Annotated in this window: 98 protein-coding genes and 2 tRNA genes (2 of these 100 running past the window's edge); 85 read left to right on the forward strand and 15 right to left on the reverse strand. The window is 53.7% G+C overall.

All coding sequences use genetic code 11. The features are described 5' to 3' along the window. From SBL51_RS14015 to flgA, 4 genes are all read right to left on the reverse strand, one after another. Positions 1 to 71 (reverse strand) — tRNA-Arg (locus SBL51_RS14015); it reaches 5 nt to the left of the window's first position. Positions 72 to 140: 69 nt separating this feature from the next. After that, entirely contained in the window at positions 141 to 680 is a 540-nt protein-coding gene (locus tag SBL51_RS14020) for a flagellar protein FlgN (RefSeq protein WP_317931620.1), read from the reverse strand. A 133-nt stretch (positions 681 to 813) separates the two neighbouring features. Then, entirely contained in the window at positions 814 to 1,125 is a 312-nt protein-coding gene (gene flgM, locus SBL51_RS14025) for a flagellar biosynthesis anti-sigma factor FlgM (protein WP_317931622.1), read from the reverse strand. A 226-nt stretch (positions 1,126 to 1,351) separates the two neighbouring features. After that, positions 1,352 to 2,101, reverse strand: coding sequence for a flagellar basal body P-ring formation chaperone FlgA (gene flgA / locus SBL51_RS14030; RefSeq protein ID WP_317931623.1), 750 nt, complete (start codon positions 2,099 to 2,101; stop codon positions 1,352 to 1,354). Between the two features lie 357 nt (positions 2,102 to 2,458). On the opposite strand from flgA, the gene SBL51_RS14035 reads away from it, so the two are divergent. The 4 genes from SBL51_RS14035 to mdoH all read left to right on the forward strand — a co-directional run bounded on the left by SBL51_RS14035 (position 2,459) and on the right by mdoH (position 8,804). Next, complete coding sequence (locus SBL51_RS14035) at positions 2,459 to 3,421, forward strand: chemotaxis protein CheV (protein ID WP_317931624.1); 963 nt, start codon at positions 2,459 to 2,461, stop codon at positions 3,419 to 3,421. Between the two features lie 62 nt (positions 3,422 to 3,483). Continuing rightward, positions 3,484 to 4,365 carry a protein-glutamate O-methyltransferase CheR gene (locus SBL51_RS14040; protein ID WP_317931625.1) on the forward strand — a complete coding sequence of 294 codons (882 nt, stop codon included), beginning with the start codon at positions 3,484 to 3,486 and terminating at the stop codon, positions 4,363 to 4,365. A gap of 1,015 nt (positions 4,366 to 5,380) precedes the next feature. After that, on the forward strand, positions 5,381 to 6,823 hold the full coding sequence (locus SBL51_RS14045; protein WP_411860485.1) for a glucan biosynthesis protein: 1,443 nt from the start codon (positions 5,381 to 5,383) through the stop codon (positions 6,821 to 6,823). Between the two features lie 13 nt (positions 6,824 to 6,836). After that, positions 6,837 to 8,804: a glucans biosynthesis glucosyltransferase MdoH gene (mdoH, locus tag SBL51_RS14050; protein WP_317931627.1), complete on the forward strand. Its 1,968-nt coding sequence runs from the start codon at positions 6,837 to 6,839 to the stop codon at positions 8,802 to 8,804. Positions 8,805 to 8,898: 94 nt separating this feature from the next. Here mdoH and SBL51_RS14055 read toward each other — a convergent pair whose 3' ends face one another. Further along, the gene (locus SBL51_RS14055; protein WP_317931628.1) at positions 8,899 to 9,354 is read right to left on the reverse strand and encodes a hypothetical protein; all 456 of its coding nucleotides are present in this window, start codon (positions 9,352 to 9,354) and stop codon (positions 8,899 to 8,901) included. 787 nt (positions 9,355 to 10,141) lie between these two features. Here SBL51_RS14055 and flgB point away from each other — a divergent pair. From flgB to SBL51_RS14150, 19 genes are all read left to right on the forward strand, one after another. Beyond that, the gene (gene flgB, locus SBL51_RS14060) at positions 10,142 to 10,546 is read left to right on the forward strand and encodes a flagellar basal body rod protein FlgB (RefSeq protein ID WP_317931632.1); all 405 of its coding nucleotides are present in this window, start codon (positions 10,142 to 10,144) and stop codon (positions 10,544 to 10,546) included. Positions 10,547 to 10,548: 2 nt separating this feature from the next. Beyond that, positions 10,549 to 10,989: a flagellar basal body rod protein FlgC gene (gene flgC / locus SBL51_RS14065; RefSeq protein WP_317931634.1), complete on the forward strand. Its 441-nt coding sequence runs from the start codon at positions 10,549 to 10,551 to the stop codon at positions 10,987 to 10,989. 27 nt (positions 10,990 to 11,016) lie between these two features. Then, positions 11,017 to 11,724 (forward strand): flagellar hook assembly protein FlgD, encoded by a 708-nt coding sequence (locus SBL51_RS14070; RefSeq protein WP_317931635.1) that lies wholly within the window; start codon positions 11,017 to 11,019, stop codon positions 11,722 to 11,724. A 133-nt stretch (positions 11,725 to 11,857) separates the two neighbouring features. Continuing rightward, positions 11,858 to 13,120, forward strand: coding sequence for a flagellar hook protein FlgE (flgE, locus tag SBL51_RS14075; RefSeq protein ID WP_317931636.1), 1,263 nt, complete (start codon positions 11,858 to 11,860; stop codon positions 13,118 to 13,120). Between the two features lie 164 nt (positions 13,121 to 13,284). Further along, on the forward strand, positions 13,285 to 14,028 hold the full coding sequence (flgF, locus tag SBL51_RS14080) for a flagellar basal-body rod protein FlgF (protein WP_317931637.1): 744 nt from the start codon (positions 13,285 to 13,287) through the stop codon (positions 14,026 to 14,028). A gap of 127 nt (positions 14,029 to 14,155) precedes the next feature. Continuing rightward, on the forward strand, positions 14,156 to 14,941 hold the full coding sequence (gene flgG / locus SBL51_RS14085; RefSeq protein WP_317931638.1) for a flagellar basal-body rod protein FlgG: 786 nt from the start codon (positions 14,156 to 14,158) through the stop codon (positions 14,939 to 14,941). 10 nt (positions 14,942 to 14,951) lie between these two features. Beyond that, positions 14,952 to 15,644, forward strand: a complete 693-nt coding sequence (gene flgH, locus SBL51_RS14090) for a flagellar basal body L-ring protein FlgH (RefSeq protein WP_317931639.1) — start codon at positions 14,952 to 14,954, stop codon at positions 15,642 to 15,644. A gap of 4 nt (positions 15,645 to 15,648) precedes the next feature. Then, entirely contained in the window at positions 15,649 to 16,755 is a 1,107-nt protein-coding gene (locus tag SBL51_RS14095) for a flagellar basal body P-ring protein FlgI (protein ID WP_317931774.1), read from the forward strand. Between the two features lie 2 nt (positions 16,756 to 16,757). Then, positions 16,758 to 17,714: a flagellar assembly peptidoglycan hydrolase FlgJ gene (gene flgJ, locus SBL51_RS14100; RefSeq protein ID WP_317931641.1), complete on the forward strand. Its 957-nt coding sequence runs from the start codon at positions 16,758 to 16,760 to the stop codon at positions 17,712 to 17,714. A gap of 59 nt (positions 17,715 to 17,773) precedes the next feature. Continuing rightward, positions 17,774 to 19,768, forward strand: a complete 1,995-nt coding sequence (gene flgK, locus SBL51_RS14105; protein ID WP_317931642.1) for a flagellar hook-associated protein FlgK — start codon at positions 17,774 to 17,776, stop codon at positions 19,766 to 19,768. An 11-nt stretch (positions 19,769 to 19,779) separates the two neighbouring features. Beyond that, entirely contained in the window at positions 19,780 to 21,126 is a 1,347-nt protein-coding gene (gene flgL, locus SBL51_RS14110) for a flagellar hook-associated protein FlgL (protein WP_317931643.1), read from the forward strand. After that, positions 21,126 to 21,809: a sulfotransferase gene (locus SBL51_RS14115; RefSeq protein WP_317931645.1), complete on the forward strand. Its 684-nt coding sequence runs from the start codon at positions 21,126 to 21,128 to the stop codon at positions 21,807 to 21,809. The genes flgL and SBL51_RS14115 overlap by 1 nt, the downstream gene beginning before the upstream one ends. Before the next feature lie 31 nt (positions 21,810 to 21,840). Beyond that, entirely contained in the window at positions 21,841 to 23,013 is a 1,173-nt protein-coding gene (locus tag SBL51_RS14120) for a DegT/DnrJ/EryC1/StrS family aminotransferase (RefSeq protein ID WP_317931646.1), read from the forward strand. Positions 23,014 to 23,146: 133 nt separating this feature from the next. Next, positions 23,147 to 25,087 (forward strand): hypothetical protein, encoded by a 1,941-nt coding sequence (locus SBL51_RS14125; RefSeq protein ID WP_317931648.1) that lies wholly within the window; start codon positions 23,147 to 23,149, stop codon positions 25,085 to 25,087. Then, the gene (locus SBL51_RS14130) at positions 25,087 to 26,091 is read left to right on the forward strand and encodes an FkbM family methyltransferase (protein ID WP_317931649.1); all 1,005 of its coding nucleotides are present in this window, start codon (positions 25,087 to 25,089) and stop codon (positions 26,089 to 26,091) included. The genes SBL51_RS14125 and SBL51_RS14130 overlap by 1 nt, the downstream gene beginning before the upstream one ends. Continuing rightward, the gene (locus SBL51_RS14135) at positions 26,088 to 26,789 is read left to right on the forward strand and encodes a DapH/DapD/GlmU-related protein (protein WP_317931650.1); all 702 of its coding nucleotides are present in this window, start codon (positions 26,088 to 26,090) and stop codon (positions 26,787 to 26,789) included. Before SBL51_RS14130 ends, SBL51_RS14135 begins: the two co-directional genes overlap by 4 nt. Then, positions 26,783 to 28,303 carry a class I adenylate-forming enzyme family protein gene (locus SBL51_RS14140; protein WP_317931651.1) on the forward strand — a complete coding sequence of 507 codons (1,521 nt, stop codon included), beginning with the start codon at positions 26,783 to 26,785 and terminating at the stop codon, positions 28,301 to 28,303. Before SBL51_RS14135 ends, SBL51_RS14140 begins: the two co-directional genes overlap by 7 nt. Further along, positions 28,300 to 29,517, forward strand: a complete 1,218-nt coding sequence (locus tag SBL51_RS14145) for a Gfo/Idh/MocA family oxidoreductase (protein ID WP_317931653.1) — start codon at positions 28,300 to 28,302, stop codon at positions 29,515 to 29,517. Before SBL51_RS14140 ends, SBL51_RS14145 begins: the two co-directional genes overlap by 4 nt. Continuing rightward, positions 29,459 to 29,722 carry a phosphopantetheine-binding protein gene (locus tag SBL51_RS14150; RefSeq protein WP_317931655.1) on the forward strand — a complete coding sequence of 88 codons (264 nt, stop codon included), beginning with the start codon at positions 29,459 to 29,461 and terminating at the stop codon, positions 29,720 to 29,722. Before SBL51_RS14145 ends, SBL51_RS14150 begins: the two co-directional genes overlap by 59 nt. A gap of 122 nt (positions 29,723 to 29,844) precedes the next feature. Here the strand turns inward: SBL51_RS14150 and SBL51_RS14155 are convergent, their stop codons facing one another. Next, on the reverse strand, positions 29,845 to 31,347 hold the full coding sequence (locus SBL51_RS14155) for a hypothetical protein (RefSeq protein WP_317931656.1): 1,503 nt from the start codon (positions 31,345 to 31,347) through the stop codon (positions 29,845 to 29,847). 286 nt (positions 31,348 to 31,633) lie between these two features. Between SBL51_RS14155 and SBL51_RS14160 the strand changes: the two genes are divergently transcribed. The 6 genes from SBL51_RS14160 to SBL51_RS14185 all read left to right on the forward strand — a co-directional run bounded on the left by SBL51_RS14160 (position 31,634) and on the right by SBL51_RS14185 (position 38,288). After that, positions 31,634 to 33,166, forward strand: coding sequence for a flagellin (locus tag SBL51_RS14160; RefSeq protein ID WP_317931657.1), 1,533 nt, complete (start codon positions 31,634 to 31,636; stop codon positions 33,164 to 33,166). A gap of 539 nt (positions 33,167 to 33,705) precedes the next feature. Further along, a complete protein-coding gene (locus tag SBL51_RS14165; protein WP_317931658.1) occupies positions 33,706 to 35,241 on the forward strand; it encodes a flagellin in 1,536 nt (511 codons plus the stop codon). A gap of 85 nt (positions 35,242 to 35,326) precedes the next feature. Next, entirely contained in the window at positions 35,327 to 35,701 is a 375-nt protein-coding gene (locus SBL51_RS14170; RefSeq protein WP_317931659.1) for a flagellar protein FlaG, read from the forward strand. 267 nt (positions 35,702 to 35,968) lie between these two features. Continuing rightward, the gene (gene fliD, locus SBL51_RS14175) at positions 35,969 to 37,420 is read left to right on the forward strand and encodes a flagellar filament capping protein FliD (protein ID WP_317931660.1); all 1,452 of its coding nucleotides are present in this window, start codon (positions 35,969 to 35,971) and stop codon (positions 37,418 to 37,420) included. 155 nt (positions 37,421 to 37,575) lie between these two features. Next, on the forward strand, positions 37,576 to 37,962 hold the full coding sequence (gene fliS, locus SBL51_RS14180) for a flagellar export chaperone FliS (RefSeq protein WP_317931661.1): 387 nt from the start codon (positions 37,576 to 37,578) through the stop codon (positions 37,960 to 37,962). Positions 37,963 to 37,964: 2 nt separating this feature from the next. Then, complete coding sequence (locus SBL51_RS14185; RefSeq protein WP_317931662.1) at positions 37,965 to 38,288, forward strand: hypothetical protein; 324 nt, start codon at positions 37,965 to 37,967, stop codon at positions 38,286 to 38,288. 77 nt (positions 38,289 to 38,365) lie between these two features. On the opposite strand, the gene SBL51_RS14190 is transcribed toward SBL51_RS14185, so the two are convergent. From SBL51_RS14190 to SBL51_RS14205, 4 genes are all read right to left on the reverse strand, one after another. Beyond that, positions 38,366 to 39,220 (reverse strand): hypothetical protein, encoded by an 855-nt coding sequence (locus SBL51_RS14190; RefSeq protein ID WP_317931664.1) that lies wholly within the window; start codon positions 39,218 to 39,220, stop codon positions 38,366 to 38,368. A gap of 48 nt (positions 39,221 to 39,268) precedes the next feature. Further along, complete coding sequence (locus tag SBL51_RS14195; protein ID WP_317931666.1) at positions 39,269 to 39,778, reverse strand: hypothetical protein; 510 nt, start codon at positions 39,776 to 39,778, stop codon at positions 39,269 to 39,271. Between the two features lie 384 nt (positions 39,779 to 40,162). Continuing rightward, entirely contained in the window at positions 40,163 to 40,777 is a 615-nt protein-coding gene (locus SBL51_RS14200; RefSeq protein WP_317931667.1) for a hypothetical protein, read from the reverse strand. A gap of 351 nt (positions 40,778 to 41,128) precedes the next feature. Further along, a complete protein-coding gene (locus SBL51_RS14205; protein ID WP_317931668.1) occupies positions 41,129 to 42,241 on the reverse strand; it encodes a flagella assembly protein FlgT middle domain-containing protein in 1,113 nt (370 codons plus the stop codon). A gap of 529 nt (positions 42,242 to 42,770) precedes the next feature. On the opposite strand from SBL51_RS14205, the gene SBL51_RS14210 reads away from it, so the two are divergent. From SBL51_RS14210 to SBL51_RS14405, 40 genes are all read left to right on the forward strand, one after another. Then, a complete protein-coding gene (locus SBL51_RS14210; protein ID WP_317931669.1) occupies positions 42,771 to 46,055 on the forward strand; it encodes an SPOR domain-containing protein in 3,285 nt (1,094 codons plus the stop codon). Positions 46,056 to 46,135: 80 nt separating this feature from the next. Continuing rightward, complete coding sequence (locus SBL51_RS14215; protein ID WP_317931671.1) at positions 46,136 to 47,143, forward strand: hypothetical protein; 1,008 nt, start codon at positions 46,136 to 46,138, stop codon at positions 47,141 to 47,143. Positions 47,144 to 47,359: 216 nt separating this feature from the next. Beyond that, complete coding sequence (locus tag SBL51_RS14220; RefSeq protein ID WP_317931672.1) at positions 47,360 to 47,599, forward strand: hypothetical protein; 240 nt, start codon at positions 47,360 to 47,362, stop codon at positions 47,597 to 47,599. Between the two features lie 889 nt (positions 47,600 to 48,488). Further along, positions 48,489 to 49,934, forward strand: coding sequence for a sigma-54 dependent transcriptional regulator (locus tag SBL51_RS14225; protein ID WP_317931673.1), 1,446 nt, complete (start codon positions 48,489 to 48,491; stop codon positions 49,932 to 49,934). A 232-nt stretch (positions 49,935 to 50,166) separates the two neighbouring features. Beyond that, a complete protein-coding gene (locus SBL51_RS14230) occupies positions 50,167 to 51,387 on the forward strand; it encodes a sensor histidine kinase (RefSeq protein ID WP_317931674.1) in 1,221 nt (406 codons plus the stop codon). A 15-nt stretch (positions 51,388 to 51,402) separates the two neighbouring features. Continuing rightward, positions 51,403 to 52,860 (forward strand): sigma-54 dependent transcriptional regulator, encoded by a 1,458-nt coding sequence (locus SBL51_RS14235; RefSeq protein ID WP_317931676.1) that lies wholly within the window; start codon positions 51,403 to 51,405, stop codon positions 52,858 to 52,860. Positions 52,861 to 53,221: 361 nt separating this feature from the next. Beyond that, complete coding sequence (locus SBL51_RS14240) at positions 53,222 to 53,416, forward strand: PA3496 family putative envelope integrity protein (RefSeq protein ID WP_317931678.1); 195 nt, start codon at positions 53,222 to 53,224, stop codon at positions 53,414 to 53,416. A gap of 719 nt (positions 53,417 to 54,135) precedes the next feature. Next, on the forward strand, positions 54,136 to 54,507 hold the full coding sequence (gene fliE / locus SBL51_RS14245) for a flagellar hook-basal body complex protein FliE (RefSeq protein WP_317931679.1): 372 nt from the start codon (positions 54,136 to 54,138) through the stop codon (positions 54,505 to 54,507). A 22-nt stretch (positions 54,508 to 54,529) separates the two neighbouring features. Continuing rightward, the gene (gene fliF, locus SBL51_RS14250; protein WP_317931680.1) at positions 54,530 to 56,233 is read left to right on the forward strand and encodes a flagellar basal-body MS-ring/collar protein FliF; all 1,704 of its coding nucleotides are present in this window, start codon (positions 54,530 to 54,532) and stop codon (positions 56,231 to 56,233) included. Further along, positions 56,226 to 57,245, forward strand: coding sequence for a flagellar motor switch protein FliG (gene fliG, locus SBL51_RS14255; protein ID WP_317931681.1), 1,020 nt, complete (start codon positions 56,226 to 56,228; stop codon positions 57,243 to 57,245). The genes fliF and fliG overlap by 8 nt, the downstream gene beginning before the upstream one ends. Positions 57,246 to 57,305: 60 nt before the next feature. After that, positions 57,306 to 58,100, forward strand: a complete 795-nt coding sequence (locus SBL51_RS14260; protein WP_317931682.1) for a flagellar assembly protein FliH — start codon at positions 57,306 to 57,308, stop codon at positions 58,098 to 58,100. Then, a complete protein-coding gene (gene fliI / locus SBL51_RS14265; RefSeq protein WP_317931683.1) occupies positions 58,100 to 59,506 on the forward strand; it encodes a flagellar protein export ATPase FliI in 1,407 nt (468 codons plus the stop codon). The genes SBL51_RS14260 and fliI overlap by 1 nt, the downstream gene beginning before the upstream one ends. Before the next feature lie 152 nt (positions 59,507 to 59,658). Beyond that, positions 59,659 to 60,105, forward strand: coding sequence for a flagellar export protein FliJ (gene fliJ, locus SBL51_RS14270; RefSeq protein ID WP_317931684.1), 447 nt, complete (start codon positions 59,659 to 59,661; stop codon positions 60,103 to 60,105). A gap of 325 nt (positions 60,106 to 60,430) precedes the next feature. Then, positions 60,431 to 61,324, forward strand: a complete 894-nt coding sequence (locus SBL51_RS14275) for a TIGR01777 family oxidoreductase (RefSeq protein ID WP_317931685.1) — start codon at positions 60,431 to 60,433, stop codon at positions 61,322 to 61,324. Positions 61,325 to 61,865: 541 nt separating this feature from the next. Continuing rightward, positions 61,866 to 62,171, forward strand: a complete 306-nt coding sequence (locus SBL51_RS14280) for an STAS domain-containing protein (protein WP_317931686.1) — start codon at positions 61,866 to 61,868, stop codon at positions 62,169 to 62,171. Between the two features lie 306 nt (positions 62,172 to 62,477). After that, complete coding sequence (locus SBL51_RS14285) at positions 62,478 to 64,187, forward strand: fused response regulator/phosphatase (protein WP_317931687.1); 1,710 nt, start codon at positions 62,478 to 62,480, stop codon at positions 64,185 to 64,187. Positions 64,188 to 64,332: 145 nt separating this feature from the next. Next, positions 64,333 to 64,689, forward strand: coding sequence for an Hpt domain-containing protein (locus tag SBL51_RS14290; RefSeq protein ID WP_317931688.1), 357 nt, complete (start codon positions 64,333 to 64,335; stop codon positions 64,687 to 64,689). Positions 64,690 to 64,986: 297 nt separating this feature from the next. Further along, positions 64,987 to 66,294 (forward strand): flagellar hook-length control protein FliK, encoded by a 1,308-nt coding sequence (locus tag SBL51_RS14295; RefSeq protein WP_317931689.1) that lies wholly within the window; start codon positions 64,987 to 64,989, stop codon positions 66,292 to 66,294. Between the two features lie 375 nt (positions 66,295 to 66,669). Then, positions 66,670 to 67,182, forward strand: a complete 513-nt coding sequence (locus SBL51_RS14300; RefSeq protein WP_317931690.1) for a flagellar basal body-associated FliL family protein — start codon at positions 66,670 to 66,672, stop codon at positions 67,180 to 67,182. A gap of 19 nt (positions 67,183 to 67,201) precedes the next feature. Then, positions 67,202 to 68,248, forward strand: coding sequence for a flagellar motor switch protein FliM (gene fliM / locus SBL51_RS14305; protein ID WP_317931691.1), 1,047 nt, complete (start codon positions 67,202 to 67,204; stop codon positions 68,246 to 68,248). Beyond that, a complete protein-coding gene (gene fliN / locus SBL51_RS14310; RefSeq protein WP_317931692.1) occupies positions 68,241 to 68,675 on the forward strand; it encodes a flagellar motor switch protein FliN in 435 nt (144 codons plus the stop codon). Before fliM ends, fliN begins: the two co-directional genes overlap by 8 nt. A 62-nt stretch (positions 68,676 to 68,737) precedes the next feature. Further along, a complete protein-coding gene (gene fliO / locus SBL51_RS14315) occupies positions 68,738 to 69,217 on the forward strand; it encodes a flagellar biosynthetic protein FliO (protein ID WP_317931694.1) in 480 nt (159 codons plus the stop codon). A gap of 215 nt (positions 69,218 to 69,432) precedes the next feature. Next, positions 69,433 to 70,104 (forward strand): flagellar type III secretion system pore protein FliP, encoded by a 672-nt coding sequence (fliP, locus tag SBL51_RS14320; RefSeq protein WP_317931775.1) that lies wholly within the window; start codon positions 69,433 to 69,435, stop codon positions 70,102 to 70,104. A 10-nt stretch (positions 70,105 to 70,114) separates the two neighbouring features. Then, entirely contained in the window at positions 70,115 to 70,384 is a 270-nt protein-coding gene (gene fliQ / locus SBL51_RS14325; protein ID WP_317931695.1) for a flagellar biosynthesis protein FliQ, read from the forward strand. Positions 70,385 to 70,420: 36 nt separating this feature from the next. Beyond that, positions 70,421 to 71,164 carry a flagellar biosynthetic protein FliR gene (fliR, locus tag SBL51_RS14330; RefSeq protein ID WP_317931696.1) on the forward strand — a complete coding sequence of 248 codons (744 nt, stop codon included), beginning with the start codon at positions 70,421 to 70,423 and terminating at the stop codon, positions 71,162 to 71,164. Positions 71,165 to 71,169: 5 nt separating this feature from the next. Continuing rightward, positions 71,170 to 72,306: a flagellar biosynthesis protein FlhB gene (gene flhB / locus SBL51_RS14335; protein ID WP_317931697.1), complete on the forward strand. Its 1,137-nt coding sequence runs from the start codon at positions 71,170 to 71,172 to the stop codon at positions 72,304 to 72,306. 266 nt (positions 72,307 to 72,572) lie between these two features. Then, positions 72,573 to 74,786 carry a flagellar biosynthesis protein FlhA gene (flhA, locus tag SBL51_RS14340; RefSeq protein ID WP_317931698.1) on the forward strand — a complete coding sequence of 738 codons (2,214 nt, stop codon included), beginning with the start codon at positions 72,573 to 72,575 and terminating at the stop codon, positions 74,784 to 74,786. 38 nt (positions 74,787 to 74,824) lie between these two features. After that, the gene (gene flhF, locus SBL51_RS14345) at positions 74,825 to 76,348 is read left to right on the forward strand and encodes a flagellar biosynthesis protein FlhF (RefSeq protein ID WP_317931699.1); all 1,524 of its coding nucleotides are present in this window, start codon (positions 74,825 to 74,827) and stop codon (positions 76,346 to 76,348) included. Between the two features lie 165 nt (positions 76,349 to 76,513). Beyond that, positions 76,514 to 77,341 carry a MinD/ParA family protein gene (locus SBL51_RS14350; RefSeq protein WP_317931700.1) on the forward strand — a complete coding sequence of 276 codons (828 nt, stop codon included), beginning with the start codon at positions 76,514 to 76,516 and terminating at the stop codon, positions 77,339 to 77,341. Positions 77,342 to 77,367: 26 nt separating this feature from the next. Continuing rightward, entirely contained in the window at positions 77,368 to 78,090 is a 723-nt protein-coding gene (locus tag SBL51_RS14355; protein WP_411860486.1) for an RNA polymerase sigma factor FliA, read from the forward strand. Between the two features lie 446 nt (positions 78,091 to 78,536). After that, entirely contained in the window at positions 78,537 to 78,920 is a 384-nt protein-coding gene (gene cheY, locus SBL51_RS14360; RefSeq protein ID WP_317931702.1) for a chemotaxis response regulator CheY, read from the forward strand. A 17-nt stretch (positions 78,921 to 78,937) separates the two neighbouring features. After that, entirely contained in the window at positions 78,938 to 79,735 is a 798-nt protein-coding gene (locus SBL51_RS14365) for a protein phosphatase CheZ (RefSeq protein WP_317931704.1), read from the forward strand. 47 nt (positions 79,736 to 79,782) lie between these two features. Further along, positions 79,783 to 82,158, forward strand: a complete 2,376-nt coding sequence (locus tag SBL51_RS14370) for a chemotaxis protein CheA (RefSeq protein WP_317931707.1) — start codon at positions 79,783 to 79,785, stop codon at positions 82,156 to 82,158. Between the two features lie 216 nt (positions 82,159 to 82,374). After that, positions 82,375 to 83,532 carry a chemotaxis response regulator protein-glutamate methylesterase gene (locus tag SBL51_RS14375; RefSeq protein ID WP_317931708.1) on the forward strand — a complete coding sequence of 386 codons (1,158 nt, stop codon included), beginning with the start codon at positions 82,375 to 82,377 and terminating at the stop codon, positions 83,530 to 83,532. An 89-nt stretch (positions 83,533 to 83,621) separates the two neighbouring features. Next, complete coding sequence (locus SBL51_RS14380) at positions 83,622 to 84,365, forward strand: flagellar motor protein (RefSeq protein ID WP_317931711.1); 744 nt, start codon at positions 83,622 to 83,624, stop codon at positions 84,363 to 84,365. Continuing rightward, positions 84,362 to 85,486 (forward strand): flagellar motor protein MotD, encoded by a 1,125-nt coding sequence (gene motD / locus SBL51_RS14385; protein WP_317931713.1) that lies wholly within the window; start codon positions 84,362 to 84,364, stop codon positions 85,484 to 85,486. Before SBL51_RS14380 ends, motD begins: the two co-directional genes overlap by 4 nt. A 219-nt stretch (positions 85,487 to 85,705) precedes the next feature. Further along, a complete protein-coding gene (locus SBL51_RS14390; protein WP_317931716.1) occupies positions 85,706 to 86,518 on the forward strand; it encodes a ParA family protein in 813 nt (270 codons plus the stop codon). A gap of 3 nt (positions 86,519 to 86,521) precedes the next feature. Continuing rightward, positions 86,522 to 87,580: a chemotaxis protein CheW gene (locus SBL51_RS14395; RefSeq protein ID WP_317931717.1), complete on the forward strand. Its 1,059-nt coding sequence runs from the start codon at positions 86,522 to 86,524 to the stop codon at positions 87,578 to 87,580. 131 nt (positions 87,581 to 87,711) lie between these two features. Beyond that, positions 87,712 to 88,197, forward strand: coding sequence for a chemotaxis protein CheW (locus SBL51_RS14400; protein WP_317931718.1), 486 nt, complete (start codon positions 87,712 to 87,714; stop codon positions 88,195 to 88,197). A gap of 34 nt (positions 88,198 to 88,231) precedes the next feature. Then, positions 88,232 to 88,660: a DUF2802 domain-containing protein gene (locus SBL51_RS14405; RefSeq protein ID WP_317931719.1), complete on the forward strand. Its 429-nt coding sequence runs from the start codon at positions 88,232 to 88,234 to the stop codon at positions 88,658 to 88,660. A gap of 122 nt (positions 88,661 to 88,782) precedes the next feature. On the opposite strand, the gene SBL51_RS14410 is transcribed toward SBL51_RS14405, so the two are convergent. From SBL51_RS14410 to SBL51_RS14425, 4 genes are all read right to left on the reverse strand, one after another. Continuing rightward, positions 88,783 to 89,535, reverse strand: a complete 753-nt coding sequence (locus SBL51_RS14410) for a YciK family oxidoreductase (RefSeq protein ID WP_317931720.1) — start codon at positions 89,533 to 89,535, stop codon at positions 88,783 to 88,785. A gap of 62 nt (positions 89,536 to 89,597) precedes the next feature. Beyond that, complete coding sequence (locus SBL51_RS14415) at positions 89,598 to 90,263, reverse strand: HAD-IA family hydrolase (protein WP_317931721.1); 666 nt, start codon at positions 90,261 to 90,263, stop codon at positions 89,598 to 89,600. Then, positions 90,260 to 90,970, reverse strand: coding sequence for a bifunctional 2-polyprenyl-6-hydroxyphenol methylase/3-demethylubiquinol 3-O-methyltransferase UbiG (gene ubiG, locus SBL51_RS14420; RefSeq protein ID WP_317931722.1), 711 nt, complete (start codon positions 90,968 to 90,970; stop codon positions 90,260 to 90,262). Before ubiG ends, SBL51_RS14415 begins: the two co-directional genes overlap by 4 nt. Positions 90,971 to 91,122: 152 nt before the next feature. Beyond that, complete coding sequence (locus tag SBL51_RS14425) at positions 91,123 to 92,478, reverse strand: TRZ/ATZ family hydrolase (protein WP_317931723.1); 1,356 nt, start codon at positions 92,476 to 92,478, stop codon at positions 91,123 to 91,125. Between the two features lie 297 nt (positions 92,479 to 92,775). On the opposite strand from SBL51_RS14425, the gene gyrA reads away from it, so the two are divergent. The 13 genes from gyrA to ihfB all read left to right on the forward strand — a co-directional run bounded on the left by gyrA (position 92,776) and on the right by ihfB (position 108,399). Further along, the gene (gyrA, locus tag SBL51_RS14430; protein WP_317931724.1) at positions 92,776 to 95,379 is read left to right on the forward strand and encodes a DNA gyrase subunit A; all 2,604 of its coding nucleotides are present in this window, start codon (positions 92,776 to 92,778) and stop codon (positions 95,377 to 95,379) included. A gap of 203 nt (positions 95,380 to 95,582) precedes the next feature. Next, positions 95,583 to 96,701: a prephenate dehydratase gene (gene pheA, locus SBL51_RS14435; protein WP_317931725.1), complete on the forward strand. Its 1,119-nt coding sequence runs from the start codon at positions 95,583 to 95,585 to the stop codon at positions 96,699 to 96,701. 102 nt (positions 96,702 to 96,803) lie between these two features. After that, entirely contained in the window at positions 96,804 to 97,406 is a 603-nt protein-coding gene (gene cysC, locus SBL51_RS14440; RefSeq protein WP_317931726.1) for an adenylyl-sulfate kinase, read from the forward strand. Between the two features lie 53 nt (positions 97,407 to 97,459). Continuing rightward, positions 97,460 to 99,667, forward strand: coding sequence for a bifunctional prephenate dehydrogenase/3-phosphoshikimate 1-carboxyvinyltransferase (locus SBL51_RS14445; protein WP_317931727.1), 2,208 nt, complete (start codon positions 97,460 to 97,462; stop codon positions 99,665 to 99,667). A 93-nt stretch (positions 99,668 to 99,760) separates the two neighbouring features. Beyond that, positions 99,761 to 100,672 (forward strand): sulfate adenylyltransferase subunit CysD, encoded by a 912-nt coding sequence (gene cysD / locus SBL51_RS14450; RefSeq protein ID WP_317931728.1) that lies wholly within the window; start codon positions 99,761 to 99,763, stop codon positions 100,670 to 100,672. After that, positions 100,672 to 102,096 (forward strand): sulfate adenylyltransferase subunit CysN, encoded by a 1,425-nt coding sequence (gene cysN / locus SBL51_RS14455; RefSeq protein ID WP_317931730.1) that lies wholly within the window; start codon positions 100,672 to 100,674, stop codon positions 102,094 to 102,096. Before cysD ends, cysN begins: the two co-directional genes overlap by 1 nt. A gap of 192 nt (positions 102,097 to 102,288) precedes the next feature. Then, entirely contained in the window at positions 102,289 to 102,597 is a 309-nt protein-coding gene (locus SBL51_RS14460; RefSeq protein ID WP_317931731.1) for a ComEA family DNA-binding protein, read from the forward strand. A 178-nt stretch (positions 102,598 to 102,775) separates the two neighbouring features. After that, positions 102,776 to 103,516 carry an orotidine-5'-phosphate decarboxylase gene (gene pyrF / locus SBL51_RS14465; protein WP_317931732.1) on the forward strand — a complete coding sequence of 247 codons (741 nt, stop codon included), beginning with the start codon at positions 102,776 to 102,778 and terminating at the stop codon, positions 103,514 to 103,516. 14 nt (positions 103,517 to 103,530) lie between these two features. Beyond that, positions 103,531 to 104,205, forward strand: a complete 675-nt coding sequence (cmk, locus tag SBL51_RS14470) for a (d)CMP kinase (protein WP_317931733.1) — start codon at positions 103,531 to 103,533, stop codon at positions 104,203 to 104,205. 141 nt (positions 104,206 to 104,346) lie between these two features. Next, complete coding sequence (gene lapB, locus SBL51_RS14475) at positions 104,347 to 105,546, forward strand: lipopolysaccharide assembly protein LapB (RefSeq protein ID WP_317931734.1); 1,200 nt, start codon at positions 104,347 to 104,349, stop codon at positions 105,544 to 105,546. 135 nt (positions 105,547 to 105,681) lie between these two features. Further along, positions 105,682 to 105,756 (forward strand) — tRNA-Asn (locus tag SBL51_RS14480). A gap of 412 nt (positions 105,757 to 106,168) precedes the next feature. After that, positions 106,169 to 107,851, forward strand: coding sequence for a 30S ribosomal protein S1 (gene rpsA, locus SBL51_RS14485; protein ID WP_317931735.1), 1,683 nt, complete (start codon positions 106,169 to 106,171; stop codon positions 107,849 to 107,851). 263 nt (positions 107,852 to 108,114) lie between these two features. After that, positions 108,115 to 108,399, forward strand: coding sequence for an integration host factor subunit beta (ihfB, locus tag SBL51_RS14490; RefSeq protein ID WP_317931736.1), 285 nt, complete (start codon positions 108,115 to 108,117; stop codon positions 108,397 to 108,399). An 80-nt stretch (positions 108,400 to 108,479) separates the two neighbouring features. Here ihfB and SBL51_RS14495 read toward each other — a convergent pair whose 3' ends face one another. Beyond that, positions 108,480 to 110,420 carry a nucleoside-diphosphate sugar epimerase/dehydratase gene (locus SBL51_RS14495; RefSeq protein ID WP_317931739.1) on the reverse strand — a complete coding sequence of 647 codons (1,941 nt, stop codon included), beginning with the start codon at positions 110,418 to 110,420 and terminating at the stop codon, positions 108,480 to 108,482. A 536-nt stretch (positions 110,421 to 110,956) separates the two neighbouring features. Between SBL51_RS14495 and rfbB the strand changes: the two genes are divergently transcribed. From rfbB to SBL51_RS14510, 3 genes are all read left to right on the forward strand, one after another. Then, positions 110,957 to 111,997: a dTDP-glucose 4,6-dehydratase gene (rfbB, locus tag SBL51_RS14500; protein WP_317931776.1), complete on the forward strand. Its 1,041-nt coding sequence runs from the start codon at positions 110,957 to 110,959 to the stop codon at positions 111,995 to 111,997. Positions 111,998 to 112,097: 100 nt separating this feature from the next. Next, a complete protein-coding gene (rfbA, locus tag SBL51_RS14505; protein ID WP_317931740.1) occupies positions 112,098 to 112,988 on the forward strand; it encodes a glucose-1-phosphate thymidylyltransferase RfbA in 891 nt (296 codons plus the stop codon). Positions 112,989 to 113,902: 914 nt separating this feature from the next. Next, on the forward strand, positions 113,903 to 115,343 hold the 5' portion of the coding sequence (locus tag SBL51_RS14510; protein ID WP_317931742.1) for an SLBB domain-containing protein. It continues 1,043 nt past the right edge of the window; 1,441 of the gene's 2,484 nt are visible here — the first part of the coding sequence; the start codon lies at positions 113,903 to 113,905; its stop codon lies off the right edge, out of view.

The raw sequence follows: 115,343 nt of genomic DNA on the forward strand, positions 1-115,343 counted from the left end.
TCCCCACCAGGACTCGAACCTGGATCTAGGGCTTAGGAGGCCCTCGCTCTATCCTGTTGAACTATGGGGAGAAATTGCCGGGCATTATACCCAAGCAATTTCAGAATATAACCCTGAATTTAGCGCAGGCAGCAGGGTAATTAGGCGTGTACCAGTGAGTGGCCACCACGGCTGGCCTCTTGTTGGCCACTGGCGGAGTAGGTATCGGCAGTAGGGCGCCCAAATAACATCTCGGCCAGCCGCTGTCCCCGCTGACGGCGGAAACCGATCAGGCGGCCATTAATGAGGTTGAGTTTCTGGCAGATATGGACGTAGCTCTCGACCTTTTGCCATTGGCTGGGGAGCTCGGCATCGATTTGCAGGAGTTGTAACCAGGCGGCCATCGCCTGCTGGCTGGACTTTGTTTTTGAGCTGGCGGGTCGGGCAATGGACGCTCGCACCCAGGATTCGCGCTGGCGGGCGTTGTTTTCCAGCGTCTCGATGTGGGCCTGCTTGGCTTCCACCACCTGGCTTAGTTCGGCATTGATGGTGGCTGTGGCGCCACGCAACAGGGTATTTTCCTGATCGAGCAGGGCGGCGAGCTGCTTGGCCGCTTCAAGATCGGATTGCAGGTTTTGCTGAATATCACCCAGAGCGGGTGTCTGAGAGTTGGCCGAAAGCTTACTTGCTGTATTGGTCATGAGAGCATCTCCATATCATTCGCGTACTCCATTGCGAGCACGCTCAGTTGTTCAGCACACGTCTATTGCCTGGTTGCCGTTCCTCCGGGGAGAGGGGCTGGGTCAGTTACAGGCGGCGTGTTTTGCCTGGTAATCAGGCAAAAAAGTCGTCTTGATCCAGCAGTTTGCCGGCGATCTGTTCGGCATCCACTCGATAGCTGCCATCGGCGATAGCGCGTTTAATCTCTTCCACTCGCTCCTGATTGACATCGGGACTGGCGTTTATCTCAGCTTCCAGATTGGCCAAGCGTGAGGCCTCCTGGCTGATAGAGACGCTACCCTCCTGTGAGGCTGCAGGCGCTGCTGGTGACTGCTGTCGATCGCTGCGGGTAACCGAAGAGCCATTAAGCCCACGATGGACGCCTGCATTGGCAGCGGTATTGGCGTTCAGGTTATCGATAGCCATGTTTGTATCCTGTGCGAATAGACGCGGGGTTATCCCCTGCGTAGTTGTCTGGCAATAAATTGTTATCTGGCAATAAATTGCCATGTTGTTCAGTTGCCGGTGGCAACCGATTTCCCCTTTTTGATGCTCTCCAACTGGATATCGGCCTGTGGAAACAAAACTTTAGGTTTTTTTGCATCTTTAATTGAGTAATCGGTCACAACGCCAGCGCTATTCTGTCAGCCGTTTAGAGCGGGATATTTACCACACCCGCTTTGCTCACGGTGGCCCGTACCACCCGTTCACTGCGATCATTGCGAACTCTGATCTGTTCGCCGATACGGCCATCGGCAAGGGCGGTACCGGTTGCTTCCACGGCCACTTGCTTGGAGGAGGCGATAATCGTTACCCGGTCGCCCCGTTTCACGGCTTTGGGCGCGATCAGCCACTGTGCACGCAGTTCATCACCGGTATTGATACCACGGCGCAGCTCCTGCCCGGCGACATCCCCGGAATCGGTGATATAGCCCTGGCCGAGTAGTGAAACATCTTTCAGGGCGAGCTCCAGGTCGGCTTCGGCTATCAGTTCGCCCTTGCGTAAGGGGGCTCTGGCCACCACCACCTGCGCCAGTAATTTGACTTCACTGATGAAATAGAGCGACCAGTGGCTTAGGTTGCCATCGCAATGGACCTGGGTGGTGACGCGGCCACCTCGGTAGTTGTCTGGTGCGTCTATGCGCAGTTGACCATCGCAAGCCGGCAGTTGCAGTCGGCTGTCTGGCAGGTTGGTTTGTACCCGTACCTCATCGAACCGGGCGACGCTGGTGTAGTGCTCCTCCAGAGTAAAGGTCACCTGGTCCGCCAACTTTTGCATCGACTGCAGCTCCGCTGTGGCGTCGGTGGCGGGCTCCGCCAATACCAACGGATGGCACATGGCCAAACCTGCCAGCAAGGTCCAGCGGAACAAATCCTTAGCGCCGAGAGGAATCTTTGCCATTTGTATCCTATGCTCATTGGGTAGACGTGAAGCTACTCTCACCGCGCTTAAGTTTTGGAGAAAAGCGCCGAAATTTTGTCAGAATCCGCCTCATCGTCGGTTTGAGCAGTGTTTAAGCAATCAGTGTGCCTAAACCAAAATAATCGGTTTTTGACTCATTCAACCGCTGTCGCCAGCATTCCGATGGTAACCGGTAGTAGATAGATAACTAATTGAATTAGTTAAGATATTTTCCTGGCGTTCGGTGGCGATTAGAGCTGTTGGTCACGACCTTGAAATAGGAACTTTAAGTAAGTTGTCGCACTCGATTCGCTGAAGAGATGCCGGTGACAACCACTATCACCCAAGAGGAAATCCATGGCTGGTGTGTTAGACAGCGTCAATCAACGAACGCAATTGGTTGGCCAAAACCGGTTGGAGTTGTTGCTCTTTCGGCTGAAAGGTAAGCAGCTCTACGGTATCAATGTGTTCAAGGTGAAAGAGGTTCTACAGTGCCCAACACTGTATGAGATACCCAATCGTAATCCGGTGGTAAGGGGCGTTGCCCATATTCGTGGTGGCACCATCTCAATCATGGATATGAATCTCTCTATCGGCCGTTCGCCGCTGGAAGATATTAAAAACTGCTTCGTAATTATTACTGAGTACAACCGTTCCACACAGGGTTTTCTGGTTGGCGCGGTGGAGCGGATTGTCAATATGAATTGGGAATCCATCCACCCACCACCGAAAGGGGCGGGCAAGGAGAACTACCTCACTGCGGTTACTGAGATAGAAAACCAATTAGTGGAAATTATTGACGTTGAAAAGATTCTGGCAGAGGTGAATCCGTTGTCAGAGATGATCAGCGAGGGGGTCATTGAAGATGGTATCTCCGAGCGGGTAGTGCAAAAGCATGTGCTGATTGTTGACGACTCCACTATCGCCCGCAAACAGATACAGCGGGTGGTTGAGCAGATGGGTATTAAAACCACACTCAAAAAAGATGGCCGTGAAGCGCTGGATTACCTTGAGGGATTAATTGCTCAAGGCAAGAGTGCCATCGAAGAGTTGATATTGGTAATTTCCGATATCGAAATGCCAGAGATGGATGGTTATACCTTTACTGCTGAGGTTCGTGCAAATCCCGCGTTAAAAGATTTACATGTAGTACTACATACCTCGTTGAGCGGTGTATTTAACGAAGCTATGGTGAAAAAAGTTGGTGCTGATAATTTCCTGGCAAAGTTTAATCCGGATGATCTGGCCAAAGCGGTAAACAGCCGAGTCAAATTTATGACTGGCGAAGACCTGTTGGATGAAGATGAAACTGATGTTTAGTTTTCCTGAAATGACCGCCGTACCATTGCCGAGCGAAAAATGTGAATTGTTGGGTAACTTGCTTGGATAAGCGCGACTTTTTTAATTGGACATCCAAAAACCAGTTTGCCGATCCCAACCGCGAGGAGTTTCATAAATTCCGAGATTATCTGGAGTCGGTGAGCGGCATTCACCTGCCTGACAACAAAGATTATTTGATTGTCACCCGTCTAAAAAAGATTCTGCAAAATCAAGGACTCGATTCGATCACCAGTCTGTTGTCTGAAGTGCAACGGGCAGGTCGACGTGAGCTGCGTGAACAGGTCATCAATGCCATGACCACCAACGAAACTTTCTGGTTTCGTGATAACTACCCATTTCACTACTTCCAACAACGTCTGTTACCCGATCTGTTCCGATCCCGAGCCGGTAAAATTCGTGTTTGGTGTGCGGCCTGCTCTTCCGGACAGGAGCCCTATTCGCTGGCTATGTTGGCCGATGAAATGACTTCGGTCGGCGGTCAATTTGCCGGGCGGCAAGTGGAATTTATTGCGACTGATATCTCCACGGCAATGCTGGAAAGATGTAAAGAGGGTGTATACGACAAACTGGAAATTACCCGGGGTATGCGCCCAGAACGGATGCAAAAACATTTCCATCAGGTATCGGAAAACCTCTGGCAGGTGGAGGCCAATATCCGTCAAAAAGTGAATTTCCGGCAGCTCAATTTAACCGATGCTTTTATTGGCTTGGGAAAGTTTGATGTGATCTTTTGCCGCAATGTGTTGATCTATTTTAACTCTGAACTCAAAACCAATATTTTGGGTCGTCTGCATGAACAATTGGTAACCAACGGCACCCTGTTTCTCGGCGCATCTGAAGGGCTGGGTGCCAGTGGTAATTTGTTTGAGATGATTCAATGTGAGCCAGGTATCGCTTATCGCGCCCTGGCCAAAACCCCTTAAGGACTCGGGCAGGTAGCCTGGCTGCTGCATTCGGCAAGCACGGAGTGGCCATTTACGGTTGGCGAGGGGTGGCAGCTTGGCATGGTGCAGTTAGCTCGGCTTACCGTTGTAGCTCACCCGCAGTTATAGCCCTCTCATAGTTGTAGTCCACCCGGTTGGACAACTGCGGTCTGGCCGGTTCTGATTGCTGTTCAGCTTGACGATTGAATACCCACATTGGCACCGTGGCGAGACCTCATCATTTTCTTGACAAGCTGCGGCGTTAGCTCCAGCATCAGCAGCTCATGCCGTAACCCGATTGCCCCGCTTGAGCCATCAGCGTCTCCCACCCCTTTCCATAACCCATGACTAATATCAAAAGTGGCAAGGTGAATTAACCACTCGGTTAATTTGGTGGCGTATTGAATTGAGACTTGAGTCCTTGTCCGTGTGTGATCCTTGTCTAGTTTGTGGATATTCTATGGCTCTTGTTGGTGTGAATGTCGGTAATATTCGGTCTGTGTAGGGGGATTTAGCGCGTTCATTTCTCTGGCCATTGGCAGAGCTTTAACTTGCACTACTCAGAGCACCCAAAGAATCTCAGTCGATCTATCGTCTTGTCCTTGTAGTGGGGCGATTACAGCTTAGGTTTATATAACTCCGCTTTCATGAATTCGGGGTAAAGCAGCCCAGGGGTATGGTCATTGACTGTTATGGCCAACTAAAACATGGGTAACACGATTGAGCTCGGTGTGACGGACTTCCGGATTTCCAGGTTTATATCGTTTCTCTAATGTGGGCCAAGAGTTCTCTCGGCTCGCCGGTTACAGTTTGTGTCACTAAAGGTGTGGTTGGTTAAAGGATGCGGTCGAGTAAGAAGGCTTACAGCAATCGGATAGGCTTCTGGCTATACGGTTTGTTGGTTGCATTATGCTGTTGCGAAGAGGTTGTTGCCCAGGTGCCTGCCCAACAGCCGCCATTGCGCCCGCAATCCAGTCAGACCCTCTTTGATATTGTCACCGAGCGCGCCCGCGCGTTGGCCAGCAAGCCTTATGTCGCTCCCAAGCACGATTTACCGGCGCCTCTGGCCAATTTGACCTACGACCAATACCGGGGTATTCGATTCAATCCGGAGCACGCTATTTGGCATGACTCATCGGAATATGAACTACAGCTGTTTCATCCCGGATTTCTGTTTTTAGAACCAATCGCCATCACCTTGATAGATGAATATTCGGTCTTCAAAAAGCTGAGCTTCGATCCCGATCAGTTTATCTATGAGCGGGAGGCGACTTCACTGGCCAGTGCCTTGGCAAGTGTACAGAAAGAGGGGATCGGTTTTTCGGGGTTTAGAGTTCACTACCCCATTAATCAGAGCAGCTACAAAGATGAGATGCTGGTTTTTCAAGGGGCGTCCTATTTTCGTCCACTAGGGCCAAATCAAGCGTATGGCATCTCTGCTCGCGGTTTGGCAATTAACACCGGTGAGCCTAGTGGAGAGGAGTTTCCCCGTTTTTCTGAATTTTGGATTATTAAACCGAAACCCAATGACCACTATTTAACAATTGCTGCGTTATTGGACAGTCCATCACTAGCCGGTGCTTATATATTTAAAGTGGCTACGGGAGTTGATACTGAAATAGAGGTGAAGGCAAAACTTTTTACACGGGAAAGTGTTGTTAAGTTGGGTATTGCCCCTCTAACCAGTATGTTCTTCTACGGCGAAAATCAAAATCGCAATTATCGGGATTTTCGCCCGGAGGTTCATGATTCTGACGGCCTGCAGGTACTTACCGGTAGCGGTGAATGGATATGGCGGCCACTGCAGAACCCGAAAAGATTACTGATTACCTCGTCTATGACGCGTCAGTTAAAGGGTTTTGGTGTGGCACAGCGGGATAGAAATTTTGATCACTATCTCGATCTGGAAGCGAAGTATGAGACCCGGCCCAGTCTCTGGGTTGAGCCCTTGAATGACTGGGGTGAGGGGCGCATTGAGTTGGTGGAAATTCCAACTCCGGATGAGACCAATGACAATATAGTCGCGTTCTGGGTAAGTAACCAGCCGGTGGCGGCGGGTAGTGAACTCAATTACCAGTACCGTCTCCAAACGTTCGATAATTTTATCGCTTCACATGCTCTGGCGAAGGTGCTTCGAACCCGCATTGGCAGTGCAGCGATACCGGGTGATCCCAATCCGCCCCCGGCCAACAATCGTCAATTTGTGGTCGACTTTTGTGGTGCCGGAATTGAGAAACTCAGTGCAGGCCAGCCATTGGAGGCTGATCTGCAAGTCATTAATGGTGTGGCCAGGGATATAACTACAACCAAAATACCTACAGAAAACTGTTGGCGAGCTTCATTTAAATTGGCGCCCCAAAGTAAGGATGCGGTGGACATGCGCTTAAAACTTCTTTATCGCGATCAACCCGTCAGTGAGGTTTGGAATTATGTTTGGACGCCAGAGAACGGCCAGTAGCTTGCTATTCCCTATGCGATCGCTAGCAAAGATTGAGGGCGATCCCAACACCAGAGAGTTCTCTTATCCAGCGCAGTCATGGCGTTTGGTGATTTTCTTTTTGGTAAACCTCGTAAGCATTGTTGCCGGTGGAGCAATGATGTTCGATATCCTCAGTGCCAATGAAACAACGGTTTTTGAATTGGTTTTATTGGGGCTATTTATCATCACCTACGGTTGGATCTGCATCGCCTTCTGGACCGGAGTGGTCGGATTTTTCTTTCAGTGGTTTCGGCGCGATCCATTGACACTGGCCAAGTTGGCACCGGAGTCTAACGTCCCGGCCGATCTCAATGGCTTCCGTACCGCGGTTATCATGCCCATCTACAACGAAGACGTAGAGCGGGTGTTTGCCGGTTTTGAAGCATCAATACAATCGCTATTGGCAACCGGCCACGGCAGCGGCTTCGATTTTTATCTGCTGAGCGACAGCCAAAAACCACTAATCAAAGAGGCGGAGTTGAAAGCCTGGCGGGCACTGCAGGAGCGTCTGGGCGCTTTTGCCCAGCACACCTATTACCGCAACCGCACTCAAAACAGCTACCGTAAAGTCGGTAATGTGGCGGAGTTCTGTCAGCGTTGGGGGCGCTACTATCAGGCGATGATTGTGCTGGATGCCGATAGCGTTATGACCGGCTCCTGTATGGTGGAGTTGTCGGCAAAATTAAAAAGTAATCCCGATGTCGGTCTGATCCAAACTGTGCCGATTCCTGTTCGACAATCAACCTTCTTTGGCCGTTTTTTACAGTTTGCGGCCAGCCTCTGCAGCCCCATGTTGGCAACCGGGTTGGCCTTTTGGCAAACCGACAATGCCAACTACTGGGGGCACAACGCCATCATTCGGGTGACCGCTTTCGTTGCCGCCTGTGGTCTACCCAAATTGCCAGGTAAAGCCCCTTTTGGTGGTGAGATTCTAAGTCACGACTTCGTTGAGGCGGCGCTCCTGCGCCGGGCTGGCTGGCAGGTGGTGCTGGATGCGAATCAAGGGGGAAGCTACGAAGAGGTCCCTGGTAATATGCTGGATTACGCCACCCGTGACCGGCGCTGGTTGCAGGGTAATATTCAGCACTTGGGCCTGCTGACGATGAGTGGCGTCAGCCTCTTAAGCCGGCTCCATTTCCTGTTGGGAGCCTTGGCTTATCTCTCCTCGTTCATTTGGCTGATGATGCTCCTGCTGAGCAGCTTGGATGCCGTGGCCAGAGCCCTGGTCTCTGATCAATTCTTTACCTCCAGTTACCAGTTGTTCCCGGTCTGGCCAATTGCCAAAACCGATGTGATTGCCGGCTTGATGGCCATCACCAGCTGCCTGTTGTTTGCCCCCAAGATAATGGCTCTGATACTGGCCTGGCGTAACCATCCCAACCTGTTTGGTGGCCGTCTGCGGTTGATGCTGTCAGCGGTGATCGAGATAGTCTTTGCGGTGGCCATTGCTCCGGTGATGATGTTTTTCCACACCGTGTTCCTGTTATCAACTCTCTCCGGTGTGGATTCACCCTGGCAGGCTCAGCCGCGAGAGGGGCGCCTGGTCAGTTGGCGGGATGCCTTCCGGCGCACCTGGCTGGCCAGCGTCATGGCCATTGTCTGGGCGGGTCTGACCGCCCATTTCACCATCTCCTATTTCTACTGGCTGCTACCGGTCATCGTTGGGATGTTCCTGGCGGCACCCATTGTGCGTTGGTCCAGTAGTGTCTGGTTGGGTAGATGGCTGCGTGAGCAGGGGCTGTTGGTGTGCCCCGCTGAGGCAGAGGAGCCTGTTGAGCTGCAGGTTATACCTGAGGGTATAGCCAGGGTTGCGGCCGACCTGAATAGCTCCCAGAGCTACGATAACAGCCTGCCGACGCTGCTCCCTGATCTCTCCTATACCATGCCTCAGCAGGCGCTCTTCCAGCCAAACTGGTTTAGCCGGCGCTACCGGGCGGCAGCGGCCAGAACTTCATCGTAATGGCTGCCAGTTAGCTGGCAATATATTGGCGGCAGTAAAAAAGGCTTGGCCCATAGCGGGCCAAGCCTTTTTTATGTCGAGAGCAGCGGTGCGATTAAGCGTAGTAAGCGGCTCTCAGGGCGAGCAGACTGGGCTGCTCCAGGGTGGTACCGTCGCTGGAGCGGACCACAGAGTAGGCACTGCCGCTCATTACTACTCTTTCACCTTGTTCGGCAAAGGCGACAAGGTTGTCGGCCGGGTTAAGTGTGCGGTGGTAAGCGCCGCCCTGGAAGGAGTTGAAGTCTGCGACTATACCGGCATGGGGTGGGTGACCAACCACTTCCCACCAGGCAGTGCTGGGCTCGTGGGACCACTTCTCGCCAATGGTTTCCGGAGGCAGAAAGCGCTCTACCAGGCTGCCCTCGACAACTGCGTGCTGGGCTCTGCCAGCACTTTCGATGGCTTGGCCGTTTTTAGGCTCGCGAGTTTCCAATATGGCACCACTCAGAAACTCTTTATCGGCATCAAGCACCCGATGTTTTTGGCCGTCTAAGTCTTTGTGTTCAAACATGGTATTCCCCCTACGGTAATGGGCGCCATTGCGGCCCTTTGTTAACAATCACCTTACTACCCGGCAATCTGCATACCAGGGTAAGAGCGGCGCTTAGCGGTTGCTCTTGGCGCTGCTCCAGGCTGTGGTTGGCCGCCTTTAGGTAACCGTAACCATTTGATTCAAATCAAAAAAATTTCGCAGCTAGCGATGGCTTATCAGGCGAGAGGAAAGTCTTGGCGAGAGTGGTGGGGTGAAGGGGCTTCCGGCATTTGTATCGTTGGCAACAATAGCGATGTTGGGTTTGGTCGGCAGCCTGGCACAGGCCGCTGGCACAATTAGTACCCATATCAGGCCGGTTTCGGCTCTGCTCGCAATGGCGGTGTGGGTATTTAGCCTGACAACGGCAGAAACACCGGATGAATCGCCGCTGATGGAGTCATCCTGTTCCAGCGGAGGAGGGACTGTCTTTGGAGTGCGTCTGTCGCTATAAAGTACCTGTCTCCAGCGAGAGTCTGTCTTGAGAGAGTGTCGGTAAATGTTGGTGCCAAAATTCCAACACCATCAAAAGCTAAATTAATGGATTGCCGCTTTAAATTTTTTCGGCCAGAGCAAAATTGCCGATTGCCGGATGCAAAGCGGCAAGCCATTGCCGCTTTCTCAAAAAATAGCCGGTCTATTTGCCTCTATAGAGCTTAAATCCGCTGATTAATGGGCAATTTCCGAGTTGGCACAGCCTTCGCTTAATTGCCCTTGAAGCAATTAATTCCTGCGCAGTGACGCGGTATTTTTCTGAGAGCGTAAATCAGTGGCAATTAATTTTGAGCAAGCATTGGGTGTACATCCGATGGCATTAAAGGCCCGCACCGAGCGAGCTAATATTCTGGCCAATAACCTGGCCAATGCCGAAACACCCGGCTACAAAGCCCGCGACATGGATTTTCAGAAACTCTTTTCTGAAATTCAGCCAGAGCAGAAAGATGGCTTAAATATGGTGGTTACCTCAAATAAACATACGCCCGGCGGCGCGCAGGTAGTCGATGACAGAGAACTGCTCTACCGCACTCCAATTCAGCCATCGATTGATGGTAATACGGTCGAGGAGCATGTAGAGCATGCCGAATATATGGAAAACGCGCTTGCTTTTGAAGCCAGTTTTTTGTTTTTAAAAAGCCGCTTTTCCGGTCTGTTATCTGCGCTGCGAGGTGAATAGAGATGTCTTTGGCCAATATTTTTGATACCGCCGCCAGCGCCATGAGTGCCAACACCGTGCGGCTTAATACCACCGCCAGTAACCTGGCTAATGCCGAATCAGCGGCGTCAAGCATCGACGAGACCTATCGTGCCCGGCATCCGGTATTTGCTGCGGTTCGTCAGCAGGTTGAAGCCTTGAGTTTTGATACCTTAGACGCCGGTCAAACGGAGACCCAAGGGGTTCAGGTGCTCGGTATTGTGGAGTCGGATGCGCCTTTACAGCAGCGCTATGAACCAGACCATCCGCTCGCTAATGAAGAGGGCTATGTCTTCTACCCGAACGTCAATGCCGTGGAAGAGATGACCAACATGATTTCCAGTTCCAAAGCGTATCAGATGAATGTGGAAGTGATGAACTCGGCAAAAACCATGATGCAAAGACTATTGACCCTGGGTCAATAACGTTACTAACGACGGAGACATCCTACTATGTCTGTCAATAATGTTGATTCAGCTTTAAGCGCTTACTCGGTAGAGAATCGCAATACGAAAGAGACATCCAACAGCGATGAGCTGGGTAGAGATGTATTTCTGCAATTGTTAACCACTCAGTTGCAGAATCAAAATCCCTTGGAACCACAGGAAAACAGCGAATTTGTGGCGCAGCTTGCTCAATTTACTCAGGTTGAGAGCCTGGATGAATTAAGCAACTCCTTTGGTGACTTTACCGGTTCATTCTTATCAAATCAGGCTCTGCAGGCTTCCTCGTTGGTGGGTACCTCGGTCACAGTGCCAACCAGTCATACACTGTTGCCGCCGGATGGAATTGTCTCTGGCAGTGTGGATATTCCAGCCAGTACCAACGAGTTGAATATAGAAATTTACGATGCCAACGGTTCGTTGGTCGATAAAATTCCAGCCGGTGCTCAAAGTGCCGGTGAACTGGTGTTCCGTTGGGATGGCAGCTACGCCGAGGTTAATGGCGAATTGTTGGATTGGCAGTCCAGCCGCGAAGATGTCAGTTCCGGCGAATACACCTTCCGGGTATCGGCTAATTTAAATGGTGAAGTGACCCAGCTGGATACCTCGCTCAGTGCCAATGTTAACAGCGTAACAGTCGGTGCCGATGGTGAATTGACGCTCAATCTGGCCGGTGTCGGGGCTTACAGTTTTGACGAAGTTGTGCAATTTAATTGATGCGACAAGAGACCAGGCTAGATTGGCCAGCAACCGTTAAATAAATAGAAGTAATACAAGGACGCGCTGAGTTTCTCAGGGTAAATGAATTTAAAGTGTAGCAAGACGTCATTCGTCGAGTAGGAGTAAATCCATGGCTTTTAATGTGGCACTAAGTGGTATTCGGGCAGCCAGTGTCGATCTGGAAGTAACTGGCAACAATATCGCCAACGCGTCAACGGTTGGCTTTAAAGGTAGTCGTGCTGAGTTTGGTGATATTTATTCGAACTCTCTGTTCGGTTCCGGCTCTTTAGCCGTCGGTGACGGTGTTCGAGTGGAGGAGGTGGCACAGCTGTTTGATCAGGGTAATCTGGCCTACACGGAAAATGAATTGGATCTGGCGGTAAGCGGTGCAGGTTTCTTTGTGCTGAATGTCGGTGGTGAAATAAATTATACCCGCGATGGTACCTTCGCGCTGGATGAAAATGGTTTTGTGGTGGCCAATAATGGTGGCGTTGTCCAGGGTTATGGGGCGGATGAAAATAACAATATTATCGGTGTGTTATCTCCCCTGCAGATCTCCACCGATAATATTCCCCCGATTCAAACCGATAATGTCGACTGGGTATTGAATTTCGATGCGAGTGAAACGCCGCCATTGGCAACGCCTTTTGATGTTACCGATGCAAGCTCCTATAACAACGCGACGTCGGTAACCGTCTACGACGCCTTGGGTGTCAGCCACACCTTAACTCAATATTATGTGCAGGTGGGTGTCAATGGTACCCGCACCGAGTGGGATGCGTACTCCTTTATTGATGGGCAGGCTGCGGCGGTCGACGCTCTGGGCAATCCCACCGCCAACCGCTTGGCTTTTGATTCCACGGGCCAGTTGGCGTCGGTGGACGGTGTCGATGGCAATACTGAAATCACCATTGCTGGCTGGGCCGACCCAGATGCCACAGACCCAGCCCGTCCCGATATGACTATCGATTACCTGGGTACAACACAGTTTGGTTCCGATTTTGGTGTGACCGATGTGACTCAAAATGGCTACACCACCGGCCGGCTATCCGGTTTGGAAATTGATTCAACCGGAATCATCTTCGCCCGTTTCACCAATGGACAGTCCCGTGTTATTGGCCAATTTGCTTTGGCTGAATTTGCCAATAATCAGGGCTTACAACCGGTAGGTTCCAACTCATGGGCGCAAACATATCAATCGGGCGACCCGAACATCGGTTCACCTGGCTCGGCAGCATTGGGATTGATTAATTCCGGCGCGCTGGAAGAGTCTAATATCGATTTAACAGAACAACTGGTGCAATTAATTATTGCGCAACGAAATTATCAGGCGAATTCAAAAACCATTGAGACGGCCGACCAGGTTACTCAAACAATTATTAATATTCGCTAATACCAAAATTGACTGTGCGATTTGGGCGACGAAAGTCGCCTTTTTTTTGCCTGCGATTTATGGCTTTCACGCTCAAAAAATTACCGTCAATAATTTTTCTGGCATTGTTGTTGCTCTCTTTAAGTTAACAACAATTTTTTGGCGTTTTTGAATTTGGAGTCGTTGTGGATCGCGCTATTTACATTGCTATGACTGGTGCCAAAAACAATATGCTGGCACAAACCGCCCGGGCCAATAATCTGGCTAATGCCAATACCACAGGCTTTCGTGCCGATTTCGAGCAGGCCCGAAGTCAGGGCGTCTATTACGGTAGTGGCCTGCCGACACGTGCCTATTCACAAACCGAACGGCCGGCTACCGATTTTACTCTGGGCAACATGGAAGAGACCGGCAGGGACCTGGATCTGGCGATAGAGGGCGACGGCTTTTTTGTGGTCACCGCGCCCGATGGCAGTGAAGCTTTGACCAGGGCGGGTAATTTGGTGATTGGCGCTGATGGCCTGCTGCAAACCGGCAATGGTTTGCCGGTAATGGGCAGCAACGGTGTCATTGTTTTGCCGCCTTTGGAGAAAATAGAGATAGCACGGGATGGCTCCATCAATATCCAGGTGCAAGGGCAGGGGCCAGAATCCCTGGCGGTGATTGATCGGTTGCGATTGGTCAACCCCGATGTGGCTAATTTGGAGAAGGGCGGCGATGGCCTGATTCGTCTGAACGATGGCAGTGACCTGCAGGAGGATCCAAACGTTACCGTGGCCTCCGGCTTTTTGGAAGGCAGCAATGTCAATGTGATCGATGAGTTTACGCACATTTTGGCGTTGGCCCGCCAGTATGAAACACAGATCAAAATGATGTCGACGGTAGAAGAGAATTCCGATGCCTCGGTACGGCTATTGCAACTCAGTTAATTGAATAAAAGTTAACTAGATAAAAAGTTAACCGGATTTACAGGGTTAATGTTGCAGTAGATGAAAGGTCACCGATAGCTAGGCGTTGGTTAAGTTCTAACAAAGTGAAAATATTTGAGGTTGTTCCATGCACGCAGCGTTGTATGTAAGTAAAACCGGGTTGAGCGCTCAAGACACTCAACTAACAACGATTTCCAATAACCTGGCCAACGCATCAACGGTGGGTTTCAAAAGAGATGCAGCTGTCTTTGAAGATCTCTTATACCAGATTACCCGGCAGCCCGGCGCGCAAACCACGCAGGACACCACCTTGCCCTCTGGTCTGCAGTTGGGTACCGGTGTGCGTGTGGTGGGTACTCAAAAGCAGTTTGGTGAAGGCAGTTTGCAGGTAACGGATCAGTCGCTGGACCTGGCCATCAGTGGCCGCGGCTTTTTCCAGATCACCATGCCCGATGGCTCTACCTCTTACACCCGTAATGGCCAGTTCCATCTCAATGCCAATGGCGAAATAGTCAACGCCAATGGTCTTTTGCTGGAGCCTGCGATAACCATTCCGGAAAATACCAGTACCGTCACCATTGGTACGGATGGCACCGTCTCTGCCAATATCCTTGGTGAAGCAGACCCGCAACTGCTGGGTACAATCGAAACCGTTGATTTTATTAACCCAGCTGGTTTGCAATCCCTCGGTGGCAACCTCTTTTATGAAACTGCAGCCAGTGGCAACCCGGTCACCGGTACTGCAGGCCTGGATGGGCTGGGTGAGATTATGCAAGGTACTTTGGAGAACTCCAATGTCGATATCGTCGAAGAGATGGTCAATATGATCACCACCCAGCGTGTCTACGAGTTGAATTCCAAAGTGGTCTCTACTGCCGATCAAATGCTGCAGTACATTACCCAGAACTTATAGGTTGAAAGGTATGCTGGCTGAGTGGGTTAAATTATTGGCGATGGTACAAGCGGCCTGCTTGCTGGCGGCTTGTGGTTCGCAAACACTGGCGCCCAAGCCGGATAGTGATCCCTATTTTGCCCCGGTGATGGCACCGAGTGCAGCCCGGGAGCCGCCCAGTAATGGCTCTCTCTACAGCCGCAACTACGCAATGTCACTTTATGGCGACTCCAAAGCGATGCGGGTGGGCGATATCATCACTGTTGTTCTGCAGGAGCGTACCACCTCCAGCAAATCGACCAACGTCTCGGTGATAAAAGATAATAATATCGGTGTTGATGAAGGCACGTTGTTGGGAACGGGGCTTGGTGTCTCTAACCTTAGCCTGCTTACCGACCTCACTGCGCAACGGGATTTTAGCGGTGAGGCGGATGCCGATCAAAGCAATCGCCTGCAAGGCAATATTACCGTTACCGTGGCCGATATTCTGGAAAATGGCAATTTGGTTATCCGTGGTGAAAAGTGGTTAACCTTAAACCGCGGCGATGAATTTATCCGCTTGAGCGGTATTGTGCGGCCCCAGGATATTGCCACTGACAATACCATCGCCTCTACCCGCATCGCCAATGCTCGAATCAGTTACAGCGGCACCGGTGAGTTGGCCGAGAGTAACCGTATGGGCTGGCTGTCTCGATTCTTCAATAGCGCATTGTGGCCTTTTTAATATGTTGCGAATTAGCTCCCTCTTTTTGGCGTTGGCATTGACCACACTGGTCGCTCCCCAGGTATTGGCCGAGCGTATAAAAGATATCACCAGTGTGCAGGGTGTGCGTAGCAACCAGTTAATTGGCTATGGTCTGGTGGTCGGCCTGGATGGCACTGGCGATACCACCAACCAATCACCGTTTACCGCCCAATCCTTTAATTCCATGCTGAAACAGTTTGGTATTTCGATTCCGGATGGCACCCGTATGAAGCTGGATAACATTGCTGCCGTGGCGGTACATGCGGAGTTGCCGGCGTTTGCCAAGCCAGGCCAGCCGATTGATATTACGGTCTCCTCCATTGGTAATTCCGGTTCGTTACGCGGCGGTAGTCTGTTAATGACGCCCCTCAAAGGTATCGACGGCGAGATATACGCTATTGCTCAAGGTAATCTGGTGGTGGGCGGCTTAGGCGTTGATGGCGCCGATGGCTCCCGCATTACGGTTAATGTGCCGAGCGTGGGCCGCATTCCCGGTGGTGCCATGGTTGAGCGCGCTGTGCCCCTGGAGTTTGCCGGTGGTCGACCACTGATTTTAAATCTGCACCAGGCCGATTTCACCACGGCCAAACGCGTCGCTGATGTAATCAACCAAACCTTTGGCCCAGAGACCGCTTACGCCAATGATCCAACTTCAATCGTGGTTGCAGCGCCGGTTAACGCCGCACAGAAGGTTGATTTTATCTCAATGGTGGAAAACCTCGAGGTAGACCCAGGCCAGGGCGCGGCCAAGGTGGTAATCAACTCCCGCACCGGCACTATTATTGTGGGCAGTAATGTCACGGTGGAGCCGGTTGCGATTACTCACGGCAGCCTTACCGTTACCATTCGGGAAAACCCCGAGGTGAGCCAGCCAGGCCCGCTTTCAACCGGTGATACCGTCGTTGTGCCGCGCTCCGAGATCGTGGTGGAAGATGGCCCCAAGCCTATGTTCAAGTTTGCCCCTGGTTCTACGCTGGATGACATTGTGCGCGCTGTGAACGAAGTCGGTGCTGCGCCTGGTGATTTAATGGCGATTCTTGAAGCATTGAAACAGGCGGGCGCTCTGCACGCCGAGTTGGTGGTTATCTAACGATGAACATAAACACCAATAGCGCACTATCGAGCGCCGATGCTTATACCGATCTTAACTCCCTTAACGATGTGAAAAAGTTGGGGCGTAATAAAGATCCGCAAGCGATCATGAAAGTCGCTCAGGAGTTTGAATCCTATTTCATCAGCCAGTTAATGAAAGAGATGCGCTCCTGTGTTGATTTAATTGGTAAAGATAATTTCGCCAACACGGGTGAGATGCAATTTCACCAGCAGATGTTTGATCAGCAGATGTCTATGGAGATGGCCGGCAAGGGCGGCTATGGTCTGGCGGATATGCTGGCCAGGCAGATGATGAATCAATATCAGTTGGATTGGCAGTCTGCGTCTGAGTCACAACCGGTCACTCAACGTATCCTGCCCACAGCGGTTACATCCAGCTCGCTAGCGCGTGTTGCGGCCCCAGGTGCAGAGACGAATTTGTCGGCCAAGACAACCTCCGATGCTGCCAACGCCAAAGTTTCAGCAGAAAACATTAATCGCGATAATTTTCTCTCGGCTTTATCTGAGCACGCCGAACAGGCTGCCAATCGTTTGGGCGTTAATAAAAATGTGTTGTTAGCGCAGGCCGCGCTCGAGACCGGTTGGGGTGAACATATCACCGCTAATGCCACAGGCAGCAGTAATAACCTATTCAATATTAAAAGTGATGGCCGTTGGCAAGGGGATAGTGTACAGGTGACAACCGTCGAATATCGCGATGGTGTGGCCGCCAGGGAGCGTGCGAACTTCCGCTCCTACGACACCATAGCCGAGAGTTTTGACGATTACGTGCAATTTATGCAGGGCAACCCGCGTTACCAAAAGGCCTTGGAGTGTGCCGCGGATAACCAGGCCTATGTTGAACACTTACAGGCAGCGGGCTACGCCACGGATCCGGACTACGCCAGTAAAATCATGGCGATTTTGCAGCGGCCTGAATTTAACGGCCAGCAATAAGGCGGGCAGCAGTTCTCCGATGGTAAACAGATGCAGCGGTTCTATTTCAGGTGTGATGTATGTCATTAATTAATATCGCGCTCAGTGGTTTGAACGTAGCTCAGACTTCGCTCGCCACAACCAGCCATAATATTACCAATGCCAATACCGAGGGTTACTCCCGCCAACGTACTGAGCAGGCAACCCAACAACCCAATTTTACCGGTGCCGGCTATATTGGCGCCGGTGCCCGTATCACAGGTATCGATCGCCTCTATAACGACTTCATCAATGAAGAGTTGCGTCTGGCCGGGCAGGACTTGCAGCAGTCTCAGGCCTATCTTTCCCAGGCGTCGCAACTCGACTCACTGCTGGCTTCCACCAACACCAGTTTGACCACAAGTCTGGAGAGCTTTTTTGCCTCGCTTTCAACAGCATCGGAAGATCCGCAAAGTCCGGCAACCCGGCAGCTGGTGTTAAGTGAAGCGGATGGCCTGGCCGACCGCTACAACCTTTTGTATCAACAAATTAACGATCAAAATAGCTACATCAATAATCAGGCTGAGGCGCTGGTCAGCCAGATTAATCAGCTGGTAACCAGCATTGCCGATCTGAACGATTCCGTCGCCGCTGCCTTTTCCAACGGCCGTCAGCCGAATGATCTGATCGACCGGCGCGATCAGGCCATTCGTGATTTAAGTGAATTGGTGGGGGTCACCACATCCCCGCAAACCGATGGTACGGTCAATCTGTTTATTGGTACTGGTCAGCCACTGGTGGTTGGTGGCGATGTAACTCTGCTGGAAACCACCCGCTCGCTGGATGCCAATTTTCAGTTGTCGATTATTCAGCCGAGATCGGGTACTGATATCACCAGCGTCATCAGCGGTGGCCAGTTGGGTGGCCTGCTTACCTACCAGCAGGAGTTGGTGGTGCCCTCATTGAATGAGTTGGGTCGACTGGCGTTGGTAACGGCCGATGCCATTAACCAACAGCAGGCTCAAGGACTCGATCTGGAAGGCAATTTTGGCGTTAATATATTCGACGATATTAATACCAGCGCGGCGATGGTCAATCGCGTAACCGCAGATACTGCTAATAACGGTGATGCGTTATTGCAGATTGCCGTTACCGATACCAGCCTGTTAACGGCCAGTGATTACACGTTGCGGGTAACCGGCGGCAACTATGAGATCGTGCGCCTGGATGATAGCAGCGTGGTGGATTCCGGCTCGATTCCGTTACCAGCGACCATCAGCCTGCCCAGTGAGGGAATAGAAATTCAACTCACTGCCGGCGCCGTTGCCGATGGTGACGGCTTTATGTTGTCGCCCACCCGGCGCTCCGCAGAACTGATCTCCATGGTGTTGAATGAGCCTACGCAATTGGCGTTTGCTGCGCCGTTGCGTGCGATCACCTCGTTGGACAATCGCGGTGAGATTACAATTAGCCAGCCAGAAATCATTACGCCTCTGGATACCAATACCCAGCCCCTGGTATCGGCGGGCGGGGCAACCCCGTTTGATCTGATCTATGATGAAACCGGAGGCTTCTGGCAGATCAGCAACGTGCCGGTGGGGTACTCGGTATCGCCTGCTAACCTTGCTTTTACTCCCGGCGTTAACAACAGCCTTACCTTCACCATCGATGATGGGCTGGGTAATGCGGTGGATGTGACGATGGATATTTCCGGTCGGCCGCAGAATGGTGATGCTATCTCGGTAGACTTCAACAGTGACGGCGTGGCTGATAACCGCAATGTGCTGGCGATGGTGGAGTTGCAAACGGCGGATCTTATTCGCAGCAGTAGCGCGGTTACAGGGCCCAATCAGGGGTTGGTCGACTCCTACGGTCAGTTGGTGGAAACCGTCGGTGTAGTTACCGCGCAGAAAAAAATTGAGACAGAGGCCAATCAGGATATCTTCCAACAGGCGTTTGATAATCGAGAGGAGATATCTGGAGTAAATCTGGATGAAGAGGCGGCTAATCTTATCCGCTTTGAGCAGGCTTACAGCGCCGCCAGCCAGGTCATTGCCATTGCTCGGCAGTTGTTCGATCGCATTTTGGAACTTTAACAGGCTAAATCATGAGAGTCTCTACCACACAGGCGTTTGGCTCGGGTATCAACAGTATTCAGGATATCTATTCTGATCTGTTGCGCACACAGGAGCAGGTCAGTAGCGGCAAACGTGTGCTTACGCCCTCGGATGATCCGGTGGCCGCCACCCGCATTCTGAATTTGCAGGAAGATAACGCCTTAATCTCCCGTTACCGCGACAACATTACCCTGGCCAACAACAACCTCTCGGAAGAGGAGTCGATTTTAACCAGCGTGCTCACCGCCGTGCAGCGATTGGAAGAGTTGACGATACAGGCCGGTGATGGCGCACTGACCAATGAAGACCGCGAAGCGATCGCTTTGGAAAGCCAGCAAATTTACGAACAGTTGGTTTCCCTCGGTAACAGCCAAAATGCCCGCGGTGAGTATCTATTTGCCGGCAGCCAGGCCAATATTCAACCCTTCCAGCTACAACCGGACGGCAGTGTTGTTTACGTGGGTGATGCCAGTGAGCGGGAAGTGGAAATTGCCGGCGGTAATTATGTCTCTATACGCGATAGCGGCTTTGATGTCTTTCAGCATATCGACAACAGCCATCGGATAGCGAGCAGCAGCAATAGCACGGTTGGTTACTACATCGGTGCAGGCAATTTGGCCGACGAACAGGCGTTTGATAACTACTACGACCAATTTACCGCGGTGGCAATGCCACAAACCACCACGCTCACCATGAGTGACAATCGCGATGCCGCCGACCCCAATTTTCCCGATGTGCCGCTCGATTTTACCTTCGCCTATATTCAGCCGGATGGCACCGGTCCAATAGCATCGACCAACATTAACTATCTGAATGCGGATACCTACGCGACCGACGGTTTTCTGGAGGTAGAGGTGGATATGACCGCAGAGATGGGGCAGGTTTACACACTCTATCTGCCGGTGGATGAAAACGGCTTTGTGGTGGGAGCCGGTGGCGCAACCACTACTGAGTTTTCGATCGATCGCCAGGAGACCCAGGGGCTGATGGCCACGGCCTACGCGTTGACCCAGCTGTTGCAGCAGCCAGCAGAAGAGAGCGCGGCCAATCAACACCTCAGCGATCGTCTGGGCGCAATACTGGATAACCTTGATAACGCCGGCCGCAATCTCGACACGGTCTCCGCTCGGATTGGTGCGCGCATGAATGTGTTGGAGTCCACCGATTATCTGCATGAGGATTCCGAGATCTATAACGCCGAGGCTCTCGCCAATATTGAGGATATCGACTTTGCCAAGGCGCTCAGTGACCTCTCGCTGCAGGAGACCATACTGCAGGCGGCACAGCAGAGCTACGTGCGCGTCACCAGCTTGAGCCTGTTTGATCGCTTGGGCTAATGGCTGATCCGAATTTTTTCTCAGCACCAATTTTTGTCACCGGACTGCCGCGCTCCGGTACCTCGATGGTGGCCGGATGTCTGCATCTGTGTGGCGCCTGGGTGGGGACCACGGTCGCGGGCGGGGTTGGCAACCCGCGTGGTTTTTTTGAAAACCAATACCTGCGCGAGCAGCTCACCAAACCCATTCTCACCTCATTGGGTTGTGATCCTCTGGGTGTTAAATCATTGCCGGAGTTCCAGCAGGTACCTCGGGCTCAGGGGCTGCTGAACGCCTTCGAGCAGCTGCTCACCAAAGATGGTTACCGAGGGCAACAGCCCTGGCTTTACAAAGACGCCAAGATGACTCTGCTGTGGCCGATCTATCAGCAGGTTTTTCCCGAGGCGCGATGGGTGATCGTGCGGCGCAATCCGGACGATATTATCGACTCCTGTCTGCGCACCCACTTCATGGCGCACCACTCCCCCAAACGCCAGTTTTGGCAGGATTTTGTGGACCAGTATCAGTTGCGGCTGATGGGGCTAAAAAACAGCGCGGCTCAAGTATTCGAAATTTCAGCCGATAACCTGATAACTGGTAATAGCGGTGAACTTTTGTCATTGGCCAATGCGTTGGAATTAACACCTGACGCGGCCAGAGTGGGTGAGTTCATAGCACCAGAGCTTTGGCGAACCAACGCCTGAGACATTTCCTCGTCGACTTTGTGGAGCAGTTATGATCCCGCTGATGGTGCCAGATTTACCCTCTACCGATGAGATCTTGCCTTGGTTAAGGCAAATTGATCACAACCATTGGTACTCAAATTACGGGCCCCTCTGCCTGGAATTTGAAACGCAGCTGGTGGCACTGTTAAAAGCTCAAAATCCTCGCGCCACCGAAGATTTCGCCATGGTCTCCACCTGCTCGGGTACCACCGCATTGGAGGTTGGCTTAAGCGCTTACCGCTTGCGCCCGGGTACCCGTGTGGTATTGCCTTCGCTCACCTTTCCGGCCACCGCCACCGCTATTATCCGCTCCGGATTAATTCCGGTACTGGCCGATGTCGATTCCGATTCCTGGGTATTAACACCGGAAATTGCCACCGGGGTGGTGGCAAAGTCCGGCGCCAAGGTGGTGATGCCGGTTGCCGCTTATGGCCAAACCCTGGATACCGAGGCCTGGCAGAAGTTTGCCGCCCAATACGATTGCCAGGTGTTGATTGATTCCGCCGGTGCCTTTCCCGCGCATACCCCCAAGCCACGAGTAGATATTGCCTACAGCTTTCACGCCACCAAATCGTTAGGCATAGGTGAGGGGGGCGGCCTGTTGTCGATCGATCGGGAGTATCTGCAAACCGCCCGGGAGCTGACCAACTTTGGTTTTGGCAAAGGCATAATTAATACGGTGGGTATGAATGCCAAGCTGAGTGAATACCACGCGGCCGTGGGTTTGTGCCAAATTGAGCGCTTCCCGCAGATGAAGTCCCGTCGCAGAATTATCTACCGCAAATTGCGCGAGCGGTTGCAACCACTCAGGAATGCATTGACCTATCAAAGTGGGCTGGCGCCCAACTCACCAACGCTGTTTGTGGTAGCGGTGCCGGGCTCTGCCACCGCTGTTTGCCAGGCGCTGGAGGCGCAACAGATTGGCGTGCGCCAGTGGTACTGCCCGCCGCTGCATCAGCATCCGGCGTTCGACAGCTATATTAAAAATGCATCGCTGAAGTTTGGCGATCTGACCGTTAGCGAGCAGTTGAGTGATCGCATTATCGGCTTGCCCTTCCACCTGCAGCTCAACGACAGAGAGATGCGGGCGATTACCCGCGCGCTGACTCAGGTGTTGGCCAATACGACAATCCATTTTCCCGAGCCGGTGGGTGCAAACGTAATGTCGCTGGCAAATAAGTAGCAAAATTCCGTCAGCCTGCGCTGAATTGCCGTACTGCGAAGGGAATTTGTCACTAAAAAACGGCTGGCATAGTTTCTGCTTTTTAGCTGGTCACACTATTAGCGTCAAATAAACAACAGTAGGCCGCAGGCAGATGAACAATACTCAGCAACAGCAACCACTGTGCGAACTGGAAGATTTCGAACGGGCGGTCTACGCGCGGGATTACGAAGGTGCCACTTTACTGTTGATTCAAGCCCTGCAAGGCTTCGAACAGAAAACCTGGGATCTGGTCACGGTCAGTGATGCGGGGGTGGCCCGCAATCGCCGCAAGAGTTCTGCCAAGCAGCTGCTCACCCGCTTTTGCTCAGCAGCTACGGCACTGATCTGTGACCCCAATTGGCAGTTGAATCGCCAGGGGTTTGAATATCTTCTGCTCTATAAGCGCTATCTGGTGACGCTGTTTGCGGCCACCGATTTTATCGATATGCGCCACTGCCTGGAGTTTATCGGTGAACGCAAAAGTGACTCCCGCGTGCAGTACCGCAATGAAGGCGATTTTTTTAAGGTAATTCTGGCCTGCACCGCCTCTACTGGCCGAGACCTGGTCAATAATCTATTGGCCGCGCTGCCGGTAGAGCTGGCCTATCTGTTCTGGCTAAGCCTGCTCGACAACGAAATGGTGCTCAGCGATGACGCCGACCAGACGCGCAATGATGTGCTGGCTTTTATTGACCGCTTCAGTAATGTAATGCCCTCCGACACCGCCATTCACCGCACCGTGAATACCTGGATGTTCTTAAGCTACATGAACAACCCGGATAAACACCGAGTAAAAATTACGCTCAATAAAATCATTAAAAATTATTGCCAGAAGCAAGGCGCCAAACAACCGTTTATCAGCCGCCAGCGAACGCTTAAGAAGCGGCCAATACTGCTGGTGGCCTGTGAGCGATTCACCTCTAACCACGCCATGTTCCGCTGCTACGGCCGGGCAATTGCCGGTTTGAAGGAGCATTTTCATCTGGTGCTATTGAGTGCGGAACATCGGGTCGATGCCAATAGCCTGAAACTGTTTGATGAGCAGGTGATTCTGCCGCGCGAGACCAAAATCAAGCAGATAAAATCGGTTATCAGTCAAGTGTTAGCCATTGCCCCGGATATTATCTATTACCCAAGCCTAGGTATGGAGTCGTGGGCCGTGGGGCTGGCGCAATTTCGGTTGGCGCCCATACAAATGATGACCATGGGTCACCCAGCCACCAGCTACAGTGAGCATATCGATTACCTGTTTGCCGAAGCGAGCACACTGGGCGATCCCAACTGTGTCAATGAAACCGTTCTGCACGTTGAGGACGGCACCTTCGCTTTGAGTATGGGTTCCCTAACGGCAAAAGCAGAGAGCGTGATTCGCCGTAATCCCGAGGTGGTTCGTATCGCCGTGCCCAGCATCGCCTATAAATTGAATCCTTCTGTATTAAATGCCTGCCAGTCGATCGCAGAGCAGTGCAGCCGACCGGTGGAGTTTCATTTCTTTCCCAATTTGAGTGGCGTGAACCACCTCGCCATTGCTCTGCGCCTGGAAGAGATTATGCCCTGTGTGGTGCATGAGAATATGCATTACAACAACTATATGGCCTGCTTAAGTCAGTGCGACCTGGTGTTGAGCCCGTTTCCGTTTGGTAACACCAACGGCTTTATCGATAGTGCCCGTCTGGCCCTGCCGATTGTCTGCCTGGATGGACCCGAGGCGCACAGTCATACCGACTATGCCTTTAGTGAGCGGGTGGGGTTGCCAGAGTTTTGCCGGGCTAACAGCATCAGTGACTATGTCGCTGCGGCGGTGCGTCTGGTCGACGACGACCCGTTGCGGGTAACGATTAGTGAACAGCTGCAGGCGCTGGATATTGATCAGTTGCTGTTTGGTGCCGCCAGCGAACATAAACGCAAGGATATGAACGACCTGTTTTTATGGGTTTATCAGCAACATGAGGTAATCCAGGCGCAAGGGCAACACTTCTGGAGCGTTGACGACCGTCTGGCCTTTAAACCCGTTGTGCAGGCCACGCCTGCGGTATCGGTTTCGGAGGCGTAATGACTATCTCGGCACTACCGGCCTATGCCTTTGGCTATAACGAACATACCGAAGCCCTGGCCAAGTTTTACCCCCTGCTGGGTATTATTGATGAATTCAGTAATGCCAAAACCATTTTGGGTCTGCCGCGTTTAACGCTGGCGGATATTGATCCGACAGCACCGATTATTAATTGTGTTTACAACTCCCGTGCCTATCAGGCTCAGGCCCGGCTTAAATCGTTGCAGTTCGCCACGGTAATTTTTATCGGTGAGATTATTAGCCAGTGGCCGGAAAATTTTCGTAACACCATGTTGGCTGAGGCCTATTTGGGCATCAAGAACGACCTGTCATTGGTGCGCAGCTGGGCGTTAGACTTTGCCGATACCCGCTCGCAGATTGAGTTCGAGGCAGTATTGGCTTTTCGCGAAAGCTTGAATATCGACTACCTGGCCGACTTCGAGGTGAAAATTGATCAGCAGTATTTCGAACCCTTTCTGCTCGATAGAAATTACTGTCATCTCATCGATGGTGGCGCCTTTGATGGCTGTGACAGTTTGAAATTTGCGGAATATTACCCGGACTATCAATCGATTAAATTGCTTGAGCCGAGTGCCCGCAATCGCTCGTTAATTGCCAATAATCTGGCCGGGTTAGACAACATTGAAGTGCTGCCCGCTTGCCTCGGTGATCGCTGCGATGTGGTCCATTTTTCCGGCACCGGTACCTCGGCCAAAATCGTTACCACCGGCGGCGACGCGGTTGATATGACTACCATCGACCACCTGCTGACCGATGATGCCACGCTGGTAAAACTGGATATCGAAGGGGCCGAGATGATGGCCTTGAGTGGCGCCAGCAAAGCGTTGCAGAGTGCTCACGTGGGTTTTGCCGTATCGGCTTACCATCTGCCGGATGATTTTAAAAATATCTGGCAGTGGTTGCGCAGTGCTGAAGTACCGCGGCAATTTTATTTTCGCCACTACTCGGGTGGCATTGCTGAATCGGTGCTATTTGCGCTATGAGTAGCGGCTCTACACTCGCGCCACGGGCGCCCCTGGTAATTTATGGCAACGGTGCCATGGCGGCGACCTACGCCTCCTATTTGCAGAGCAGTTATGAGGTTGTCGCCTATACCGTGGAAGACAGCTGCTGCCACAGCAACACTTTCTGCAATTTGCCATTGGTCGCCTTTGAAGCACTGGCCGACCACTACCCACCGCAACAACACCGGTTGATTGTGGCGGTGGGGTATCGAGAGATGAACGATCTGCGTGCGAATATCAGCCAGCGCGCCTGGGCAATGGGTTTTCAACCGGCCCAGTTTATTGCTCCCGATTTGTGGCTGCACACGGGCGTTAGTATCGGCCAGAACAGTGTGGTGTTTGATCACTGCTCAATCCACTGCAATTCACGCGTAGGCGACAACACCTTTATTGCCAGCGGTGTGCACATTGGCCACGACTGTAACATTGGCGATAACGTCTGGATTAATTCCGGTGTGGCCATTGCCGGCGGTGTGACTGTCGGGGACAACTGCTTTTTTGGCGTAAATGCCAGTGTCGCTCATGGCGTGGTGTTAGCACCGGGGACTTTTGTGGGGGCCAATACCTTGGTGACCCGCAACACACAGGCGAATCAGGTGGTGGTGAGTGAGCCGGGCACCGTGTTTGAGCTCGACAGCCGTACCTACCTGTTGCTGTTGGAAGGGCGCCGATGTTAATTCCTGCCATTCGCCAAGCCTATTTAGGCCAAGAGGATAAAACGGTTCTGATTATTGGCAACCGCCGTTACTCCTGTATCGATTTAATGGCCGCCGTGGAGCAACAGGCGGCGCATTTTCACAGAGCCGGCCTGGTGGCTGGCGATTCACTGCTCAGCCTGCTGCCCAATGGTTGGCACAGCGTGGTGGTGCTATTGGCGGCGGCCGAGTGTGGCTTGGTCTATGTGCCTCTGCCCCTGGCCAGTACCCAGGCGGCAGTCGCTACCGCCAGCCAACGGGTGGGAGCCAAAGCGGTGGTCGCCTGGCAACCGCTGGTGGAGGATCTACACGGTGCCTGTCCGGCCATTGACTGGTATTGCGTCTACGCCAATGAGCCGATTGTCATCTGCCACGCGTCGACTGCTGATTCTCCCGTTGCCCCTGATGCACCGGTGGTTGAGAGTGCGCCCTATATCCTGACCATGACCTCGGGCTCTACCGGCGACCCCAAGCCCATTGTCTTGAGCCAAAAAACCAAGTTTTTGCGTGCTCAGGCGGCCATTGAACTCTACGGTCTCACCGCCGGCGATATTACCCTGGCGGCGACACCGCTTTACCACTCCCTGGCTCAGCGGTTGCTGTTCGTTGCGCTGCTTTCGGGCGGTACCTTGGTGCTGATGAACAAGTACCACAAACAGCGCTGGTTGGAGATTATTCAGCAGGAGCAGGTGACATTTACCATCGCTGCCTCGTCACAGCTGCAACAGCTGGTCGGAGAACAGCCCGTCGCCAACTACTTGACCAGCCTGCGCGTGCTGGTGTCGTCATCGGCACTGCTGGCTACCGATGTTAAGCGGGCTTTGTTAACGCAAATTAATTGCCGCTTCCACGAGTGTTACGGCGCCTCGGAGGTGGCCATTGTCAGTGATGTGGCGTTTACCCCGGCTGTGCCGCTGGGCTCGGTAGGGCGCTTGCTGCCTGGGGTGAAGGCCAAAATTGTTGACGACCAGGGTGAGCCACTGCCGGCCAACAATGTTGGCGAGATTTGTGTACAGTCGCCCATGGCCTTCTCCGGCTATTTTCAGCAACCCCAGGTAACCGCTCAGTCGTATTATGAGGGTTACTTTAAAACCGGTGATCTGGGTTATTTCGATACCCAGGGCTTTCTTTTTTTCGCCGGCCGTAAAAAGGAGATCATTATCTCCGGTGGGGTAAACATCTATCCCAGTGACGTTGAGGCGGTGGTGAATGGTTTTGCAGGAGTACAAGAGTCGGCGGCCTTTCCCTATCCCGATGGCCAACTGGGGGAGGCGGTGGCGGTGGCCGTCGTTGCTGCGGCCGATACCCTTCACAACCCGTCGTTATTAACACTGGCCGCGGCCGAGCAGCTGGCCGATTTCCAGCTGCCCAGGCACTGGTTTTTTGTTGAGCAGCTGCCGAAAACCGCGTTGGGTAAACTCCAGCGCAGCCAGTTGGTCCCCCTATTGGTGCCGGCCACAGAGGTGGCTCAAAACACCCCGGAGGTGAGTCTGTGATAACTCGAGAGACGCCCCATCTGAAGCTTGCCTTTATTGGCGGTGGCTGTAACTCCGCCGTTGGCTACGCCCACTATTCGGCCTCCCACCTGGATGGCTGCTGGCAACTGGTGGCCGGGGCATTCAGCCGCCACAACGACATCAATGAACTTACCGCCCGGCAGTATGGTTTACCACCGGAGCGGGTCTATGACGATTGGCGGCAACTGCTGGCCGAGTGCCGTACCGAGCTGGATGCCGTGGCCATTCTTACCCCGACGCCGGCTCATCAGGATATGGTGTGTGCGGCGCTCGACGCCGGCCTCACCGTGATTTGCGAGAAGTCCCTGACCGACAGCGTCGCCTCGGCCGAGGCGATTAAACGCAGCTTGAAAGCCTCCGATGGCCGGCTGCTGGTCACCTACAACTACAGCGGCTACCCCATGGTGCGGGAGCTGCGTAAGCGTGTTCGGGTGGGACAACTGGGCCGCATCCGGCACATGCATTTAGAGATGCCGCAGGAGGGCTTTGCCCGCCTGCTGGAAAACGGCGAGAAGCCCAGCCCTCAGCCCTGGCGCTTGCAGGATGGCACCATTGCCACCCTGCATCTGGATCTCACTACCCACCTGCATCATCTGGCCTACTACCTGACCGGCAAGCGACCGCTCAGGGTGCTGGCCGACCACAACACCTTCGGTTGGTTTGACTCGGTGGTGGACGATGCCACCGCACTGGTCGACTACGAGGACGACCTGCACTGCCGCTACTGGGTGAGCAAGTCGGCATTGGGCTATAAAAACGGCCTGAGCCTGAGGGTGATGGGGGATAGGGGGTCCGCGCTCTGGCTGCAGACCGAGCCCGAGCAATTGCAGCTCAACTTTGTCGATGGCAGACGGGAGATTGTCGAGCGTGGTGGCAGCTGCCTGGTGGCTAATGAAGGGCAGTACAACCGCTTTAAGGCTGGTCACCCGTCCGGGTTTATCGAGGCTTTTGCCAATCTCTACCGCGATTTCGCCACGGCAGTGGTGAGCCAGCGGCAGAATAAAATTTCAACAATATGGAAAGAATACGGAATTGAACCAGCGCAGGAGGGTCTACACTTAATGGAAGTAATGGGCCGTTCTCACGCTAGTCAACAATGGGAAGTAATCAATGAGCGCTGTACGACCGTTAGAAATGCAGGCACCACCCAGTTACGAGACCATCTGTCAGTGGCTGATCGACGAATTAGCTAAATACGGCGAGGTTGAAGCGGACCAGGACGGTGACATTCACTACTACGCCAGTGGCCTGCTCGACTCTATGAGCACCCTCAAATTTATTGTCAAAGTGCAAAAAGTGTTTGCTGTGCAGTTTACGCCCGAACAGATCATCAAAGGCCGACTGGACTCTGTTTACACTTTGGCCCACGCCATCGACCAACAGTTGCAGGGCTGCTAGCGCAGATTGCCGGCGGCCGCTCTCTATTTCGATAACCCGGCCATTTCGATTATCTGACTACTCAGTTATTAAAAATCGGCAAACCTGCGGCGACCACGCGGGAGCGAAGACGCCGCTGGCGTTTATGCCAGGAGTGCCTGGGCACTTTGATAGAACGCCGCCAGCGCTTCGTTATTGAGTGGTAGTGTGCGCAGTAACTGCACGGACTGATACCAGTAGCAATACTCGGCATCGGTGAACCAACGCCAGTCGGCAATTGGGGTTAACAGCAGCCAGCTTTTGACTCCCAGGGCTCCGGCCAGATGGATGGTCGAGTTATCCACGCCGAAATACCCATCCAAGCTTGTCATTGCCCCCGCCAGTTGTAGCAGATCATTTTTCAGATCAAATTCCGGTGTGATCACATTGTGTGAAGCCAGCCACTCGATCTCCTGTTCGGTTGCATCGTATTGCAGATTGACCCACTGAATATTCTCCAGCGCAAACAGCGGCTGCCACAGGCTTAACTCCAGGCTGCGGCTGGCCGCCGCTGTTCCGAAACGTCCCCCGCGCCAGGAGAAGCCCAGCCACCTTTTTTGATTGGTTTTCAGGTTTGCGCCTGCCACTGGCGAGGGCAGCTGTAGATAAGCTGTGCTGGGCTTCAGGTCGCTAAATTGGTGGACGAGAAAACGGGGTAGGCTACCCAACGACAGCTGGCTGTCAAACTCACTGAAATCACCTTGATAATCCGCATCGAGCAGTGTGCAGGTCTCCGTCAACAGAGAGTGCAGACGGGAATCCACCTTGACCGTTACCTTGGCTTTTACCTGCGGCAGTAGCGAGAGGTATTGAATTTGATCGCCCAGCCCCTGGTCGGCCCACAGCAGCAGGTGGTGGTCGACGTTCTGCTCGCCTTGCCATTCGGGCAGTGGCAACATCTCTTTATTACAGTGTGCATCCTGCCAGCGCCACTCATTTTCCGCCCAACCAAGCTTAAATTGCCCGGTCGTTAAATAGAGATGGGCCAGGTTGATGTGGGCGTAAAAATTATTGCTCTCGAGTTCCAGTGCCTGGCTGAACAGTCGCGCGGACTCCTGCAGATTGTTAAGGGCTTTCTCGACCACCGCCAAATTAATGAGCGACTGAGGGTTGTTGGCCGACATAGCCAAGCCCAGCTGAGCGCAAGCTTTGGCATCGTGGAAGCGGTTCCAGCGGAAGTAGACCTCGGCCAGTCGTGCCAGAATTTCCGGGTGGGAGTGCGTTTGCAGTGCTTTGGTTAATACCTGCTCTGCCTCTTGTAGCTGATTAAACTGCAGCTGGTTGTCGGCCAGGGTCAGTAGCAGCTGCAGGTTTTGTGGCTGCGCTTGGTGGGCGACGGTGAGGTAGGCGAGGGTGAGTTCGGCGGAGCTCTTTAACAGTGGCTCCTGCAAAAGCGGCAATATTTGTAAAGCAAACTGTTCATCAGTTGCCGCCCTGGCAAAACATTGCAGCCCCTGTTGGTGGAATCCGTGCTTAAGGCAGAGGTTGATCAGTGGCACCTGTGCGTTGGCGGAATCCTGTTGCTGACTGATTGCGGTAATTAACTGTTGGGCCTGGCTGGCATTGCCGGCAGCCAGGGCTTGGCTTAATTGCTCAATCATACTCATTACACTGTCCGTAAAGATTTGACTTGCTTGCGGGTTGTTGGGATGTTTAGCAAGTGGGGTGCCAGAGACGCATAGCGGTTAATGAACTGAGCCGAGGGGTTAAGGCTTATAAAATTAGCTTTATGTATAACTATTTTGTATTAATGAAAATTAATTTCTGCCGGTAAGACCCGTTGGCAGAAAAATGCCAATTTTTCCTAAAGTAAATTTTTTTAGAGCCGAAGTCCCGTTTGTAACTGACATATTATGAGGTTCTTAATCCCGCCGGGGGCTAGGAGAAAAGAAAATGGCATTAACAGTAAATACTAACGTTGCGTCTTTAAATACGCAGAGAAACTTAAACCGCTCATCGAGTAGCCTCGATGTATCTTTGCAGCGCCTGTCGACTGGCTACCGCATTAACAGTGCTAAAGACGACGCTGCCGGTTTACAGATTTCAAACCGCTTAACTTCTCAGATTAATGGTCTGACTGTAGCCGCGCGAAATGCCAGTGATGGTATCTCTTTGGCGCAGGTGGCCGAGGGTGCATTACAGCAGAGTACCGATATTCTGCAACGAATTCGTGACCTCGCCTTGCAATCGGCCAACGGCAGCAACTCCGCGACTGAACGTCAGGCGTTGCAGGAAGAGGTAAACCAACTGAAAGATGAGCTGACCCGAATTGCGCAGACCACCACCTTTGGCGGCCGCCGTATTCTGGATGGCACCTTCGGTACCTCATCATTTCAGGTTGGCTCAGAGGCTAATCAAACCATTGAGGTTACGCTCACCAACGCCTCGTCGGATCGATTGGGTAACTATCGAGTGGAATCGGAAGGGACTGTATCGGGCAATATTTCTGCGACTATCGGTACTCTGCAGTATACGCCTGGCAGTGTTGGTGTGGTGGGCTCCTTTGGTACTTCATCCCTAGCCATTGAGGCGGGTGACACCGCCGGTGATGTGGCCAAGGCCATTAACGCCTCTTCGGAATCCACCGGGGTGGTTGCCAGCGCCGTTAATACCATCGCCATCGGTGCCAACGATATTCTGGTGGGCTTTGATGCGGCCAACGGTGTGGGGGACTCAATAAGTCTTTCAATTGGCACCAACGATGGTAACGGTAATTCCGATACTACCGACATGGTAATCACAGCTACCGGCGATCCGGCTCTGGATTTGCAAAACCTGCGCGATGCGATTAACGCTGACTCGGGTTCTAACGGTTTGTCGGCCGCCATCGACCAGAATGGTAATCTGATTATCAAAGCCAAAGATGGCGACAATATTCAGGTGAGCAATTTTGCCGAAATCGACGGTAACGGCGGCGTCAACGACTCCTCCATCACCTTTACACCAGTACTGCCGGATGGCACCTTCTCTGCCAACAATGTGGTGCTCAGCGGTGCGGGTAATACCGAGCTGGAAGCGGTGGGTACTGTCACCTTTGACTCCAACAAACCCTTTACCCTGTTGGGAGCGAGCATTGGCGAAATCACCACCGACACCATCGGCGTGCTGCAAACAGTAGAGACCATTGATGTGACCACTGCCGATAATGCTCAGGATGCCATTGCCATTGTCGATGGTGCCATTGCCCTGATTGACAGTCAGCGGGCAACACTCGGCGCGGTTCAAAACCGTTTCGAAAATACCATTGCCAACCTGAACAACATTAATGAGAACGTAGCGGCCGCCAGAAGTCGAATTAAAGATACCGACTTCGCCGCAGAAACCGCAGAGCTGACCAAAAACCAGATTCTGCAACAGGCGGGAACAACCATCCTGGCGCAGGCCAATCAGCTGCCACAAGCGGTATTGAATCTGCTGGGTGGTTAATAAGCTGAATTCCGGTCACCGCTTACCAGGGGGTGCCGGGAATCGGTTGGCCACTGCTGACCCTGCTCGATACCCCTCTGTATTGCCCTGGGTTGTTTATCGTCAGTTGTAGGCAGTGGCAAGCAGTAAAATTATTTACCGCATCCGTTGCTGGATAGAGAATCCCGCAACAATAAATTGGTACCCCTTGCCATTTCTACCTCAGCTTAACCGCCTTTACCTGGCGGTTTTTTTGTATCTGAAATAATCCATTAGGAAATGCTAAATAAGGTACGAGTGATATTGGCTGTGGCACAAGCACCATTGCTTACCTCGTGAGGGCAGTGGTGAATCGTTGAAAAAAAATTCTCGCAAAGGGTAAATTGCGTATTGTTGGTCTACTCTGAAAGTGACTCCCGCCCCTGTGGCACCTGGCTTTTGGCCAATCCCTTCAAAAATTTTGCAATTTTAAAGTTTTACCAAAATCAGCCGATAGCCTTCCTGTAGAATTTTATCTCACAGTCAATCTAGCCCCGTCAGAGGGCCCCAGGAGTTCTATAATGACATTAACAGTCAACACCAACGTTGCGTCTTTAAACACGCAACGCAACCTGAACAGCTCTTCTGAATCGCTGAATGTCTCTCTCCAGCGCTTATCAACGGGCTTTCGTATTAATAGTGCCAAGGATGACGCTGCGGGGCTGCAAATTTCTGACCGTTTGACTTCACAGATCAATGGTTTGAATGTTGCCTCCCGTAACGCCAACGACGGTATCTCTCTGGCCCAGGTGGCAGAAGGTGCACTGCAGCAGTCTACCGACATTCTGCAACGTATCCGTGACCTGGCCCTGCAATCCGCCAACGGCAGTAACTCTGCTACAGAGCGTCAGGCGCTGCAGGAAGAGATCAACCAACTGAAAGATGAATTGACCCGTATCGCCGATACCACGACTTTCGGTGGTCGTAAGATTCTGGACGGTACCTTTGGTACCTCTTCATTCCAGGTTGGATCTGAAGCAAACCAGACTATTGAAGTCTCTCTCACCAACGCCTCTTCCGATAAGTTAGGTAACTACCGCGTACAAAGCGCCGGTACTGTTGCCGGTAGTATTTCGGGCGCTATTGGTACCAATCAGTTTACGGATGGTGCAACTGTTACTGTTACTGGTTCTTTCGGCACTGGCAGCTTGACCACATCCGCCACCGACACTGCCGGTGAATTGAGTGATGCCATCAACGCTCTCTCTGAGACCACTGGTGTTACCTCAACTGCCGTTACCCGTGTAGCTATTAGCGCCGGCGACCTGGTGTTGGGTTACGATGCCGCCAACTCTGTTGGTGACTCCATCACCTTCAGCATTGGTACCAACGACGGCGATGGCGGTACCAGCAGCACCACTACCGACATCACGCTGACTGCCTCAGGTGATGACGCCACCGACCTGGAGAACCTGCGCGATGCGATCAATGCGGATACCGGCTCCAATGGTATCTCAGCGGCTATCGATGAAAACGGTAATCTGATTCTCACCGCCAAAGATGGTGACAATATTGAAGTGAGTAATTTTGCCGAAGTTGACGGTAATAATAGTGCTAGTGACTCCTCGATTACCTTTACCGATGTGGGTGCTGATGGCGTGATTGGCGCTACCACTCAGCTAGTGAATGATGGCGCTAACGAATTCGAAGCGGTGGGTACACTGACCTTCGACTCCAACGAGCCGTTTACTATTGCCGGCACTAGCTTTGCCGAAATCTCAGCCGATACCATTGGCTTGCTGCAAACCGTTGAAAGTATCGATGTTACCACCGCAGATGGTGCGCAGGATGCCATCGCCATTGTCGACGGTGCGATTGCCAATATCGACTCGCAACGTGCCCAACTGGGTGCGGTACAAAACCGCTTTGAAAACACCATTGCCAACCTGCAGAACATCTCTGAGAACGTCTCCGCTGCCCGTAGCCGAATTAAGGATACTGACTTCGCGGCTGAAACTGCAGAGTTGACCAAACAGCAAATTCTGCAACAAGCTGGTGTCTCAGTGTTAGCGCAAGCGAATCAGCTGCCACAAACAGTCTTGAGTCTGCTGGGCTAATATAAGCGTTAGTGAATTAAGGCATCGGCACAGGGACGTGTGGTTCTATGGATCGTGCCTTCATTCACTGAGTGGAGGGTGAGTCATGGATATAAACAACGCAGTAAATATTCGCCCGACAGCTGTCACCGCTAATCCCGCGTCCGCAGCACATGATGTAAAGGGAGCCCAAATCGCACAAGTCACAGCAACCCAGGCCGTAGCTAAGCCTGCGGTTGCTGAGCAAAGGGATCTGGAGCCTAAGGAGATTGAAACCGTGGTGGCGAATTTGAATGAATTCGCGCAATCCATTCGTCGAGATCTATCCTTTAGCCTACAGAACGAAACCGGGCAGGTGATTGTTGAAGTGACGGATTCGGAAACAGGCGAATTAATTCGCAAAATTCCGTCGGAAGAGGCTTTGCGTTTGTCTGAGAGAATTGCAGAAGTACGCAGTTTGATGACTTCCGTTGAAGCTTAATAAGTAACCTGGTGGAAAGCGGACTTAAGGATGCCTATCTTTATAGGCATCCTTTTTCGCGTTTCCAACGCAGACTGGGTTATCACCCAGGTGCGTAAGCAATGTTGCGGTGGTAGAGCCGGTAAGATCGGTTTACCGCGCTTACACCTGGGTATAACCCCACTGATTGGCCTGAAAGTTGCGTTTTTACACTTTTGAGCAAATTGGCCGATACCATAACTAAGGCGGCCAAACATTACCGGCAATTTATTGCCTATGAGGTGAAAAATGTCTATTACCTTTAACGGGATTGGATCTGGCCTGGATATCGATTCCATTGTCCAGGCGATAGTCGATGCCGAAAGGGCGCCAGCAGAAAGTAGACTAAACCGATTGGAGTCATCCACTACCGAAGAGCTCTCCGCTGTGGGGCAGCTCAACTCGGCGCTAAGCACATTTCTTGATGCTGTTGAAGCGTTGGGGGATGAAGAGCTCTATCAAGGCCGCAGCGTCAGTATTGGCGATCGGGATCTTCTTGGCGCCACCGCCTCTGAAACTGCTCAAACCGGTAACTATCAGGTACAAATCGAGCAGGTTGCCACGGCCCACAAAATTGCCAGCCAGGGCATTGCCAATAGCCAGGACCCCTTGGGTACAGGCACCATCACTATTCACCTGGGAGCCGGCTCATTTAGTCTCAATATCGATTCCGAAAATAACTCCCTGGTCGACATCCGCGATGCGATCAATGAGTCCGAGAATAATCTCGGAGTCAAAGCCTCGATTATTAACGACGATACCGGTGCCCGGCTGGTGTTAACCAGTACCCTGACGGGTTTTGATAATGTGGTAGCGGTAACCGTGCTGGATGACGATGGCAACAGTCGCGACAGCAGCGGTTTATCGCAACTGGTGTATGACCCCAATGATGTCGGTGGCGTGGGTGACGGTGGTGTAACCAATAATGGCAAAGAGCTGGCTGCCGCCTCCGACGCCATCGTCTATGTCGACGGTTTACAGGTAACCAGCGCCAGTAACACCATCGACAGCGCCATTGAAGGGGTGAGTTTAAACCTGTTGGCAGCGCAGGATAGTACCGATTTTACTAATGGCAATACCATTAACCTCTCTGTCTCCAATGACACGGGTGCCGTTAAAGATTCAATCAACAACTTTATTGATGTCTATAACAACTTTATGGGCATTATCGATCAGCTGACGGTGGTTGTGGTTAACGATGGCTCCACCGGCAATGTGACCGGTGCATTAACCGGCGATGCCACGGTTCGTAGCCTGGTATCCACCATTCGGGATCGACTGCAGATTGGCGTTAGCGATAATCCGGAAGGGCTGCAATATCTGGTCAACCTCGGTATTACCACCGATGAAGATGGATTATTGACGCTGGATGAAGACAAACTCACTACCGCTATGCAGGATAACTTCAACAGCATTAGCAATCTGTTCGTTGGTGATAAGGGGCTATCCGAACGGTTGGGTAGCGCACTTTCGGGCTATACCGGCACCGGCGGCGTGTTGCAGCTTCGCCAGGAGAGCCTGCAAAGAACCTTAAACGGTGTTGACGACCAGCGTGAAAGGCTCGATAAGCGCATGGAGCTAACCGAAGCCCGTATCTACGCCCAATACCAGGCCGCTGACGCGTTGATTGGCAGCCTCAATAACACTTTAAGTTATCTGACCAGCGCTTTATCCAGTGGCAGTAGTAGCAAAGATAAGTAGCTCATTTTCGCCTAGTTCTTGGTGTTGTTAGGCCAAAACAACATAGAAATGCCTAGCCTGCGGGCTTAAGTTTTCACTCTGGCAGCCGCTATAGCTTTAGAGGTAGCAATCTACATAAATCCATAGCCAGCTACAGGTGGTAACGGGAGCAGTAAATGAATCACAACCACGCACTCAGTGCCTATAACCAGGTGAATGTCCACACCTCCGTGGAAGACGCGTCACCGCATAAATTAATCGAGTTGTTGTTGCAGGGGTTCAATGCCCGTGTGGCAGAGGCGAAGGTGGCCATGCTCAACAACAAAATCGAACTAAAAGGCCAGAAAATTTCCAAAGCGCTGGATATCCTCTCGGGCTTGCGCGCCGCACTGGATTTTGAAGCAGGCGCCGATATCGCTACCAATCTGGAAGAGCTGTACGAGTATATGTCTCATCAATTAGTGGTGGCTAATGCGCAGAACGATATTGATAAGTGTGACGAAGTTATAAAGTTAATGTCGGTCATTCAATCCGGCTGGAATCAAATTCGCGAGGTTGAATAGTCGTGAATCAATCCCTCAATCATTTGCAATTATTGAACGAGCAACTGGATAACCTGCACGCCCGTATCAGTGCGGTGGTTGCAGCGGAGAGCTGGCAGCAGTTGAGTGAATTGGATCAGCGAGTGAACGCGCTGGTTCATCAATGTGTACAGGCGGGGCAGATGCAGGATCCAGCCATCCACAGCAAAGTGATGTCGGTGGCGCAGCTCTACCGCCAGGTGATAGAGCGCTTGCAGCAGGAAAAAGCCGCTCTTCACCAGCAGTGGCAAAAACACAGCAACAGCCAAAAAGCACAAGCCGTATACGCTTCCGGGATTTGTGCTTAGCGGGTGTTAAATTTTACGCTTCTGTATTAATAAAAAAGGCCTCTGAATGAGGCCTTTTTTATTTTGGGGTAGGGGCCTTAGTTGGAGTATTTAAACGCAGCCACACCCAAATTCTGACCTTCATACTCTTCATCGCCCTCGTAAACCACCTGAACTACAGCGTTTTGCGGAATGGAATCTATCCATAGGGGTATTTTTACGTGGCGAGAATCCCGCTCGGTATAGACGGCAACATTATGCAGCATGCCGATCTGTTGGACCTGAGAGTTGTTGGGCGTTTTCATGTAGGCGGTGATAGTGCCATAACTACTGGCCGCGCCGGTGCGCTTGAGAATGACATCCAAAGAGGGTTTATCACTGGCGCTTAGGCCTGGTAACAGTTGCACACCGGAGATGTTGGTCTGCATGTTGTTGTCCCCGTGCCGCAAAATCACCGGAATTGAGAAAGACATTTTGGGAACAATTTTTACCTGCATGCCGCTATCGCTATCGCTATTGTGACCGGCCCCCGGTGAGTCGATCGAGCGCATTGCCAGGTGCACCCGGTATTCGCCATTGGGCAGTGAGCTGGGCAGGCGCACCCGCAGTTTTATCTTCTGATATTTACCCGGCTCAATAGTGACAATTCTGGGACTGTAACGAATGTACTCCATGGCGCTATTACCGGGGTAGGCTGCATCGGCACTGATACTGATGTATTGGCCAGTTTCATCCTGTATCTTGTTTTCCAGCTCTATACGATAGGTTTTTGTCTCGCGCGAGTTATTCAACAAGGTTACTTCCTGGGAGCGATCGCCATCTGCCAGTACTACCCGTGTGGGTGTGATCAGCAGGTTGGCATGGGTTAAGCCCGTTGTCAGCAGCGATGTTGCCGCCAGACAGCACACTATTGCCAGCTTTTTCAATCCGGTGGCGAAAAATTGCCGTTTCATGAAGTAACCTCTTAAAGTCATTTTTAATGCCTGATGCTAATCAGTTCGTTAGAAATCGATATTAATGATGTAGGGGGCGTCGTAGGTGGCATCGACATAGGGATTGCCACTGCCGCTGGTGCTTAAGGTCGCGCCAACAAAAAGTGTGGCCTGACCATTGGCATCGGTGGTGACGTCATTGTGGGTAAAATCGGCTACGCTAAACTCTTCAGTCGGCCCCGATGTGGTCAAATTATTGGTACTGATAATGGTGATATTTAGCGGTGTAAATGAAGGGAAGTTACTTAAAAAATATTCACCGTTGGTGCCAAATTCCAGTGGGTATATCTGGTTGGTATAGAGGGGTTTTCTACCATCAAAGCGAATAACGATGGTTGATATTGTGCTGTTACCGGCTACCACAAAGCGGCCAAAACTGAGCGGGGTCACCTCTACCATATCGGCCTGTAAAAAAGCGCTGTACAAGCTGAGTAACAGGGTTAGTAACCCATTGCGTACACCCGCCACACCTTTAAGGCAGAAGGTAAACTCAAGTTTATAGTTCTTGTATAAAAACACGCTGGCTTTCACTTAGATTTATTTGACGTTAAAAACAGGAATACTGATTTAGCCAAAATTTTGTCAGTAATTTTAAAAGATAACATTTTCTGTCAATCAGCAAATAGTGTGCCGGGCTTAATCGATGAGATAGCTGTATATCACTTTTTGCAGAGAGGCTCGGCGCCTGCTGGCAATTCGGCCCCGATGGTGAGTAGCGTGGAGATTCTGGATTTCGTGCAGATGGAGCCTGATCCTGATTACACCTCAGGTACTGCGGTGTGCTGCAAGAGTATTAAATTGAGTGTGACGAGTTTGGGGGAGTTAATAATGAATAATCCCTTCTCTAAAATGGAAAAGCCCCGCCCTCGAACAAGGGCGGGGCTTTTTAAGATACCGAGTATCTTAGTAGGCTACATCAATGGTATAGGTACCAGTGTAGGTGCCATCGGCGTAAGCGTCAGTAGTGGCTGCAGCCGCTGCGCTGAAGGTGCCGCCGACGATGATGGAGGCATCGCCAGTACCGTTAGTGGTTACGGTAAAGGTGTTGGCGTTGGTGCCGACGGTGTTAGTTGCGGTAAGCGCAGTGTTGGCACCGTTGTAGGCAGTGATTGAGTCCCAAACAATATCGGGTACTGCCGGGCTGCCACTGCTATGAGCCAGGTTGTCGGTGGTGGCAACACTTGGTGTTACAGTGATGGCGGTAAATGGAGCAGCACCAGAGATTGCAATCAGGCCTGCCTGCGCGCCGCCCAGAGCAACAATGGTAGAGGTCGGGTTGGTATAGTCAGAAGCGCCGGTAGACGTACCGCTGGCATCGTCAATTGCCAAGGTGGCAGTGGTGGTACCCGCAGTACCGGTCTCCGCCAGGATGTAGATACTACCCAGAGTAAATGGGGTAGTTTCAGTCATGGTAATGGCATTGTTTACCGTGGCGGTGATGTCAAAGGTATCGGCCTGAGCGCCAAATGCTAAAGCAACTCCGCTGGCCAGACATAATTTTTTCAAAGGTTTGATCATAATATAGACCTCGTCATTATATTTAGTCCTTGATTGGCAGTATCCGAAAAGATGCGGTGTTGCCGACCAAAATTTTGTGACCAGTAAAATTTACTGAAATCAGTACAGTTATCGACATTAGCAGTAAATTCTTTAGAAACTTCCTGATAATTTTGCAACTGTTGTTTGATGGCCATTGCACTCTTTATCTTTAAGCAGCTAAAAGATTAAGGGCGTTACCTATTAACCTTTCGAGCTCTCGACGTGCTATCCCCAAGCTTGCCACAGGGCTGCCGGCTTTAGGTGGCGACGCCACAAAGTGTTCGATTGACTAATAGTTCATCAATTGCCAATTTAGTTAGCGGCAGAATTTCACCAAGCTTGAACAATGTCGCCTTGATTTACTTGATAGGGAGGGGTGCTTCCGTCAAATAGAGCCAATGCGCCATTAGGATAAACCTGAGATACAACCACCTGACCGTTCTCCTCAAAGCGATACTGAGGTTGGCCGTCCAGTGTTTGTTGCATTTGAATCCTACGCATCAATTTTAGCCTATCTCCAGGCAATAGCAGGGATTCCGTACCAGTGGCAAAAGTAATGCCCTCACCGGTAACGGAAGTGACTCTGGCCTGCATGGGCAGGCAGGTAAGTGCCTCTTCCAACCAGAGGGATTGGTGGTTGAGGTAGGTGTCCAGCAGGTGCGCATACGATCCAGCTTTATATTGGCTACCGAAGGCGCTGTCGCGGGTGAGCATAGAGACCCGGTCATTGGCGCTTCCCTGGTACAGGCTCTCATCAATGAGTGAGCCGGTGGTGCCGTCATAAACGGCTAGCGACATTTCCATCTGACGCTCCTGCTCCAGGCTGGTGCCGGTAATACTATTAATTAGGCTGTTTTTACGGGTCGCGCTGTTGGTTAAAAACTCTGTGTTGGTGATGGTTCCGGTAACCACGAATTGAACATTGTATTTTTTTGCGAAGTGTCGAATAAGTGACTGTCGGTCCTGGGGGCTGGTGCTATCGGTAATGGGGAGACGTTCGCCGGTTGCGTCGATAACAACAAAAGAGTCGCGATTAAAACGCTTGCTTAACTGAACCGGCAGGCGTTTTTGTATATCTCCGAGGTCGACAATATATTGAGGGTGATCGATGTTGAGCGCCAAAAATCCGACTTTTTTGCGATAGCTGAAGCGGGGATCATCCTGGGTTAAACAGGCAAATGCCGGGTTTGCAGCGTAAAAGTTTGCCGAGGAATCCAGGCTCACAGCCATCATCCCATTGGGTACAAATTGCACTCCGGGTGGTGGCTGGTCGCCATCTTTCAGTTTGTTGTGGCCCAGGTAGTAGTCAAGATCTTTAGTCTGTTCAATAGGGTTGCGTAGATCCTGATCGGTGACAGCACAGCCAGCAATAATCGTCACCAAATTCAGCAGCAGTAGTTTGCTGCATCGCGAAAAACCGTGGGGGCTCTTTTTCATAGTCATCGTTCAGTGTCACCAGTGACATCCGCTAACCAGGTAGGGTTTAGCCAATTAATAGACAAGATAAGGACTAGAGAGCAAGTTGTATGCCCGCTTGGCAAGTTGCTGGGCAGCCCCTTTTTTTTAAAGCCGATTTAGCCTCTGTGAGCCATGGTTAGTGGCTTTGCCATTCGTAAATAGTTCTACTTAAACCCGTAAATTTTCTCGCTTCCTTCTATATGCTATATGCCTCGCAAATATTCCACGTCATGCCCTTAAACTGTTAATTATCCGCTGGCATTCATATTGCAAATTTCGCGTTGGCCTAATGAGCCACAATTTTTTGACGTAGGTCTCTCTCCACAAAAATAGCTTTTTTAATGCGGTGGCGGCCCAATCCAGCAGTTGGTTGGAAATAGGGCTGGGTAATAAAGGCTCCTATTGGCGGAGATTTTTTTCCCAATCAGGGAAATTATTTGTCAGGGCGGCAAAAGTTTGCCGCTTTGGAAATCACGTAAGTTTTGCAATAGACAATTTAGATGATGAGCTCTTGATGAGAGAGTTGAACGGTATCGATATGAAAAGGCGCTTTCATAGCTGTGGCAATAACGGATGGTTGGGCAATGGCTCCTTGGGCGGTTGGCTAACCTCGGCGTTGGGCCTGTTGCTTTTACTGGTGCTAAATACCCCTGCTTTAGCTCAAGACAGAATCTTTGGCGATGATCAATTGTTGATTCTGGATCTGCACTATAAGCGCTATGGCTTAATGGAGGGTATGGAGGCTTATAAAGCCGATGGCCATATCTATTTTGCTCTGGTCGATATGGTTGCCACTCTGCAGATGCCGATTGAGGTACAGGGCTTGGAGGCCAAAGGTCGCCTTGATAAAGCCAGGAGCTTTCAACTTAGCTGGGATGGCAGCCGTTGGCAGGTAGAGCGGGAGGGCAAGACTCTGTCGGTGGGTGCTAAGGATATTGTCTATCATGATGAAACCCTGTTCGTTAGCAATGGCGCGTTAGAGCAGTGGTTTCCCATTGAGTTGGATATTGACCTAGCCGATGCCCAGGTCGATTTGGTGGTGGATGGCAGCTTACCCTTCCTGGAGAGTATCTCCCGTCGCGACCGGATATTCAGTCGCAGTGATGCGATTTCGGAGTATGAATTTCCCATTTATGATTCACCGTACAGTGTGTGGGAAGTTCCCTCGGTCGATTTCCGTATTACCCACACCACCACTCGTAACAACAAAACCGATTCCGATACCAGCCGACTCACACGCTATACCCTGGTGAGTAATGGCGATATGGCGTTAATGAGCAGTAATATTTTTGTCAATGGTACCCGCGAGGAAGGCATTGATAACGCCAGTATCCGCTTCGATCGTTTTGACAGTGAACGGGATCTGTTTGGGCCGCTGCACCTCTCCCAATTTTCGTTCGGTGACATCAGTGCGCCAGGCGCTAAATCCAGCTATGGCCGAGGTGTCTTGATCTCCAACGAAAGTAATACCAGCCAGCTTATTCGCGACTTCACCACCATTGAAGGCAACTACTACCCGGGCTGGGAGGTGGAGCTCTATTTGGGCGAGACCATTGTCGACTTCCAGGTGATTGGCGATGACGGCCGTTATCGCTTTACCGACGTTGTGCTGGGCCAGGGTATTAATGACTATCGCTTGGTCTTTTATGGGCCTGCGGGTGAAAGAGAGGTTGAAAATCGTAATCTGTATGTGGGTGAAGATACCGATGATGTTAACCGGTTACGCTACACCCTCTCGGTCGTACAGCCCGATACCCGGTTGTACAGTGCCAACGACAACAGTACCTCCGGCTGGCAGGCGAATCTGGTTACCCGCTACTCCCTTGGTAATCTGCTGGCTTTAAATGCCGCCTATAGCCAACGCCGTTGGGACGACTCCGAGCTGTCAGACGCACAGCTGTTAAGTGGTTACAACACCACCGATTACTACACGGTTGGCGCAACGTCGTTCCTGCTTGGCCAGAGTTTATCGGTGACTTTACAGCAGCAGGATAGCGATCCCTATGATGTGACCTACTCGTTGGGTGGTGGCAAACGGCGGCTTAGATACCGCTTCAGTTACACCGACTATGGCTTGACCGAAGCCGACCTGTTGGCCGACCAGACCGAATCCCTGTTAAAAGGAACGGTGACCACCCAATTTAAAAAGTTCAGTGTGCTGTTCGACGGCAGGCAGTATAAGCACGCGGACTACGATTTGAATTTTGCCGAGATCAACTTCGGCGGCCAGTACAAAAAATTCTACTGGTCCAATGGTTATGAGTATCGGCAGGATTACTTGAACGGTGCTGTGGAGGATCAGCTTTTCACAGAGCTCTACACCGGTACCAGGGTTGGGCCTCTAGCCACGCGTGTTAATGCGATTTACGCCATTCAACCCGAATCTGAACTCTCCAATCTGGGTTTTTCGGCCGACTTGCGTTTGTCACGCAGTGTGGATGTCAGCTTTGATTACGGTTATCAGGTGCAGGAAGAGATCAACTCCTACAGCCTGGGTATGAACTGGCGCCTGCCCTATGTCACGGTTAACCCTTATATCCGCTACAACGATAATGGCCTGGTACAGGGCAACTTAAGCGTGTTGTTGAGCATGGGGGCGCGCGATGGTGAGTTGGGTAACTACTACAGTTTGAGTCGCCAGACTATCTCCTCGCAAGGCACCCTCAACGCCCGTCTGTTTGAAGATGAGAATGGGGACGGTGTTTATAACACCGGCGAGCGGCTGTTAAGCGGCGGCGTTATTCACTCTCTGCAAACCCGCCAAAAGGCGGAGTCGGATGACGTGGGTATCGCCACCATTACCAATATTCGCGCCTGGTTTCCCTCCGATATCGTTTACGAGAGCGATTCCGTTGAAGACTACTCCATGAAATATGGTGGCCGTGACTTCTCCATCGAAATGCGTCCAGGCAAGGTGATGGAGGTGGACTTACCTTTTTACCGCGCGGGCGATATCGATGGTGTGGTGTATCGAGCGCGCTATGACGGCAGCTCCCGGCGGGCGCGCGGTATAACCCTCGATTTAACCAATGCAGCGGGTGATGTGGTGGCGACCACGGTCTCCGCCAGTGACGGCTACTACAGCTTCCAGCGCGTGTTGCCGGGCAGCTACCGGGTAATTACCCGCGGCCAGAAGATGAAGTCTCCCCTAAACCGCGATGCGGTGATTACCCGGGCGGGTAACTTTATTGGTGACTACAATCTGGTGATTGATGATTCTGATCCAACCCTTGGCGCGACACACAATAGTCTGGAGTTCCTGGATCCAAGTGCCGGGCCTATCAGTTCTGTTACCAATCCCAGCGCGGTTCAACCGGTTGTTCACCCACTGGTCGCTGTTGCTCCCCCAGCCGCGGTACCGGCGGCCAGTGCTGTGCCGTTGACATCGCCAGCAGCGACTCCAGCTGCGGCAGCTCCGCTAACAACAGCTTCGTTAATAAGTGCTCCAGTTGCCACGTCCCCCGTCAGAGCCGCCCCAGTGACAACTGCTCCTGTTAGATCTATAGGCGTTCCCACGGCAGCAGCTCCAGAGTCAGTTGCTCCCACTGTAGTTGCGCCACCGGCCGACCCATGGGCGTTGCAGTTGGGTAGCTTCTCGGTGGCCAGCTACGCCGAGGCGTTGACCGATAAGCTCCGTTCCCAATCGACACCTTACTATGTGCGTGAGGTAAGCAACGCCCGGGGTAAATTCATTCGCGTTTTTGCCGGCCCCTTCGATGGCAGAACCGCCGCCTTGGAGCGTAAGGCGGCGTTGGACCGGGATCTGAAAGTGCAGTCATTCCTGGTTGCGTCACCGTGAAAATCGCCGAGCTAACAACCCTGAAAACAACAACAACAAGGAAAGCAGCCGAATGCTGCCCGCCAAATGGTGAGAATCCCATGAGAACATTTCGCAATAATCTGCACTCGCTAACCGCTGCTTGTCTCTGTGCCAGTCTGAGCCTGTTTGCGCAGGGGCAGACCTTTGAACCGGTAGCTGCCGATTTCGATATTGAAAATGCTGTGACGCTACTGCCGCCTACAACCGTCTCCCGTGCACAGCCCAATAACGCAGAGCTGGGGCCGGCGGTCACCAACGTCAGTGACGATACCAACCCAATTCCTGCGGCGGTGGCTCAGCCGCTCGCTGCCGCCAGCCCAGTGGGTAGCTTCACCTCCGTTGCCTCGCCCATCACGGCTGGGCCAAACGCAGGCCCGGTCTATCCCATTCAGGCTCGTCAGCTCGCCGTGCAGGAGCAGCAGTTGGCCAGAATAGAGCGGGTGGAGGCCGGGCTAAACAAGCTGGTTCGTAAACAGTCGTTCTCCAAATCGTTGATGGGCACCATCATCTCAGCCGCGGCTACCGCGGATCCTATATTTGCAGTGGCCGGTGGCCTGGCTGGGCTATTAATTGGCAAAGCCGAGGACTACAAAGAGACAGAGCGTAAGAACAACGAAATTCGCGAGCAGATACTGGGTAAGTCTCCCTATTACTATACGGATGAGGAGCTGCGCCTGGCGGCCTATGCCGGTACGCAACTGGATCCACTGCTCCTGCGCCCGGAACAGCTGCGCAGTTACGCCAATTACGTCATGGAGGCCCGTACCCGCACCAAGGTGACCGATTGGCCCTCTGTCGGACCTAATGCCCAGCCCGGCCCAGGTGGCCAGATGTTGGATTACCAAACGGTATCGTTAACCCAGGCGCCCACGCAGGCGTCTGCGGCAGTCTCCTTTACGGCCGAGCAGTGCTATGGCCATCTGCAGGCGGCAAATGGTGGCAGCGCCACTGTCTCAAGCCCGGGGCTGCAGAACGCCAGTGTGGTAACCACCACCAGTAACCGCCGTTCGTTGAGCGCCTATGATCGCCGCACACTTGCTCGATACTGTTTCTATTCGCTCAGATAGCGGCTGGTCCAATAGGCTATTTCTGTGGTTACTAAGCCGCCTTCGGGCGGCTTTTCTATTTTGGGAACCTCTCCGCCAGGGGCAGGCGACAGGAAAAAAAGATCTGCTGCACAGATTAAAATTTTCGTTCAATAAATGGTTAAGCAAAAACTAATTTCAGCGCGGGTGCTGCCGATACAACCTTTAACAGACAGGATTGATTGGAAGGGGAAGCCCATGGCCGTGATTCGCGATTTGACACGTTATCGATTACAGAAAGCCCGTCAGCAGATGCCGTTAGCGATCTACTATCGTGACGAACAGACCATCCGGGAGTACGACAACCGCATCAATCAGGCTTTGGGCATGGTGCTGGCCGATCCCGCCATTCCCAAGAGTCTCAAAATCAAAGAGCTAAAACTGACCCTCAGGCTCTATCGGCGCATCGCTGAGAATCTGGAAAATTGCATGCTGTAGTTCGGCGTGACGATCTTGCTCAATCGCCTTATTGGCATTGACTGGTTTAGCGGAGACCCGCGCAGGCCTGGGACTGTTGATTGGGCGGAAACAGGGTTGTTGGGGCTCTTTCAATCGCCGCTATAGCGGGCGGGAGGGGAGATTGGGGCGCGTCCGCTCAATAATTGTTTGTGCTTAATAAGTTAAATAACGTGCCAAGTGACAAATTTATAATGCAATTTTTCGGCATAAAATATCTACAGCTGAGTTGCTTGCAGAATAATCGCAATTGCTAAACTACAGCGCACTCCACACTTCGCAACCCTTTTGTTTGCCAATCCTATTATCGTCCTTGCGTGGGGAAAAGTATCCCATTTATGCCTTATTTGCTGGGATGAAATTTCATATTAAGTCATAACAATCAATAACTTGTATCTGTTATTTCAAGCGGTTTGGTTGTTTTTCTGACGCGCGAATGAAAATTATCACTGTCAATGGGCTGGAATCCAGATTATTTAATAAACCCAATTGTTAGGAATTTAGCGAAAATAATGTCCTTTTCTCATAACAGTAACTCCTTGATTTCAAGGACAATAAATTGACTTTAGTGTGACCCTGGTCTAATTTTCATTCCGGGCAGCCAGAAAATTGGCGCGGTTTTGAGGGGCGAAGTCAGGCCCTGACAAACTGAGTCATGCGAAAGGCAGAGTCCCATAGCCAGCCTAGTCTCCCTCGTATTAGGGCGCTGTCGGGCACATTGGAGCGTGGTCGAACGGGCTTACAATCGCTTGTTTGAGAAACAGACTGATCACCGGTTATAAAACTACAACAACTAAAGAGAATATTTGAGTGACCGGGCAAGGGTGAGTCCAGAGTTCAAATCAATGCCAGAATTTGAAGGTCAATAGCGATGTGGAAAGAACTAAAAGTGCTGGTTATCGATGATAATCTGCAAAGACGCCATGATTTAAAGGTTGTATTGGATTTTATGGGGGAGCCGGCAGTGGTTGCCGGCTCCTCTGATTGGCAAGCGCTGACTCTTGAAGGTAACCATAGCCCCGACTCCTTTGTGGCAGTCCTGGTTGGCTGCGACAACCAGGAGATACAACAACTGCTGGCTGAGCTGAAGGAGTGGGATTCCCGTCTGCCTTTCATCTTTGTGGGTGCCAGTCCTAAACTGGATGATCAGGCCAGTGATGAGTCGAGCCGATTTATTGGCCAGTTGGGCGGTTCCCCCTCTTATGCCACGCTGATGGATATTCTGCACCGGGCACAGCGCTTTCGCGAAGCACAGGAGCGCAGCAAGCAGCACCAGAACAAGCAACGTCCTATCCACCTGTTCCGAAGCCTGGTTGGCACCAGCCGCAAAATCGCCAGTGTGCGCGAAATGATGGCGCAGGTGGCCGACAAAGAGGTCAGTGTTCTGATCACTGGCGAATCGGGTACGGGCAAAGAGGTGGTCGCCCGCAATCTGCACTACAGCTCCAAGCGCCGCAATGCCCCCTTTGTGCCGGTCAACTGTGGTGCTATTCCCGCGGAGCTGTTGGAGAGCGAGCTGTTTGGCCACGAAAAGGGCGCCTTTACCGGGGCAATCAGTTCCCGCGCGGGACGCTTTGAACTGGCCGAGGGCGGTACCCTGTTCCTCGATGAGATCGGCGATATGCCTCTCAATATGCAGGTGAAATTACTGCGTGTTCTGCAGGAGCGTGTGTTTGAGCGGGTGGGCAGCAACAAACCTCAGCCAGTGAATGTGCGAGTGATTGCCGCCACTCACCGCGATCTGGAGCAGATGATCACCGACGGCTCCTTCCGCGAAGATCTCTACTACCGCTTGAATGTTTTCCCCATCGAAATGCCCTCACTCAGTCAACGTGCAGAAGATATTCCGATTCTGATCAACGAATTGGTCTCCCGCCTGGAGAGTGAAAACCGCGGGTCGGTGCGCTTTAATTCCGCCGCCATCCTCTCGTTGAGTCGCCACCCCTGGCCTGGCAACGTCCGCGAGCTGGCTAATTTGGTGGAGCGAATGGCCATCGTTCACCCTTACGGTGTGGTCGGCGTACAGGATTTACCTGAGAAGTATCGCCATGTTGAGGTCGAGGAGGAGTTCGAAGCTTTGGCCGAGCAGGAGAACGCACCGGTGATGGCCAGCATGGGCGACACCACCTTGCTGCCGGACGACGGTATCGACCTGAAAGAGTACCTCACCAATCTGGAGCGGAATCTTATTCAGCAAGCCCTGGACGACTGCGGTGGCGTAGTGGCCAGAGCGGCTTCCCGGCTGGCGATTCGGCGCACCACCCTGGTTGAGAAGATGCGTAAATACGGTTTGCACAGGGCTGAGGTGACTGGCTAACCGTTAATAATCGGAACACGAAAACCGCGGCCATGCCGCGGTTTTTTTTGCGCTGGAAATTTGTCAGGAAATTGACTGTCTCAGATGTTTATTTATAACCTATTGATTTTAAATAAAAAAATAGATTGGCATTGCTATTGCTGTATACGCTTTAACGAGTGAGAAATTTGACGTTTTGCTAAGCGCCCGAGTTTGACTCACTCATCAATTGATTGCAGCAAAGGAAACCGCTATGAGTTTATCGTCGCTGGAGAGCCAATCCATCGCCTCGAACACTCGCAAGCCCAGCCCGCTGTTGGCGGTGGCCAGGAAGAAAAAGCAGAGCCCGGAACAGGCCGCCGCGCTGACCAGCAGCTTTCATCTGCTGGAGCATCGAGTTGATGAGTTGAATCAGCAGTTGCACGAGCTGCAGTCGGAAAAAGAGTATCAGGATGAACAGAACCAGGTTCTGCACGGCCGCCTGAGTGCGGTCATCGATGTGGTTCCGGCCGGTATCGTCATACTCGATGCCAACGGTGTCATTACCGAATTCAATAGCCAGGCTCAACAGCTGCTGGAGTGCAGCCTGCAAGGGCGTCTGTGGCGGGAGGTGCTGCAGGAGTGCTTCAAGCGCCGCTTGGACGACGGCCACGAAATCTCCACCACCACCGGCCGCCGACTCTCTATCTCGACCCGCAGCCTGGGAGAACAGCAACGCGGCCAGATAGTACTGCTCTCAGATCAGACAGAAACCCGTCGTCTGCAGGCGCTGGTAAGCCATCAGCAGCGTTTGGCGGCACTGGGCCAGATGGTATCGGCCCTGGCCCACCAAATCCGTACACCGCTGTCGGCGGCTCTGCTCTACGCCGCTCACCTGTGTGATCAACCTCTGCCCGAACCTCAGCGCGAGAAGTTCTCCCATAAGCTGCGTTCCCGGCTGCAGCACATGGAGCGCCAGGTGCGCGACATGCTGTTGTTTGTTAAGGGCGAATTACCGCTCAACGACCGCATCACTGGTGAACAGTTTGTCGCCGAGTTTGAGGAGGCGCTGGAGGTGCCGGTGCGGGAGTTTGAAGCCACCATCAACTGGCACATTGCCACTCGGGATTTTACGCTGCGCTGTAATAGAGATGCGTTGGTTAATGCCTTGCTAAATTTGGTAAACAACGCACTGCAAGCCTACGAGGAGTGCTCCGAGCGCCCCTTTGGCAAGCGCATTGATATCACTCTGACGCTGGTGCACGGCAAGTTGCAGATTGCTGTGCGCGACTTTGGCCCGGGTATCAAGCCCGAGGTGATTGCCCGTCTCAATCAACCGTTTGTGACCACCAAGCCCCAAGGCACGGGGTTGGGTTTGTCTGTAGTGCGGGCGGTAGCCAATGCCCACCAGGGCAGTTTCAGTTTGCAACCCCTAGAGCAGGGTGTGGAAGCGTGCTTGTCGGTACCGCTGCTGGTTATGACTCAGCCCCAATAATTAAAGGTTTGAAACATGTTTGAAATCGACGCTAATCGTCAGGTAAAACTCGTTCTCGCTGAAGATGACCCCAGTCTGCGCGAGGCCATCAAAGACAGTCTGGAGTTGGCTGGATTTACCGTCTTTGACGCCGTGGATGGCCAGAAAGCGCTGGAGCTGGTTGCCACCCGTGGTGATGTCAATATGGTGGTCTCGGATGTCAACATGCCCAATATGGATGGCTACCAGCTACTGCAGGCGATGCGCAGCCGTTTCCCCCACGTGCCGGTACTGCTGATTACCGCCTATGGCACTATCCACCAATCGGTGAAGGCGATTCAGGAAGGGGCGGTGGATTATCTGGTGAAACCGTTTGAGCCGCAGATGCTGACCGAGCTGGTCTGCCGCTACACCGCTGGCACCGGCATGCTGGACCGCAATCAGCCGGTGGCGGCGGCGCAGTCCAGTAAAGATCTGTTGGCCCTGGCCCGGCGCGTGGCGCGCACCGATTCCACGGCGCTGATTTTGGGGGAGTCGGGCACCGGTAAAGAGGTGTTGGCGCGTTTTATTCACGACAGTTCTGCCCGGGCCGACAAACCTTTCGTCGCCATCAACTGCGCGGCCATTCCCGAAGCGATGTTGGAATCCATCCTGTTCGGCCATGAGAAGGGCGCCTACACCGGTGCCCACACAGCTGCACCTGGCAAATTCGAACAGGCCAACGGTGGCACTTTACTGCTGGATGAGATCTCAGAGATGGATATTGGTCTGCAGGCGAAACTGTTGCGCGTACTGCAGGAGAAAGAGGTGGAGCGTTTGGGGGGCCGTAAAACCATTCCCCTGGATGTACGGGTTATTGCCACCTCTAACCGCTCAATGCTGGATGAAGTAAAGGCCGGCCGGTTTCGCGAGGATCTCTACTATCGGCTGAGTGTGTTGCCTCTGCAGTGGTTGCCACTGCGTCATCGTCGAGAGGATATCGTCCCCCTGGCCGAACAGCTATTGGGTAAACATGCCCGCAAACAACATCGCTCTGGTGTTGCTTTGAGTGACGATGCCAAGCGTGCCCTGGCTGCTCACGATTGGCCAGGTAATGTCCGCGAGCTCGATAACGTTATGCAACGGGCGTTAATTCTGCAAGATGGTTACTGCATTACCGAGCGGGACCTTGGCTTCGATCTGATCAGTCCCGAAACCGATAACCGTTCCGCGCTGGTCGAGCCTTCACAATTAATGAACGACACTGTTGTGGATGCCTCCTTAAACAGTACGCCGTTTTCTGCCTGTGACAGTGAACCCGTGGTTGATTTGGCCTCGGGATTCTTAGGGCAGGATTTAAAACAGCGGGAGTTTGAGGTGATTGTGAACACCATTCGCCAGGAGAAGGGCAGTCGTAAGCGGGCAGCGATGGCGTTGGGCATCAGCCCGAGAACCTTGCGTTACAAAATTGCCCGATTCCGCGACGCCGGCCTAATGGTTGAAGAGCGTTTATAAGCAGGGCTTTATAACGGCTTTTGCTTAGCCCCTGCGTACCTCAACAACGCTTTTTTTAACCGCTGGTCAGAAATTGCTCAGCATTATTTGAATAGGAACCGCACCTGTCACAAACCTGTCAATAACAATGCGAAAAATAGTCTTGACCGCGGGGGAAAGGTGGAGTTAATTTTCGCACTGTCAACCGTTGGCCAGTACCCGCTGGTGAGTGGTTTGCGCTGCTGGGGCTTTCTACCGTTGGGTGTGTCACTATTTGACGCACCTAGTTGGAAAGCGGACTCCAGGCGGCCAGCACCAGGCAAGGTTACCACGGTGATTCATGCAAACGTTTTTTGTTGTCTGAATTGTTGAGGGTGTTTTTATGCGTGACGAGCTGACAAACGATGCCATTGATGCCGATTTGTTAATTAACGGTCTCGACGAAGATGTCGATGCTTTTACCAAAAAGAATCAACAACTGGATTCACGTCGTCGATTGGAAGAGGCGTTGGAAGAGCGGCGGTTGAGTCGTGAAATTCAAGAGTTTGACTTCGATTTCGACGAGCTAGACGATTAAATTTTAGAAAGCCCGGCCACAGTTAATTTGGCCGGGTTTTTTTATTGGTGCTCTATTTTTCTTAAGTGCTTAGCGAAAAGTAGTGTGCTGCTACTTGGGCGCGGCTGTGTGGCCTGCACCAGGTTTATATTCCGTGACTATTGGTTTGAGACTGTTGCTCGATAGCTATCAATTGATGACTATCAATTAAGAGTTGTCAATCAATGGTTATCAATCGATAGCGCTTAATTTGTGGTTGTTAACTCGCGGTTATTAATCATCGACTATCGATACCATCGGACTGATTGATTCCTGCCTCCAATATCCAATTTTCTTGTTCTCGTGTGCGCTTGCGCCTATCGCTCTATTTTCTGCTGCTCCAGCCTTTTCCCTTCCTCTTTAACTTACGGTATGAGAGTGGGTGGAGTTATCCACCTTAACTGGGTTTGGCTATTCGGACTCTGGATCTTTTGCCGGTTTACTGAAGTAATGAGTTAATCGGTTCTTCTGAAAACCTGCGCGGTTTAATTTTTAAACATGGGAAATAGTTTGCCTGCGGCAATGGGAGGCAAACTCTGGCCCACTTTATGCACTTTCACTAGTAAGAGAATTTATTCGACAATTTTCTGACGCAATTTTAGTTGGCCAGCAATAGTGCCAAAAACTGATCGATTCTTGGCGCTGCCAAACTGCTGGCAGGTAACGGCTCATAAATTGGTAATTTCGAAGAGGAAAGTCAGGTGAATATCAGCAATCGCCCGGATATCAGCCAGTTACTGATGAACATGCGCGACCTGCGTCAACAGGTGCAGACCCCCGGTCAATCTCCTGCGGTACTGGATGTAAAAGATCGCCTTACCATGCCGGGCACGGGTGGCGTGGAGGCCACACCGGGTTTTAGCCAAATGTTTAGTCAGGCAATTAATTCGGTTAATGAACTGCAGCAGAATGCCGGCCAGCTGTCGAGCGCGTACGCCCAGGGCGACCAGAGTGTTGATCTAGCTGATGTCATGATCGCCAGCGAAAAATCAAAAGTGGCTTTTCAGGCGACCATTCAGGTTCGCAATAAGGTAGTTGAAGCCTACCAAGACATTATGAACATGCCGATTTAAGCAGAGATAGTGAACCGTAATTATGGCCAGTAGCGCAGTGATGGATGATCGTTTGGCGGATGAAGACTCCGGCAGAAAAAATTCCAGCAACAATTTAATCGAAGGCTTCAACAATCTTAATCTGGTGCGTCAGGCCGGCTTGATGATTGGTTTAGCGGCCAGTGTGGCCGTTGGATTTGCCGTGGTTTTATGGACGCAAAGCGATGACTATCGCCCGCTGTATGGCAGCCTAGACCGACTCGATTCGGCCGAAGTGGTCCAGATTCTCGAATACAACGATATCCATTTTAAGGTTGACCCCTCCACCAGTGCTCTGCTGGTGGCCGCCGAGGATATTCACAAGGCGCGTCTGAAACTGGCGGAAGCGGGTATACCAGGAGAAGCTTCTGTTGGCTTTGAATTATTGGATCAGGAGCAACCATTAGGCACCAGCCAATTTATGGAAGGCGCGCGTTACCGCCGCAGTCTGGAAGGCGAGCTGGCGCGAACCATCACCAGTGTTAACAGTGTGCGCTCTGCGCGTGTGCATCTGGCCATTCCCAAAGAGTCGGTATTTGTGCGCGATGCGCGCAAGCCCACCGCCTCGGTTTTCGTCGAACTCTACCCCGGTCGCAGCTTACAACCAGAGCAGGTAAAAGCGGTTGCCAACCTGGTGGCCTCCAGTATTCCGGAGTTGAAAATTGAAGATGTCACGGTGGTTGACCAGAAGGGGAACCTGCTCTCTAACGGCGACGATATTCAGGCACTGGTGGAAGCATCCAAACAGCGGGAATACACCCGCAAACTGGAGAGCGATCTTATCGCCCGCGTTAACAGTATCCTTACGCCGGTGCTGGGTGAAGGCAAATATCGGGCGGAAGTGAGTGCCGATGTTGATTTCACTGCGGTTGAGCAGGCCGACGAAGTGTATAACCCCGATCTCTCCGCTGTGCGCAGCGAACAGACCTTGGACGAACAGCGTATTGGTGAAGATGTGGCGGTGGGTATTCCCGGTGCGCTTAGCAACCAACCTCCGGGTACGGCGGCAGCGCCGGAGGTGGCCACGCCGGGTGCCGAGAGCACAACCACGCAGAATTCCAATACTCGCAAGCAGGCGACGCGCAATTACGAGTTGGATCGCACCATCAGTTACACCAAACACCAGTTGGGGAAAATTAATCGGCTTACGGTTGCGGTGGTGGTGGATGACAAACTCTCGGTCGATCCCTCTACCGGCGATGGTGTGCGTACTCCCTGGAGTGCCGATGAGCTGGAGAGGCTCACGATACTGGTAAGAAACAGCGTCGGTTTCTCCTCCGCCCGCGGCGACAGTGTCAACGTGCTTAACAGTCCCTTCTCAACAGTGTATGACGAGCAGACCTATGAACAACCGGTTTGGCATCAGACCTGGTTCCAAAATCTGTTTAAGCAGGGGGTTGGTCTGCTGATTATTCTGGCGCTGGTGCTCGGGCTATTGCGCCCGGTGTTGAAGAGTCTGGCGGCCTCGGGTTTGAAAACCAAACAGGAGGAGGAGGCGCGCGAGTTGGCCGCCTTGGAAGCCTCCGGACTGGATGCCTTCGACTCGCTTTCCGATGAGGCAGTCACTCTCTCCGGTGGCGATGCCCTGGCGTTGCCAAGCCCAGAAGAGAGCTATGAACAACAATTAAATGCTATCCGCGGCATGATCGCTGAAGATGCTGGCCGGGTAGCACTGGTGGTACGAGGTTGGATTAACGACGATGGTTGAGGAAGCACAGAAAGAGATGATTAACCGTTCACGCCTGGATCAGGCGGCGGTGCTGTTAATGACCCTGGGCGAATCCGACGCGGCAGAAATTCTCAAGCATCTTGGTCCGAAAGAGGTGCAGCGTTTGGGTACCGCCATGACGCAACTGACCAATGTCCAGCAGCAGGAGGTGGAGGCAATACTCTCCAATTTTCTGACGGAGGTGCGCACACTTACCGGTCTGGGTATGGGCTCCGACAGCTACATTCGCAATATGCTGGTCACGGCCCTGGGTGAAGATAAAGCCAACGGCTTGATTGATCGGATTTTGCTGGGCGGCAACACCACCGGCCTGGATACCTTAAAGTGGATGGAGTCGCGCAGTGTGGCCGATATTATCCGCAATGAGCACCCGCAGATTCAGGCCATTGTTATTGCCTACCTCGATGCCGATCAATCCGCAGAAATACTCTCCTTTTTCCCGGAGAAGATGCGTCTGGATATTATGATGCGGGTGGCTTCACTCGATACCGTCCAGCCGAGTGCCCTGCAAGAGCTGAACAATATTCTGGAGAAACAGTTCTCCGGCAACGCCGGTTCCCAAACCAAAACCATGGGTGGCGTAAAAGTGGCGGCGGAGATTGTCAACAATCTCGACAGCAATGTGGCGGCGGAGCTGTTGGAATCCATTAACGACGTCGATGAAGACCTGGGTATTCAAATTCAGGATCTCATGTTCGTCTTTGACAACCTGAAAGATGTCGACGACCGCGGTATTCAAACCCTGTTGCGTGAGGTCTCGTCGGATATTCTGATCATCGCCCTGAAAGGTGCGGATGACGATCTGAAAGAGAAGATCTTCAAAAATATGTCGAAACGTGCGGCGGAGTTGTTGCGCGATGACTTGGATGCAAAAGGGCCGGTTAAATTATCGGAAGTGGAAAGTGCGCAGAAAGAGATTCTGGTGATTGCCCGTCGCATGGCCGATGCCGGAGAGATCAATCTGGGTGGCGGCGGCGAGCAGATGCTGTAAACCTGCGTTAATTTGTACGTTATAGTGCGTGCCGTCATTAAGGACTGTTGAGTCAAAATCATGTCGCAACCAAAAAGCTGGGAAACCTGGCATCTGCCCACCTTGGATGATGGCAGTAAATTTGTACCCAGTGCCGAGAAAGAAGCCAAAGAGCGCAATAACCAGCCTTCTGAAAACAGCGAGCCGGACGCCGCTGCTGAGGAAACGGCTGAAGAAGCGATCGAATCAGTAGAGCTCGTCTCCGAAGCGGAGTTACATCTGCCGAGTGCCGAAGAGCTGGAACAGATCCGTAAATCGGTAGAACTGGAAGCCTATAGCGAGGGTTTTGAAAAAGGTGAAGCCCACGGTCGTGATAGCGGCCACAAGAGTGCTTACGAAGAGACCAAGACCGAGGTGGAGCAGCAGATTGAGCAGCTGCAAGCCATCGTTAACGCGCTGCAAGAGCCATTGGCCGAGCAGGATCAGGCCATCGAAAAAATATTGCTCGACAGCGTGGTGGCTATTAGCCAGGCGGTTATTGGCCGCGAATTGAGCAGTAATCCTGAACAAATTCTCGAGGTGGTTAAGCAAGCGGTCGCCGCACTTCCCTATGGTGAAAACGCCACCAAAATCTACGTCCACTCCAGCGATCTCGCTTTTTTGCAGAGCTATGCCGCCGAGGCCAGCCATTGGCAGCTTGTGAGTGACGACCAAATTCAGCCCGGTGGCTGCCGGGTCACTACCGCCGACAGCCGGGTAGACGCCACAGTGGAGGCGCGTTTGCAATCGGCACTGGATCAATTTTTGGGCAAACAGTTAGCCGGTGCAGGTGCTACCGCAGAGGCTGATGCACGCGAAAACAGGGATGGAAATTGATGTCTGGCTTTTCCCGTGTCACGCCACTGGAGCGGCTGCGACAGTATCGCCCCGCGCAGCCACCGGAAGTACAACCCATCGCCGAAGGGCGCCTGGTACGAGTTGTGGGGATGACTATCGAAGCGGTTGGCCTGAAGGCCTCGCTTGGCCAGCAGTGCGAAATTTTACTGGATGACGGCAAACGCTTAGAGGCGGAAGTGGTTGGCTTTTCCGACCAGAAAGTGTTCCTCATGCCGATTCAAAATATCGAGGGTCTAAAACCTGGGGCGCGCGTGTTGCCGCTCAGCCACCGTATGGGGCTGCGCGCTGGCGAAGAGCTGCTCGGCCGGGTGATTAATGGCCTGGGGCAGCCGCTGGACGAGCAACCCATGTGGGCCGGCGAAGAGTATGTGCAATTTGCCGCCAAATTGATCAACCCACTTAAGCGTCATCCAATTGAGTTGCCGCTGGATGTGGGGGTGCGGGCGATCAACGCTCTGCTCACCATTGGCCGGGGCCAACGGGTTGGACTTTTTGCCGGCAGTGGTGTCGGCAAGAGTGTGCTGCTCGGCATGATGACCCGCTTCACCGAGGCCGAAGTGGTGGTGGTGGGGTTGATTGGTGAACGTGGCCGGGAGGTCAAAGAGTTTATCGACCACAGCCTGGGTGCCGAAGGCTTGGCCCGTTCGGTGGTGGTCGCCTCGCCCGCCGATGATCCACCGCTGATGCGTCTGCGGGCGTCGCAACTGGCCACCCGCATCGCCGAATATTTTCGCGATAAAGGCAAAAATGTTCTGCTGTTGATGGATTCACTCACCCGCTATGCCCAGGCGCAGCGGGAAATTGGTTTGGCCACGGGTGAACCGCCGGCCACTAAAGGTTATCCGCCCTCGGTTTTCTCTAAGTTGCCGCAGTTAGTGGAGCGGGCAGGTAACGGCGACAACGGTGGTGGCTCGATTACCGCCATCTACACAGTGTTGACCGAAGGTGACGACCTGCAGGATCCCATCGCCGATGCCGCGCGGGCGATTCTGGATGGCCACATTGTGCTGTCCCGGTCGCTGGCGGAGGAGGGGCAATACCCCGCGATTGATGTTGAAGCCTCCATCAGCCGGGTAATGCCGGCCATTGTGGCAAACAGCCAACTGGCCCAGGCGCAGAAGTTTAAACAGCTGTTGGCCCGCTACCGTCAAACCCGCGATCTGATCAACATTGGCGCCTACGCCGCCGGCTCCGATCCCCAAACCGACCAAGCCATTGCCATGCGTGAACCCATGCGCCGCTTTCTTGGCCAGGGTATGCAGGAAGCCGCAGACTATGACTCCTCTCTGGCGTTGCTGGATCAACTGTTTGGCAATAACGCCGCCGATAACGCCAATAATGCCCCCCGGCAGCCAGCCTCCAGCCCATTGAAAGCGGGGCGTTAACCAACCCGGCGCATTGGCGTTTACGGTCTACACTTACAAGAGCAACTCCAATACTTGGTATTTAGTGTTCGCACGGGGCAGTAGAGTCACTGCCGGTGTGCAGTGAACAAGGAACAACATTCAGGCGAATCAAGGCCTTGGGCGAAGGTGATATGAGGCACGATCGAACTCAAAGTTTGCGGTTGGTATTAACCCTGGCAGAGCGGGCAGAGACTGAAGCGGCCAAACAACTGCAGCAACAACGCCAACAGTTACAGGCGCAAAGCAGCCAGTTGCAGCAGTTATCGGATTACAACCAGGAGTACACCTCGCAAATTGGCCAGCTTGGCGCTGTCAATGTTCAGCAGATGGTCGGCCAGCGCAACTTCCTATCGCAACTGCATCAGCTGCTGCACAGCCAGACGCAAACCGTTGATCTCCTCCAGCAGCAGACCGACCGCGCACAAACCCTCTGGTATCAGCGCTACCAGCGCCGCAAAAAGCTGGCTGAGCTTATCGAACAGGTGGAGCGCGAGCAGGATCAGCAACGCAATCAACAGCTGCAAAAAGAGTTGGATGAGATGTCACGCCACCTCTACAGCGAAGGGTTGGTGCACTAGGGCCTGTTAACACTAATTTAGCACCTCTGTTGATCTTGAAATGAGCTCGATCTAGGCGCGAGCCGCGTAGTTTGGTGGGCCCAAATCAGCGGTGAGCAACAACGAGCGAGCTCATTTCAGGCTCAACCCTTCGGGCTGGGGCCAGTTTTTTGCCCAGCGTTGTTGCCAGCCGCTTATGTAGGCTTACTACATGGCACGTCTGGCGCCTAGCTGGACAAAAAACTGACCTTCAGCAGTGGTGCTAAATTAGTGTTAACAGGCCCTAGCAACCGTCCAGTGGTAGCCTTCCACCTGAACGTGTTCAAACAGGTTCGGAGGGTAGGTTATGCATCTCTTTGTTACCGGTGGGTCGGGGCTGATTGGTAGCCACCTGATTGCGTCACGGCCCCAGGACCAAATCACCGTTCTCACCCGTCAACGTGAGCTAAAGCTCAACCATCCCAATTACCAGTTGCTCCACAATCTCGATCATATCCCCAATCTCGATTTTGCCGATGCCGTGGTTAATCTGGCCGGCGAGCCGCTGGTGGGCCGTCGCTGGACGGCGGCCACCCGCACCGCTCTCTGGGATAGCCGGGTGGGGACCACGGCGCGCCTGGTTGAGTTGATGCGTGCCGGTGGCTCACCACCGGCCAGCTTTTTGAGTGGCTCGGCCATTGGTATCTACGGGGATACCGGTAACAGCCAGGTGAGCGAAGAGCAGTTGTTGGAGGAGGACCCAACCGACTTTGCTCAGCAGCTCTGCTTTGCCTGGGAGCAGACAGCCCTGCAGAGCGCTGAACTTACGCGTGTGGTGTTGCTGCGTACCAGTGTGGTACTGGCCCAGTCGGGTGGTGCCTTGGCCAAAATGTTACCGATGTTTCGCTTGGGCTTGGGCGGGCGATTGGGTAGTGGCCGCCAACATTTCTCGTGGATTCATATTCAGGATCTGGTGGCCATACTCAATTGGTTACTCGATAGCAGTCACTGCCGGGGCCCGGTGAATCTGGTAGCTCCCAACCCGGTAACCAACAATCAGTTCACTGCTGCGTTGGCTCGGGCTTGTCACCGGCCAGCTTTGTTGCCGGTACCTGCCTGGTTGCTGCGCTTGGTTCTTGGCCAGGCGAGCCAGTTGCTACTCGATAGCCAGGCTGTGCTACCCAGGGTGCTGTTGCAATACCATTTCCACTTCTCTTTCCCCGAGCTGGATGCCGCTTTGGCGGATTTGCTCAACGATTAATCACCCTAATGATTAAAAGAAAATAATATTAATAATTGCATAACCAATAACTATTAGAAATTTACGAGCCATTGGCGGTAATATAATATTCACATTCGTTTACAAATCCGTAGTGACAAAGAGCAATGGACGCGAGCGCCGGTTTGCCCTACGTCTCAAGGAGTAAGAAGTAGGCCCAGGCAGGTGGAGCGCTGGTGAAATGTTAACCAGTGGGCATTTTTGTTGCTGAGCACAAATCTTTACCCACCAGGCGTGGCCAAAAATTGTGCCTAGTGTCACTATTGGCGCCTTCGGTCAGTTTCTAAGAGGTGCGCCATTGGCGCTTCGGATCTGACTAGCGGGCCAACCCTGGCCTGTAGAGACTTCTTCATACGCTGTGAGCTGTTGAGCCTCGCTCCCCAGTGGCCGGTTATCCGATATATCGGGTCGCTGTCGCCAATGGGGGGAGGTGAGCTTCGCTTTTCACATGAGATAGGTAATATCCCTATCAACCTAATACGGATGTACGGTTAAGTAAGCGGGTGAGCAAGGAGAGAACACAATGGCAATTTCCGCTAAATTGGATAATTCCCACAATAATTTAACCATTAACATCATTGGCCGTTTCGACTTCAGCTCCCATCTCGATTTTCGAAAATCCTACGAGCATTTAAACGCTAGCCCGGAATCCATTGAGGTTAATATGCGCCAGGCCACCTTTGTCGACAGCTCGGCACTGGGTATGTTGCTGCTATTGCGCGACTTCGCCGGGGAGCAACAGGCCAGCGTAAAAATTTCTCACTGCAATAATGAAGTCAGGCAAATCCTGGAGATGGCCAACTTCAGTAATCTCTTCACTATTTGTTAATCCTACCTTTTTTTATCACCCCAATCGCCTTGTATAGCCTGCTTGTCCAGGACTATGCCGAGGGAGCGGAATTGCTTTTCGGCGCGAATTATCGTTTATTGCCATAACCCCCTGGCGGAAATGGGAGTTCCCGTTTCGTCGGCGTGGTTATTAACACAGCTTGACTGCGGCGCTGGCGCGGCTATGGGTGGCTCTGTTGTCACCAACTGCCAGCTATTTTTAGTGCATTGCGGGCGAAATAGCGTACACAACTCCCAGTGCTGGAGGGCAAGCGCTACCCGGCTAAAGCACACGTTACCTAACAGGATGACCATCGGGCGTGGCATGTTAAAGGTGTTGGTTGCAGACGACAGCGAAACCGATCGCTGGCTGATACAGAGGATGTTGCGCGAGCTCGACTGCGAATACTACGCGGTGGCCAGTGGTGAGGCGCTATTGGAGCTCTACAGCGAAGTTAAGCCGGATATAGTCCTGCTCGACGTGCTGATGCCGCACATGGATGGCCTGGAGACGGCCCGGCGGGTTAAGGCGTTGGCGGGCGACTATTTCGTGCCGGTGATCTTTCTCACCAGCCTGCAGGAGTCCGAGTTTATTGAGCAGTGCCTGGATGCCGGCGGTGATGATTTTATCTCCAAGCCGGTCAATTTAAAGATTCTGCGGGCCAAGCTGGCCGCCTTTGGCCGCGTCCAGGCGATGCAAAATAGCTTAGTCGCCCACCGCAACCAGCTGCGCAGCCACCACGACCAGCTGCTCACCGAGCAGTCTGTTGCCAAGTATGTTTACGATGCCATTACCGGCAAGGGCAGCCTGGACTGCGGCACTATCCGTTATCACATGTCCTCCTACGCATTGTTCAACGGCGATGTGCTGCTGGCCAGTATTCGGCCCAACGGCAATCTCATGGTGTTGCTCGGGGATTTTACCGGTCACGGTTTGCCGGCGGCGCTGGGCGCCATGCCTCTGGCCTCATCGTTTTACAGCATGATTGCCACTGGCTTCTCCCAAACCGACATCATCACCGAGCTCAACACCAAGATGCACGCCATGCTGCCGCGCGGTTTCTTCTGCTGTGCGGTGTGTCTGGAGTTGGATTTTAGCCGCCGTCAGCTAAGTGTTTGGAATGGCGGCCTGCCGACGGGCTATTTTATCTCCGACCATGGCCAGCAGTTAACCGAGCTGCCCTCCACGGCACTGCCGCTCGGGGTTGAGGTGGATGATAAGTTCTCCAGCCAGTGCCAGCTCTATGAGTTCAATGAAGATGATCGCCTGGTGCTTTGGACGGACGGTATCTACGATATGCGCAATGCACAGGGGCAGCGCTTTAGTCAGGAGCGGGTGTTAAAACTGATCGATGAAAATCGAGCGAATGGCTTGGATAACCTCTACGACCGCTTGTTGAATGCGGTAGAGCACCACTTGGGCAATGATCGCGCCTCCGATGATCTGTCGCTGGTGGAGGTGTTGACCCAGCCACCGACTGCAGAGTTGGGTAGCAGCCTGCAGGGCGGTAGTGCCAAGGGCCCGCTGGACTGGAAGCTGGAATTTGAGATCAACGCACCCACCTTCCAGTCGCTCGACCCGATACCGGTGCTGATGACCCTGCTATCCCAGGTGCCGGGGCTGGGCAGTAAGGCTACCTCGCTGTTTACGGTGTTGTCGGAGCTTTACAGCAATGCCCTGGACCATGGCTTACTGGGGTTGTCATCACTCGATAAAGACAGCGGCCAGGGGTTTGATGTTTACTACGCTGAGCGCAATCGCCGGTTGCAGGCGCTCGATGCCGGCTACATCCGTTTTCAGCTGCATCTCACCACACACAACCACTCCGGACGTTTGGAGCTGGTGGTTGAGGACAGTGGTCCCGGCTTTGAATTTGGTTCTCCCCGCCCAGAGGTGGAGCAGCTGCTCTATGGCAGAGGAATCGATATGGTGAGGCAGTTTTGCCAGTCATTAACCTATGAGGGACGTGGGAATATTGCCCGGGCTATTTATGTTTGGCCCCTGGATTCCTACTAAACTTAAAATATTCCGGTTATGGGGCTTTGGCTTGCCGTAACCAGAAGCAACTGTTGGCAACAACAGTCGTCTGTCAGTTAGCGATGGTCGTTTACATTCAATACCTGGGCGAATCGCTGCCAGGTGGTACAGGAATCGGTAAATAATGACTTTCCAATATATTGACGAGGCCGCACTCGACGGCCTGCGAGCTATCATGGGCAGTGAACTGGCCGAACTCTATGCAGTTTATAAGCGCGATTCACATACCCGTCTGCTGGAGCTGGAAGCACTGGTGGCAGGGGCTCCCGACGCTGCTGCGCTTAGGCTGGCGGCGCATAGCCTGAAAGGGAGCAGTGGCAACGTGGGAGCCAGCGCACTGGCTGAGTTGTGTTGGCAGTTGGAGAGCATGGCCATGGCCAATAATCTCGAACAGGCGCCGCAGCTGGTGGCCAAAATCAAACAGCTGCATGAATTGATGTTGCCTGAGCTCGAAATTCTCAGTAGCGGTGCGTCTCAGTAAAACACTCTTTACTAACAAGAAGCGCTCACCGTTATCGACATACTCGAAAGACCTCTCTTGCAAAACCGCTAACAGCACTTCCTCGTCCCAGTCATTGGCATCGCCTTTGCTATTTTCCCAATTGTTGCCCCTGCCCGAAGTGACATCGCAACCCGGTTGTGAAGTGATTGAGGCTAACCCCCCGTTAAATAGGGGAGTGGGGCGAGTATAAGTAAAATATGGTATTGCCTCGTCGGCCGGTGATTGCCGCCTGCGGGGAAAGTAACCGGCAAATTGTTGCCCTCGGGAAAGTGAGTTATGACCTCCACCAACTTGTTGTTGCCAACAAACAGTTCTACCAATATTCCAGCCAGTAGCAGCTCGTCGCCGCTAACGGTGAAAGGGGCAAAAATCGCCAGTGTGGGTGACGCGCCGTTAGCCAATGAGGCCGCTGCTGGCGAGCAATTTGCGCAATATTTCGAGCAGGCGGTGGGCCAGCCCGATTCTGCGCCTCCCCTAGGCCCGGCGACCTTGTCGGGATTGCAAATGCACAGCCAATTAAAGCTAATGGCCGATAGTGAGCCGGGCACGGAAGATCAGGCTGAAATACTGCCGGAGGCGGCTCTGATTTCGGTGTTGTTTGCTGCCAGCGACGTGAAACCAGCGCCGACCGGCGGTGAGGTGGGTGTTGATCTGACCAATGTTGCCCCCTCCGCAGAGCTGCCCGAACAAGCGCTGTTGGTACCGCTGGCGACGGCTGATGTGGATGCTGCTGCGGCTCTGTCCACCACCAGTACGACGAGCGCGGGGCAGGTTACCACGGATCCTGCAGCCATTGGCGTGCTGACCCCGCTCACTGACGAGCAATCGGTTACCAGACCGAGTGGCCTGCAACTTGGTTCACAGTGGCAGACCAGCGCGCAAGCCGTACCCGCCACCGCTGCGACAGCTCCTGCGGCCGTCGCACAGGAGCAACCGTCCTCACTGCAGCCAATGACGGCCGGAGTTTTAGGCGATAGCGCCGCCAAGTCTTTGCCCGGTGCCGAGAATCTGAATCTGCCGTCGTTCGATAAATTACTGGACGTGGCGGTTACTGCCAGCAACAACGCCGGTGCCGATACCAGCAGCCCGGTGCCGGATGGCCCTGTACCGGCCAACCCCTTATCGGCGCTGGAATCCAGGCTATCGGTAAGCACGCTCAACCAGTTGGCCACCACCCAAACCGTGGGCGCGGCCGGTTGGGGCGATGAGGTGGCCGAGAAGGTGTTGTGGATGGCGAGCCAGGGGCTAAGCGAGGCGGAGATTCATCTCGACCCGCCGGAACTGGGGCCACTGCGGGCCCACGTCACCATTCATAATGATCAGGCCCAGGTGGTGTTTAACAGCCACTCAGCACAGGTGCGGGACGCCCTGGATCAGTCGGCCGCGCGCCTGCGGGAGATGTTTGCCGGTGAGGGGCTGAATCTGGTTGATGTCGGTGTTTCCGATCACTCCTTTGCTGAAAATTCCGATCAGCCTCAGCATGAAGAGTCGGATGCGCCTGCAGCAGAAGTGGTTAGTCTGGAGGCCACTCCACTGCAAACCAGCAAAGCGATTAGCCAATATCTGGTTGATCAGTACGTTTGACCTCTCCCGGGCCACCCCGGCAGGTCGGTCTGCCGTGGGTAGTCAAATTCTTGGCAATTGTTATCCGCCGAGTGGCCGAACGCTTGGTAAAAATATCTAGCAAAAGTACGCCAGCCATTTCGGCCCTTGCTGCACCGCCATTTGTTCAGGGCGGCCCGACTTTATCGCCCACTAAGAGCGAGCAACGCGCAAACAGCTGTTTTTAAGTAGTTTGTGTAATTAACTTGCCCCACCGTCAACGACCATCTCTTATTTAACACCCCATCCGGCGCACCGCCCGGCTTACCGCTCAGTGGTCAAAAAAAACCACTGGCATAGCTATTGCTCAACTGGTTACACAGGAAAAAATATTGCGTAAAACGACGAGTTTTTGACATGGCTGAAGACGATCAAGCAGAGGGTGGCGGCAAAGGTAAAATGCTGCTGCTGGTTATTATTGGATTACTGCTCGTGCTGATCTCTGTGGGTGGTACGGTGGGGGTGTTGATGCTCTTCAAAGAGGAGCCGGAGATGGCCGCCACCGATGAGATGGACGCAGGCGAGATGCCGGCGGAAGAGGAGGTGAAACTGCCCGCGATCTATTTCCCACTTAAGCCACCACTGTTATTGACCTATAGCGATCGCGGCCGTCAACGCTACGCGCAAATTGATCTGACACTGATGACCCGCTCGGAAGCGGTGGTGAAAGAGGTGGAGCTGCACAGCTCACGTATTCGCAACGATCTGATTATGGCCTTCAGCGGCCTTGAGTTTAACGAGGTGCAAACCGCGGAAGGCAAAGAGCTGATGCGTCAGCAGGCGCTGGACAGGGTTCAGCAAATTTTACAAGAAGAGATGGGTGAGCCTGGCGTAGAGCAGGTGTTGTTTACCAATCTGGTGATGCAATAGTTTCTTAGAGGGCACAGCATTGCAGGATTTACTGTCACAAGACGAGATCGATGCCCTTTTACACGGGGTCGATGAGGGCGACATAGAGGTCGAATCCGACGGCGAGCCGGGCTCGGCCAAAACCTATGATTTAACCAGCCAGGATCGCATCGTTCGTGGGCGTATGCCGACGCTGGAGATGATCAACGAGCGCTTCGCCCGCTACACCCGCATCAGTATGTTTAATCTGTTGCGGCGCACCGCCGATGTTTCGGTTGGTGGTGTACAGATTCAGAAGTTTGGTGAGTATGTGCACACCTTGTATGTGCCGACCAGTTTAAACATGGTTAAGTTTCGACCATTGCGCGGTACCGCGTTAATTATTCTCGACGCCAAACTGGTTTTTAAACTGGTGGATAATTTTTTTGGTGGCGATGGTCGCCACGCAAAAATCGAAGGCCGGGAATTTACCCCCACCGAGCTGCGTGTGGTACAGATGGTTCTACAACAGGCCTTTGTTGATTTAACGGAAGCCTGGAAAGCGGTGCTGCCGCTGGAGTTTGAATTTATCAACTCCGAAGTTAACCCATCGATGGCCAATATTGTCAGCCCCAGTGAAGTGGTGGTGGTGAGTACTTTCCACATTGAACTGGATGGTGGTGGTGGCGAACTGCACATCACCATTCCCTACTCCACCATCGAACCCATTCGGGAGATGTTGGATGCCGGCTTGCAGAGCGACAGTGATGAACGGGACGAGCGCTGGATTACCGCGCTGCGAGAGGATGTGATGGAAGCGGTGGTGGATCTGGAGTGTGAGATCGTTAATACGGAAGTCACGCTGCGCGATATTGTCGGCCTGAAAACGGGCGATGTTATTCCCATTGATATGCCGCCTCACCACATCATTACCGCCAACAGAGTGCCGATGTTCCGATCGATGCTGGGTCAGCATGAAGGCAACCTGGCTCTGAAAATTTTGAATTTTGTTGAGCGACCAAAACACGCGGAAAAAAGCACTCTCCCGCAGTTGGTGACCATGAAGAAAAAGATCGAATCAGACAGTAACGGTGATAGTCATGAGTGATATTGACGATAAAGAGTTGGATGGCGATAACGTGGATCAGGATGCGATGGCGGATGAGTGGGCAGCAGCTATGGCCGAGCAGGAGGTCAGCGATGCCTCGGCCGGTGGTGCGGAGTCAATAAATCTGGACGAGTTCAGCAAACCGGATGACGCCGGCCCGGCACTGGCCACGGATATCGATGTCATCTTGGATATTCCGGTTACCATCTCCATGCAGGTGGGCAGTACCTCAATCAGTATCCGCAACCTGTTGCAGTTGAATCAGGGGTCGGTAATTGAGCTGGATCGTCTTGCCGGTGAGCCTTTGGATGTGCTGGTGAACGGGACCTTAATTGCGCACGGAGAAGTGGTGGTGGTGAACGAGAAATTCGGCATCCGTATGACCGATGTCATCAGCCCCAGTGAACGGATCAAACGCTTGCGATAAGCCTGGCTTACTGGATTCGAACGCCATTCGTGTGTAACCCCCCACAATTGATAAGAACTAACGTGAAAGAAATTATCGCACTCTGTTTGAAAGCCCGAGACCGCTGCAGCCTGGGGCTGGTTGGCTTGCTGGCGAGTCAAGTGGCCACTGCCCAATCCACTCTGCCCGATGTTTCCGGTGGTCAATACGCCGTTAAAATGGTGCTCGGCTTGGCCGTGACCCTGGGCTTGATTTTCGCCCTGGCCTGGCTTTTAAAGCGCGTTAATGGTCTGGCGGGCTTTTCTCAACAAAAACTGATTCGGGTTACCAGTCAAACCGCCATTGGTATGAAAGAAAAACTGGTAATTGTTGAAGTGGCTAATCGCCATCTGCTATTGGGGCTTACCCCGAACAACATCTCTCTGCTGCATACCTTTGCTGAAGGTGAACTGGAGCAGGCCAGCCAGGTAGAGGCCAACAGCGACACAAAATTGCCCAAGGCTGATGGTCCGCTCACTTTTCAACAGATCTTCAGCAAGTTTTCCGATCGGGGCCGTCAGTAATGCTGTTTGGCCACTATTTTTCTGCAGGCAAGTTGTTGAACCGGGTAGGGCGTTTAACCATCTCCGTTGGTTGCCGCTTGGCGTTGCTGCTATTGCTAGGCAGTGCGCTACATGTCGAAGCGCAATCTGCCACTACCTTGGACGAAGCTGAATCGACACTGGCGGCAGCGGCAGAAAACCGCAGCGCCACCTTGCCCCTTGAAAATCTGCCCGGTATGACGGCCATGACCGTGACCACCAAGGCCGATGGCAGCCAGGAGTATTCGGTAACGCTGCAAATTCTAGCCATTATGACGGCGCTGACGTTTATCCCAGCGATCGTTATGATGATGACCTCGTTCACCCGAATAATTATTGTTTTTTCCATTCTTCGGCAGGCGTTGGGCTTGCAGCAGTCGCCCTCCAATCAGATTTTAATTGGTCTGTCGCTCTTTCTAACGCTGTTTATCATGTCGCCGGTGTTTATCAAAATTAATGAGGTGGCTTTAACCCCCTACCTGAATGAGACGATAACCGCGCCCGAAGCGCTGGCCAACGCCAAACAACCCATCCACCAATTTATGCTGGCGCAAACCCGCGAAACTGACATTAAGTTGTTTATGGATATCGGCAACTATGAAGCGGTTAACACGCCGGAAGAGGTGCCCTTTGTCGTGTTGGTGCCGGCCTTTGTCACCAGCGAATTAAAAACCGCCTTTCAGATTGGCTTTATTATTTTTATTCCCTTCTTGGTGATCGATATTGTGGTCGCCTCGGTTTTAATGGCCATGGGTATGATGATGCTGTCGCCGCTCATTATCTCGTTGCCATTTAAGATAATGTTGTTTGTGTTGGTGGATGGCTGGGCGCTGGTAATTGGCAGCCTGGCGGCCAGCTTTAAGGTATAGGTAACCGCTTATGACTCCCGAAGTAGTGATGGACCTGTTCGCAGGCGCCTTTTTGCTCACGGTAATGATGGTGGCGGTTATCGTTGGCCCGAGCCTGGTGGTGGGCTTGATTGTCAGTATGTTCCAGGCGGCAACACAGATTAACGAGCAGACCCTGAGCTTTCTGCCGCGTTTAATCATTACCTTGTTTACCATTATGCTGGCGGGCGGTTGGTTGATGACCAAATTGATGGACCTGTTTACCACCTTGATTACCGAAATTCCCAATCTGATAGGCTAGCCTGTGTGGCAATTGACTGATGTTCAGATCTCACAAATGCTGGGTCAGTATTTGTGGCCGTTGATCAGAATTTCCGCCTTTATTGTTGCGGTACCTATCTTTGGCGCTCAGGTAATGCCGGCACGTATTCGCCTGGTGCTGGCTATCCCGCTCACTATTTTGGTGGCTCCACTGCTGCCGACCATGCCCGATGTGGAGATGTTATCGCTACCGGGGATGATTATTACCGTTCAGCAATTTATTTTTGGCGCCGCCCTCGGCTTTATCTTCCAGTTGTTAATGCAACTTTTTGTGGTGGGTGGCCAGGCGATCGCCATGAACATGGGCTTGGGCTTCGCCTCCATGAACGACCCGGCCAACGGCGTTACAGTTACCGTGTTGTCGCAGTTCTATCTGACCATGGCCATCCTGCTTTTTTTAAGCATGAATGGTCACCTCATTCTTATTGAACTGATTGTGCGCAGCTTTTATGCCTGGCCGGTGGGCGGGGCGATCTTCTCCGGTGAGCAGTGGCTGGAGTTTGCCCGCCTCGGCAGTTGGGTCTTTGCCGGTGCCCTGGTAATGGCGTTGCCGATTATTACCGCGCTGCTGGTGGTCAACCTGGCCTTTGGTGTAATGAGCCGTTCGGCGCCTCAGATGAACGTATTTGCCGTGGGTTTTCCCATTACCCTGGTGTTTGGCATGGTGATTATCTGGTTTGGGCTGGTTAATTTTCTGCCGCAATTTGAGTTACGCAGTAACCAGTTATTCGAATTTGTTGAGAGCTTTATCGGACTCTAACGGCCATGGCGGAAAACGACAGCAGTCAGGAAAGAACGGAACAGCCCACACCCAAGCGCCTGGAGAAGGCGCGGGAAGAGGGGCAGGTTCCCAGGTCGCGCGAGTTGACCACCACCGCACTGTTGTTGGGGGCGACGGTGACGCTCTATTTTCTGGGCAGTGATCTGACCCAAGGTTTTATGCAGATCTTCACTCAGAATCTCGAATTTGATCGCAGTCGGGCCTTTGATACCAGCCACATGATTATGAACCTCTCGGCCAGCATCTTTGCTGGCCTCTGGTTGTTGGTGCCTTTTTTCCTGGTGCTGTTGGTGTTATCGATTGTTGGGCCTATCGCCCTGGGTGGTTGGTTGTTCAGTTCCAAATCGATGATGCCAAAATTTGAGCGCTTAAATCCCATGTCCGGGCTTAAGCGGATGTTTTCGGTCAAGGCGTTGGTGGAGTTGGGTAAGGCGCTGGGTAAGGTGGCGATCATTTTGGTTGCGGCCATTTTGCTTCTGAAAAGCGAGCAGGCCGATATCATCGGGCTCTCGGATGAGAGTACCCGCCAGGCGCTGGTGCACTCGGTAAAAATGATTGCTATGTCGGCTATTCTGCTGTCGGCCACCACGGTGATTATTGCGGCTCTGGATATCCCCTTCCAAATGTGGGACACCAATCGTCAATTGAAAATGTCTCGCCAGGAAATTAAAGACGAGATGAAAGACTCCGAAGGTAAACCGGAAGTCAAGGGTCGTATTCGCCAACTGCAACGCGATCTGGCTAACAGCCGTATGATGGCGGCCGTGCCTGAGGCGGATGTCATTATCACCAACCCCACGCACTACTCGGTGGCGCTAAAATATGACCCGCAAACCATGTCCACACCGCGGGTGGTGGCCAAAGGGGTGGACCATATCGCGCTGAAAATCCGGGAGATAGCCCAGGCTCATCAGGTAGAGGTGGTGCAGGCTCCGGCGCTGGCGCGGGCGGTTTACCACACCACGGATCTGGACAGCGAAATTCCCTCTGGCCTCTACATGGCCGTGGCGCAAGTACTGGCCTATATCTTCCAGTTGCGGCAGTACCGTCGCGGTAAGGGCGCCCGTCCGAAATTGCCGAAACGTTACCCCATTCCGGATTACTATCAGTTTGATCAATAGCGAATTGCGGGTCGATTACTGATTAATTGATCGTTAACTGTTCGTTAATTGATCAGCTGCTCTCCCTGGGTTGCTGCACCGCACCGGCTTTCAATAAAAAAAATTAAAAGCATGTCTGGTCGGTACGCAAATTGCGATATCTCTCATTACCACATCGTCAGCGTCAAAAAATTGATGTTTTCGTAATGGCCCTGCGCCAAGAGTCAGAATAACCGCGGCTCAGCAGGTTGGAGTGAATGGCAATTAACAGGATCAGTTAGGGCATCATGCAATTTCCTTCCCTTGGCCAGATGAATAATCTGCGCAATACCAAACTCGACCGCAGTCAGGTGGTGGGTGGCCTACGCACAATTTTTAATGGCAACCTGAGTATTCCCATTCTGCTGTTGATGCTGTTGGGCATGATGACGCTGCCTTTGCCGGCGTTTCTGCTGGATGTCTTCTTCTCCTTTAATATTGCGCTTTCGATCGTTGTCCTGCTGGTGGGCGTCTACAGTTTGCGGCCACTGGAATTTGCTGTATTCCCCACCATCCTGTTGATCGCCACACTCTTGCGCCTGGCTTTGAATGTGGCCTCCACCCGTGTGGTGCTGCTGGAAGGGCACGCCGGTGGTGATGCCGCCGGTAAGGTGATCCAGGCTTTTGGTGAAGTGGTGATTGGCGGTAACTATGCCGTTGGTCTGGTGGTATTTATCATTCTGATGATCATCAACTTTGTGGTGGTTACCAAAGGTGCCGGCCGTATCTCCGAAGTGAGTGCCCGATTCACCTTGGATGCCATGCCCGGTAAGCAGATGGCGATCGACGCCGACCTCAATGCCGGCTTAATTAATCAGGATGAGGCGCGTCTGCGCCGGGAAGAGGTGGCCAGTGAGGCGGACTTCTACGGGGCGATGGATGGTGCCAGTAAATTTGTGCGCGGCGATGCCGTCGCCGGGATTCTGATTCTGTTTCTCAATATTATCGGCGGCCTGGCCATCGGTATGATTCAACACCAATTGACCTTCGCCGATGCCCTGCAGCGTTACATCCTGCTTACCATCGGTGATGGCCTGGTAGCACAAATTCCGTCACTGCTGCTCTCCACCGCCGCCGCGATTATGGTTACCCGGGTCAACAGCACGGAAGATATGCGCAGCCAGGTGGTCAACCAAATGTTTGACTCGCCCAAGGCGCTGGGCGTATCGGCCGGAATTTTACTGTTAATGGGCAGTATTCCCGGCATGCCGCATGTCGCCTTTTTGGGGTTGGGCAGTGTCTGTGGTGGCCTGGCCTATCTTATCCATCGCCGTAAAACCGCCGTTGTTGAAGTTAGTGCTGCCGAAGATCCGGGCCGGCGGCGGGGGGCAGTGCCGGCAGCGCTGCCCGGTGCCACCGCCGGTGGCGAAATTATTGAGGCCAAACCCGAGCAGGTGGAGTTGAGCTGGGACGACGTGCAGCCGGTCGACATGATTGGTCTGGAGGTGGGCTACCGTTTAATTCCCCTGGTCAATAAACCCCAGGGCGGTGAGCTGTTGGGGCGGATTAAAGGGATTCGCAAGCGCATCTCCCAGGAGAAGGGGTTTTTGGTTCCCAGTGTGCATATCCGCGATAACCTCGACTTGGCGCCATCGGCCTACCGGATTTTATTAATGGGTGTCAGTGTTGGTGAAGGTGAAGTCTTCCCCGATCGCGATTTGGCCATTAACCCCGGCCAGGTGCTGGGTGAGATTGATGGCGTGGCTGGTTTTGATCCCGCCTTTGGTCTGCCGGCGGTGTGGATTGAACGCAACCGTAAAGATCAGGCGCAGTCGTTGGGTTACACGGTGGTCGATACCAGTACGGTAATCGCGACTCACCTTAACCAGGTTTTGCAGAAACATATTTATGAATTGATTGGCCACGAAGAGATTCAAAAACTGTTGGATCAGCTGGCCAAGTCTTCACCAAAACTGGTGGCGGAACTGGTGCCCGATAAATTATCGATTAACTCGGTACTGAAAGTTTGCCAAAACCTGCTGAAAGAGCATATCGGCATTCGCGATTTCCGTTCCATCTGCGAGGCCTTGCTGGCCGCCTCGGAAAATACCGTGGATACCGAGCAGTTAACCGCCGCGGCCCGGGTCGCACTCTCCCGACAAATTGTGTACGGACTGGCGAAAGGAAAAGATCCGCTGCCTGTGTTAACGCTGCAACCGGATTTGGAACAGCTATTGCTTAAAGCCCATGCACAGGCACAAAAATCTGGCGCTGATGAGACGGGATTCCTGGAGCCAGGCTTGATAGATGCCATGCAGAACTCCATGCGGGAACTAATTCAACGGCAAGAAATTGCCAATAAACCGGCAGTTCTATTGGTAGCAGGCAATATTCGCCGGCTGATTGGAAAGATGGTTCGGGCAATGGGGTTGGATGCCAGCGTTCTGGCTTATGCAGAGATACCAGAAAGCAAGGCAATTAATGTTGATGGGGCGGTATCCGGTAGTCGAGCGCCGGCCTAAATAGAATGATGGATTGGAGAGTTTTCGGAGCTTAGTTTATGCAAATAAAACGCTATAAAGCTGCAGACATGCGACGCGCGTTGGAGTTAGTGCGTACCGATTTAGGCGATGATGCCGTGATCTTGTCCAGCTCTAAAAATGGCAAGGGTGTCGAAATTTTGGCAACCAGCGACGACTGTCAACAGTGGTTAAAGCCGGAGAACAAACCAGAACCCCTGCCGGAAGATAAGGTCACCAGTGCCTTTGCCAAATACGAATTGGCGGCCGAACAGGAGAGCCTGGCGATGGAGAGCGACCCCACTGTCGAAGGTGGTGACGATGCGCTGGTCTCTATCTCCGGTCAAAAAGCTATCTCCGGTCAAAAAAACAGCGCCGAACAGAAAAAAGATCCGCGTGCGGATGTCTCCTATTTGGCCCAGCAGCTGGAAAAACTGAATATCTCCTTCCCCGGTCGAGCGGCGCCGCGTGCGGAAAAACCCATGCGCTCGGTGCCGACCACCGCCACTCAAGCCGCAGCTTCGCAGGCCGTGGCCGAATCGATTGAGCTGGTGAGCAAGCCCAATACGCCAATGGCTGAAACCAGCGCAAGCGAGCCGGATAACCGCTTTGCCCGCACTCACAGTATGGCCCAGGAGGCCCACCAGCAGCGCCAGATCGATCTGCTGCAAACCGAACTCAGCGACATGCGCGAGTTACTGGAGCTACAACTGCAACAGTCGCAATTCGCCAATTTGAAAGGACCGCAGCTGGCCGCAGACCGTCGCCTGGAGTTGATGGGTTTTGGCAATCAATTCCGTACTCTATTTCACCGGCAGTGCGATCTTTCCCTGGAAAAGCAGCAGGAGAACGCCTGGCGCACCACCATCAGTTATTTGAGCAGCCAGATTAAAACGCTCAACTGCGATCTGATTAAATCCGGTGGCCAGCTGGCGTTTGTTGGCCCCACCGGTGCCGGCAAAACCACAACCATTGCCAAGCTGGCGACCCGCTATGTTTTAGCGGAGGGGCGCGAGTCGGTGGCACTGGTCACCCTCGACAACGAGCGCTTGGGCTCTCAAGGACAGCTGCGCAGCCTGGCCAACATTCTGCAAATTCCGCTGCGTACCGTGGTGCGGGCGGAAGATCTGCCACAGACGCTGGCGAGTCTCGATTACTGCCGCCTGGTGTTGATTGATACTCCGGGGGTAAATGCCGAGGGTATGCAGCAGGATCCCTTCCTGCAGCAGCTGTTTGCCTTGCCGAGTGTGAGCAAGTTACTGGTGTTGGCCTGCAATGCGCAAAGCCGCTTTCAACGCAATCTACTGGATTCGGTGGCCGAGCAGGCTGTGCGTGCCCTGGTGCTCACCAAGCTGGATGAGACCGACTGCCTGGGGGAAACCCTGGATGCGGTGGTTGCCAGTCAGCTGCCGGTAGCCTACACCACCGACGGCCAGAATATCCCCGACGACATAGCCGTAGCCAAGGCCCACCACCTGATCAGCCGTTCGGTGGCGGCGTTACAGCAGAGCCGCAAACCTGGTCGGGTAGGGGCGGGCATTAGTGCCCGGCGGCAGAGTGCATAAGCCAGTGCTAATTGACGATTCGCAAACGGTTACTTTTTCAGCGGCGTTGGTAGAGATTGCGGTCGCACACTGCCAAGGTGCGGCTAAACTTTTAGGAATAACTAATTTACAGGGCCTGAGTAACCGAGCGCGCGGGGATCAGGTTTCGCACAGTTTGGAGTGGATATGAGTCTCAGCAGGCCTGTTCAAGTGGTGGCGGTCACCGGCGGTAAGGGTGGCGTTGGCAAGAGTAATTTATCGGTAAACATCAGTATTGCCCTGGCGGAGATGCAGCGCCGCGTTGTATTGCTGGATGCCGACCTAGGGTTGGCCAACTGCGATGTTCTGCTCGGCATTAAATCGACGCGCAATCTGGCAGACGTACTGAGCGGTGCCTGTGACCTGCGCGACGTGCTGGTGGATGGCCCGGGCGGAATTAAAGTGGTGCCAGCCTCTTCGGGTGTGCAACAGATGACGCAATTGAACGCACAACAGCACGCTGCGCTGATCAACGCGTTTAGTAGCCTGGATCAGCAGCTTGATGTGTTGGTGATTGATACCGCGGCGGGAATTTCCGATACGGTGGTCAGCTTTGTGACGGCGTCACACGAGGTGGTTGTGGTGGTGTGCGATGAGCCATCCTCCATTACCGATGCCTACGCCCTTATCAAACTGCTTAGCACCGAGTATCACCAGACCCGTTTTCGGGTGGTGGCCAACATGACGCGAACGCTCACCGAGGGGCAGAATCTTTTCAATAAATTGCAGATGGTCTGCGATCGCTTTTTGGATGTCACCCTGCAGTATATCGGTCAGATTCCGTTCGACGAAAATGTCCGCAAGGCCGTACAAAAGCAAACCCCGCTCTTAACCTATGCCCCCCGCAGTCGTGCGGCGCAAGCGATTCGTTCCATCGCACAGAAAGTCGTTGAGTGGCCACTGCCAAGTGGGCCGCGTGGACATTTGGAATTCTTTGTAGAGAGACTCTTGCACAGCACGCAAATGAGAGTGTGACTATGGCAGTTTTTGATGGATTGGCTATGTACGATCAAGCGCTACCGGCGCCACAAATAGATATCGAACAGTACGCGCCGCTGGTGAAACGTATCGCTCACCACATGATGATGCGTATGCCGGCCAGTGTGCAGGTGGAAGATCTGATTCAGGCCGGCATGATCGGTTTGCTGGAGGCGGCGCAGAAGTATGACGCCAGCAAGGGGGCCAGCTTTGAAACCTATGCTGGGATTCGCATTCGCGGCGCCATTGTCGATGAGATGCGCCGGGGCGACTGGGCACCGCGCTCGGTACACCGCAACGCCCGCCGTGTCCAGGAGGCAATTGCCATTGTCGAGTCGAAAACCGGGCGCGACGCCACCGACCAGGAGGTAGCCGCGCAGTTGGAGGTCTCCCTGGAGGAGTACCACAGTATTCTGCAAGACAGCACCAGCACCCGCCTGTTCAGCTACGAGGAGGCCGTGGCCGAAGACGATAGCCGTATCGACCAGGATACCAGCATCTCTGCCTGCCAAAGTCCATACCAGGGAATTCAGCGGGACAGCCTAAAGTTGTCGCTGGCCCAGGCGATAAAGTCTCTGCCGGAGCGGGAGCAACTGGTATTGGCGCTTTACTACGATGAAGAGCTCAATCTGAAAGAGATTGGCCAGATTCTGGGCGTGAGTGAATCCCGGGTCAGCCAGATACACAGCCAGGCGGCGTTGCGCTTGCGTGGCCGTCTGCAGGATTGGGCCCCTGAGAAGGGCTAACTCGCCATTGCAACCGCAAACCTTAGTCTATACTGATGGAACATCGGTTAACGCAATGACACTCGCGTACCCAGCTGCGGTTTGATCAGTGTCTGCCTGACGGTGCGTGGCAGCAACTAAGCGCCTGCGAGCAGGGGGGAATTGGACTGCTTCAGGGCCAGGGTCAAGCGCTCTGGGTCACTGATGTTTGGTTTGAATCAGCAGCCGGTTGGCTTACCAACTGGTCCCGCCTTCACGATTTGATCGTGCAGTTATGCGCTATCAATCTGTCAGCATCTCCGGCACTTATTGGCAATAAATACACAGATAATCTGCGTTGAGTGTGACTGGTTAGCCAGCAGTTTGGGTTTGGGCAAAATCAGCGTCCTAAAAACTGGATACCCGACAAACTGCTACTAGACTATTTATTAAATCAGTTCCCAATCCCTGGGCCTATGGAGGTTACATTGGACAAAAATATGAAAATCCTCATTGTTGACGATTTTTCAACCATGAGGCGGATCATTAAAAACCTGTTGCGTGATCTGGGTTTTACCAATACTCAGGAGGCCGACGACGGCCAAACTGCACTGCCCATGCTGAAAAACGGTGACTTCGATTTTCTCGTGACCGACTGGAACATGCCCGGCATGACCGGCATTGAACTCCTGCGGCAGGTGCGTGCGGATGAACGCTTAAGTTCACTGCCGGTGTTGATGGTTACCGCAGAAGCGAAACGTGATCAGATTATTGAAGCGGCACAAAGTGGCGTGAATGGCTACGTTGTAAAACCGTTTACTGCTCAAGCCTTAAAGGAAAAAATCGAAAAAATCTTTGAGCGAGTGGGCTAGAGCGGGGTTACAACGCCATGGAATCAAAACCAATAGAGGCTGGTACTGATCAGGTGATCGATGAGTTGCGGGCCTGCGCCAGTACCCTGGTAGAAAAACTGAAAAACGATGACTATCAACAAGCCAATGAAGTTATCGCCAGACTCACGCAAACGCGCGACAGCCTAATATTTAACAGCGTGGGCCGACTGACCCGCGCTCTGCACAGCGCCATTGTCAATTTCAATGTCGATGCGGAAGAGTCGGCCGACGCCCGCCTCTCCGAAAAATCCCACATCTCCGATGCCTCCGACCGATTGCAATACGTATTAAAAGTGACCCAGGATGCGGCCGATAGAACCATGGACAAGGTTGAAGCTTCGGCTCCCATTGCCAGTGATATCAGTCAGGAATCCCTGGAGCTGCGCAAAGAGTGGAGCCGCTTAAAGCGGCGTGAGATGGGCGCGGACGAATTTCGTCAACTCTACTACCGCATGGATGAGTTCCTGGAGCGCATCGGTGGCGGAGCTGAGCAGCTCAGCCAAAATCTGCAGGAGATTATTCTGGAGCAGGGCTACCAGGATCTAACCGGCCAGGTACTGAAAAAAGTGATTGGCTTGGTCTCCGATGTGGAAAGTGAACTGGTCAATCTGGTTCGAATTGCCGGCCAGGTTGAGGACATTGCAGGTTTCCCTTCCGCTGCCGATAACAGTGCCAAGCAGCCGTTAAAAGCCAACGCCACGGGCGAAGGCCCGCAAATTCACGCTGAGAAACGCGCGGATGTGGTCTCCAGCCAGGACGAGGTGGATGATCTGCTCTCGAGCCTCGGTTTTTAACAGCGCAATCACAATTAATAGGTCGGTTTTGGTTAGAGGAACACTGAATGTTCGGTGATGACGATGAGATACTGCAGGACTTCTTAGTCGAGGCAGGTGAAATTCTCGAACAACTTTCCGAGCAGCTGGTTGAGCTGGAACAGCGACCAGATGATAAAGATCTGTTGAATGCAATTTTCCGTGGCTTCCACACCGTTAAGGGTGGAGCCGGTTTTTTGCAACTCAACGCCATGGTGGACTGCTGCCATGTGACTGAAAATCTGTTTGATATCCTGCGTACCGGCAAGCGGCAGGTAACCGCTGAGCTGATGGATGTCGTGCTGCAGGCGTTGGACACAGTCAACAGTCAGTTTCGGGATATTCAAGCCGGTCAGGAGCCGACTGCAGCCGAGCCGGCTTTGATTGAGATGCTCGGTCGATTGGTCGCTGGCGAGGATCTTGTCGCCGCTACCGGCGAGGCGCCAGCCACAGACACCGGGGCGGACAGCAGCGGTGATGATGTGCTGTTTGGCGATGATGACCTGTTCGATATGGGTGGCGACACCGACACCGCTTCTAACACCGCATCCACAAACTCGGCTGAAACCCACGACGACATCACCGATCAGGAGTTTGAAAGCCTGCTCGATGCTATCTCCGACTCCTCTGACAACAGTCACGACGCAGGCTCCAGCGGCAGCGTGAGTGACAGCTCTGAAATCAGCGAAGATGAATTCGAGGCGCTGCTTGATCAGCTACACGGCAAAGGCAAGGGGCCAGGTGCCGGCGCGGCCAAGCCCGCGGCCAGTGAACCCGCCTCGGCACCGCCACCGGCGGCCGTTACGCCACAACCATCGCCAGCGCCGATTGCCAGCGGCAACGATGAGATTATCTCCGAAGACGAATTTGAAGCACTGCTGGATCAGTTGCACGGCGTAGGTAAGGGCCCGGGTAAAGCCGAGGCCGATTCTGAGCCGGTGAAACCTGCCGCCGCTCAACCTGGCGCTGCCAGCCCGGCTGCGGCGGGCGGTGAAGATCTGATCAGTGAAGACGAATTTGAAAGCCTGCTTGATCAATTGCACGGCAAGGGTAAGGCGCCTGGTGTCGCGGGCGGTACGCCGGTAGCCACCGTTGCCAGCAGTAACTCTAAACCTGTGCCAGCGGCGGCCAATAAGCCGGCGGCCAAACCGCAGCTGAAGGCGGTTGCCGATGGTGGTGACGGCGGCAGTAAACCACCTGCCGCCGGTCTCTCGGCCAAAGACGTCAATCCACCGGCGGAAGCCACTGTGCGCGTCGATACCCAGCGCCTGGACGACATCATGAATATGGTGGGCGAGCTGGTGCTGGTGCGTAATCGCCTGGTGCGCCTGGGTGATGAACGCAGTGACGAAACCCTCTCCAAGGCGGTATCGAATCTGGATGTGGTCACCGCGGATCTCCAATCCGCGGTGATGAAAACCCGCATGCAGCCTATTAAAAAGGTGTTTGGCCGCTTCCCCCGTGTAGTCAGGGACTTGGCACGCAGCCTGAAAAAAGAGATTAATCTTGAGTTGGTCGGTGAAGAGACCGATCTCGACAAAAACCTGGTGGAGGCCCTGGCCGATCCGCTGGTGCACCTGGTGCGCAACTCCGTTGACCACGGCATTGAACTGCCCGACGCGCGCGAAGCCAAGGGCAAACCGCGTGTGGGTAAAGTGGTTCTGGCGGCCCAGCAGGAGGGCGACCATATTCTGTTGTCCATCACCGATGATGGCGGCGGTATGGATGCCAACAAGCTGCGCGCCATTGCGGTGGAGAAAGGGGTGCTGGATGAAGACGCGGCCGGGCGGCTCTCCGACCAGGAGGCGTTTGCGCTGATTTTTGCCCCGGGATTCTCCACCAAAAAAGAGATTTCCGATGTTTCGGGCCGCGGTGTGGGCATGGATGTGGTGAAAACCAAAATCACCCAGCTCAATGGCACTATTGAGATCCACTCGCAGCTGAATGAGGGGACGCGCTTTGATATTAAAGTGCCGCTCACTCTGGCCATCATGCCGACGCTGATGATTATGCTGGCCGATCAAACCTTTGCCCTGCCGCTGGTCAACGTGGACGAAATTTTCCATATGGATCTGACCAAAACCAACGTGGTGGATGGCCAGGAGTGCATTACCATTCGCGAAAAAGCGATTCCGATATTTCATTTAAAACAGTGGCTGGTACCCAAGTGCCCCTATCAGCCACCTCAGCAGGGTCACGTGGTGATTGTCTCTGTGGGAACTCAGCGGGTTGGCTTTGTGGTCGACCAGTTAATCGGCCAGGAGGAGGTGGTTATTAAACCGCTGGGCAAAATGTTACACGGTACCCCCGGTATGGCGGGTGCAACCATTACGGGTGATGGCACCATTGCCCTGATTCTGGACGTGCCCTCTATGCTTAAACGTTATGCCGGAAATGCTGCCTAGTGAACTGTTGAATTTTCCGTTGATTCGACAGCAGGTTTGTTTCCAAAGCAAAACTGAGCAACGGCCGCCGTTATCAGCAACACACCCTGGTTTTGGCGAGAGGGCGTTAACGGTGGTTACCCTCTCTGCTCGAACCGGCCCAGCGACACCCCGCGTATCAGTCACCGCTCAAGACAATAACGACAACCCACCTAACGAATGCAGGGTTCGGCATAGATGCCCATAAATGTACTGGTCGTAGATGACTCCAACTTTTTTCAACACCGTCTGGCCGAGATTATAGAAGATCACCCGGATCTGCATGTTATTGGCGTGGCCAGCAATGGCCGCGAGGCGGTGGAGATGGCGCGCAGTAAAGATCCGGATGTGATCACCATGGATTACGAGATGCCGCTGATGGATGGCGTGAGTGCGGTGCGCGCGATTATGGCGTCGAAGCCTGTGCCGATTTTAATGCTGTCGTCGCTCACCTACGAAGGAGCGCGCATAACACTGGATGCGCTGGAGGCGGGGGCGGTTGATTTTCTGCCGAAAAATTTTGCCGAAGTTTCACGCAAGTCACCCCAGCTAAAGCAGAAGCTGCACGAGCGTTTACTGGCGATTGCCAAGCCGGGTCGCCGGCCGGTGGCTGCGGTAGCGCCTGCCAGTAAAACCAGCGCGCCTACCTTGCGTAGCACTTCACCTGCGCCGGTGTCGGTTGTGCGCTCCACCACGGCTCCAATTACGCCCGCCGATAAGCAACGCTATGAGTCCAACCAGCCTGCGCCAGTAGCCGATAAGCGGCCGGTCGATTCGCTGCTCGGCCGCATTAAGTTACTGGCCATTGGCACCTCCACCGGCGGGCCGGTGGCACTGGTGGAGTCGTTAAAGTCTCTGCCGGCCAATTTTCCCGTGCCGATTCTGCTGATTCAGCACATGCCGGAAAACTTTACCCGCGCCTTTGCTGAGCGTTTGAACAGCCAGTGCAATATTCGCGTCCATCTGGCGGAGGATGGCATGCGGCTGGCACCGGGGGTGGCCTACCTGGCGCCGGGTGGCCAGCAGATGATTTTGGACTCAAAAGACAAAAATAGAATTAAAGTTTTGGCCGGTGATGACCGATTAAATTACAAGCCCTCGGTGGATATCACCTTTGCTTCGGCGGCCAACGCCTTTCAATCCAACTTGTTGGCCATGGTGTTAACCGGAATGGGTAGCGATGGCTGTCAGGGGTGCCGTCTGGTGAAGGAGTTTGGCGGCGTCGTCTGGTCTCAGGACCAGGCCAGCAGCGTTATTTACGGCATGCCCATGGCCGTGGCCAGAGCCAATCTAACAGACCGGGTTCTGGCGCTCTGCGATATCGCGCCCACTCTCAGACAAGCCTTTCGATGTTGATGGCTTGGCGGGTGGCCAACAGCCTGATCGCACCGAGTAACAACTCGCGCCGCTTGACCGGCGCATAAACAGCCTTTTGGCAGGTTCAAATGGACAAACTCAGTTTTTTGGGTGTGATTATCGGCTTTGCCGCACTCATTGGCGGCAATTTCCTGGAGGGCGGCTCCTGGGGTTCGCTGATGAATGGCTCGGCGGCTTTGATCGTGGTCGGCGGCACCTTGGGGGCTGCCATGCTGCAAACCCCTATCGCCAGCCTGAAGCACGCCTTTAATGTACTCAGTTGGGTGTTTGCTCCGCCCCATTTCCACTACGATGCCGGCATCAAAAAAATTGTGCATTGGGCGGACGCTGCCCGTCGCGAAGGTATTCTGGGATTGGAGAATGTGGCCGAGCGGGAGAAAAACCCCTTTGCCCAAAAAGGGTTACTGCTGCTGGTGGATGGCTCAGAACCGGAAGAGATCCGGCGGGTAATGGAAAATGATCTGCTGCAAAAAGAGCAGTGGGATCTGCAAGCCGTGCAGTTTTATGAAAGTATGGGCGGCTATGCGCCCACCATCGGTATTATCGGCGCGGTGATCGGATTGATTCATGTTATGAAGAATTTAAACGATCCCGCCCAGTTGGGGCCGGGTATCGCGATTGCATTTGTCGCCACCATTTATGGCGTTGCATTTGCCAACCTGCTGCTGTTGCCGATTGCCAATAAGTTAAAGCAGTGCGTTGGCCATGAGTCGAGATTTAAAGAGCTGATTATTGACGGGCTGATTGCCATCGCCGAAGGCGAAAACCCGAAACTGATTCAAATTAAATTGTCTGGGTATTTAACGCCATGATCTCCTCCCGGCGGCCACCACAGCTGAGTATTAATCACGAACGTTGGCTGGTCTCCTACGCGGATTTTATCACCCTGCTGTTTGCCTTTTTTGTGGTGATGTATTCCGTGTCGCAGGTGAACGAGGATAAATTTCGAGTATTATCGGACGCCTTGCTCGATGTTTTTCACGACCCCAAACGAAGCCTGGCGCCGATACAGGTGGGCGATCCATCGCTCTCCACCGAAACCACACCCATTGATACCCAAGCCGTAACCCCCGATAAAACCCAGCCGGGCGATGGTGCCTTCGCCGAAATCTCAGACCTGCCCAGTGCCAATAGTGAAGTGGCCGCCGGTGCCGACGTGGACGCCGATGCCGAAGCCCACTTTAACGATATTGAACAGACGCTGGAGAATCGTTTTGCCAACCTCTTATCTGAGCAGAAGATGGTGCTCAACCAGAATGAACTCTGGTTGGAGATAGAGATGAACGCCAAGCTCCTGTTCGGGCCAGGTAGTGCGGAACCGAGCTACGCCGCAGAGACGGTGTTTGATCAGCTGGCGAAAATACTCACCCCCTACGACAACGCCATCGAGGTAGAGGGCTTTACCGATAATCAGCCAATTAATACTCCGGCCTATCCAAGCAATTGGGAGTTGTCCACAGCGCGCGCCTCGACGGTGGTGCAAATTCTGCAGGAAGGTGGCGTGGCGCCAGCGCGCCTGGCTGCCATCGGTTATGGCCAATACAAGCCGATTGCTGATAACAGTACCGCCGCCGGCCGGGAGCACAATCGGCGGGTGGTGGTAAAAGTCGCCAAGCCAAAATACCAGGCGATGTTGGAACAGGACCGGGCCTACCGCTTTTTTCAGCAGCAGAAGCAGTCGATTCTCACTAACGATTCACTCTCTGCCACGGAGAAAAACAGCCAGTTGGTGGCCTTGGGAGGGGCACCGACCAATCCGAGCCTGCGTTCCGCACTGAGTGATGCCGCCGAGCTCCAGCCGATTGAGCGCAGCGCTACAGCGCCACCCAACAACCGGCAGGATGATGCCTTGACCCTGGAGCCGGTCTATCTTGAGGATGGCAATATCCTCTACACCAATGATCCGCAACTGCCGCGCAACCGTCCGGAGTAACGCGCTTAATAATTCTGTGCTGTGGCCGATAACCTGCAACAAGGTAAGCAATGGTCTGTTGCTGACTACGGGATTATCCGTCGCCTGAAAGTCGCCTTTAACAGCGCTTTTAACAGCTTCGACTAAACTAAGAGGGGAGCGGTAGCGTCGGTTGCAGCGCGCACCACGCAACCAGAGTGTACGTACCCCTATATTTGAACAGAGTGTGCAGAGGTAGTTATGCTTGTTTGGACTGTAGCCAATCAAAAGGGTGGTGTTGGTAAAACCACCACGGCGGTAGCCCTGGCCGGACTGGCAGCCGAGCAGGGGTTGCGCGTATTGATGGTGGACCTCGACCCCCATGGCTCGTTAACCAGCTACTTTGGCGAAAACGCCGACTACTGCAAACCCTCCACCTATACACTGTTTGAGCTAAATAAAAATCTCACTCGGGCTGAGGTGTTTAAGATTATTCGCAGCACCAAGTACGACAATCTTAGCTTTCTACCGGCTTCTACTGCTCTGGCCACGCTGGAGCGGCAGGCCATTGGCAAAGATGGCCTGGGCCTGGTGGTGAGCCGCACGGTGGAGTTGCTTAACAACGATTTTGATCTGGTGGTGATCGACAGCCCACCATTGTTGGGTGTGCTGATGATCAACGCCCTGGCCGCCTGCCAGCATCTGGTGATTCCGGTGCAGACCGAATTTTTGGCGATTAAAGGGTTGGAGCGGATGATTCACACCCTGCAGATGCTCGGCCGCTCGCGCAAGCGCGAGCTGGGTTACACCATAGTGCCGACCATGTTCGATCGCCGTACTCACGCCTCGGTGGTGAGCCTGCGGGCCATTAAAAATCAGTTCATTGAGCACGCCTGGGCCGGCAAAATACCGGTCGATACCCGTCTGCGCGATGCCAGTAAAGCCGGAGTGCCGCCACATCTGTTTGAGCCCGACGGCCGGGCCACCAGTGCCTATCGCTCGTTGCTAAAACAGCTGTTTCAGCAGGCTGCTGTCGACCGGAAAAGTAGCCGGGCGGTAGCCAGCGGAGTGTAGAGCTTGGCTGATTTAAATAAGCCAACCGATGACTGGATGATCTCCTACATCGACGATTTGTTGCTGGATGAGTCGGCTGAGGATGAGCTGCCTGTCGAAGCGCCGCCCGCGGCCAAAACTTCACCAACAGCCGCCGCTAACGCTCACTCCACCGCGGCCGCTGGCGCTACTCCTCTCGCTACTGCGGGGCCAAGCCGACCCGCTATGGCGGCAGCAGCCGCAGCCAGCCGGGTAAGTGAGTTTGTGGAGCCTACGCCCAGCGCCAATCCGGCCGTCAATAACCTGGCACAAGTACCTGAGTTGGCCGAGGAAGAGAGCCGTAAGCAGCAGTTACAGCGGTTGTTACACGTTTCGAACCTGCGCAACAGTGTCAGTAAGCCAGCAGCGCCAGTCGCGGCGCCCCCGATTTTTGAAGCGCCTATCCCCGAAGCGCCCATCCCCCAAGCTAAAACCGAAGCTGCGCTCGAACCGGCAATCGTCTCTGTACCGGCTAAGGTGGGTGTTGCCAAACCTGAACCGGTAACCCCATCCTCCGAACCGGAATTGGCGCAGGAGAGTGAGTTTGAGCTTGCTCAGCCGGCGCTGCCCCAGTGGCGCAATGGCCGGCCGGATTGGGCCCAGGATCGTTTCGATGTTCTGCTTTTTACCGTCTCCAAATTAACCCTGGCGGTACCGCTGATCTGCCTGGGTCAGATTCAAAAGATCTCCGATGAGTTAACGCCGCTGTTTGGGCAATCGGATTGGTTTATGGGGTTGCTGCCCACCGCACACGGAAAAATCCGCTGTGTGGACACGGCGCTGTTTGTGATGCCGGAACGCTATCAGCCGGAGTTTCGAGAGAACTATCGATTCCTCATCACCATTAATGGTCTGCCTTGGGGGTTGGCGGTGGATGAGGTGAAACAGCCCATTCAGCTCGATCCCGAGTCGGTTAATTGGCGCGGGGTGCGCACCAAACGGCCCTGGCTGGCGGGGACCATCCGGGATCATATGTGCGCACTGTTGGATATTCCCGTACTGGGTCAATTGCTGGCCGAGCAGGATAAAAATCGCCGGCAGTAATTGCCTCATCCTCCCTCCTTACAGCCAAGAATTTTAAATGGCACAAATGGTGCTTTAACCATTCCTAAACTATATTGAAATCACCCGTTTGTGGTTTTTTTGACGCTTGCAACAAATTCAGGACATAACTCATGGCAACCAATACCAGTAAAGCCAAAACCAGCGATGACCCGATATTACAGTGGGTGACCTTCCGCCTGGCCGGAGAGACCTATGGGGTCAATGTGATGCAGGTACAGGAGGTATTGCGCTACTCGGAAATTGCGCCGGTACCGGGAGCACCGCCGTACGTGCTCGGCATTATTAATCTGCGCGGCAACGTGGTTACCGTTATTGATACCCGCAACCGCTTTGGCTTGATGCCGGGCGAAATTACCGATAACACCCGTATCGTAATCATTGAAGCCGATCAGCATGTGATTGGTATTCTGGTCGACAGCGTGGCCGAGGTGGTCTATCTGCGCCAGTCGGAAATTGAAACCGCGCCTAATGTCGGTAATGAAGAGAGTGCGAAATTTATTCAGGGCGTTTGCCATAAAAATGACGAGCTACTGATTTTAATCGAGCTCAATAAATTGTTGACGGACCGCGAATGGGCCGAGTTGGAAGAAGTTTAACCGCACAACTATTTAGACAGGTTTAGGTGACGCCATGGCGCTCGAAAGTATTTCACTGGAAACGTTAATTATTGTCCTGGCTGCGGTAACGCTGCTGGTGGGCAATGTCACTTTGTGGCGGCGGTTTTCCAGTCTGCAAAAGCGCTTCGATGAACAGGATGCGCGTCATCGCAAAGAGTTGCAGATGCTCAGCCAAAGCCAGGTGGGAATGGGCCGCAAACTGGTCGATTTTGAATTGAAAGTCGGCAAGCAGCCAGAACCGACCGAGGTGGCAAAGCCGGTGGCCGCCAAACCCCAGACGCCAGCGATCACTGGTAGTGATGACGCAGGCTCATACAACAATGCGGTAAATCTATTCTCCCAGGGTTTTACCCCGGACGAGGTTGCCCGCCGTTGTGGCTTGTCGAAAGCCGAGGCCAATTTAATGGCGCTGGTGAACAAAGAGGCGGTTTCCCATCACTAGGCTTGTAGCTCGCGTGGGGGTGTAAGTTAAACGTTTTTTATCAAGAGCGTTTGTTGTTTACGGTTCAATAAAAAGCGCAGCCTAGGCTGCGCTTTTTTCGTTTTTGATCCCTGCGGTGATGGCTATTGGCGGGCGTTAAAATATTGCCCGGAAACCCCCAGGCTATCGTCACTCATCAGGTAGAGATAAAGCGGCATGTGCTCGGAAGGGGGGGGCACATCGGCGGGGTTTTCGGCCGGGTAAGCCTGGGCGCGCATGGTGGTGCGGGTGCCGCCCGGGTTTAAGCTGTTGATGCGCACCGGGATCACCTCATCCCACTCCTGGGCCAGTATCTCGGTCAGGTTTTTCAGTGCCGCTTTGGAGACCGCGTAGGCGCCCCAGAAGGCCCGGCCTGCATTGGCGACACTGGAGCTGGTGGTAATGACCGAACCATTACCCGAGGCAGCCAACAGTGGTGCCAGGGCCTTGATCATCATAAAGGGTGAATTGAGGTTGATCTGCATTACCTGGTTCCAGGTATCGACAGCATAATTATTGATCGGCGTGTGCTGGCCCAAAATGGCGGCATTGATCAGCAGACCATCAATCTTGCCGTACTCCTCCTCCAGACGCACCGCCATATCCAGGTAGTCTTTCTCCACCGCACCTTCAAAATTGATAGGGTAGATGGCGGCATTGGGGCTGCCTTCGGCTTCAATCTGGTCGTAGACCTGCTCCAGCTTGGCGGTGGTGCGGCCCAGCAGTACCACGTTGGCGCCATAGCGGGCGTAGGTGAGAGCCGCCTCTCTGCCAATGCCGGCACCGGCACCGGTCACCACAATGACTTTGCCGGCCAGGCAGTTGGCGGTGGGAGTGTAGTTGTCGGGTAATTTCATAGTGTGTGATTCGTGTTAATGCGTTTATAACGGCAGTTTATAACGGCAGTTTGTAACTGCGTTTATAACTGAGCCAGGAGCAGGTCGCTCAGCTGTTGGGCGCTGTCGGCCATATGGTGCGCCTGCCAGGCGCTCAGTGGTTCAGGTTCATCGAAATAACCCCAGCCGACAACCACCGTTTGCATATTGGCGTTGCGCCCGGCTTCGATATCGCGCTGGTGGTCGCCGACATAGATGCTCTGTTCGGCCGGGCTGCCAATCATCTCGCAGGCCAGCAGCAGCGGCTCTGGGTCGGGCTTGGCGCGGGTGACGTGGTCCGGGCAGATCAATACCGCAGGTTCCAGGGCCAGGGTGGTTATCAGCTGGCTGGCGAAGCGGTCGGGTTTATTGGTGACTATACCCCAGGGAATCTGCCGCGCCCGTAGCTCCTGCAACAGGCCGGTAAGCCCCGGAAACAACAGCGAGCGGCTCTCGCCCCGGCCAATCAGTTGGCCGTAAAGGTCGAGGAATTCGGCCAGGTGCGCGTCGAATGCCGGCTCACCGGATTGGCCTCCAAAGGCGAGTTTGACCATCTCCCGGGCGCCGCCAGAGACGGTTTTGCGAATGGTGGCTTCGGGTAGGGCGGGCAGGCCCTGCTGGCTGCGCATCTGGTTCAGAACAAGGATGAAGTCCGGGGCGGTATCGACCAGAGTGCCATCCAGGTCAAACAGGGCGCAGCCGTGTTTCATGCGCGCTCATCCGGCTTTTGCACGTGCATGAAGTAGTTCACGTCGACATCTTTATCGGTGAGTTTGTAGCTTTTAAAGACCGGGTTGTAGACCAGGCCGGTGATGTCGCGTACCAGCAGGCCGGCGCTGCGCGCCATGGCGGCAAGTTCCGCCGGCCGGATAAACTTCTGATAGTTGTGTGTGCCCTTGGGCACCATCTTCAGCAGATACTCAGCAGCGACAATCATCGCCCCGTAACTTTTGGGGTTGCGGTTGATGGTGGAGAGGAACAGGTTGCCACCGGGCTTCAACAGCTTGGCACAGGCGGCGATCACCGAATCGGGCTCGGGCACATGCTCGAGCATCTCCATACAGGTGACCACATCAAAACTCGACGGGTGCTCTTCGGCCAGTGCTTCCACGCTGCTTTTCAGGTAGGTGATGTCGACCCCGCTCTCCAGGGCGTGCAGGCGGGCCACACTTAACGCCTGCTCGGCGAGGTCGATACCGGTAACCAGGGCACCGCGCTGGGCCAGCCCTTCACTTAATATGCCACCACCGCAGCCGACGTCGAGCAGAGCCAGTTCGGCCACCGGCTGGATGGCTTCAATGTAGTTGCAGCGCAGCGGGTTGATGTCGTGCAGTGTTTTGAACTCACTGTTTGGGTCCCACCAGCGTTCGGCGCTGGCATCAAATTTGGCGATTTCGCTGAGGTCGGCGTTGGTCATACGCAAATACTTGGTTGAGAGTAAACAGAGGCCAGTGGCTGGGTTCTGCCCGTTGGGGCAATACCGGGCCACCATTACCGGTTAATTGGGCTGCACTTTAAGAGATTCAACGCCGTTCGGCAAAGGCTGAAAATCACCGCCCGGTATTGGGGTTAGCTCAGGCCGGCGGCGAAGTTGGCGATTTTGTCATGCCAGTGGCTGGCCCGGGCATTCACCGCATCCTGGTCGATGTGACGCAGTTTACCCCGTGCCAGCTGTCGACGCCCAGCAATCCAAACATCGCTCACCCGGGAACCGGTCTGGGTATAGACCAGCGCCGACAGAGGGGAATAGACCGGCCCCTGGCGTGGCCCATCCAGTTTTACCGCGGTGATATCCGCCTGCTTGCCGACCTCCAGGCTGCCGACCCGGTCGGCAATACCCAACGCCCGGGCACCGTTGATGGTGGCCAGGCGCAGGGCGGTGTGGGCATCGACGGCACTGGCGTTGCCGCTGGCGGCCTTAGCCAGCAGGGCGGCGTACTGCATCTCGGAGAGCATATCGAGGCTGTTGTTGCTGGCGGCACTGTCGGTGCCGAGGGCGACGTTGATGCCGGCCTCCAGCAGGGGCTGCACCGGGCAAAAGCCGCTGGCCAGTTTGAGATTGGACTTGGGGCAGTGGACAACACTGGCCTGGGTCTCGATAAGGGTGGCGATGTCCTCATCGTTGACCTGGGTCATGTGTACGCACTGGGTGTGGGGGCCGAGCACGCCCAGCTGCTGCAGCCGGGCCAGTGGCCGCAGGCCATACTGCTGCAGGCTTTCGCTCACCTCATGAGCGGTCTCCTGGCAGTGGATGTGTATTGCGGCCGGCCAACGCTCGCGCACGGCCAACACCTTGCGGAAACTGTCGTCAGAGACCGTGTACGGCGCGTGTGGGCCAATACCGAGCGTAATCAGTGGGTCGTCCTGTAACTGCTCGCGCAGCTCCACAGTGGCGGCCAGGTAGGCGTCTGGCGTTTGCTGCCAGTTGCTCGGGAAATCGAATACCGGTGGCGCCAGGTGCGCGCGCATGCCCACCGCCTGTGCGGCCCGGGCGGTGGCCTCGGGGAAGAAGTACATATCGGCGAAGCAGGTGGTGCCGGTACGGATCATCTCGGCCATGGCGGCCAGGCTGCCGTCGTAGGCAAACTCCTCGGAGACAAACTGGCCTTCGGCGGGCCAGATGTGCTCCTGCAACCAGGCTTCCAGCGGTAGGTCATCGGCAAAGCCGCGCAGCAGGCTCATGGCGCTGTGGCCGTGGGCGTTGATCAGGCCGGGGATCAGCAGGTGGTTGGCCAGGTTGACCTCCTCCCGTGCCCGGTAGCGGCTGCTGGCCTCGGCCGAAGGCAGCAGGTCGACAATAACACCGTCATCGATGGCCAGGGCGGAGCGCTCCAGCAGCTGATTCTCTTCGTTGACGGTGGCCAACCAGCGGCTGTGAATCAGGGTGTCGATTTTTTGTCTGTTTTTTGAGCTGGATTTGGTCATGGTGGGGGCTTAGGTTGCGTTGTTTTAGGGGCCGTTGTCGTGTCGCTGGCCGAATCCGGGGCAGTATAACCAAAGGCTCGGCCGCAAACATTAAAGTGAGTGCCTATCTTACTGATTTTATGGTACTATTCCGCGCTATTGTGCTGCTGAAACAGGGCGCTTGCCGGGCGCTGTAGCCAAGCCAGGATAACACCTGTCTGTGAACTCCAGATGATCGCTCCAGCGCCTTGATCTCAGCACCACCCTCCACCGGAATCACCACAAAAACAGACCAGACCGGAACCAGGCGACCACTCTATGGCCGAAATTGCAAGAGAAGTATCCCCCGTCAATATTGAGGACGAACTCAAACAATCCTACCTAGACTACGCAATGAGCGTTATCGTCGGACGCGCACTCCCCGATGTACGGGATGGCTTGAAGCCGGTGCACCGACGAGTTCTGTTCGCTATGAACGAACTCAAGAACGATTGGAACAAATCCTATAAGAAATCAGCCCGTGTGGTGGGCGATGTTATCGGTAAATACCACCCGCACGGCGACTCCGCGGTGTACGACACCATCGTGCGGATGGCGCAACCGTTCAGCTTGCGCTACACCCTGGTTGATGGTCAGGGTAACTTCGGTTCCATCGATGGCGACAGCGCGGCGGCCATGCGATACACCGAGATCCGCATGGAGAAAATTGCCCATGAGCTGCTCTCCGACCTCGATAAAGAAACCGTCAATTTTGTAGAAAACTACGACGGCAACGAGCTGATTCCGGAAGTTCTGCCCACCCGCATTCCCAACCTGCTGATCAACGGCTCCTCCGGTATTGCCGTGGGCATGGCCACCAATATTCCTCCGCACAATATCCGCGAGGTGGTTAAAGCCTGTCTGGCTCTGATCGACGACAACACTCTGGATATCGACCAGCTAATGGAGATTATCCCCGGCCCCGATTTCCCCACCGGCGGTATCATCAATGGCCGTGCGGGTATTGTGCAGGCCTACCGTACCGGTCGTGGCCGCATTTACGTGCGCGCCAAGGCCGACGTTGAACGCGACGATAAAACCAACCGCGAAACCATCATCATCACCGAGATTCCCTACCAGCTGAACAAGGCGCGGCTGATCGAGCGCATTGCCGAGCTGGTTAAAGAGAAGAAGATAGAGGGCATCTCCGAGCTGCGCGATGAGTCTGATAAAGACGGTTTGCGGGTGGTGATAGAGCTCAAGCGCGGTGAAGTGGGCGAGGTGGTGCTCAATAACCTGTTTGCCCAAACCCAGCTGCAGAGTGTGTTCGGCATAAACATTGTTGCTCTGGTTGATGGTCAGCCCAAGGTGCTCAACCTGCGCGAGCTGCTGGATCACTTCCTGCTGCACCGCCGCGCGGTGGTGACCCGTCGCACCGTCTTCCTGCTGCGCAAAGCCCGCGACCGTGGCCACATTCTGGAAGGCCAGGCGATTGCTATCGCCAGTATCGACCCTTTAATCGAGCTGATTAAGGCCTCGGCCACGCCCAACGACGCCAAAGAGGCGATGATCAGCCGTGGCTGGCCGATTGGTAACGTCTCCCAGTTTCTGGAACGCGCCGGTGCCGACGCCTGTCGGCCGGAAGGGCTGCCGGCGCAATACGGCGTAAAAGATGGCCAGTACTACCTGTCGCCGGCCCAGGCCGAAGCCATTCTGGCGTTGCGCCTGCACCGTTTAACCGGCATGGAGCACGACAAACTCCTGGCGGAATACGAAGAGAAGCTGCAGCAGATTGCCGAGTATCTGGAGATTCTGCAAAACCCCGAGCGCCTGATGGCGGTAATAAAGGAAGAGTTGGAGGAGGTTCTCACCAACTACGGGGATGAGCGCCGCACCGAGATCCAAAGCTCCATGACCGACCTGAGCATGGAGGATCTGATCACCGAAGAGGATAGGGTAGTGACCATCTCCCACGGTGGTTACGCCAAAACCCAACCCCTTGATGCCTACCAGGCCCAGCGCCGTGGCGGCATGGGTAAAGCGGCGACGGCCGTTAAAGATGAAGACTTTGTCGAGCATCTATTAATAGCTAATACCCACGATACTCTGCTCTGTTTTACCAACGCCGGTAAGGTCTACTGGCTGAAGGTCTATCAAATTCCGGTCGCTGGCCGGCAATCCCGGGGGCGGCCTATGGTCAACCTGCTGTCGCTGGATGAGGGTGAGCGCATCACCTCGATTCTGCCGGTGAAGGAGTACAGCGAAGACCACTTCATCTTTATGGCGACTGCCAACGGCACCGTTAAGAAGACCCCATTAACGCAGTTCTCCCGTCCGCGTAGTGTCGGTTTGATCGCGCTGGCATTGGATGAGGGCGACCACTTGGTGGGCACCGCACTCACCGATGGCAGCTGTGACGTCATTCTGTTTAACTCCGCTGGTAAAGCGGCGCGCTTTAAAGAGACCGACGTCCGCCCGATGGGGCGTACCTCGCGTGGTGTGCGCGGTATTCGCCTGCCGGAAGGGCACAATGTCATCGCCATGGTGATCCCGGCCGAGGGCGGACGCGTGCTGACCGTCAGTGAGAACGGTTATGGCAAGCGTACCGATACCACCGAGTACCCAGCCAAGGGGCGTGGTTCCCAGGGTGTTATCGCCATGGCTGTCTCCGAGCGTAACGGTTCGGTCGTGGGCGCGGTGCAGGTCTTCGATGGCGATGAAATCATGCTGATCTCCGACCAGGGCACGCTGGTTCGTACCCGCGTGGACGAGGTCTCCATCTCCAGCCGTAACACCCAAGGTGTACGCCTTATTAAGGTGCGAGAGGGCGAGCATATCGTTGGCCTGCAACGTATCGAGGAGTCATCGGTAGAGGTTGAGCTTGGCGAGGAAGGCGGCGAGCAAAACGGCGAGGGCAGCAGCGAGGAAAGCGGCGAGGAGTAACCTACGGCCTGCTGAGACCAATTTGGAGCCTCTATTGAGCCAGAAAGGCGCTCAATCTAGACGCGACCGCGTAGTTTAGTGGCCCCAAATGAGTGTCAACAGACCTTAGCCTTGCCGGCTTGGTGGCGAGCTGTGAATACGGATTAAAACCTGTATTATGCGAAAACTTTTGACTGGATTGTGTTGCGGGAACCATAGCCAACGTGTCTGACAACGAAACGAATCTTTCCGAACAAGAACAGCTGGGTAAGCTGCGCGATTGCATTGATGAGGTCGATCAGGAGATCGCCGAGCTGATCAATAAACGCGCCCGCTTCGCCCAGGAAGTGGCGCAAATCAAGCACGATCATGCCGCGCTTGGCCAAGAGGTGGTTTACTACCGGCCGGAGCGCGAGGCACAGGTGCTACGCAAGGTGATGGAGCGCAACCAGGGGCCACTCTCCGGCGAGGAGATGGCGCGTCTGTTTCGCGAAATCATGAGCGCCTGCCTGGCGCTGGAGCGCCCGGTCTCGGTTGCCTACCTTGGGCCAGAAGGCACCTTTACCCAGCAGGCCGCACTCAAACACTTCGGCCACTCCGCTAATACCGTCTCCATGCCCGCTATTGACGACGTCTTCCGCGAAGTGGAGTCGGGTAGTGTGCTCTACGGTGTGGTACCGGTGGAGAACTCCACCGAAGGGGTCATCAACCACACCCTTGATAACTTCATGACTTCGTCACTCAAGATCTGCGGCGAGGTGGAACTGCGTATTCACCACAATCTGCTGGTTTCCGAAGTGACCAAATTGGATTCCATCACGCGTATCTACTCCCACTCCCAATCCCTGGCCCAGTGCCGCAAGTGGTTGGATAACTACTACCCCATGGCGGAGCGGGTGGCGGTGGCCAGTAATGCCGAGGCCGCCAAGCGTATCAAAGGCGAGTGGAACTCAGCGGCGATTGCTGGTGAGCTGGCTGCCCGCCAGTACGGGCTGACCATCCTGAACGAAAAAATCGAGGATCAACCCGATAACTCGACGCGTTTTTTGATCATCGGTGCGGAGGCGGTGCCGCCCAGTGGTGAGGACAAAACCTCAATCATGGTGGCCATGAAAAACAAACCCGGCGCGCTGCATAACCTGCTGCAACCCTTCCATGAGAACAATGTCGACCTCACCCGTGTTGAAACCCGGCCCTCCAAAACCGGAGCTTGGAGTTATGTCTTCTTTATTGACTTCAATGGCCATATTCAAGACGAACGGGTCAAAAAAACGCTGGATCAAGTAGACGCCTGTGCTACGGATGTTAAAGTTTTGGGTTCTTACCCCAAGGCAGTGCTCTGACTATTAGGGATAAAATCGTTCACCGGGCAGCAATCACCCATTGGTGTGGGGCTGCGTGAATGCAATGGCAATTGAGTCGGTTAACAGCGGAAAGGATACGGTATGAGCACCAACATCAAATGGCATGATCACAATGTCAGCCACGAGCAGCGCGTTCAACAGAAGCTGCAAAAACCCTGCATCCTTTGGTTTACCGGATTAAGTGGTGCCGGCAAGTCGACACTGGCCAATGCGGTAGATGCCGAGCTCTACAAGCGCGACCGGCACACCTACCTGCTGGATGGCGATAATGTTCGCCACGGCCTCAATAAAGACCTGGGCTTTACTGACGAGGATCGGGTTGAAAACATCCGGCGCATTGGCGAATCCTGCAAGCTCTTTGTTGATGCCGGCCTGATAGTGCTCAGTGCGTTTATCTCCCCCTTCCGTTCCGACCGGAATTTGGTTCGCGAGCTGGTAAAAGAGGGGCAGTTTATCGAGATCTACGTTGCCACGCCTATTGAGGTGTGCGAGCAGCGTGACCCGAAAGGGTTGTACAAGAAGGCTCGTACTGGCGCCATCAAAAATTTCACTGGTATCGACTCCCCCTATGAAGAGCCGGAAAGCCCCGAAGTCTACGTTAATACCGCGGAGCTTGGGTTGCCGGAGGCGGTGGCCAAGGTGGTGAGTTATCTGGAAAGTCAGCAGATCATTCCAGCCCTATAGGCTGCAGTGCAGGTTTGATGACTCCCGCTGTGTGATTTCAGGTAAAAAAACAGGTGAATAAACTCGTTGTTGTTGGGGTTGGTTTAATCGGTGGTAGTTTCGCTGCGGCTTTGAAGCGGGCGAAGGTTGCCTTCGAGTACATCGGTGTTGCCCGAAGAGAATCCGTTCGGCAGGAAGCTGTCGCGGTGGGGCTGGTGGACAGAGCCGTGGCTACCCTGGCTGAGGTCGCCCCCGAGCTGGGTGAGGGCGATGTTGTCTTTATTGCGGTGCCGACCCTGTCGGTGGCCAAGGTGATCGAAGATTGCGCCCGGCTGCTGGACCCGAAAGTGATCGTCACCGATGGCGCCAGCGTCAAAGGCTCTATCCTGCAGGCGGTCGAGGCCGCCTATGGCGAAATCCCTGGTCAGGTGGTTTTGGGGCATCCCATTGCCGGCTCGGAGAAGAGTGGCGTTTCCGCCGCAGACCCCTATCTCTATCGCAAACATAAAGTTATCCTCACGCCCACTGCGCAAACCGATAAAAGCTGCCTGCGTAAAATCAGCGATTTATGGCTGTTGGCCGGGGCTGAGGTGGTCTACATGGATGTGGAGGAACACGACCAGGTGCTGGCGGCCACCAGTCATCTGCCTCACCTGTTGGCGTTTGCCCTGGTCGATGCTCTGGCCCGTGATGAAGAACATGAAAACATTTTTCGTTACGCCGCCGGTGGCTTTCGTGACTTTACCCGTATCGCCTCCAGCGATCCGCAGATGTGGCATGACATTATGTGTGCGAACGGCGCCGCGATTGTCCGTTCGCTCGATCTTTTCACCAACAATATTCAATACCTACGCGATGCTATCGTCAGCCAAGAGAGCACTAAGATTCTCGAGTTGTTTACCCGCGCAAAATCGTCCCGCGATGAGTTTGCCAAGCTGATCAGCCATCGCACCCGAGACGCAAAAATGCAAAATATCATTAACTATCGACTGCAACCTGGGGGTTCGGTGACTGGCCGTATCCGGGTTCCGGGCGATAAATCTATCTCCCACCGCTCAATCATGTTGGGCTCATTGGCCGAAGGTACCACCCAGGTTACCGGCTTTCTGGAGGGCGAGGATGCCCTGGCCACCATTGCCGCCTTTCGTGGCATGGGCGTACAGATAGAAGGGCCGGAAGCGGGCCGTGTTACTGTACATGGTGTTGGCCTGCACGGCCTGCAACCACCGGCCGAGGCGCTCAATATGGGCAACTCCGGCACCTCCATGCGCTTGTTGAGCGGTATTGCCGCCGGCCAGAGTTTTGACGTGACCCTCACCGGCGATGAATCACTCAGCAAGCGGCCAATGAACCGGGTTGCCGACCCTCTGCGTTTGATGGGGGTGACCGTCGATACCCAGGAGGGTGGCCGGCCACCGATTACTATCCATGGTAAAGGTAAAACTCAGGCGATCCACTACGACCTGCCGATGGCCAGCGCCCAGGTGAAATCATGCGTGCTGCTGGCAGGGCTTTACGGTGAGGGTACCACCTCCATTACCGAGCCCGCGCCCACCCGCGATCACACCGAGCGCATGTTGCGGGGCTTCGGCTACCCGGTAGCGACCGACGGCGCCAACGTCTCTCTACCGGGCGGGGGTAAGCTGGTGGCGACCGATATCGACGTACCGGCGGATATCTCCTCGGCCACCTTTTTCCTGGTGGCGGCGGCCATTACTCCGGGTTCTGATCTCACTCTGGAGCATGTCGGTGTCAACCCCACCCGTATTGGGGTGATCAACATCCTGCGGGCCATGGGCGCCAATCTGCAACTGAGCAACGAGCGCGAAGTCGGTGGTGAACCGGTGGCCGATATTCGTATTCAGTACGCACCACTGAAGGGGATTGATATCCCGGAAGATCAGGTGCCTTTGGCTATTGATGAGTTTCCCGCGCTGTTTATCGCCGCCGCCTGTGCTGAAGGGGCTACCCGCTTATCAGGTGCGGAAGAGCTGCGTGTGAAAGAGAGTGACCGGATTCAGGTGATGGCCGATGGCTTGGTGAACCTGGGCGTTAAAGCCACACCCACTCCCGACGGCATGATTATCGAACCGGGGCCCATTGGCGGTGGTGATATCTTCACCCACCACGATCACCGCATTGCCATGGCCTTCACGGTAGCGGCCCTGGCGGCAACCGATGAGATCCGTATTCATGACTGTGCAAATGTAGCCACCAGTTTCCCGGGGTTTGTCCCATTGGCGAAACAAGTGGGTATATTGATAGAAGAACAAACTTTATAGAATGGCTCGTTTGAGAGAATATAATCCGTTTCGCAATTTTTAAGGCCGCGTGGTAACACAGGCAAAATCCACAACCTAAGGCTGTGATCACTCATGACTATAGATTTTAATCTTACTCACCTGAAGCAACTGGAAGCAGAAAGTATCCACATTATTAGGGAAGTGGCTGCTGAGTTTGATAAGCCGGTAATGCTCTACTCCATTGGTAAGGACTCGGCGGTGATGCTGCATCTCGCTCAGAAAGCCTTCTATCCGGGCAAGCCGCCGTTCCCACTGATGCACGTCGATACCACCTGGAAATTCAAAGAGATGATTAAATTTCGCGACGAAATGGTCGAGAAATTGGGGTGGGATCTGATTGTTCATGTCAACCAGGAAGGTGTTGATATGGGCATTGGGCCATTCACCCACGGCAGCGCCAAACACACCGACGTCATGAAAACCGCTGCTTTGAAACAGGCGCTGGATAAATACGGCTTCGATGCCGCCTTTGGTGGTGCCCGCCGTGACGAGGAGAAATCCCGGGCTAAAGAGCGGGTTTACTCCTTCCGTGATAAAAACCACCGCTGGGACCCAAAAAACCAGCGCCCAGAGCTGTGGAACATCTACAACAGCCGGGTCGATAAGGGCGAAAGTATCCGCGTGTTCCCGCTCTCCAACTGGACTGAGCTCGACATTTGGCAGTACATCCACCTGGAAAGCATACCCATTGTGCCGCTCTATTTTGCCGCCAAACGGCCCGTGGTAGAGCGCGATGGCGTACTCATTATGGTCGACGACGAGCGTATGCCGTTAGAAGAGGGTGAAGTACCCGAAGAGAAAATGGTGCGCTTCCGTACCCTGGGTTGTTACCCATTGACCGGTGCGGTTGAGTCTGAAGCTGCCACCCTGCCGGAAATTATTCAGGAAATGCTGTTAACCACCACATCAGAACGACAAGGCCGGGTTATCGACCACGATAGCGCCGGTTCCATGGAGAAGAAAAAGCAGGAGGGCTACTTCTAATGTCTCATCAATCCGATTTGATCGCAGAAGATATCAACGCCTACCTGGATCAACACGAACGCAAAGAGCTGTTGCGCTTTCTCACCTGCGGCAGTGTCGATGACGGTAAAAGTACGCTGATTGGCCGGCTGTTACACGACTCCAAAATGATTTTTGAAGACCAGCTGGCAGCGGTGCAGTCCGATAGCGCCAAGCATGGTACCACCGGTGAAAAACTCGACCTGGCCTTGCTGGTTGATGGCCTGGCGGCAGAGCGGGAGCAGGGCATCACTATTGATGTGGCCTACCGTTACTTCTCTACCGATAAGCGCAAATTTATCATTGCCGACACCCCGGGGCACGAGCAGTACACCCGCAATATGGCCACCGGTGCCTCAACCTGTGACCTGGCGATTATCCTGATCGATGCCCGCCACGGTGTCATGACTCAAACCCGTCGCCACAGCTACATTGCCTCGCTGTTGGGGATTAAACACATTGTCGTGGCGATCAATAAAATGGACCTGGTGGCCTTCAGCCAGGAGCGCTTCGAGGAGATTAAAGCCGAATACCTGCCCTTTGCCGAAGAGCTGGGCCTGAAGGATATTCAGTTTGTACCCATCTCGGCGCTGGATGGCGATAACGTCGTTAATGTCAGTGAGCACACCGGCTGGTACACCGGCAAAACGCTGATGCAGATTCTCGAAACCGTCGAGATCGCGCACGATAAAAACACCACCGACTTCCGCTTTCCGGTGCAGTATGTCAACCGGCCCAACCTCGACTTTCGGGGCTTTTGTGGCACGGTGGCTTCCGGTGTGATCAACGTCGGTGATGCGATCAAAACCCTGCCTTCCGGTAAAACCAGCAAGGTGAAGCGCATTGTCACCTTCGATGGCGACCTGCCCTACGCTTTTGTTGGCCAGGCGGTTACCCTCACTCTGGAAGATGAGATCGACATCAGCCGTGGCGATATGATTGTTTTGGCCGACGATAAAGTAGCCCTGACCAACCACCTGCAGGCGCACGTGGTGTGGATGTCTGAGCAGGCGATGAAGCCAGGCAAGCAGTATCTGGTGAAGTTCTCCAGCAAGGCCACTACCGGTCATTTCGAGAAGGTAGAGTACAGGATCGACGTTAACACCCAGGCGCACAGCGCGGCGGAAGCCCTGGAGCTTAACGATATCGCCGTTTGTGACCTGGCGCTAAGCAGCGATGTTGCGCTCGACCCCTACAAGATCAACCGTGCCACCGGTGCTTTCATCGTTATCGATCGACTCTCCAACATTACCGTTGGTGCCGGTATGGTTATTAATGCACTGGCTGAAGCTGAGGTAACGCTCGACAGCAGTGACGTGAGTGAATTCGAGATAGAGCTCAATGCCCTGATTCGTAAGCACTTCCCGCACTGGCAGGCGTTAGACGTCACCAAGCTGATCAAGTAGACCGGCCATCACCCGCTAGTTATTGGCCGTTGGGTGGTCAAGCCTCATCACTCTTTGCTACTAATGAGTGAAAGGTTTGACCTACCCACGTAGGGTCAATCGCACCTCTTTTACTTCTCCTTGCCACTATTTCATAGCCTCTGCCAGCTTTAGCCTTTGGGTTCTCATTTCTGTCACCTAGAGGACTCAACAATGCGTTTGAACAGCAAGTGGCTACTGCCGGTAATACTCTCCATTTTTTGTAGTTTCGCGTCAGTCAGCTGGGCCGAGCCCGGCGACAACCCACCAGCAGCGGCGGCAGCGGTGGCGCCGGTTAATATCAATACCGCTTCCGCGGAGGAGCTGGCGGCGAGCCTGGTGGGGGTAGGGCCGTCAAAGGCGGCAGCGATTGTTGAGTGGCGTGAAGCCAACGGTGGTTTCAAGCATTTGGAGGAGCTGCAGGAAGTAAAAGGCATTGGGGCAGCGATTCTTGAGAAAAACCGTGATAGAATCGCCCTCTGACTGCCGGTAGGGTGGCAGCTGTGGGCTGTAGCTGGTTATGCCAAATCTGGCAATAAACCTACAGGCCCCGTGAGCCCCCCAATCAGCCTCGATCCGCATAATGCCCGACTCGATCGGGCATTATTGTGTTCCGGTAGTGGTATTTTGTTGAATCAATTGAGGTTTTTGAAACAGGCCTATGCTGGAAAACTCGGATCAAAACCTTGGGCCACGTCTGGTGGTGGCGCTCGATTTCGATTGTGCAAGTGATGCCGTTGCATTGGCGCAACGATTGGATCCACAGGAGTGCCGGTTGAAAGTGGGCAAAGAGCTGTTCACCTCTGCCGGGCCTCAAATCCTGGAACAGCTGCACCGCCTCAATTTCGACCTGTTTCTCGACCTGAAATTTCACGATATCCCCAACACCTGCGCCAAGGCGGTGAAAGCCGCCGCTGAGTTGGGGGTTTGGATGGTCAATGTGCACGCCAGTGGCGGCCGGCGGATGATGGTTGCCGCCCGCGAAGCCCTCGAAGCCGCTTCTTTGGAGCGCAAGCCTAAGCTGATCGGTGTTACCGTGCTCACCAGTATGGGCAAAGAAGATCTGCTTGAGGTTGGCGTTAGCAAGGAGCCGGCTGAGCAGGTGCTGGCTCTGGCGCAGCTGGTTAATGACTCGGGGCTTGATGGTGTGGTCTGTTCTGCCCAGGAGGCGCAAACCCTCAAGCAGGCCTTCGGTAGCCAGTTTTGTACGGTTACCCCCGGCATCCGGCCCGTTGGCAGTGCGGGTGATGATCAGGTACGCATCACCACCCCCGCCCAAGCGATTGCCCTAGGTAGTGATTACCTGGTGGTAGGCCGTCCAATCACCCGGGCAGCAGACCCGCACCAGGCGTGCAAAGCCATAGCCGCCGACATCAAGCTCGCTTTAAGCCCATCTATTTAGCTCGGAACAGTACAGTGCAATACCCCGTAATCACAATCGACGGTCCCAGCGGGGCCGGTAAAGGAACCCTCTGCCTCTGGTTGGCACGCCAACTTGGTTTTCATCTATTGGACAGTGGTGCGCTCTACCGTTTGAGTGCTCTGGCCGCGAAGACCTTAGGTGTTGATGACAACGATGAGGACAAGGTGGCTGAAATCAGCAAGCATTTGGATGTCGATTTTCTACCCACTGACAACGGTGTGGCGGTGATGCTGAGCGGTAGTGATGTGTGTGCCTTGTTGCGCACCGAAGAGGTGGGTATGGCGGCTTCCAAAGTGGCTGCCTACCCAAAAGTTCGCCAGGCGCTGGTTGAGCGGCAGCGCAACTTCGCCAGTGCGCCGGGGCTGATTGCTGATGGCCGGGATATGGGGACAACCATTTTTCCAGATGCAGACGCCAAAATATTCCTCACCGCCGGGCCGGAAACCCGGGCCGAACGCCGCTATCAGCAGCTGCAATCCGCCGGTACGGCCGCCGATTACGAACAGATTTTGGCGGATATCCGGGCGCGGGATGAGAACGACAGTAATCGCGCAGTTTCCCCCTTGGCGCCAGCCAGTGATGCCTTGGTGCTCGACAGCAGTCATCTGACCATTGAAGAGGTTTGCCAACAGGCGATGGCCTACATAGAGAGTAAGGGCGTTAAATAGCTGCTGAACTTTTGTTTTATTACGTCTCTAATCAGCTAGGATAACTTGCTGGTGGAGTTTGGGGCCAATTGCCGGTAGCTAAACCAGCAACGATAAAACTAAACCAGCAACTATAAAAATAGTGCCCTGGGGGGGTGTGAGTTGCATAGCTTTCTATTGTATTGGCTACTATTTGCGGCCATTGCCGCCGGTTTCTTCCTGGGGCGTTTCAGTCGCCAGTCGCCAGTACTTACCCTGCACAAAACCACCCAGAGCATAGACCCGGATTACATACGGGGTCTCAACCATCTGCTCAATGAAGATGCCGACGCCGCCGTCGACACCTTTACCGAGCTACTTCCTGTCAATGCTAAAACCCTGGAAACCCACCTCGCCCTAGGGGCATTGTTGCGTCGCCGCGGTGAGGTCGGGCGGGCGATTCGAGTACACCAGCACCTGGTCGATCATCGTGAGCTGAGCCGGCTCGAGCGGCAGCGGGCACAGCTGGAGTTGGGGCTCGATTACCTCAAAGCTGGTGTGTTGGATCGAGCCGAAGCGCTATTTGAGGGGCTGCACAACTGCCCGGATGAAAAAGTGGTTGTGCAAAGTCTTGGTTATCTGGCAGAGATCTACCGCGATGAAAAAGAGTGGCTGAAAGCAGCCACGGTGATCGACCGCATGCTGGACAGCAGAGCCGTTGTTAATCAAGCCAGATGGCGGGCAATGCAGTCCCACTTTTATTGTGAGCAGTCGCAACTGGCACTGAACGGTGGCGATACCTCCTCGGCGCGCAAGTATTTAGCCAGAGCCTCTATCGCCGATGGCCACTGTGTGCGTGTCTCTTTGCTGTTGGCCAACTTGGAGCTGAGCCAGAAGCACTATCGCAGCGCCATTCGTTACCTAAAACGGGTCCCGGAACAGGACCCGGATTACATACCAGAGATCCTCCCAGGGTTACTCGAAAGCTATCAGGGTCTCGATGCCGTGGCTGAGCTGATCGACTACCTCAAAAACCTGCAGGATACCTACCCCAGCAGTTCAGTCCTTATCTCCTTGGCCGAGCAGGTGAAACAGCACGAGAGCGAAAGCGCGGCAGTGGCTTTGCTGAACCAAAAAATTCACACGCGGCCGTCACTGCGGGTAGTTGGCAAGTTTTTAGACTTTCACTGGAGCAAGCGAACCCGAGATGAGAGCGACAAAGAGCAAACCCTGGTTCGCTCGCTGTTTGAGCTGCTGCTCTTGCATAAGTCCTACTATCGGTGTGAATCCTGCGGATTTTCCGGCAACCAATTGCATTGGCAGTGTCCGAGTTGCAAAAGCTGGGGGACGATTAAAGCGGTCAAAGGTCTGGAGGGGGAGTGAATGGCCGGTTGGTGAAGTTTTAGCCATAAATACCTATAAAAAACAAGAACTTATTTTTTCATGGCAATCTGTTGACAGGGCCCGAGGTGGTCTATAAGATACGCGCCATTCCTGAGTGACCCCGCTCAGTATTCTTCCGGCATAGCTCAGCGGTAGAGCAGTAGACTGTTAATCTATTGGTCCCTGGTTCGATCCCAGGTGCCGGAGCCAAATTCCCAACGTCTGGTTTTGTATTTGTGGTATTTTTGCCACCCCCCGCCCAACCAGACGTACTCTTCAAAGCCAACTAGGCCTACCCCAAAGCCAACAAAGTCTATCGGGTTATCCTTGCCTTTAGCTTAGCTTTCTGGTAGCCTGCGCGCTCTTCGGAGAGAGCGCGTAGTGCTAATCTCTCGCTAAAAGAAGACCCAGTGCAAAAAACCACTAGCAGACATACTGATTGGTGTGAATTTTTAGCCGGGTCTTTAAAAACCCCAATTTGATCGGCAAGGCGGCCAGAATATCCCTTAGTTCGGTCAATTATCAGCAACAAACCCGCATAATCTGGCATTGCGGCAAGTGTTGTCCTGATCCTAACGCGTAGTCGTGGGCTTCGGAAGCACTCCAATCTATAGGTATTAGAATGAGCGAAAGCTTTGCAGAGCTGTTTGAAGAAAGTTTAAAAAGTGTCGACATGGTGCCTGGCTCCATCGTAACCGGTGTGGTTATCGATGTAGACAAAGACTGGGTTACCGTACACGCCGGCCTGAAATCCGAAGGTGTAATTCCTGCCTCTCAATTCCTGAACGACAGCGGTGAGCTGACGTTAAAAGTCGGTGACGAAGTACAAGTTGCACTGGAAACCGTTGAAGATGGCTTCGGTGAAACACGTCTCTCCCGTGAAAAAGCCAAACGTGCTGAATCCTGGAAAATTCTGGAAGCCGCCCACGCCGCTGAAGAAGTGGTTAAAGGTGTTATCAACGGCAAGGTTAAGGGTGGTTTCACCGTTGACGTTTCCGGCATTCGCGCCTTCCTGCCAGGTTCTCTGGTAGATGTCCGTCCAGTTCGCGAAACCGCGCATCTGGAAGGCAAAGATCTCGAATTCAAAGTTATCAAGCTGGACCAAAAGCGTAACAACGTTGTGGTCTCTCGCCGTGCTGTTCTCGAACAAGCCAACTCTGCCGAGCGTGAAGAGCTGCTGGCCAACCTGCAAGAGGGTATGGCGGTTAAAGGTGTGGTTAAAAACCTTACCGATTACGGTGCCTTCGTTGATTTGGGCGGTGTTGACGGCCTGCTGCACATTACCGATATGGCTTGGAAACGCATCAAGCACCCCAGCGAAATTGTTAACGTTGGCGACGAAATCGACGTTAAAGTGCTTAAGTTCGATCGCGATCGCAATCGCGTCTCTCTGGGCCTCAAGCAACTGGGCGAAGATCCATGGATCTCCATCACTCAGCGTTACCCAGAAGGTGCCCGTGTTAAGGCTACCGTTACCAATCTGACCGACTACGGCTGTTTCGCCGAGCTGGAAGAGGGTGTTGAAGGTCTGGTGCACGTTTCCGAAATGGATTGGACCAACAAAAATATCCACCCCTCCAAAGTGGTACAGCTGGGCGATGAGGTTGAGGTAATGATCCTCGATATCGACGAAGAGCGTCGTCGTATCTCCCTGGGTATCAAGCAGTGTCAAGAAAACCCATGGGATGCCTTCGGTCGTCAATACGCCAAAGGTGACAAAATCTCCGGCAAGATCAAGTCCATCACTGACTTCGGTATCTTCATTGGTCTGGACGGCGGCATCGATGGTCTGGTGCACCTGTCTGACATCTCCTGGAACGAAGCTGGCGAAGAAGCCGTTCGCGCTTACAAGAAAGGCGATGAGCTCGAGACCGTTATCCTGGCGATCGACCCAGAGCGTGAGCGTATCTCCCTGGGTATCAAGCAACTGGAAACCGATCCATTCTCAAGCTTCGTAACTGAGAACGATAAAGGCGCCATCGTTGTGGGTACCGTAAGAGAAGTTGATGCCAAAGGTGCGGTAATCGTTCTGGCTGAAGATGTAGAAGGTACCCTCAAGGCCTCTGAAATCAGCCGCGAGAAGGTTGAAGATGCCCGCAATGTATTGAAAGAAGGTGAGGAAGTCGAAGCTAAGATCATCGCTGTTGATCGCAAGAATCGACAAATCAACCTCTCTATCAAGGCTAAAGACCAAGACGAAGAGAAAGCGGCTATTAAAGAGCACTCTTCCAAGTCTGCTGATGCAGCCGCCCCAGCTACTTTGGGCGATCTGATCAAAGCTCAGATGGAAAACCAAGACAACTAATTAACCAATTGTTGTCAGTAAAGAAAGCGGCTTCGGCCGCTTTTTTTGTGCCAGGCTGAAAGGGCCTGCCACACTGGTTTCATAGCCACTCATCACTTTTCATTGCACTCTCCCCCCTGGTTACCCCGGTTAAAACAGAGTTTTTCTTGCCTGTGTTTATCGATTGGTATATAAATCAAACACTTAGGAAGCTAACGAGTACATATCTTACCGATTGATCTCCGCCAGTAGGCTGTGGCGGTCAGTACCAGGGGTGAATTCGTATGACCAAATCTGAACTCATAGAGCGGATTGCAGAGCGTCAGGATCAGTTGTCTGCCAGGGATGTGGAGTTGGCTGTGAAGCTAATTCTCGAGTATATGTCTCGCATGTTGGCCAATGGCGATCGCATAGAGGTGCGCGGGTTTGGCAGCTTTTCGCTCCATTACCGCGAGCCACGCATGGGCCGTAACCCGAAAACCGGCGATCCTGTTGAGTTGGAAGGCAAATTCGTACCGCACTTCAAGCCCGGTAAAGAGATGCGGGATCGGGTCAACGACAGCATTTAACCCGCCGTACTGTATCTGTGGTGTAGCGTTTGGCGGTTGTGGAGCCGGAAGTCGGCTTGGTACCGGCCTAACAGGAAGGATTAAACCTGGGTATTGGTTGGCAGTTGGGTAACCGTGGCGGTAATACCGCTGATGGGCGTCACCCGGCTGCGATGTTTGGCCAATAGGTCATGCTCAACCAGCTCTGGCGTGTAGTGAACCGGGCTCACGGTAATGAGTTTTTTAACGTAACCGATATCGTAACTGGCGCAGGCATACTCCAGCTCAGCGATCAATTTTTGTGTTTCAGGCCAGCTTAGGTGCTGTTCGGTTGCCCGCATAATCAGGGGGTGCTCCGTACCGGTAACCTGGTCGCCCACCAATAGTTCCTCATAGAGTTTCTCACCCGGGCGCAGCCCAATTTGTACGATTTCAATCTCCCCATTGGGATTGGAGGCTGTCTTTAGAGATAGCCCAGACATCCTTACCATCCGCTCCGCCAGGTTCCAGATCTTAACGGGTTCGCCCATATCCAGCACAAAAATGTCGCCCCCCTGTGCCATGGCGCTGGCCTGAATCACCAGCTGCGCGGCCTCGGGGATGGTCATAAAGTAGCGGGTAATATTTTTGTGGGTGACCGTAATTGGCCCGCCGGCTTCGATCTGTTGTTTAAATAGGGGTACCACCGAGCCGGAGGACCCTAAAACATTGCCAAATCTCACCATAGAGAGGCGGGTTAGGCAGTTGGTTGAGGCGTAAGCCTGCACCAGCAGTTCAGCCACCCGCTTACTGGCCCCCATCACGTTGGTAGGCCGCACCGCTTTATCGGTGGAGATCAGCACAAAGTTTTGTATCTCGCACTCTACGGCCGCGCGCAAACACTCCCAGGTTCCGAGCACATTATTGCGTACTCCCTCAACCAGGTTCTGCTCCACCAAGGGCACGTGTTTATAGGCCGCGGCGTGGTAGATGGTTTCCACGCTGTAGGCTTGAATGGTCTCGCGCATCTGCTTGCGATTTAAGGTGGAGCCTAAAATGGCCAGCGTACGGAGATTGGGGAAGAGGCTGGTCAGCTCCCGCTCGATTTTGTACAGGGCGAACTCATTCTGCTCGAACAGAACCAGTAGCCTGGGTTCCTCCGGTGATAGCTGTCGGCACAGCTCGCTGCCGATTGAGCCGCCGGCACCGGTAACCATCACCACCTTGCCGCGAATGCACCTATCCAACAGCTCCTGCCGTGGCGGTATTGGGTCTCGGCCCAATAGATCCTCAATTTCGATATCGCGGATATCGTTACCAGAGCTGGTGCCAAACACCAAATCCTCGACCGTGGGTACCGTCTGAATACGTACCCCCAAGTCTGCCATTCGTTCGACTACCCTTAACCGGTTGGCTTTGCTGGTGAGCCCCAAAGCCAACAGAATGGTTTTCACTCCGTACAGGTTTACCAGGTGTTTTGCCTCGCTGGGAGAGTGCACGGTAATGCCCCTGACGGTGGTGTTACGCATCTTGCAGTCGTCGTCGAGGAAGGCGATCACATCGTAGGCGCCGCTCTGTATCAGGCTGCCGGCAATCTGGTAACCGGTATGGCCGGCACCGTAGATAATGATCGGCTGCCGGGAGTTACCGGCGCTCCTGCCGCGAGTATTAAGGAAGAGATGCACAATAGAGCGCACCAGCATACGTGGTGTGCCCAGGACCACCAGGGCAATACAGCTGTAGATAAAGGGTGTCGAGCGGGGCAGGGGTATATTTCTGCCTGTGTCAGTGACGGCGATCTGAAGATTGAGGAAATAGGCGCTCACAATCAGCGATGCGGCGGATATCAGGGTGCAGATAATTACCGTGATCACCGCCTGGTGGGTCATAAAGCGCAAAATGGCCCGGTAGAGGCCAAGGCGAATAAAGCAGGTAATGGTTACCGTGGTGGTGATGGCCACCACGAGCAGGAGTTTTGGTTCAATGGGGTTGAACAGGTCGCCAACCCGCAGCAGGATAGCTGAATAGATGGCCAGCGGGATCACACATAAATCGTACGCCAATGAGATTGCGCGTTTCACCGTCCGTGGTGCAGACAAAAGTCTAATGATCAAAATCTCGAATCTCCCTGTGCGGTATCTTCACAGTTGCACCTTTTTTATAGTTGGCGGTAGCCGGGTATTATTGGTGCTATCCTTCGGTGGTACTGTGAAACCGTGCGTAATTTCGGGTGAAGTCTCTCTTTTTTTGCATAGGGAGTGGAGCTGTTGGAAATGGCAGCCCTCCTTTCCCTGGATACCTGCTCGCGGATACTAACTACTTACCGAAGACAAAGTCTCTGCAGTGTGTGCACAAGTCTATACATTAGCTGTACCTTTTCTACTTTTTTTTGCGGGAGGGGGGTGAAACCTTTCAGGGTCGTTTCACCACCGTTACTCAGTCAGCCGTTAAAACAGCTTTAATCCCCAGGGGATTCGATTGTGATGGTGAAAGGGTAATGTTAAAGTCTCGCGAAGTATGTTCTAGGCTCTTTGCCTGAGAACAACCTGGGAATGAAGAGTGGCGCAGGCCCAAACCAAGGAGGTTTTTAGTGAAGGTAATGGTTACCGGGGGCGCTGGTTTTATCGGTAGCGCCGTTGTTCGAGAACTCATCCAATCCACTCCCCACCATGTATGCAACATTGATAAGCTTACCTACGCCGGTAATCTTGAGTCTGTTGCTCCCGTAGCAAGCTCTGATCGCTACACCTTTATTCAAGCCGATATCGCCGACAAAGCCGCTATTGATGCCGCCTTTGCCAGCTTCTGCCCGGATGTAGTGATGAATCTGGCCGCAGAGAGCCACGTCGATCGCTCTATCGATGGCCCCTCAGAGTTTATGGTGACCAATATCATGGGCACCTTTACCATGTTGGAGGAGGCCAGGGCCTACTACAGCGGGCTCGACGACGACGCGAAGGCCCGTTTCCGCTTTCACCATATCTCCACCGATGAGGTATTCGGCACCCTGGGGGCCACTGGTTTCTTTACCGAAGAGACCCCCTACGCACCGAACTCACCTTACAGCGCCTCCAAGGCCTCATCGGATCACCTGGTGCGTGCCTGGCACGAGACCTACAAGCTGCCCACGGTGCAAACCAACTGCTCCAACAACTACGGCCCTTACCACTTCCCCGAGAAGTTAATCCCCCTGGTGATTCTTAATGCCCTGGAGGGCAAACCGCTGCCGGTCTATGGCGATGGCTCCCAGATACGCGATTGGCTCTATGTGGAAGACCACGCCCGGGCGCTGTTGAAGGTGGTATTCGAAGGCAAGGTCGGCGAAACCTATAACATCGGCGGCCATAACGAGAAGAAAAACCTCGAGGTGGTCACCACCATCTGTGAAATTCTCGATGAGGTACGGCCAAAATCGGGCTCCTACAAAGAGCAGATCACCTTCGTGGCCGATCGCCCCGGCCACGACCAGCGCTACGCCATTGATGCCGGCAAAATCCAGCGCGATCTGGGCTGGCAGCCGCTGGAGAGCTTTGAATCCGGCATTCGCAAAACCGTGCTCTGGTACCTGGAAAACTCCGCATGGTGCGAGGCGGTAACCCGCAACAAGTACGATCGCCAGCGCATTGGTCTGAATGCCTAGCCGGTAGATGGCCTACACTATGAACAGGCAAACCCAGTAGGGAATAGGTAAACCCATTAGGGAATAGGTAAACCCATTAAAGGATCAACGGATAACCAACATGGCAGTTCCACGTAAAGGTATTGTGCTCGCGGGCGGCTCAGGTACGCGCCTGCACCCGCTCACCCTGGGCGTCAGCAAGCAGCTGATGCCGGTCTACGACAAACCAATGATCTACTACCCCATCGCCGCACTGATGATGGCCGGTATTCAAGAGATCCTGATCATCACCACCCCCGAAGACCAGTCCCAGTTTCAAAAGCTGCTGGGCGATGGCTCCCAGTGGGGGGTGGCGTTTACCTATGTGGTGCAACCCTCACCCGATGGCCTGGCGCAAGCCTTTATTCTGGGCGAAGCCTTCCTGGCCGGCGGGCCGGCGTGTCTTATCCTGGGCGATAACATCTTTCACGGCCACGGCCTGGTGAAAACCCTGCAGCGGGTAACGGCGCAGGAGGAGGGGGCTACCGTGTTTGGTTACTGGGTTAACGACCCAGAGCGCTACGGTGTGGCCGAGTTTGACGAGAGCGGTACTGTGGTCTCTATTGAAGAGAAGCCGGCAAAACCCAAATCCAATTATGCCGTTACCGGCCTCTACTTCTACGATGAGCAGGTGGTGGAGATCGCCAAATCGCTCAAGCCCTCACCCCGGGGCGAGCTGGAGATCACCGATCTGAACAAGGTCTACCTGCAACAGGGCCAGCTGCGCATGGAAGACCTGGGCCGCGGCAGCGCCTGGCTCGATACCGGCACCCACGACTCCCTGCTTGAAGCCGGCAACTATATCGAAACCCTGGTAAAACGGCAGGGGTTGGCGGTCTGCTGCCCGGAGGAGATCGCCTATATCAACCAGTGGATCTCTACCGAGCAGCTGTTGGTGCTGGCCGATAAATTCAAAAAGACGGCCTATGGCCAATATTTGGCCAACCTACCGGAGCGCAGGTTGCAAAGTTAACCTGCCCAGTTATTGCCGCGCGGGTTTGCTTTGCTTTTGCTTAATGTCGTGAATTGGCAGGCCCTGGTATTCCAACGTTCAGTCCGTTGAGTGACCAAGTTCAAAAAAATGTGTTTTGCTCTGAGAGCTATCCGTTCACAGCTTTTTAAACTCCGATCAGTACAATTGCGGCGCTAGGCCACCAGGCGCTTTGCCTGTAGGGCGAAGTACCGGTTCCTAAAAGTGGGTTTTGCGTTTACCGGCCGGGCGGTTACAATCGCGGCTGCCCGGCAATAGTCAATGAAGGTGTCTATAATTAAGGCGTCTATAATATTAACGCTTTGTAGTATAAGTAGGCTCGGCGCTCAGTGTTGAGTGTTTATGTAGAACCAGGTAACAGACACCCGCGACACCAATGAATTTCATTTCCAAGCTTACCCAAGCGGCTAGCCGTTCAGCCCTATCGGCCCAGTCCGGCTTAGCGCATTTGCTGCTCTCTCTTAGTCACTCCCTCGTTTTTCAACTGCTCTGGCACTGTTTAGCCAGTGCTCTGCGTTGCCGCCTGACTGTAGGGCAGCGGCGATTGGCTCCTGCACTTATATTTGAACTGGGTTGCTATCTGGCGTGGAGCTTTACCAAGTACCGCCAATCTGTGGTCGATCGCCTAGTTTGCCAGGCTAAAAAGTTAAACTCGCGCTGCCAAATTGTGTCTGCTAACCCACCCTTATGGAGATTGGAGTACTCAGGTAGATCGAATCCTGGCCCATTAGTGGCTATTATGGCTGCGCTCGATGCAGAGGCATTGAAATAGCCGGTAGGTAGTGGCCGTAAATTGGGTTGAGTCCAACCAGTTGTACCAAAGGATGGTTACAAGGTTGAGGTTAGTAAAACCCACAGCGGCTAAATGAATATTGAAAGTAAACAGGAGAAGGGGCTTGGACCCGGTATACCCCACAATTAAGATGAAAATTGCCAATATTGCTCGTTTTAAAGTCGTTACCTTGCTGCTGTCCCTATGCTGTATGAATGGGGCATTTGCACAAACCGCCGCGCAAATAGAGCAGTTCAAGAGCCTAAGCCCTGCCCAGCAGGAAGCCGTGGCCCGGCAAATGGGTATCGATATCAGCGCCTTTGGTGGGCAATCCACCAATTCGCAGCCAAACATCGCCGAGCCGGTTACCCCGCGTTCAGCATTGCCCTTAACCGAGCTGCCTGAAGGGGCCCTACTCACCGACGAAGAGACGGCGCTGTTGGAGCCAGAGGAAGACGAGCCGCCCCTTAAAGCCTTTGGTTATGATCTGTTCGAGCAACCCCTGGATAGCTTCCAACCCGCCGTGGATGTACCCATTCCTGCCGACTACGTAATGGGCCCGGGCGATAGCCTGGTGGTGCAGCTCTACGGTAAAGAGAACGCCAGCTACTCCCTGGTGATTAATCGGGAAGGGCAGGTACAGTTTCCGGAGATCGGCCCCATAAACCTGGCCGGCTTAAAATTCAGCCGCGCCCAGGAGGTTATCAACCAAACCATCTCCGAGCAGATGATTGGGGTAAAAAGCTCGGTCACCATGGGCGCGCTGCGCAGTATTCGCGTGTTTGTATTGGGTGAGGTGCTGCGCCCGGGCTCCTATACCGTTAGCTCCCTCTCCACCATGACCAACGCTCTGTTTGCCTCCGGTGGTATTGATACCATCGGCTCCCTGCGCACCATTCAGCTAAAACGGGCCGGCAAGCTAATCACCACGCTCGACCTCTACGATCTATTACTCAAGGGCGATACCTCCGACGATGCCCGCCTGCTGCCAGGGGATGTGATCTTTATTCCACCGGTAGGGGTCACCGCCTCTATTGATGGTGAGGTGAAACGGCCAGGTATTTACGAACTTAAGCATGAAAAAACCATGGCTCAGTTAGTAGCCCTGGCCGGTGGCTACCTGGCCACGGCTTACCCTTCTGCTGGGCGGGTGGAGCGTATCGACAGCCTTGGCAATCGCACCGTAGTGGATGTTGATCTAACCAGTAGCGCTGGCAAGCAGGCCTCGGTGAGCAACGGCGATGCGCTGATGGTGGCCTCCATTCTGGATACCAAGGAGAACATCGTCACCCTGGAGGGCTACGTAAAACGCCCGGGTGATTTTAACTGGCGGCAAGGGCTGCGGGTGAGCGACCTGGTGCCCAGTGTTTATGCCCTGCAAAATAACCCCGATCTCTCCATTGGGGTGATCACTCGCGAAGTGCAACCCACCCGTAAGCTGGAGGTACTCTACTTTAACCTGGGCAACGCCATCCAAGCGCCGGGTTCTATCGACGACGTCGCCCTTCAGCCGCGCGATAAAGTCACCCTGTTTGGCTATGAAGAGGACCGTGGCGAAACATTGC

The organism is Halioxenophilus sp. WMMB6, assembly GCF_033283405.1.
In the GTDB taxonomy this organism is placed as follows: Bacteria; Pseudomonadota; Gammaproteobacteria; order Pseudomonadales; family Cellvibrionaceae; genus Halioxenophilus.

Excerpts from the sequence above, each read along its gene's own strand:
- SBL51_RS14020 (WP_317931620.1), bottom strand. The coding sequence starts at position 680 with ATGACCAATACAGCAAGTAAGCTTTCGGCCAACTCTCAGACACCCGCT.
- flgM (WP_317931622.1), bottom strand. The coding sequence starts at position 1,125 with ATGGCTATCGATAACCTGAACGCCAATACCGCTGCCAATGCAGGCGTC.
- flgA (WP_317931623.1), bottom strand. The coding sequence starts at position 2,101 with ATGGCAAAGATTCCTCTCGGCGCTAAGGATTTGTTCCGCTGGACCTTG.
- SBL51_RS14035 (WP_317931624.1), top strand. The coding sequence starts at position 2,459 with ATGGCTGGTGTGTTAGACAGCGTCAATCAACGAACGCAATTGGTTGGC.
- mdoH (WP_317931627.1), top strand. The coding sequence starts at position 6,837 with ATGCGATCGCTAGCAAAGATTGAGGGCGATCCCAACACCAGAGAGTTC.
- SBL51_RS14055 (WP_317931628.1), bottom strand. The coding sequence starts at position 9,354 with ATGTTTGAACACAAAGACTTAGACGGCCAAAAACATCGGGTGCTTGAT.
- flgC (WP_317931634.1), top strand. The coding sequence starts at position 10,549 with ATGTCTTTGGCCAATATTTTTGATACCGCCGCCAGCGCCATGAGTGCC.
- SBL51_RS14070 (WP_317931635.1), top strand. The coding sequence starts at position 11,017 with ATGTCTGTCAATAATGTTGATTCAGCTTTAAGCGCTTACTCGGTAGAG.
- flgE (WP_317931636.1), top strand. The coding sequence starts at position 11,858 with ATGGCTTTTAATGTGGCACTAAGTGGTATTCGGGCAGCCAGTGTCGAT.
- flgG (WP_317931638.1), top strand. The coding sequence starts at position 14,156 with ATGCACGCAGCGTTGTATGTAAGTAAAACCGGGTTGAGCGCTCAAGAC.
- flgH (WP_317931639.1), top strand. The coding sequence starts at position 14,952 with ATGCTGGCTGAGTGGGTTAAATTATTGGCGATGGTACAAGCGGCCTGC.
- flgJ (WP_317931641.1), top strand. The coding sequence starts at position 16,758 with ATGAACATAAACACCAATAGCGCACTATCGAGCGCCGATGCTTATACC.
- flgK (WP_317931642.1), top strand. The coding sequence starts at position 17,774 with ATGTCATTAATTAATATCGCGCTCAGTGGTTTGAACGTAGCTCAGACT.
- flgL (WP_317931643.1), top strand. The coding sequence starts at position 19,780 with ATGAGAGTCTCTACCACACAGGCGTTTGGCTCGGGTATCAACAGTATT.
- SBL51_RS14115 (WP_317931645.1), top strand. The coding sequence starts at position 21,126 with ATGGCTGATCCGAATTTTTTCTCAGCACCAATTTTTGTCACCGGACTG.
- SBL51_RS14120 (WP_317931646.1), top strand. The coding sequence starts at position 21,841 with ATGATCCCGCTGATGGTGCCAGATTTACCCTCTACCGATGAGATCTTG.
- SBL51_RS14125 (WP_317931648.1), top strand. The coding sequence starts at position 23,147 with ATGAACAATACTCAGCAACAGCAACCACTGTGCGAACTGGAAGATTTC.
- SBL51_RS14130 (WP_317931649.1), top strand. The coding sequence starts at position 25,087 with ATGACTATCTCGGCACTACCGGCCTATGCCTTTGGCTATAACGAACAT.
- SBL51_RS14135 (WP_317931650.1), top strand. The coding sequence starts at position 26,088 with ATGAGTAGCGGCTCTACACTCGCGCCACGGGCGCCCCTGGTAATTTAT.
- SBL51_RS14140 (WP_317931651.1), top strand. The coding sequence starts at position 26,783 with ATGTTAATTCCTGCCATTCGCCAAGCCTATTTAGGCCAAGAGGATAAA.
- SBL51_RS14150 (WP_317931655.1), top strand. The coding sequence starts at position 29,459 with ATGCAGGCACCACCCAGTTACGAGACCATCTGTCAGTGGCTGATCGAC.
- SBL51_RS14155 (WP_317931656.1), bottom strand. The coding sequence starts at position 31,347 with ATGAGTATGATTGAGCAATTAAGCCAAGCCCTGGCTGCCGGCAATGCC.
- SBL51_RS14160 (WP_317931657.1), top strand. The coding sequence starts at position 31,634 with ATGGCATTAACAGTAAATACTAACGTTGCGTCTTTAAATACGCAGAGA.
- SBL51_RS14165 (WP_317931658.1), top strand. The coding sequence starts at position 33,706 with ATGACATTAACAGTCAACACCAACGTTGCGTCTTTAAACACGCAACGC.
- SBL51_RS14170 (WP_317931659.1), top strand. The coding sequence starts at position 35,327 with ATGGATATAAACAACGCAGTAAATATTCGCCCGACAGCTGTCACCGCT.
- fliD (WP_317931660.1), top strand. The coding sequence starts at position 35,969 with ATGTCTATTACCTTTAACGGGATTGGATCTGGCCTGGATATCGATTCC.
- fliS (WP_317931661.1), top strand. The coding sequence starts at position 37,576 with ATGAATCACAACCACGCACTCAGTGCCTATAACCAGGTGAATGTCCAC.
- SBL51_RS14190 (WP_317931664.1), bottom strand. The coding sequence starts at position 39,220 with ATGAAACGGCAATTTTTCGCCACCGGATTGAAAAAGCTGGCAATAGTG.
- SBL51_RS14200 (WP_317931667.1), bottom strand. The coding sequence starts at position 40,777 with ATGATCAAACCTTTGAAAAAATTATGTCTGGCCAGCGGAGTTGCTTTA.
- SBL51_RS14205 (WP_317931668.1), bottom strand. The coding sequence starts at position 42,241 with ATGACTATGAAAAAGAGCCCCCACGGTTTTTCGCGATGCAGCAAACTA.
- SBL51_RS14210 (WP_317931669.1), top strand. The coding sequence starts at position 42,771 with ATGAGAGAGTTGAACGGTATCGATATGAAAAGGCGCTTTCATAGCTGT.
- SBL51_RS14215 (WP_317931671.1), top strand. The coding sequence starts at position 46,136 with ATGAGAACATTTCGCAATAATCTGCACTCGCTAACCGCTGCTTGTCTC.
- SBL51_RS14220 (WP_317931672.1), top strand. The coding sequence starts at position 47,360 with ATGGCCGTGATTCGCGATTTGACACGTTATCGATTACAGAAAGCCCGT.
- SBL51_RS14225 (WP_317931673.1), top strand. The coding sequence starts at position 48,489 with ATGTGGAAAGAACTAAAAGTGCTGGTTATCGATGATAATCTGCAAAGA.
- SBL51_RS14230 (WP_317931674.1), top strand. The coding sequence starts at position 50,167 with ATGAGTTTATCGTCGCTGGAGAGCCAATCCATCGCCTCGAACACTCGC.
- SBL51_RS14235 (WP_317931676.1), top strand. The coding sequence starts at position 51,403 with ATGTTTGAAATCGACGCTAATCGTCAGGTAAAACTCGTTCTCGCTGAA.
- SBL51_RS14240 (WP_317931678.1), top strand. The coding sequence starts at position 53,222 with ATGCGTGACGAGCTGACAAACGATGCCATTGATGCCGATTTGTTAATT.
- fliF (WP_317931680.1), top strand. The coding sequence starts at position 54,530 with ATGGCCAGTAGCGCAGTGATGGATGATCGTTTGGCGGATGAAGACTCC.
- fliG (WP_317931681.1), top strand. The coding sequence starts at position 56,226 with ATGGTTGAGGAAGCACAGAAAGAGATGATTAACCGTTCACGCCTGGAT.
- SBL51_RS14260 (WP_317931682.1), top strand. The coding sequence starts at position 57,306 with ATGTCGCAACCAAAAAGCTGGGAAACCTGGCATCTGCCCACCTTGGAT.
- fliI (WP_317931683.1), top strand. The coding sequence starts at position 58,100 with ATGTCTGGCTTTTCCCGTGTCACGCCACTGGAGCGGCTGCGACAGTAT.
- fliJ (WP_317931684.1), top strand. The coding sequence starts at position 59,659 with ATGAGGCACGATCGAACTCAAAGTTTGCGGTTGGTATTAACCCTGGCA.
- SBL51_RS14275 (WP_317931685.1), top strand. The coding sequence starts at position 60,431 with ATGCATCTCTTTGTTACCGGTGGGTCGGGGCTGATTGGTAGCCACCTG.
- SBL51_RS14280 (WP_317931686.1), top strand. The coding sequence starts at position 61,866 with ATGGCAATTTCCGCTAAATTGGATAATTCCCACAATAATTTAACCATT.
- SBL51_RS14285 (WP_317931687.1), top strand. The coding sequence starts at position 62,478 with ATGACCATCGGGCGTGGCATGTTAAAGGTGTTGGTTGCAGACGACAGC.
- SBL51_RS14290 (WP_317931688.1), top strand. The coding sequence starts at position 64,333 with ATGACTTTCCAATATATTGACGAGGCCGCACTCGACGGCCTGCGAGCT.
- SBL51_RS14295 (WP_317931689.1), top strand. The coding sequence starts at position 64,987 with ATGACCTCCACCAACTTGTTGTTGCCAACAAACAGTTCTACCAATATT.
- SBL51_RS14300 (WP_317931690.1), top strand. The coding sequence starts at position 66,670 with ATGGCTGAAGACGATCAAGCAGAGGGTGGCGGCAAAGGTAAAATGCTG.
- fliN (WP_317931692.1), top strand. The coding sequence starts at position 68,241 with ATGAGTGATATTGACGATAAAGAGTTGGATGGCGATAACGTGGATCAG.
- fliP (WP_317931775.1), top strand. The coding sequence starts at position 69,433 with ATGACGGCCATGACCGTGACCACCAAGGCCGATGGCAGCCAGGAGTAT.
- fliQ (WP_317931695.1), top strand. The coding sequence starts at position 70,115 with ATGACTCCCGAAGTAGTGATGGACCTGTTCGCAGGCGCCTTTTTGCTC.
- fliR (WP_317931696.1), top strand. The coding sequence starts at position 70,421 with ATGCTGGGTCAGTATTTGTGGCCGTTGATCAGAATTTCCGCCTTTATT.
- flhB (WP_317931697.1), top strand. The coding sequence starts at position 71,170 with ATGGCGGAAAACGACAGCAGTCAGGAAAGAACGGAACAGCCCACACCC.
- flhA (WP_317931698.1), top strand. The coding sequence starts at position 72,573 with ATGCAATTTCCTTCCCTTGGCCAGATGAATAATCTGCGCAATACCAAA.
- flhF (WP_317931699.1), top strand. The coding sequence starts at position 74,825 with ATGCAAATAAAACGCTATAAAGCTGCAGACATGCGACGCGCGTTGGAG.
- SBL51_RS14350 (WP_317931700.1), top strand. The coding sequence starts at position 76,514 with ATGAGTCTCAGCAGGCCTGTTCAAGTGGTGGCGGTCACCGGCGGTAAG.
- SBL51_RS14355 (WP_411860486.1), top strand. The coding sequence starts at position 77,368 with ATGTACGATCAAGCGCTACCGGCGCCACAAATAGATATCGAACAGTAC.
- SBL51_RS14365 (WP_317931704.1), top strand. The coding sequence starts at position 78,938 with ATGGAATCAAAACCAATAGAGGCTGGTACTGATCAGGTGATCGATGAG.
- SBL51_RS14370 (WP_317931707.1), top strand. The coding sequence starts at position 79,783 with ATGTTCGGTGATGACGATGAGATACTGCAGGACTTCTTAGTCGAGGCA.
- SBL51_RS14375 (WP_317931708.1), top strand. The coding sequence starts at position 82,375 with ATGCCCATAAATGTACTGGTCGTAGATGACTCCAACTTTTTTCAACAC.
- SBL51_RS14380 (WP_317931711.1), top strand. The coding sequence starts at position 83,622 with ATGGACAAACTCAGTTTTTTGGGTGTGATTATCGGCTTTGCCGCACTC.
- motD (WP_317931713.1), top strand. The coding sequence starts at position 84,362 with ATGATCTCCTCCCGGCGGCCACCACAGCTGAGTATTAATCACGAACGT.
- SBL51_RS14390 (WP_317931716.1), top strand. The coding sequence starts at position 85,706 with ATGCTTGTTTGGACTGTAGCCAATCAAAAGGGTGGTGTTGGTAAAACC.
- SBL51_RS14400 (WP_317931718.1), top strand. The coding sequence starts at position 87,712 with ATGGCAACCAATACCAGTAAAGCCAAAACCAGCGATGACCCGATATTA.
- SBL51_RS14405 (WP_317931719.1), top strand. The coding sequence starts at position 88,232 with ATGGCGCTCGAAAGTATTTCACTGGAAACGTTAATTATTGTCCTGGCT.
- SBL51_RS14410 (WP_317931720.1), bottom strand. The coding sequence starts at position 89,535 with ATGAAATTACCCGACAACTACACTCCCACCGCCAACTGCCTGGCCGGC.
- SBL51_RS14415 (WP_317931721.1), bottom strand. The coding sequence starts at position 90,263 with ATGAAACACGGCTGCGCCCTGTTTGACCTGGATGGCACTCTGGTCGAT.
- ubiG (WP_317931722.1), bottom strand. The coding sequence starts at position 90,970 with ATGACCAACGCCGACCTCAGCGAAATCGCCAAATTTGATGCCAGCGCC.
- SBL51_RS14425 (WP_317931723.1), bottom strand. The coding sequence starts at position 92,478 with ATGACCAAATCCAGCTCAAAAAACAGACAAAAAATCGACACCCTGATT.
- gyrA (WP_317931724.1), top strand. The coding sequence starts at position 92,776 with ATGGCCGAAATTGCAAGAGAAGTATCCCCCGTCAATATTGAGGACGAA.
- cysC (WP_317931726.1), top strand. The coding sequence starts at position 96,804 with ATGAGCACCAACATCAAATGGCATGATCACAATGTCAGCCACGAGCAG.
- cysD (WP_317931728.1), top strand. The coding sequence starts at position 99,761 with ATGACTATAGATTTTAATCTTACTCACCTGAAGCAACTGGAAGCAGAA.
- cysN (WP_317931730.1), top strand. The coding sequence starts at position 100,672 with ATGTCTCATCAATCCGATTTGATCGCAGAAGATATCAACGCCTACCTG.
- SBL51_RS14460 (WP_317931731.1), top strand. The coding sequence starts at position 102,289 with ATGCGTTTGAACAGCAAGTGGCTACTGCCGGTAATACTCTCCATTTTT.
- pyrF (WP_317931732.1), top strand. The coding sequence starts at position 102,776 with ATGCTGGAAAACTCGGATCAAAACCTTGGGCCACGTCTGGTGGTGGCG.
- rpsA (WP_317931735.1), top strand. The coding sequence starts at position 106,169 with ATGAGCGAAAGCTTTGCAGAGCTGTTTGAAGAAAGTTTAAAAAGTGTC.
- ihfB (WP_317931736.1), top strand. The coding sequence starts at position 108,115 with ATGACCAAATCTGAACTCATAGAGCGGATTGCAGAGCGTCAGGATCAG.
- rfbB (WP_317931776.1), top strand. The coding sequence starts at position 110,957 with ATGGTTACCGGGGGCGCTGGTTTTATCGGTAGCGCCGTTGTTCGAGAA.
- rfbA (WP_317931740.1), top strand. The coding sequence starts at position 112,098 with ATGGCAGTTCCACGTAAAGGTATTGTGCTCGCGGGCGGCTCAGGTACG.